Below are 115,343 nucleotides of genomic sequence, written 5' to 3'. Positions count from 1 at the left end.
CACCATCCGGGGCGAGCCGACCTTGCTGCGCAACATGCTGGCGAACCTTCTCGACAACGCACTGAAATACGGGGCGAGCGACATGGCGCGAGTGGACCTTTCGCTGCACACCGAGGGCGACAAGGCGGTGATCCTCGTGCGCGACCACGGCGAGGGGGTTGCCGACGCCCACCGCGCCCGCCTGACCGATCGTTTCGTGCGGATGGATGCCGCCCGCTCCAAGCCCGGTGCCGGCCTCGGCCTCTCGATGGTCAAGGCGATCGTCGGCCATCACGGCGGCACCCTCGACCTTCTCGACGCCGACCCGGGCCTCGCCGTCCGCATCGCGCTGCCGCTCGCGCCCTGACTCATACCATGACCTGCGCCATGACCCGCCCGCTCGCCGACCTCCTCGTGCCGCTCGACGGGCCGGGCGACGCGCGTTTCGCCGAGACGATCTGCCCCCTCGACGGGGTGAGCGAGCGTGCCCTTGCCGCGCTCGCCACCGTCGCCGACGTCTCGCCCTATCTCGCCGGGCTGATGTCGACCCACACGGCGGAGCTGCAGGAGCTGTTGTTGCGCCCGCTGGCCGACACCGTCGCCGAGGCGACACGGCTCGATCCCACGGCCGACCTTGCCGAGGCCGAACGTCGGCTCCGCGTCGCCAAGGCGAAGATCTCGATCGCGGTCGGCCTCGCCGACCTCTGCGGCGGTGCGGACGTCGCGACCGTGACGCGCGCGCTCAGCGACATGGCCGACGCGGCGATCGAAAGCGCGCTCCGCAGCGTGCTGCTCGACACGGCCGCCCGCGGCGTGGTCGACGATCCGGATCCGGCGCGGTGCGGCCTCGTCATCCTCGGGCTCGGCAAGCTCGGCGCCCACGAGCTCAATTACTCGAGCGACGTCGACCTCGTCGCCCTCGTCGATCTCGACCGGGCGCGGCTGCGCGGCATCGATCAGCAACGTGCCGTGCGGATGATCCAGCGGGTGTCGAAGCTTCTCCAGGCCCGCACCGCCGACGGCTACGTCTTCCGCGTCGACCTTCGACTGCGCCCCGATCCCGGTTCCACGCCGCTCGCCGTCTCCACTCGCGCGGCGATCCGCTACTTCCAGTCCCGCGCTCGGAGCTGGGAGCGTCAGGCGATGGTGAAGGCGCGCCAGGTGGCCGGCGACCGTGTCGCGGGCGAGGCCTATCTCGCGGCCATCGAGCCGTCGGTGTGGCGCAGCTCCTACGACTTCACCGCCATCGACGACGCGATGGAGATGCGCGAGCAGATCGCCATGGTGCGCGGCGCCGGCGACGTCACGGTGCCGGGGCACAACGTCAAGCTCGGCCGAGGCGGGATCCGCGAGGTGGAGTTCTTCGTGCAGAGCCTCCAGCGTGTCGCCGGCGGCCGCGATCGGCGCCTTCGCGGGCGCGGCACGGTGGCGATGCTGAGCGCGCTCGCCGACGCCGGCTGGATCACCGCGCGCACGCGCGACATCCTCACCGTCGCCTACGAGCATCTGCGAAAGGCCGAGCACCGCGTCCAGATGGTCGCCGACGAACAGACCCACACGCTGCCCGCCGCCGCCGGCCTGCCGCGGATCGCGCGGATGATGCGCGACGCCGACTTCGAAGCGACCATGCGCACCACCTTCGAGGAGGTGCACCGGGAGTTCGCGACGCTTCCGAACATCGTCGCGCAGCACAACCCCGAGTTCGCCCGCCTGCGCAATCTCGGCGCCCACGTGCCCGAAGCCGTCCATGCCCTCTTCGACGCGCGTTTCGCCGTCTGGCTCGAAGGCGGCTACACGAGCCTGCGCACGCCCCGCGCACGGCGCCTTCTGGAAGACCTCAAGGCCGACTTCCTCACCGCCACGGCGCTGACGCCGGACCCGGAGGCGACCCTCGTCGAGCTCGACAACTTCTTCGCCCGGCTGCCGGCGGGGGTCGATCTTCTCGCCCGCCTCGATCTCCAGCGCGACCTCATCCCGGTGCTCGTCCTGATCGTGTCGGCGGCTCCGCGGCTCGCGGCGGAGCTGACCCGGCGCGCCCACCTTCTCGACGTTCTGGTCGACCCCGCCTTCTTCGGCACCCTGCCGGACGTGGAGGGCCTGCGGGCCGAGCTCGCCCATCGCCTGTCGCTGCAACCGGACTATGAGGCTCGGCTCGACGCGATGCGCGTGTTCGGCCAGGAGCAGATGCTCCTGATCAACGTGCGCATCCTCACCGGCTCGCTCGCCGGCCGCGAGGCGGGGGAGGCGACGACGCGCCTTGCCGACGTCCTCGCCCCGACCGCCCTCGACGTCGCCCGGGAGGAGTTCGAGACCCGTCACGGCAGCTTCCCCGAGGCCGACGTCGCGCTGATCGCGCTCGGCAAGTTCGGCAGCCGCGAGATGACGGCGACGAGCGATCTCGACCTCGTCTTCCTCTACGACTGCGCCGAGGACGCGGGCGAATCGGACGGCGACAAGCCCCTGTCGCCCGGCCACTACTATACCCGCCTCGCCCAGCGCTTCATCGCCGCCCTGTCGGCCCCCACCGCGCGCGGCACGCTCTACGACGTCGACCTGCGGCTCAGGCCGTCCGGGCGGTCCGGGCCGATCGCCACCCACATCCGCTCCTTCGAGCGCTACCATACGGAGAGCGCCTGGACGTGGGAGCACATGGCGCTCACCCGTGCCCGCGTGGTGGCCGGCAAGACGCCGCTGGTGGCTCGCGCGATCGCCACGATCGACGCCGCGCTGACCGCGCCGCGCGATCGCACGGTGCTCGCCGAGGAGGTCGCGGCGATGCGCCGGCGCATGGCCGAGCAGCACGCCACCGGTCTCAAGCACGCGCCGGGCGGGCAGGTGGACGTGGAGTTCATCGCCCAGTTCCTGCAGCTCGCCGAGGGTCTTCTGGCGCTCGACGAAGCGACGAGCACGCCGGCCGCTCTCGCCCGCGCGCTCACCGCCGGCGCCCTCGAGGAGGACGCCTACGAGATCCTCGTCGGCGCCCACGGCCTCTATCAGCGCCTGTCGCAGCTTCTCGCCATAGCGGGGGTGGGCGAGCGACCCATCGTCGAGGCGCCGAGCGCGCTGAAGCCGCTCCTCGTGCGCGCCGGCGAGGCTCCGGACATGGAGTTCCTCATCAGCGACATCGCCGACCGCCGGCGCATGGTGCGCGAACTCTTCGAGACGATCGTCGCGCCGCTCACGACTTGAGGCGCTCGCGGCGCCCCACTCGGTGCGGACTTAGGCGGCGCGGCCCTCGTGGTTCTCCCGCGGCAGGCGCACCGTCACCGTGGTGCCCTGGCCCACCTCGGACTGGATCTCCATCTTGCCGCGGTGCAGCTCGGTGAGCGAGCGGGCGATGGCGAGGCCGAGACCGGAGCCCTGGTGCGTCTTGGTGAACTGGTTCTCCACCTGCACGAAGGGCTGGCCGAGGCGTTCGAGCTCGCGCTTCGGAATGCCGATGCCGTTGTCCTCCACCGCCACCACGACATAGTCGCGCTCGAGCCGGGCGCGGGTCGTCACGCAGCCGTCGTTGGGGGTGAACTTCACCGCGTTGGACATGAGGTTCAGGAGGATCTGCTTCATCGCGCGGCGGTCCACCTGGATGCGCATCCCCTCCGAGATCGCCGAGGCGAGGGTGATGTTCTTCTCTGCCGAGATGGGCGTCATGATGCGCATCGCCTCGTTGAACAGCTCGGTGAGGTCGACGAGCTCCACCGACAGGTCCACCTGACCCGCCTCGATGCGGCTCATGTCGAGGATGTCGTTGATGACGCCCAGGAGGTAGGTGCCCGAGTGGTGGATGTCGGCGCAATATTCCTCGTATTTCGGTGCGCCGAGGGCCCCGAACATCTGGTTCCGCATGATCTCGGAGAAGCCGATGATCGCGTTGAGCGGCGTCCTCAGCTCGTGCGAGATGTTGGCGAGGAACTCCGACTTCGCCCGGTTGGCGTCCTCGGCGCGGGTCTTCTCCTCGGCGTATTTCTCGGCGAGCTCGGCGAGCTGGCGCGTCTGGTTCTCCGCGGTGCGCCGCGCGTTCTTCAGCTCGACGACGTTGGCCTTCAATCGCTTTTCCGATTCCATCAGCCGCTCCTCGTGATTCTTGAGGGCGGTGATGTCGGTGCCGACGGAGACGAAGCCGCCGTCCTTGGTGCGGCGTTCGTTGATCTGCAGCCAGCGGCCGCCGGCAAGCTCGGCCTCGTAGGAGCGCTCGGCGTCGGGCCCGTCGGAGTGGGAGAGGAGCTGGGAGGACACGACGGGCTGGCGCGCCGCGTCGAGCACCACATGGTAGGGCGTGCCGGGGCGCACCGCCTCGTCGGGCAGGGTGTGCATCTCCTGATATTTGGTGTTGCACATGACGAGGCGGTTCTGGGCGTCCCACAGGACGAAGGCTTCCGATACCGTCTCGATGGCGTCACGCAGGCGCATGTCGGCGGTGGCGGACTGCTCGGCGAGGCGCTTCTGCTCGGTGGTGTCGAGGGCGACGCCGATGAGGTGAGGGCGGCCGGAATCCTCGTCCGTCACGAGCTCGGCGCGGAAGCGCAGCCAGATCCACTGTCCCCCGGCGTGGCGCATGCGCAAGGTGCGGTCGAGCACCGGGTCGCCGCTTGTGAGCTGGCGCTCGGCGAGCTCGTAGAGACCGCCGTCGTCGGGGTGGACGAGGGCGGAGACCTCGCGGAACCCCATCAGCTCGTCGCGCGGCGGCATACCGAGCACCTCGAACATCGACGGCGTCCAGAACATCCGCCCGCGGGCGACGTCCCAGTCGAACAAACCGCACCGGCCGCGGGTGAGGGCGGTGTCCATGCGGTTGTTGGTGGCGGTGTAGATCTGATCGGCCGAACGCGCCCGGGCGGCCTGGGCATAGAAGGCGTAGACCACCACGATGATGACCCCCGCCGTGCACATGAAGAGCACGGCGTTGGTGGAAAGCTCCGCCCGCCAGGCCGACAGGATGCGCTGCTCGGGCTGGGTGACGGCCACCATCACGTTGCGGTCGGCGAGATGGTGGACGGTGGCGTAGAGTTCTCCGTCGCCGCTCCTGACCTCCATCACGCCGGCGCGGCGGCCGAAGGTGGTCATCGGCTGGTTGGGGCCGAGGAGGCGCGCCACCGGCCCGCCCACGAGATCGGAGCGGAAGGGCGAGGTCGCGGAGATCGTGTCGCCCTCGATGAGGGAGATCTGACGGCCGTTCTCCGTCGCCCCGTCGGGCAGGCTCTCCACGAAGTTGGTGTCGAGGGGCACGCTCTCGACGGCCGCACGGCGCGACATCTCGGCGGCGATGGCGCTCGCGACGAGGGTGATCTCCTCGCGCGCCCGGTCCTGGATCTTGGTGCGATGATCGAGCGCGATCGCCACCTGGTAGGCCGCGATCACCAGGATGAAGATCACCGTCAGCAACGGAATCGCGCGGCGCAGCCAGGGCTCGCGGGCGACGAGCTCGCCGTAGCCGGGGGCGGCGAGGAGACGAACGTGCCCGTTCATCTGTCGCGCCCTCGCCGAGCGCGCGCCCGTCAGCGGCTCCGGCCGTGCCGCTTCGGCGTGCGGCGGAACCTCTTCGTGCGGCGAGCGCGCCCGGGCGGCGCCGGAGCCGGCCGCGAGGGAGCGCTCGGCTTGGCTGCGTTCGGCCTGGGTGCGCTCCGAAGGCACGGCACGGGCCGGGCGGTGGGCGCCTTGGGTGGGGCGCGGCCGGGCCGGCGCGGGCGCCGGCTCCTTGCGCACGGGTCCCCGCGCCGACAGGAAAGGCGGGATCACGCCCGCCGTGTCCGCCGGCACGGCGCGGGCATCGTCCTCAACTGGCACGCGCGTGATGACGGACATGGGTTCCCTGGAAAATGCCCCGAATCGCCCCGATTATGAGCTGCTTCCAAGCATTGTCCAATGAGGGTTAACGTCTCGTTAGTGGATTGGCGTTCCCTCAACCTTTGAGCAGCCGCCGCACGATATCGGCGACGTCGGACGAGCGGGCCCGGGCCTGGACGTCCTGCAGCACGGCGCGGGCCGCCTCGCGACGCGGCGCGTCGAAGCGGCGATATTCGCCGAACGCCGTGAGGAGGCGTGCCGCGACCTGCGGGTTCTGCTGGTCGAGCGTGGTCGCGACCTCGGCGAGGAGGCGGTAGCCCGCCCCGTCGGCCCGATGGAAGGCGGCGATGTTCTGCGTGAACGCCCCGATGAGGCTGCGCACACGGTTCGGGTTCTTCAGGCTGAACTTCGGGTGGGCCATCAACTCCCGCACCCGCTCCACCGAGCGCCCGTCACTGCGCAACGCCTCGATGCTGAACCACTTGTTGAGCACCAGCGGCTCGTCCTCGAAAGCGTCGTGGAACGCCTTCAGCGCCGCGTCCGCCTCCGGCGCGTTGGCGGCGGCGAGGGCGTTGAGGGCGGCGAGGCGGTCGGTCATGTTCGTCGCCTCCATCGCCTGGCGGACGGTCGCCTCGCGGGCGCCGCCGGCCGTCGCGAGATGCTGGGCGGCGTTGCGCAGGGCACGTTCGCCGGCTGCGGCCGCACGCACGTCGTCGGCGGTCGGGGCAGGGCGGGCGCGCAGCTTGGCGAGGGTGTCGGCCATCGCCGCGCCGAGAGCGGCGGTGAGCTCCTGGTGGGCGGCGTCCACCTTGTCGGCGTCGACGTCGCCGGCGAGCACCTCCACCAGCGTGCCGCGGGAGGGGAGCTGAAGCACGAAGGCGCGGAACGCGGGCTCCATGCGCGGATCGGCGGCGATGCGGCCGATCGACTCTGCGAGCGCGTCGACCTCCAGCGAGCCGCCCCAATAGCGGTCCACGAGCACCCCGAGGGCGAGGCGCTGGCTCGCATCCCACAGGTTGAAGGGATCGCTGTCACGCTCCAAGAGCGCCATGTCGCGCACCGGATCGACCGGCCGATCGATGTGCACCGGCGCGGAGAAGCCGCGGAAGACGGAGGCGATGGGCTCTTCGTTGAGCCCGTCGATGTTGATCGTCGCGCTTTCCTTGAGCGTCAGAATATCGCCGCACAGGCTGCCCTCCTCGACGCCGGCGCCGGAGAGGTCGAGCGCGCCGGTCTGGCCGAGGACGGCGAGGCGCACCGGGATCGGCTTGATCGCTCCGCCCTCGGGCGGGCACTGGGTGAGCTGCAGGCTGTAGCGGCCGTCCACGTAGGCCTCGTCCACCCGCACCGTCGGCGTGCCGGCGTCGTGGTACCAGCGCATGAAGGCGTCGGGCTCGTCGAGCTCGAAGCAGGAGATGAAGTCCTCCACCGTGGCGGCGGTGCCGTCGAAGCGCTCGAAATAGGTGTCCATGCCGCGGCGGAAGGCGGTCTCGCCGATGAAGGTGTGGAGCATGCGGATGAGCTCGGCACCCTTCTCGTAGACGGTGGTGGTGTAGAGGTTGGAGATCTCGGCATATTCGGCGGGCCGCACGGGATGGCGCAGCGGACCGGCGTCTTCCGGGAACTGGGCGAGGCGCAGGCGTCGCACGTCCTCGATCCGCTCCACCGCGCGCGAGCGCATGTCGGCGGAGAACTCCTGGTCGCGGAACACGGTCAGCCCTTCCTTGAGGCAGAGCTGGAACCAGTCTCGGCAGGTGATGCGATTGCCCGTCCAGTTGTGGAAATATTCGTGCGCGATCACCGCCTCGATGCCGGAGTAGTCGGTATCGGTCGCGAGCCGCGGGTCGGCGAGCACGTAGCGGTCGTTGAAGACGTTGAGGCCCTTGTTCTCCATCGCCCCCATGTTGAAGTCCGACACGGCGACGATGTTGAAGACGTCGAGATCGTACTCGCGGCCGAAGCGCGTTTCGTCCCAGCGCATGGAGCGCTTCAGCGCGTCCATGGCGTACTCGGCGCGCGCCTCCTTGCCGGGCTCGACGTAGATCGCGAGATCGACCGCCTTGCCGGACTGGGTGGTGAAGGTGTCCGTGACGGCACCGAGCACGCCGGCGACCACGGCGAAGAGATAGGTCGGCTTGGGGAAGGGGTCGTGCCAGTGGGAGTAGCGGCGCCCACCCATCTTGCCCGAGGCGATCAGGTTGCCGTTCGACAGGAGCACCGGCTCGCCGGGAGTGTCGTCGGCGAGGACGAGCACGTCGTAGACCGTGAGCACGTCCGGCCGATCGTAGGCGTAGGTGATGCGGCGAAAGCCCTCGGCCTCGCACTGGGTGCAATAGACGCCGTTGGAGCGGTAGAGGCCCATCAACTCGGTGTTGTCGTCGGGCGAGACGATGGTGACGAGGGTCAGCGTGAAGCGCTTCTTCGGCGGCACCTTCAGGACGAAGCGGTCGGGCGTCGCCTCGTAGGCGGAGGCGGAGAGCGCCATGCCGTCGAGCTGCGCCTCCACGAGCACCAGCCCGTCGCCTTCGAGGACGAGCGGGTCGTCGACGTTTCCGGCGGGCTCGTAGGCCGTTTCGTTGCGCACCACCGTGCGCGTCGGATGCAGCGCGATCATCAGCGTCGTCGACGGGGCGCGATAGGGGGTCGGCGCATAGTCCTCGAGATGGACGGTCTGGCCGGTGTCGGTTCGCATCATTGTCTTGCGCGTCCTTCGTCTGTCGCTTTGCCCTTTGGGCGGGCTGCCGTTATGTGTCCATCCTGTCTAACGGATGGAACCATGGGGAGCAGGGTGATGTCGGCCGCAGCCGAAAGTGTGAATGTGCGTGACAAGCGGGTCGCATTCCAGTGGGACGATCCGTTCCGCCTAGAGGGGCAGCTCTCCGAGGACGAGCGGATGATCCGCGACACCGCGCACGCCTACGCGCAGGAAAAGCTGCTTCCGCGTGTGATGGAAGCCTTCCGCGAGGAAAAGACCGATCGGGCCATCTTCAACGAGATGGGCGAGCTCGGCCTGCTCGGCGTGACGGTGCCGGAGGAATATGGCGGCGTCGGCGCGGGCTACGTCTCCTATGGCCTCGTGGCGCGGGAGGTGGAGCGGGTCGATTCGGGCTACCGCTCGATGATGAGCGTCCAGTCCTCGCTGGTGATGTACCCCATCTATGCCTATGGCGACGAGGCGCAGCGGCAGAAGTGGCTGCCCAAGCTCGCGACCGGCGAATATGTCGGCTGCTTCGGCCTCACCGAGCCCGACGCCGGCTCCGACCCCGCCGGCATGAAGACCCGCGCGGTGAAGGTCGACGGCGGCTACAAGGTGTCCGGCGCCAAGACCTGGATCTCCAACTCGCCGATCGCCGACGTCTTCGTGGTATGGGCGAAGTCGGAGGCTCACAACGGGGCGATCCGCGGCTTCGTGCTCGAAAAGGGCATGAAGGGGCTCGACGCGCCCAAGATCGAGGGCAAGATCTCGCTGCGCGCCTCCGTCACCGGCATGATCATGATGGACGAGGTGTTCGTGCCGGAGGAGAACCTCCTGCCGAACGTCGCGGGCCTCAAGGGGCCGTTCGGCTGCCTCAATCGCGCCCGCTACGGCATCTCGTGGGGCGCGCTCGGGGCGGCGGAGTTCTGCTGGCACGCCGCGCGCCAGTACACGCTCGACCGCAAGCAGTTCGGCAAGCCGCTCGCCGCGACCCAGCTCGTGCAGAAAAAGCTCGCCGACATGCAGACCGAGATCGCCCTCGGCCTGCAGGGCTCGCTGCGCGTCGGCCGGCTCTTCGACGAGGGCGAGATGGCCCCGGAGATGATCTCCATCGTCAAGCGCAACAACTGCGGCAAGGCGCTCGACATCGCCCGCATGGCGCGCGATATGCACGGCGGCAACGGCATTTCCGAGGAATATCACGTGATCCGTCACATGGTGAACCTCGAGACGGTCAACACCTACGAGGGCACCCACGACGTGCACGCCCTCATCCTCGGCCGCGCGCAGACCGGGATTCAGGCGTTCTTCTGATCAGATCGAGCGACCGGCATCGACACAGCCCGCGGCAGGAAAGCCGCGGGCTTTTTTCTTGCGCGGCCCCGGACGGCACGGTTTGATGCACCCTTGAGCGTGCGTGATAGGGCGTTGATCATTGCCGAGTGAGATTTTTCATGGCCCTGCGATTTGTCCTCTTCGCGTGCGCGATCCTGGTGGCGACGCCCGGCAGCGCCGGCGCCTTTTCCATCTCGTTCGATTGGTCGGGGCTGAAGCTCTGCAACACCGGGCGGCCGAACAGGGTCGGGAGTCCCGCCTTTCGGGTGACGGGGCTCCCACCGGGGACCAAATCCGTCGTCTTCAAGCTCGTCGACCTCGACGTGCCCCGCTACAATCACGGCGGCGGCACGGTGACGATGACGCGCTCGGGAACCGTCCCGCCGGGCGCCTTCCGCTACCAAAGCCCATGTCCGCCGGGTGGGCGGCATACCTACGAATGGCGGGCGACGGCCAAAGCCGGGCCGAACGGGCGGGGCGCGACGCTCGGGACGACCAGCGCGCGGCGCCGCTATCCATGACGGGCGCCGGGGACGAAGCCGTTGTCGGCGACCGGATCGGGCTCGGCACCGTCGAAAACGAACGGCATTCGAGGGCGGCCGCCCGAACCCGATCGCCGCTGACGCGTTTTCGCACGGGGCGGCGTGCTCGCGGCGAAACGCTATTGTGCGGAGCGCTGCGGAGTGCGAGGAAGGTGGCGCAATAGTGGCGAGGGAGGCCACCCGCTGGGTCGGGACGAGAACCCCATGAATGTCATCGACATGCGCGATCTCGTGGTGGAGTACCACGCCGACGGCGTGATCCGTGCGGTCGATGGCGTGTCGTTGGCGGTCCCGTGCGGCAAGACCGTGGCCGTGGTGGGCGAATCGGGGTCGGGCAAGTCCACCGTGAGCCAGGCGGTGATGGGCCTCCTGCCGAGCGCCGCGCGCATCGCGAGCGGCAGCATCATCTTCACTGACCCGGCCACCGGCGAATCGGTGGATCTTGCCACCCTGCCGCGCGACGGCAAGGCGATGCGGGCGATCCGCGGCAACCGCATCGCCATGATCTTCCAGGAGCCGATGACGAGCCTGTCGCCGCTCCACACCATCGGCGATCAGATCGGCGAGGCGGGCCGGCTCCACCAGGGCATGGACGCGGCGCAAGCCCGCGAGGCGACGCGCGACATGCTGCGTCTCGTCCAGTTCCCCGATCCCGACCGGGCGCTCGGCAACTATCCGTTCGAGCTGTCCGGCGGGCTGCGCCAGCGCGCGATGATCGCCATGGCGATGATGTGCCGTCCCGCCCTTCTCATCGCCGACGAGCCGACGACGGCGCTCGACGTCACCATCCAGGCGGAAATCCTGAAGCTCCTGCGCGACGTGCAGGCCGAGCTCGGGATGAGCATCCTCCTCATCACCCACGACTTCGGCGTCGTCGCCAACATGGCCGACGAGGTGGTGGTGGTCTATCAGGGCAGGGTGATGGAGCGCGGGCCGTCGCGGGAGATCTTCAGCGCGCCGGAGCACCCCTATCTCAAGGCGCTGCTCAACGCCGTCCCCACCTTCGACATGCCGGAGCGGCTGGAGCCGATCCGCCCCATCACCCCCAAGCTCGACGCCTTCGGCGAACCTTGCGCAGTACCGCGCGGCACGCCGCTCCTCCAGGTCGACCGTCTCGAAAAGGTCTTCCATCTGAAGCAGGGCGGCTTCTTCAGCGCGGCGAAGACGCTGAAGGCGGTCGATCAGGTGTCGTTCGACGTCAACGCCGGCGAGTGCCTCGGCATCGTCGGCGAATCGGGATCCGGCAAGACCACCGTCGCGATGATGGTGCTGCGCGCCTTCCCGCCGTCCTCGGGCGCCGTGCGCATCCGTGAGGGCGACGCGTGGCGCGACATATCGACACTCGAGGGCGACGATCTCCTCGCCTACCGCCGCCGCGTGCAGCTCGTCTTCCAGGACCCGTTCTCCTCGCTCAATCCGCGCATGTCGATCAACGAGATCATCCGCGAGCCGCTGGTGATCCACGACGTCGGCACGGCGGAGAGCCGCGACCGCCACGTGCGCGACCTGATGGAGCTCGTCGGTCTCGACCCCAAGATGCTGCGGCGCTATCCGCACTCGCTGTCCGGGGGGCAGCGCCAGCGGGTGGGCATCGCGAGGGCGCTGGCGCTGAAGCCCGACATCCTCGTTTGCGACGAGCCCGTCTCCGCGCTCGACGTGTCGGTCCAGGCGCAGGTCCTGAACCTCCTGTCGGACCTCCAGCGCGACCTGAACCTCACCTACATCTTCGTCAGCCACAATCTGGCGGTGGTCGACTATCTCGCCACCCGCATCGCGGTGATGTGCAAGGGTCGCCTCGTCGAGCTCGGCGAGACGCGGGCGATCATCGACAACGCCCAGCACCCCTATACGAAGGCGCTGCTCGCCGCCGTGCCCGACGCCAATCTCGATCGGCCGCTCGACTTCTCTCTGCTGACGGCCGGACGTGCGTCGATTCCCGAGCTCTGGCCGGCGCCCTATACCTTGAAGCCTGGCGAGGCTCCGGTGATGGTGGAGCGCTATCCGGGCCACTTCGTCTGCGCGCCCGGCGAGGCGTCGGGTTTTGAGGAAGCTGCATGATGATCCGCGTGTTCGTTGCCTGTCTCGCTCTGTTGCTGCCGGCCGTCGCCTCGGCACAGCCGACGCTGGTGGAGATCCCGACCCTCGCCAACACCCACGAGGGGTTGCCCCCCATCGCCGAGCGCGTGCCCCAGGAGCCGCTGGTGGTGGACCTTGCCGCCACCGGGCGGACCGAGGGTAAGTACGGCGGCGAGATCAACACCCTCATCGGCCGCGCGAAGGACGTCCGGCTGATCAACGTGTGGGGCTACGCCCGCCTCGTCGGCTACGACGAGAACTACAATCTGAAGCCCGACATCCTGCGCGCCGTCGACGTGGAGGGGGGGCGCGTCTTCACCTTCCATCTGCGCCGCGGGCACAAATGGTCCGACGGCGAGCCGTTCACGGCCGAGGACTTCCGCTACTTCTTCGAGGACGTCGCCACCAACACCGAGCTGACGCCGACCCCGCCGCCCTACCTCCTCGCCGACGGCAAGCTGCCGAAGTTCGAGGTGATCGACGACGTCACCGTCCGCTACACCTGGGACGCGCCCAACCCGCAATTCCTGCCGACGCTGGCACTTGCCCGGCCGCCCTTCATCTACCGGCCGGCCCACTACCTGAAGCAATTCAATCCGAAGTACGGCGATGCCGACGCCATCGCGAAGATGGTCGACACGGCGCGCGTGCGCTCCTGGGCTCCGCTCCACAATCTGCGCGACGAGATGTACGACGCCACCAACCCGGACCTGCCGTCGCTGCAGCCTTGGGTGCCGACGGAGAGCGCCACCGACCGTCGCTTCGTGCTGGTGCGCAATCCCTATTTCCACCGCATCACCAGCGAGGGCCATCAGCTGCCCTTCATCGACCAGGTGATCATGTCGGTGGTGGACGGTAGCCTGATCCCCACCAAGGTGCAGGCGGGCGAGGCCGATCTTCAGTCGCGCGGCCTGGTATTCGGCGATCTGCCGGTGCTGAAGCGCGGCGAGACCAGCCGCAACTACGCGACGCGGCTGTGGCCGGAAGCCAACGCCTCGGCGATCGCGATCTACCCGAACCTCACGGTGGCCGATCCGGTGCTGCGCACGCTGTTCCGCGATCGCCGTTTTCGTGAGGCGCTGTCCCTTGCGGTCGACCGCGAGCTTCTCAACCGCGTGCTCTATTTCGGCCTCGGCCGGCCGTCGGCCAACACGGTGCTGCAGGAGAGCCCGCTCTACGTCTCCGGCAAGATGGACCCGCCCGCCTTCGACCTCGAGAAGGCCAACGCGCTGCTCGACGAGATCGGCCTCACCAAGCGCAATCGCGAAGGCGTGCGCCTCCTCAGCGACGGTCGTCCGCTGGAGCTGATCGCCGAGACCGCCGGCGAGAACCACATCGAGATCGATGCGCTGGAGCTCATCAAGGACGGGTGGAAGGAGATCGGCGTCGGCCTCTACGCGCGTCCCTCCCAGCGCGACGTGATGCGCAACCGCGCCTTCTCCGGCGAACTCGCGATCGCCGTGTCGGCGGGCTACGACAACGGCCTGCCGTCCGCCGACATGTCGCCGGACGAGCGCGTGCCCGTCTCCACCATCTTCTTCACCGGGCCGGCCTGGGGCGCCTATTCGATGAGCGGCGGCGAAAGCGGCGAGGAGCCGGACTACGAACCCGCCAAGCAGCTCATGAGCCTCTACGAGGATTGGCTCCACTCCGAGAGCGATGCCGACCGGGCAGCCGCCTGGGAAGGGATCCTGAAGCTCCACGCCGAGGAGGTTCTCACCATCGGAACCGTGGAGGGCGTGATCCAGCCCGTCGTCGTGAAGAACACGCTGAAGAACGTCCCCGAGAAGGCGGTCTACGGCTGGGACCCCGGGGCCCAGTTCGGCCTCTATCGCATGGACGAATTCTACTTCGACAACGCATCCTGACGGTCTGCAGGGGACATGCTCGCCTACATCCTTCGCCGCATCGCCGGCATGATCCCGACACTGTTCGTCATCTCGCTCCTAATCTTCCTCATCATCGAGCTGCCGCCCGGTGACTATCTGTCGAACCAGATCTCGCAGCTTCAGGCGCAGGGGGAGGCCGCGTCCGTCGCCAAGCTGGAGTTCCTGCGCCGCGAGTTCGCCCTCGACCGGCCCTTCATGGAGCGCTACGGCGTCTGGGTCGGGCTCTGGCCGGGGCCCAACGGCTTCGACGGGCTGCTGCAGGGCAACTGGGGCTGGTCGTTCGAATATTCCAAGCCCGTGGGGGAGGTGGTGTCGGGAACGCTGCTTCTCACCGTGATCCTGAACCTCGCGACGATCCTCTTCGTCTACATCGTCTCCTTCCCGATCGGCATCTACTCGGCGACGCGGCAATATTCCTGGGGAGACTATGGCTTCACGCTGCTCGGCTATTTCGGCCTCGCGGTGCCGAACTTTCTCCTCGGGCTCATCCTGCTCTTTCTGATGAACCAGTGGTTCGGCGTGTCGGTGGGGGGCCTCATGGCGCCGCGCTTCATCGACGAGCCGATGAGCTTCGGCAAGTTCCTGTCGATCGTCTCCCACCTCGTGGTGCCCACCGTCGTGATCGGCACGGCGGGGACGGCGGCGATGATCCGCCGCCTCCGGGCGAACCTTCTCGACGAGCTGCACCGGCAGTACGTCACCACCGCCCGGGCCAAGGGGCTGTCGGAGCGCCGTGTGGTGCTCAAGTACCCGCTCAGAATGGCGCTCAACCCGTTCATCGCCGACATCGGCAACCTCATCCCGTCGCTGGTGTCGGGCTCGGTGATCGTGTCGGTGGTGCTCAACCTTCCCACCGTGGGGCCGATTCTGCTGTCGGCGCTGCAGTCGCAGGATCAGTATCTTGCGGGCTTCATCCTGCTCTTCGTGGCGATGCTCACGCTGATCGGGATGCTGGTGTCCGATCTCCTCCTCGCGCTTCTCGATCCGCGCATCCGGCTCGGCAAGGGGGCGGCCGCCTGAGGCGGTCGGGGGTGCGATGAAGGAGATCACCCGCGTGGATCCCGCCCGCAACGCCGAGCTGGAGGCGCTGGAGCCGCTTCCGTCGCACTATGTCGACACGAGCCCGTTCGACCCCGGCGAGGCGGAGCGCCTCACCCCGGAGCAGGAGCGCTACTTCCAGGCCTCGCAGTGGCGCATCATCTGGTGGCGCTTCCGCCGCCACAAGCTGGCGCTCATCTCGGCGATCGTGCTCGTCTTCTTCTATCTCTGCGTGCCCTTCGCCGAGCCGATCGCGCCCTACGATCCCAACACGCGCGATTCGCACTTCCTCTACGCGCCGCCGCAGCCGATCCACCTCTTCCACGAGGGGAGCTTCGTCGGCCCGTTCGTCTACGCCATGACGTCGGAAGTGGACCTCGAAACGCTGCAATGGGTCTATAAGGCCGACACCTCCACCCCCCATCGGCTGCGCTTCCTGTGCCTTGGGGAGGAGTACACCTTCTGGGGGCTGGTGAAGAGCCGCTTCCACCTCGTCTGCCCGCCAAAGGGGAGCACGATGTTCCTCCTCGGCACCGACCGGCTCGGGCGCGACGTCCTCTCCGGCCTCGTCCACGGTGCGCGCATCTCGCTGACGGTGGGCCTCGTCGGCGTTGCGATCTCGATCATCCTCGGCATGTTCTTCGGCGGCATCGCCGGCTATCTCGGCGGTATCGTCGACAGCCTGATCATGCGCCTCATCGAGATCCTGCGCTCGCTGCCGGAGCTTCCGTTGTGGATGGCGCTGTCGGCGGCGCTGCCGGTCACCTGGTCGCCGCTGTGGATCTATTTCGGCATCACCATCATCCTCGGGCTGCTCGACTGGCCGGGCCTTGCCCGCGCGGTGCGCTCCAAGCTCCTGTCGCTGCGCGAGGAGGACTATGCGCGGGCCGCCGTGTTGATGGGCGCGCCGCCGGGGCGGATCATCCGCCGCCACCTCCTGCCCGGCTTCTCGAGCCACATCATCGCCTCGGCCACGCTGTCGATCCCCACGATGATCCTCGGCGAGACGGCGCTCTCCTTCCTCAATCTGGGACTGCAGCGGCCGGCGATCTCGTGGGGTGTTCTCCTCAACGAGGCGCAGAACATCACCGTCGTCACCATCTATCCGTGGCTGATGGCCCCCGTCATTCCCATCATCATCGTGGTCCTCGCCTTCAATTTCCTGGGTGACGGCCTGCGCGACGCGGCCGACCCATATAAGTCGTGACCGTTGCGCAGCCGACCCCGCCGGTGGTAGGCGAACGCGACCTTTGGAGCGACCTTCATGTCCGTTGATCTCGAAACGGTGCGCCGGGTGGCGCACCTCGCCCGCATCAAGGTGGGCGACGATGAGGCTGTCCGTCTGCAGGACGAGTTGAACGCCATCCTCGGCTTCGTCGAGCAACTCAACGAGGTGGACGTCGACGGCGTCGCGCCGATGACCGCCGCGGTCGACGCCTCGCTGCGCCGCCGTGTCGACGAGGTGACGGACGGCGGCAACCCCGAGCGCGTGCTCGCCAACGCACCCGCGGCCGACGACGGCTTCTTCGTCGTGCCGAAGGTGGTCGAATGAGCGCGCTCACCGACCTCACCATCGCCGAGGCGCGCGACAAGCTCGCCGCCAAGGAGATTCGCGCCACCGAGCTCACCGAGGCCTACCTCACGGCGATCGAGGCGTCCGACCTCAACGCCTTCATCACGGTCACGCCGGAGCGGGCGCACGAGATGGCCGAGGCGTCCGACACGCGGCTCGCCGCCGGGACGGGGAGGGCGCTCGAGGGCATCCCCCTCGGCATCAAGGATCTCTTCTGCACCGAGGGCGTGCGCACCACCGCCGGATCGAAGATCCTCGGCAACTTCACGCCCACCTACGAATCGACCGTCACCCAGAATCTGTGGGACGCCGGCGCCGTCCTCCTCGGCAAGCTCAATCTCGACGAGTTCGCCATGGGCTCCTCCAACGAGACGAGCGCCTTCGGCCCGGTGCTGAACCCCTGGGGCGAGAATCTCGTCCCGGGCGGCTCGTCCGGCGGCTCGGCGGCGGCGGTGGCGGCGCACCTTTGCGCCGGCGCGACAGGCACCGACACCGGCGGCTCGATCCGTCAGCCGGCGGCGCTGACGGCGACCGTCGGCATCAAGCCCACCTACGGGCGCTGCTCGCGCTGGGGTATCGTCGCCTTCGCCTCCTCGCTCGACCAGGCCGGTCCCATCGCCCGCACGGTGAAGGATGCAGCGATCCTCCTGCGTGAGATGGCCTCGCTGGATCTGAAGGATTCCACCTCCGTCGACCGCCCCGTGCCGGACTACGAGGCGGCGCTCGAGGGTGGGGTGAAGGGCAAGCGCATCGGCATCCCGAAGGAATATCGGGTCGACCCGATGCCGCCGGCCCTCGATGCCCTCTGGCAGCAGGGCATCGACTGGCTGAAGGACGCCGGCGCCGAGATCGTCCCCGTGTCGCTGCCCCACACGAAGTATGCGCTGGCGGCCTACTACATCGTCGCGCCGGCCGAGGCCTCGTCCAACCTCGCCCGCTACGACGGCGTGCGCTACGGCCTGCGCGTCGAGGGCGACGACATCATCGGCATGTACGAGGCGACGCGCGCGGCCGGCTTCGGCGACGAGGTGAAGCGCCGCATCCTGATCGGCACCTACGTCCTCTCGGCGGGCTACTACGACGCCTACTATCTGCGGGCCCAGAAGGTGCGCAGCCTCATCGCGCGCGACTTCAACCGCGCCTTCGAGAAGGACATCGACGCGCTCCTGACCCCCACCGCGCCGGGGCCGGCCTTCTCGATCGGCGGCAAGCCCGACCCGGTGGAGATGTACCTCAACGACGTCTTCACCGTGCCGGTGAACATGGCCGGGCTGCCGGGCATCTCGGTGCCGGCCGGGCTGTCGGAAACCGGGCTGCCGCTCGGTCTGCAGCTCATCGGCCGTCCATTCGAGGAGGACGGGTTGATGCCCATCGCCCGCGTGATCGAAGAGGCCGCCGGCCACTTCCAGCCGCCGGCCCGCTGAGGCCGGCGGAGAGGGGGAGGGAGTGACCCGCCGGGGCGCTCAGGACGCGGGCTTGGCGTTCTTCCACACCTCTTCGACCCGCGCGTCGCGGCCGCAGTTCCAGCGATAGTAGCGGTAGCGGAGCGGGTTCTTGAGATAGTAGTCCTGGTGGTAGTCCTCCGCCGGATAGAACGGGGTCGCGTCGACCACGGGCGTCACCACGGCACCCTTCAGCGCGTCGTTCGCCGCCGCCTTGGCGGCCTCCGCGGCGGCGCGCTGCTCCGGCCCGTCCACGAAGATCGCGGTGCGGTAGCTGTCGCCGCGGTCGCAGAACTGGCCGCCGGCGTCGGTCGGGTCGACGTGGTGGAAGAAGTAGTCGGCCAGCGCGCGGTAGCTCACCTTCGCCGGATCGTAGGTCACCTTCACCGCCTCGTAGTGGCCCGTGTCGCTATAGGCGACGTCCTTGTAGGTGGGGTTCGCGAGCCTCCCGCCGGTGAAGCCGGAGACGGTGTCGGTCACCCCGTCGACCTTGTCGAAGTCGGCCTCGACGCACCAGAAGCAGCCACCGGCGAAGACCGCGCTCCGCGTCTCGGCGGATGCCGGACCGGCGAGGGTGAGAGCGGCGAGGGCGAGAGTGGCCGCCGCCGCGGCGAGACTGGAGCGAAGACGTTGGGCCATGGGGCGATCTCCTTGTTCGCCGGGGATGATAGCGCTGCGGCGATCGGCACCAAGTCACGATAGGTTCACCTTCCCGGCACCCGCGACGGGCCTGCCTCGGCGGGACGGCCCCGTGCCGACCGTGCTATGCCACGCAACAACGACGGCACCCCGGTCGGTGCGGCGACGGAGCATCATGGACGATACCGACATCATCCTCTCGGTCGACGGTGTGGCAAAGACTTACGCCGATGGACCGAAGGCTCTCGACAGCGTCTCCCTCTCGATCCGGCGGGGCGAGATCCTCGCCCTCCTGGGTCCGAACGGCGCCGGCAAGACCACCCTCATCTCGATCATCTGCGGCCTCGTGAGCCCGTCCGCGGGATCGGTGATCGTGGATGGTCACGATATCGTCAGCGACTATCGCGCCGCCCGCGCCGCCATCGGCCTGGTGCCGCAGGAAGTGCAGCTCGAGCCGTTCGAGAAGGTGCTCGACGCCGCCCGCTTCTCCCGCGGCCTCTTCGGCAAGGCGCGTGACGACGCCTACCTTCAGCGGATGCTGACGGCGCTCTCCCTGTGGGACAAGCGCAGGAGCGAGGTGAAGGCGCTCTCGGGCGGCATGAAGCGGCGCGTGCTGATCGCCAAGGCGCTCGCCCACGAGCCGCGCATCCTCTTCCTCGACGAGCCCACCGCAGGCGTCGACGTGGAGCTCAGGAAGGACATGTGGGCGGTGGTGGAGGAGCTGCGGTCGAACGGCGTCACCATCATTCTCACGACCCACTACATCGAGGAGGCGGAGGCGATCGCCGACCGGGTGGGCATCATCAGCGGCGGTCGGCTGGTGCTCGTGGAGGAGAAGGGGTCGCTGATGCGCCGTCTCGGGCGGCGCGAGCTGGTCCTGACGCTCGGCGACGGCGAGGACCTGCCTCCCGCGCTCGCCCGTCACGGTCTCAGCCGATCGGCGGACGGGACCTTCGTCTACACCTTCACCGAGGAGGGGTCGCTTGCTGCGCTGTTGGCCGATCTTGCCGCCGCCGGCGTCACCGTGCGCGACCTCGAGACCCGGCGCCGCTCACTGGAGGACATCTTCGTGGAGCTGGTGAAGAACGGAGCGGACGCATGAACTGGCTGGCCGTCTGGACGATCTATCGCCACGAGATGATGCGGGCGCTGCGCACCATGCTCCAGTCGCTGATCTCGCCGGTGATCACAACCTCGCTCTATTTCGTGGTGTTCGGCACGGCGATCGGCTCGCGCATCGAGCAGGTGGAGGGGGTGAGCTACGCCACCTTCATCGTGCCGGGGCTCGTGATGCTCACGGTATTGGTCCAGGCGGTGAACAACGCCTCTTTCGGGATCTTCTTCCCGAAGTTCGTCGGCTCGATCTACGAGCTCCTGTCCGCACCGGTCTCCTATCTGGAGATCGTCATCGGCTTCGTCGGGGCGGCGGCGACCAAGTCGTTCATCGTCGGCTCGGTCATCCTCATCACCGCGAGCGTCTTCTTGGAGCTCCACGTGGCGCATCCGGTGATGATGTTCGTGATGCTCGCCGTGACGTGCGTGGTGTTCTCGCTGTTCGGCTTCATCATCGGCATCTGGGCGAGGAACTTCGAGCAGCTCCAGCTGGTGCCGCTCCTCATCATTACGCCGCTGGTGTTCCTCGGGGGCAGCTTCTATTCGATCTCGATGCTGCCGCCGGCCTGGCAGACGGTGACCTTCTTCAACCCGGTGGTCTACCTGATCTCCACCTACCGCTGGACCTTCTTCGGTGAGGCGGATGTCAGCCTTCCCTTCGCCCTCGCGATGATCGGCCTCTTCGCGGCGGTGTGCCTCACCGTCATCTGGCGCATGTTCCGCACCGGCTACCGCATACGCGCGTGAATGTGTCAAGCTAGTACCGAAGCAGTTTTTCCTTGTGAATAGTGTTCATGCTTGCTAAAATTAAAACTCAGTTAAATTTAGGTGTTTCTAATAGAGATCTCTCACGAGCTGGTTGCTATTGAGATTATAACAGTCAAATATTTTTAACGTATATAAAAAATGCAGCCCCAATAATAAAAGCCTATCAATCACAGAAATGTCGTGGAACGTGGCATTAATACTGGGCGAATTTACGCAAAACGCACATAATAGTGAATAATTATGCAAGAAATTCTAAAATCAATAATTTCTGCTGCTTCAGTTGGACTAGTGTTATACGGAATTGAGCTTTCCGGTTTTGGACAAGAAGGGAAAAGACCTGATGGATACAGGCAATTTCTTATAATCACATATATCGTTAGCGCACTTTTGTGGATTCTTGTGTATGTAGCTCTAACCTTTGTACGACATTCGTCTTGGTTTAGGCGATTATTTAATTCATCAGCGCTTCGTATGGAGGGTGTTTATTTTGAAGATTTTTATCAAGTTTCACAACGTTCATCCAAAACAACCACTGATCCTCTTACGGCAGAAACTGAAAATGATTCTGAGCTCGCTCGTGGATTTGCGATAGTCTCGATTAAATGGTCTAAACATACAGCGGAGCTGAAAATCGAAGGCGCCGCTTTTACGCCAAAAGGTATATTGCATGGACATTTTAATTCTGTAAACGTATCCAGGAATGAATTTGATTTAAATTACATATATTCAACTAATACCGCAGGAAGAAATATATATGGATATGGGTACTTTCGTTTTTTCGGCCCTCGGTCAAAAGCTGGCAAAATAAGTTATGATGGCGGATTAGGGCAATTCATCGACAATTCGGCTGAATTTAAGAAATTCGAACTTTCATTCCAGAAAATAGATAGCGATATCGTTTCTTACTTTGAAGATAAATATAAGTACATAGAATATTGTAAGGAAATTATCAGAGTATATAATAATTATCGCCACGAACAACTAAGCAATGAGATTGCTGAAGGTGCAAGGTCTATAGAGCAGATAGAATCGATAAATCGTATATTGAGAGATAAGGTTATTCCCACTGACAAATAATGAACTGCACCAGGTATGGGCGAATGTAGACCTGATTCGATTACAACAACACCCAAAATAAATATAGAAACCATTTCTATAGTGAGTTCGCGCAAACGTTATTTTGAATTCTTTATTGCGATTAAGTGGATAAGAGTTACGGGGTAGTTCTATATATTAGAATTTCTTTATATTAACGTATAGAGAGCGCTGTTGAGCTATAGAACAACGGTCACAACTCGTCGTCAAAAGCAATCGTGGACGGTGAAGTCAGGTGTTTGAAACGCACTTCACGCCACGCAGTGCGCCCACAACCTCATGGCAGTGATCATTTTCCGAGCGTCAGAGACATAAAGCCGCATAATTTAAATCTCCTCGGCCTTTCTCCGGCGCCGGGCGAAAAGGGCGACTCGGTGAGCCGCCCTCTATCTGCTCAGGCCGCGGTGTCGCGGGTGGGGATCCCGGCCCCGGCGAAGTGCTCCTGCAGCTCGCCGGCCTGGAACATCTCGCGGATGATGTCGCATCCGCCGATGAACTCGCCCTTCACGTAGAGCTGCGGGATCGTCGGCCAGTTGGAATAGTCCTTGATGCCGGAGCGGATGGCGTCGTCCTCGAGGACGTTCACGGCGCCATATTCCACGCCGAGATAGTCGAGGATCTGCACCACCTGGCCGGAAAAGCCGCACTGCGGAAAGTTCGGCGTGCCCTTCATGAAAAGGAGCACGTCGTTGGACTTCACGGCTTGGTCGATGGTCTCTTGCGCGTTGCTCATCATTGTTCCTCGCGGATATCTGCGGAACTTAAGCGTCCGGAGCGGCGGTTTGTAGGGCGAGGGCGTGCAATTCACCGCCCATGCGACCTTTGAGGGCGTCGTACACCAGTTTGTGCTGGGCGACGCGCGTCTTGCCTCGGAAGGATTCGGAGACGACGATGGCCGCATAGTGGTCGCCGTCGCCCGCGAGATCGCGGATCTCCACCCGGGCGTCCGGGATCGCATCCCGGATCAGACGCTCGATTTCGTGCTGGTCCATCGCCATGGCTAGCTCTCCGTGGATACCGTCAGGCGATCTGACGCGCCATGTAGGTCGGCATCCAGCCCTCGTGTGCTTCTTTCAGTTGGCGACACGATACACTGAAGCGGCCCGGAACGGTCAATTCCTCACCGCCCGTCACCCCGAGCGGGGCGATGCCTGCGCCGGCGTCGACCGCCATCGCGATGAGGGCGTCGGGCTCGCGCGTCGTGACGACGTAGCGGGCCTGGTCCTCGGCGAAGAGGAGAATGTGCAGCGGGTCCGGGATCTCGAGCAGGGCGCCGATGCCGGACGCCGCCGCCATTTCCGAAAGCGCCATCGCGAGGCCACCTGACGACACGTCGTGGCAGGCGGTGACAGTGCCGGCAAGGATCGCGGCGCGCACGAAGTCGCCATGCCGCTTCTCGCGCTCGAGGTCGACAGGCGGCGGCGGGCCGGGGCGGCGAGCCTTCGTCACGTCGAGATAGAGCGACTGGGCGATGTGCTCGCCATGGCCCCCTACCAGGAAGATGCGCTCGCCGGCCGCGGGGAAGGCGAGACCCACCCGCTGGTCGATGTCGGCGAGGCGGCCGACGCCGCCGATCGCGGGGGTCGGCAGGATCGCCTGCCCGTCGGTCTCGTTGTAGAGCGACACGTTGCCGGAGACGACGGGGAAGGCGAGGGCGCGGGCCGCCGCGCCGATCCCTTCGATGCAGCCCACGAACTGGCCCATGATCTCCGGCCGCATGGCGCTGCCGAAGTTGAGGTTGTCGGTGATCGCGAGCGGCTCGGCGCCCACCGCCGTCAGGTTGCGCCACGCCTCGGCGACGGCCTGCTTGCCGCCCTCCACCGGGTCGGCGAAGCAGTAGCGGGGGGAGACGTCCACCGTCATCGCGAGGGCGAGCGGCCCGGAGCCGATGCGCACCACCGCCGCGTCGCCTCCCGGCCCGGCGGCGATGTTGCCGGAGATCACGTGGTCGTACTGCTCCCACACCCAGCGGCGCGAGGAGCCGTTGGGGCTGCCGACGACCTTCAGGATGGTGGCGGCGATGTCCTCCGGCGGCTCCGAATCGGCGTTGGTGAGGGGCGGCGGCGCGGGCGGGGCCGAATGGGGGCGATGATAGACGGGTGCCTCGTCGCCGAGCTCCTTGATCGGAAGATCCGCCTCGACGCGCCCGTTGTGGCTGATCTTGAAGCGGAGGTCGTCGGTGGTCTCGCCGACGATCGCCGAATCGAGCGTCCACTTCCTGAAGATCGCCTGCGCCTCCTCCCAATGGTCGGGATCGAGCACCATCAGCATGCGCTCCTGGCTCTCCGACAGCATCATCTCGTAGGCGCTCATGCCCTCCTCGCGGCAGGGCACATGGTCGAGATTGAGGTGGATGCCGAGGTTACCCTTGGCGCCCATCTCGACCGCCGAGGAGGTGAGGCCGGCCGCGCCCATGTCCTGGATCGCGATGACGGCGCCGGTCTGCATCAGTTCCAGGCACGCTTCGAGGAGGCGCTTGCCGGCAAAGGGGTCGCCCACCTGCACGGTGGAGCGCTCGCTCTCGTCGTCGCTCTCGAAGGTGGCGGAGGCCATAGTGGCGCCGTGGATACCGTCGCGCCCGGTCTTCGACCCCAGATAGACGATGGGGCGACCGACACCCTTCGCCTCCGACAGGAAGATCGCGTCCTGGCGGGCGATGCCGACGGCCATCGCGTTGACGAGGCAGTTGCCGTCGTAGGAGGCGTCGAACTCCACCTCGCCGCCCACCGTCGGCACGCCGAAGGCGTTGCCGTAGCCGCCGATGCCGGCGACGGTACCGGCGAGGAGGTGGCGCGTCTTGGGGTGATCGGGCTTGCCGAAGCGCAGCGCGTTGAGGATCGCGATCGGCCGGGCGCCCATAGTGAAGACGTCGCGCAGGATGCCGCCGACGCCGGTGCCCGCCCCCTGATAGGGCTCGATGTAGGAGGGGTGGTTGTGGCTCTCCATCTTGAAGACGACGGCGAGCCCGTCGCCGATGTCGACGACGCCGGCGTTCTCGCCGGGGCCGTGGATGACGCGCTCACCGGTGGTGGGCAGCGTCTTCAGGTGCGGCCGCGACGACTTGTAGGAGCAGTGCTCGTTCCACATGGCCGAGACGATGCCGAGCTCCGTCAATGTGGGCGTACGGCCGATCAGCTCGCAGAAGCGGTCATATTCGTCGGACGTCAGCCCGTGGGAGCGGACGAGCTCCGGCGTGATCTCAGGTTCCATGGCCCCTCGCTCGAAGTTAGTGCGCGCATATGGGGGCTTGGGCACAACGTCAAGCTATGCGGTGTCGGTCGCGCAGGGCCGCGCCCGCCCACGCCGGGGCGAGACGGATCGCCGGCGCCGCCGATGGGGGCGCCGGCCGCCGCGCGGTCCTGCGAGCCGTGGCCTATTCGGGCGGCTGCTATTCCGCTTCGGCGGGGCCGCCGCCCGCCTTCTCGGCCGCTACCTGGCGGATGGCGTTGACGAGAACCTCGGCGGGTTGCGCCCCGCTCACCGCATATTTGCGCTCCAGGATGAAGCAGGGGACGCCTTGCACGCCGATCGCCTGGGCGTGCACCACGTCCGCCTCCGTCTCGGCGAGGTCGGCGTCGCTCGCGAGAAGGCGCGCCACCATCTCGCCGTCCATGCCCGCATCCTGCGCCGCGCTCACCAGCGTCTCGGGCTTGGTGAGGTCGGCACCCTCGATGAAATAGAGGTTGAAGAGGCGCTCCACCACGGCGTCCTGGACGCCCTCGATTCCGGCCCAGCGAATCAACCGGTGCGCGTCGAGCGTGTTGGGCGAGCGCGTGATCCTGTCGAAGGCGAAGGGGATCTCCTCCAGGTCCCCCGCCGCCTTCACGTTCTCGTAGAGCGAGGCCGCCCTTTCGACGCTGCCGAACTTCTCCGTCAGATATTGCTGGCGGTCCTTGCCTTCAGGGGGCAGCGTCGGGTCGAGCTGGAAGGGATGCCAGGAGACGGTGACGTCGACGTCCGCCGCCTCCTTCAGAGCCTTTTCGAGCCGTCGCTTGCCGATGAAGCACCAGGGGCACATGACGTCGGACACGACGTCGATGGTCAACGGCTCGAGCGCGCTCGCGTCGATATGGCCGAGGCTCATGGGTTCACCCACCATGTTTCGAGTTCAATGCCGGAAAGGCTCTGCCGCTCGGGTCGCCCGAGGCGGCGCGCCCGCGCCACCCACTGATCGGGGCTATGGTAAAGAGGTATGACATAGCTTCCCGACAGCAAGACCCGGTCGAGCGCGCGCACCGCGTCGACGAACGCGCCTCGGTCTTCGGCGGCGAGCATTTCGGCGATCATCGCGTCGATGGCGGGCTCCTTGGCGCCGGCATAGTTGAAGGAGCCCTCGACGTCGGCCGCGGCGCTCGACCAGCGGTGCAGCTGCTCGTTGCCGGGCGAGAGGGAGGCCGGCCAGAAGACGCGCGCCATGTCGAAGTCGAAGGCGAGCATGCGCTGGGTGTACTGACCGGAATCGACGTAGCGCACCCGCGCCTCGATCCCCACCGGGCGCAGCAGGCGTTGATAGGCGAGGGCGAGGCGCTCGTCCTCCCGCGTCGCCACCAGGATCTCGAAGCGGAACGGCTCGCCGGCGCCGTCGACGAGGCGGCCACCATCGATCCGCCAGCCGGCCTCGGCGAGGAGGCCGAGCGCCGCCCTCACATTCTTGCGATCGCGGCCCGATCCGTCCGAGGTCGGCGGCCGCCAGGTGCCCGCCATGATGGCGTCGTCGACGACCCCGCCGTAAGGGGCGAGCATCCGTGTCTCGGCTTCGCTCGCCGGGTGCCCCGTCGATTGCAGCTCCGAGCCGACGAAGAAGCTCGTGGTGCGTGTGTAGGCGCCATGAAAGAGCTGGGCGTTGATCCACGGGAAGTCGAACAGGAGGTTCATCGCCTGGCGCACCCGCTCGTCGTCGAAGGGCGGGCGGCGGGTGTTGAAGACGAAGGCGAACATGCCGCGCGGAATGCCGGTCGGCACGCTCTCGCGCACGATGCGGCCGTCGTAGACCGCCGGGAACGCGTAGCCGGAGACCCAACGCCCGGCATCACTCTCGAGGTAGGCGTCGATCTCGCCGGCCTTGAAGGCTTCGAACATCGTCGTCTCGTCGCGATAGAAGACGAAGCGAATCTCGTCGGCGTTGTAGCGTCCGGCGTTGAGGGGGTGGTCGTTGCCCCAGTAGTCGGGGTTGCGCTCGTAGGTCACGCTGCGTCCGCCTTCGACGTCGCCGATCACGTAGGGGCCGGTGCCCGGCGGCGGTGACAGCGTGGTGTGCGAAAAGGCCTCGGGGTCGGTGGCGTGCTTCGGCAGGATCGGCATCAGACCGAGGATCAGCGGCAGCTCGCGGTCGTCGGCGTTCGGAAAACGGAACACGACGGTGCGATCGTCGGGCGTCTCGATGTCCTCCACCTTGGAATAGTAGGTGCGGGCGTAGGGCCAGCCTTCCTTGCGCAGGAGCTCCAGCGAGAACACCACGTCCTCGGCCGTCACCGGCTCGCCGTCGGAAAAGCGCGCCTCGGGGTCGATGGTGAAGCGCACCCAGTCGCGCTCCGGCGGCACCTCCACATCCGAGGCGAGAAGCCCGTAGAGGGAGAAGGGCTCGTCGTAGTTGCGATCGAGGAGGCTCTCGTAGACGAGGTTGCCGTAGAGCGGATCGCGGGCGCCCGGGGCGCGCGTTCCGCGCGGGATCAACGGGTTGAGGCTGTCGAAGGAGCCCAGCGCGCCGAAGGTGATGCGGCCGCCTTGGGGCGCGTCGGGGTTCGCGTAGGGGAGGGGGTCGCCCTCGGAAAGGGCGGGCCGACCGTGCATGGCGATGCCATCCGCCGCATAGGCCGGCAGCATCGACCATGCGAGCGTGAGGGCAACGACGACGAGGCGGGCAAGCCGGTGCGGAATGGCAAGGCGGGGCGTCGGATCGATCACGGCGCACCTTTCTGTTTCACAATGGCACAGTGTTTTTTCGCCGTCTCGGGGCACGGCGTTCTAGCCAATTTGCTCCACGCGGTCTAAGCGTTCGGTGAATGGCGGGGCGCGACCCGCTGCAACGATCTCTTTGAGTACGGGGGAATTGACCATGCGTCTGGTTCAACTGATGGCCATGATGGCGATCGCGACCGCCGCGGCCTTGCCGACGGCACCGGCGTCGGCTCAGGACGACAACGCCTGGGTGAAGATCTGCAACACGGACCCGAAGGCAAACAAGCAGCTTTGCCTGATCACGCAGGAGCTGCGGACCGACTCCGGCCAGTTCCTGGCGTCGGTGGCGATCCGGGAGACCCCCGGCGAGGCGCGCAAGAGCCTGCTGGTGTCGGTGCCCGTGGGGATGCTGATCCAGCCCGGCGTCCAGTTGCAGATCGACGGCAGCAAGGCCGAACAGGCGCGCTACTCGATCTGTTTCCCGAATGCCTGCTATGCCGAGCTCGCCATCGATGCGGGCTTCGTCACCCGCCTGAAGGCGGGCGGCAAGCTGCAGCTCACGACGGTCAACCAGCAGGCCAAGCCCGTGCGGTTCGACCTCACCCTGATCGGCTTCACCTCCGCCTACGACGGGGAAGGCATCAACCCGCAGGAGCTGCAGCAGAAGCAGGCGGACCTTCAGCGTCAGCTCGAGGACAAGGCGCAGAAGATGCGCGACCGTCTCGTCGCCGAACAGCGCAAGGCGGTGGAAGAGTCGAGCCAGTAAGGCCGTTCGAGCGGCGGCGCGCGACCGCCGCTCCTCTTCTTTCGGGGTCCTCGCGGGTCTTTCGGGAGCCTTGCGGAGACCGTCGATGTCGACAAAAAAGCGCCGGAGCCACGCTCCGACGCTTTTTTCGTTTCTGTCGGTCGGTCGCGGGTGCGGCTTCAGTGGAAGTTGCTGCTGCGGGCGCAGTAGGCGCCGTCGCGGCGCTCGAACATGTCGCTCACCTGGGGGTGACGCACCGGCTCGCCCGTGTCGTCGGGCAGGAGATTCTGCTCCGACACGTAGGCGATGTACTCGGTCTCGTCGTTCTCGGCGAACAGGTGATAGAAGGGCTGGTCGCGGCGGGGCCGAATGTCCTCGGGGATCGCCTCCCACCACTCCTCGGTATTGGAGAAGGTGGGGTCCACGTCGAAGATAACACCGCGGAAGCTGAAGACGCGGTGGCGCACCACCTGCCCGAGCTGAAATTTCGCAGTCTTGATTTTCTTCATGAGTGCTACCCAACGCGCGGCCGCACGGCGACCTTAACATGGAACTGAGATGGCGCTGCATGCGCCGGCCGACCCCGGACTGCCATCACTGAGCCGCTGCAACCCCGGTGCCACGTGGCTGCCGCGTCCTCCGCAAAACCGATCCGGTACACTGTCTGACCCTCATAATGTGGTTCACCCATGACCGGTTCAGCTCCATGGTCAGCTTCGCACAAGGCGCGGCTGCTAAAGATCATACGGTTACTTGTGGCGTGGTACGGGCGCAAGTCTCCTCAGGGGTCAACCGTTATTCATCGTGAACGTGCCGCCCGCTCCGGTTCCGGCGCGGATTGCGCGGGGAGGGGGCCGGGAGGCGCCACCACCTCGGCGTGATCCGGTGCGGTGTCGGAAGACGCGGCCGCCTCGTCCGGCTCGGCGGTCGCCACCGTGAGCTCTCGCCGGCGGGAGCGGGCCCACTTGCGGTGCGTCCACATCCACTGCTCCGGGGCCTCGCGGATCCACCGCTCGTAGACATCGTGCAGCGCCTGCGTCGCCTCCGCGATGTCGCGCTCCCGATCGTCGGTCTGCTTCACCGGAACGTGAGCGAGCACGCCGCGGAAATGCACCCCATGGGTGCGGATCACCGCGCCCGCGATGATCGGTCGCCCCGTCGCCCGCGCCAGCATCGCCGGCAGCGGCGTCGCGAAGGCGGGCTGGCCGAAGAAGGTCACGCCCACGCCGCGCATCTCGCGGAAGTCGGCGACGAGGCCGATCCCCGCCCCCTGCCGCACGAGGTTGACGAGGGTGTGCCCCACCTTCGGCCCCTTGGCGAAGAGGCCGGCGGGGTAGGCGCTCGCTCGCAGCGATTTCAGATAGCGTTCCACATAGGGGTTGTGCAGCGGCTGGTAGACGCCGGCGAGCTGCAGACCCGCCGCCCGCGGCATCACCCCGCCGATCTCCCAGTTTCCGAGATGCACGGCGGCGTTGATCGCCCCGTCGCGGCAGAGTTCGCGGAAATGGTCGAAGTCGGGCGGCAGGCTGACGCGGCGCGTATCGGCCATGATCTTGTCGATCTGAAACGACTCCCCGGCGACGCGGCCGAGGTGCACCCACATCCGCCGGGCGATGGAGCGCCGCTCCGCCTCCTCTAGCTCGGGGAGGGCGAAGCGCAGATGCTCCAGCGCCCGCGCATGGCGCGCGGTGAGCGGCATCACCAGCCCCATGATCGCCCCCATCAGCCCGGACGCCATCTCGACGGGAATGTGGCGCAAGCCGAAGCCCACCACGCGCACCAGGACATATTCCAGACGATAGCGCAGCCCCAGGAGGGTGCGCTCGAAGCCCCGCTTCGCATGGCGGCGTTTCGGCGGGGCGCTGTTGGCGGACTGGGTGGGCACGCGGAACTCCTATTGCGGCCGGTAGATGGCATCGCGTGCGGGTCGGGTAAAGCCTCGGCCATGCCCGCGAGCCCGGCGCCGCCCGAAGGCGCGCCGAAGCCTTTACCGGGGGCCTCGCCGATGCTCTAACGCTCCCCGCCCGATCCTCCCCCTTGGAGCCGATTTTTCATGCGCGAGGTGCTCTCGCTCACCGTGCCCTTCTTCGGGCTGATCTTCCTCGGCTTCGTCGCGGGACGGATCGTGCGCCGACCGGCGAGCGGCCTCGAGTGGCTGAACATCTTCATCCTCTATCTCGCCCTGCCGGCGCTGTTCTTCCAGCTGCTCGCCGAGACCCCGTTCGAGGAGCTCTCCAACATCGCCTTCATCGTCGCCGTGGTGGTGACGACGCTGACGATCTTCGTCGCCGGCTTCCTCATCGCTCTGGTCCGTACCGGGCGGGACGTGGAGCTTGCCACCCTCCACGCCCTCGCCGGCTCCTACTCCAACAACGGCTATCTCGGGCCGGGTCTCGCGATCACCGCCCTCGGCGCGCCGGCAGCGGTTCCGGTGGCGCTCATCTTCGCGTTCGAGAACACCATGTTCTTCATCCTCACGCCGGTGCTGATGGCGATCGGCGGGGCGAAGACGGGCACGCCGATGGTGACGGCGTGGCGCATCCTGGTGCGCATCTTCACCCATCCGTTCATTCTGGCGACCATCGCCGGAGCGCTCGCGGCGGCCTTCGCCTGGGAGCCGCCGGTGATGGTCGACCGTCTCCTCACCATGCTGCGCGGGGCGGCGGCGCCCTGCGCGCTCTTCGCCATGGGCGTGACCGTCGCCCTCCAGCGGCCGCCGACGCGCGAGGTGGTGGGCGACCTGACGCTCTTCCTCTCGTTCAAGCTGCTGCTCCACCCGATGCTCGCCTTCGTCTTGGTGGGGATGGTGCATGCCGACCCGCTGTGGCGCACGACGGCGGTGCTGATGGCGGCGCTGCCCCCGGCGACCAACGTGTTCGTGCTCGCCACCCAATATGGCCGCTTCGTGGAGGGGGCCTCCAACGTGGTGCTCGTCGGCACGGCGGTGTCGGCCGTCACCGTCACCGCGATCCTCTACGCGATCAGCAGCGGGCTCCTCTAGCGCGACGCATCGTGCGGGGGGCAGCGCGTCAGAAGAGCGGCTCGGCGAGCCCCGCGCGCATCATCGCTCGCCGCACCGGGCCGATCTCGCGGGCGGCGGTGAGGCCGGCGGTGCGCAGCAGCGTCAAGGGGAGGGCGCTCGTCAGGAGCGAGCGGTTGAGGAGGTCGACCCCGGTGGAGCGCACCCCCACCTCGAGCCGGCGATGGGAATCGTAACGATCGGCGAGACCGGCGAGGCTGCGGCCCGGTCGGGCCCGCTCCAGAAGGTTGGACAGAATCGCGACGTCGCGAATGCCGAGATTGAGGCCCTGCGCCCCGATCGGCGGCAACCGGTGACCGGCCTCGCCCACGAGCACGGCGCGCCGGACGCCGAAATGGTGCGCCACCATCCCCTCGAGGGGGATCACCGCGCGCGGCCCGTCGATCTGCATGCGGCCGAGCACGGCGTGGGCGCGCCGCTCCAGCTCGCGGGCGAGGGGGCCGGGATCGGCGCTCGCCCACTCGTCGATCACCTCCGGCCGCTCCACGAACACCAGCGAGGAGCGCTCTCCGGGCAGCGGCACCAGCGTGAACGGCCCGCCCGGCGTGTGGAACTCGATCGACGCGTTGCCGTGCGGGCGGGCGTGCGACAGCACGGTCACGAACGCGCTCTGATTGTAGCGCCAGCGCTTCACGGCGAGGCCGGAGGCGGCGCGGACCACCGAATCGATGCCGTCCGCGCCAACGATCAGCTCCGCCTCCACCCGCGTCTCGCCGGCCTCCACCGAGGCGATCTCGCCGTTGTGGACGCGCTCGGCGAGCTCGTCGACGTGCCTCACCCCCGCACTCGCGAGCCGGTCGGCCAGCGCAGCGTTGAGATGGTCGTTCTCCACGTTGAAGCCGAACTGGTCGAGCGAGATCTCGTGAGCGTCGAAGGCGATCTCCGGCGCGCGGGGGAGGCGGCCGGTGTCGTCGATGATGCGCATGCTGGTGAGGGCCGCCGCATGGGGGGCGACGCCCTCCCAGACGCCGAGCCGGTCGAGGAGGGCGACGGAGGGCATCAGGAGCGCCGTCGTGCGCGGGTCGCGGGCGGGGGCGGGGGCGACGAGGGCGACCCGCCAGCCCGCCTCGGCGGCGACGAGCGCGGCGAGCGCGCCCGTCGGCCCGCCCCCCACCACGGCGACGTCCACGACCAGCGTCTCGCTCGCTCCCATCGTGTCGTTCGCGTCCATTCGATCCTCCTCGCGCCCGGCCGGCTTGATTGCCTTGCCCGGCAAAACTAACGTCCGATCCTGAAAATCGGAGAGCGATTATGACGCACGCCATCCTCGTGGAGGAGGTCGGCGGCCCCGACGTCCTCACGTGGCGCGAGATCGAGGACCCTACGCCCGCAGAGGGCGAGATCGTGGTGCGCCATACGGCGATCGGCCTCAACTATCTCGACACCTATTTCCGCTCCGGCCTTTACCCCGCGCCGGGCGGGCTGCCGCTCGTGATCGGCAACGAGGCGGCCGGAGTGGTGGAGGCGCTCGGTCCCGGCGTCACCGGCTTCGCCGTCGGCGATCGGATCGCCTACGCGGCGCCGATCGGCTCCTACGCCGAGCGACGCGCGATGCCGGCGGCGACGGCGCTCAAGCTGCCCGACGCGATCGACGACCAGACCGCCGCCGCGATGATGCTGAAGGGCATGACGGTGCGCTACCTCCTCAAGGAGACGTTCGCCCTCGGCCCCTCCCACACGGCGCTCTTCCACGCCGCGGCGGGCGGCGTCGGCCTCATCGCCGGCCAGTGGGCGAAGGCGATCGGCGCGCGCCTCATCGGCACCGTGTCGACGGCGCAAAAGGCCGAGCTCGCCAAAGCGAACGGCTACGCCGAGGTGATCAACTACCGCGAAGAGGACTTCGTCGCCCGGGTGAAGGAGCTCACCGACGGGGAGGGGGTCGACGTGGTCTACGATTCGGTGGGCAAGGACACCTATCCGGGCTCGCTCGACTGTCTGAAGCCGTTCGGCCTGTTCGCGAGCTTCGGCCAGTCGTCGGGCCCGATCGAAGGCTTCAACCTCGGCCACCTGGCGCAGAAGGGCTCGCTCTTTGCCACCCGTCCGACCCTCTTCACCTATGTCGGCACGCGCGCGCGGCTCGAGGCGAACGCTGCTGATCTCTTCGAGATGGTGGGCTCCGGCAAGGTGAAGATCTCGGTGGATCAGACATTCCCGCTGAAGGACGCGGCAGAGGCCCACCGCGCCCTCGAAGGACGCAAGACCACCGGCGCCACGGTGCTCCTCCCATGAACGAGGACCCGTCAAGTCCCGCCGCGACCGCTCCCAACGGGGCGGTCGCCTTCCTGCAGGACCTCGTCCGCCTCAACACGGAGAACCCGCCGGGCGAGGTGGGCGAGGCGATGGAGTGGCTGGCTGTCTCGCTGGAAGGGCGCGGCTTCGAGGTGGAACGCCACCCGGTGCCGGCTCCCTTCGCCCGCCACTATGGCCGCTCCGACGTTCTGAACCTCATCGTGCGCCACAATTTCGGCTCCGGGCCGACGGTCGCCCTCCACGCGCCGATGGACACGCTGCCGGCGGGCTCCGGCTGGCGGCGCGACCCGTTCGGCGCGGAGATCCACGACGGGTTGCTCCACGGCCGCGGCGCGCGCGATTCGAAGGCCGACGTCGCCGCCTACGTGGCGGCCCTCGAGCATCTCGTCGCCGAGCCCGCGGGGCTCTCCGGCACGCTGGAGCTCCATCTCACCGCCGACGAGGAGACCGGCGGCTTCCTCGGCCCCGCCTTTCTCCTCGGCCACGAGCTGACGCAGCCCGACGCCGTGATCGCCGCCGGCACGTCCTACCAGGTGGTGGTGGGGCAGGAGGGGGTGCTGCACCTCGAAGTGCTCGTGCGGGGCGTGCAGGCCCACGCCTCGCGCCCCGAGGACGGGGTCGACGCCATGGCCGCCACCGCCCCGCTCCTCGATCGTGCGCTCGAGGTGGCGAAGCAGGCGCCTCGCCCGCTCACCATCTCCACCATCGAGGGCGGGCGAGGGGTGAACCTCGTCGCCGACAGAGTGCGCTTCACCATCGACCGCCGCCTCGCGCCGGACGAGGACGGGGAGGCGGTGGAGGCCGCGCTGATCGGGACGCTGGAGGGGGCGCACTCCGGCCCCGCCGAGCTCGAGTGCCGCCGCCTCCTCCTCGCCGAGCCCGTCACCCCGACGCCGCCGAGCGAGCGGCTCGCCGAGATCCTCTCCCGCCATGCCGAGGACGCCATGGGGCGGCCCGTGCCCGTCGTCTCGGCGCCGGTCGTGAGCGGTGCCCGCCACTACGCCCTCGCCGGCATTCCGACCGCCCTCTTCGGCGTCGGTCCGCCGATCGTCGGCGAGGGGGTGGACTTCACCGGCGACGAGGCGGTGAGCCTTGCCGACCTCGGTGCCGCGACGCGGGCGGTGACGGACGCCGTCGCCGAGCTCCTCGGACGGGGCTGAGCCTCAGCCGACGGCCTCGCCCATCGTCCCACCGCTCTCACGCGGCTTCAGGCGGACGAAGATGAACGGCAGGAAGGCGAGGAGGTGGAGGCCGAGCACCAGCGACAGGGCGAAGCTGTAGCCCTCCGGCGTCGCCCCGCCGGTGGGATCGGGGAAGAGCTCCAGCACCAGCCCGAAGCCCCACTGGAAGATGAAGGCGAGCGTGAACACGCTGAAGTTCAACAGCGTGTTCACGCGTCCCGCCATCTCGGGGACGAACTCGCGCGCGATGAGGTTGTAGGTGATCACCCCGACGGTGCCGACGGCGGCGAAGCCGATCCACAGCGGCGCCGCCGTCGTCGGCGGCAGGACGATGAGGAGGAGGATCATCAGCGCATAGAGCGTCGCCCCGCCGATGAAGACCTGCATCGTGCGCCCGACCCGGGCCGCCCAGCTCGACAGGATGCCGAACCCCCAGAAGCCGACGACGAGACCGCCGGCGGCGATCGACACCCACTGCGCCGCCACGCCGGAGGAGAGGTCCGCCGCCTCGCGCAGCCACGGCCCCATCCACAGGCTGAGGATGCCGAGCATGCCGGCCTGCGTGGTGGTGGCGAGAGGGGCGAGGCGCCACAGCGCGCGGGAGCGCAGCACGGCGCCGAGCTCACGGGTGAGCTGGTGCACCGGCACCGACGTCGACGGCTCGTGCCGGCGCGGCACCACGAAGAAGGTCATCGCCGCGACGATGGCGACGAGCACCGCCACCACCAGGAAGAGGCCGCGCCAGCCGACGACGTCGATGAGCGCCGCCGTCGGGATCCCCGACAGGGCGCTGCCGGCGGCGCCGAACGTCATGTGGGCGGCGACCACCAGCGGCACCCGCTCGGCGGTGAACCACTGGCGATAGGCGGTGAACGGCGCCATCAGCGCCATCGACGCGCCGACGCCGATGAAGAAGCGGCCGAAGACGAGGGTCTCGAAGCTCTCCGCGACGGTGAAGACGAGGCAGCCGAGCGCCGCCACGGCGAACACCAGGGCCTGGACCCGGCGGGGACCGTAGCGGTCCATCAGGATGCCGAACGGGATCTGGCAGACCGCATATCCGGCGAAATAGATGCCGGTGAGGAGGCCCATGTCGCCCGCCGAAAGGCTCAGCTCCACCCGAATCGGCTCCCCGGCGACGGCGTTGATGGTCCGCAGCAGGAAGGAGAGGTTGAAGGCGAGAGCGAACGGGAGGAAGACGCGCAGGGCAAGGGCCATGCGGCCTCATAGCGCCGCCCGAGGGTCCCGACCAGCTCTTTCGGCGCCCCTCAGGGAGTGCGCAGACCGGCGATGAAGGCGCGGTCGAGACGGTCCTTGAGGCGGAAGGCCCACTCTCCCTCCGCGACGATGCCGTTGCGCGCGAAGAGGGCGCGCCGGTGGCCGAGCGAGACGAGCGCCAGCGCACGCCGCTGAAGCCTCACCTCCGGCGGAGCATCGCCGCGCGCGAAGGCGGCGATCGCGTCGGCAAGGTGTGGCCCTTGCCGCACAGCGAACACGCCGGCCTTGGGGCGCGGGTCGTCGGGCCGCGTGGCGACGTCGCCGACGGCGATCACGTTGGGGTGAGAGGTGCTCACCATCCGCCGGTCGACGGCGAGGAATCCGTCAGGAGCGCGGGCGAAGGGGGTGTCGTCGAGCCACTTGGCCGGCGAGGCGCCGGTGAGGGTGAGGACGGCGTCGGCCGGCACCACCTCGCCGTCCGCGAGGATGACGCGCCGCCCCGCCCGTACCCCGACCGAGGTTCCAATGTGCACCGCCACCCCGCGCGCCCGCAGCGCGGCGCCGAGGCGGCGGCCGAGGCGCGGCGCCGCGGGCAGGAGCGAGGCGCGCTGCTCCACCAGCGTGACGGGCGCTTCGGGCCGGCGCGCCCGCAGCGTCGCGGCGACCTCCACCCCGGCGATCCCGCCGCCGACGACGACGAAGGCGGGGTCCGGCGCGGCGAAGTGGAAGGACAGCACCGTGATGAGCCGGTCGAACGGCTTCGCCGGCACCACCTCCGCTGGATCGAGGGAGGGGATCGGCCGCGGCACCGCGCCGGTGTTGACGACGAGGAGGTCGTAGGGGATCCGTTCGCCGCCGCGCAGGTGAAGCGCCGCCTCGTCGGCCCCCACGACGTCGCCGCGGACGAACGTGGCGCCGGTCGCGGCGGCGAGCGGGGGGAGGGGGATCGAGCACTCCGCCTCGTCGTAGATCCCTTCGATCCAGCCGGGCACCATGCCGCTATAGTGGGCGACGTCGGCGCGCGAGACGAGCGTGATTCGCGTCCCCGCGGGCGGCGCACCGAGACGTTTCAGCGCGATCAGCGCGGCATGCCCCGCCCCCGCGATCACCACATGCATGGTAGGAAGTTCCGCAATCGCGCGTGTCGAGGCATCAGTCGCTTGCTTGACCAGACCATAGAGGCTCACATACGAGCTGTCCGCTCGTTGTCGAAGTGTAGGAGCGTCGAATGAGCGACGCCACGGTTCCATATAAGCCACCGTTCGATTCGCCCGTCCGCGGGCTCGGCATCGTGGTCATTCCGCTCGCCCTCGTCTCGGTGGCGGCCACCTTCCTCATCCTCACCGGCCTGACGCCCATCGAGCCGACGTCGCGGGTGATCACCATCGCTCTGGTGATCAACGCAATCCTCGTCCTCGCGCTCCTCACCGGGGTGGCCTACGAGGCGGTGAAGCTCCTCAAGGCCCGCAGCGCCCGGCGCGCCGGCGCCCGCCTCCACATGCGCATCGTCGCCCTCTTCTCGGTGATGGCGGTGATGCCGGCGGCCCTCGTCGCCGTGGTCGCGACGCTCACCCTCTCACGCGGCCTCGACCGCTGGTTCGAGGACCGCACCCACGCCATCGTCGAGAACTCCGTCGCCGTCGCCGACGCCTACGTGGGCGAGCATGCGCGGGTCCTGCGCTCCGACCTCGTCGCGATGGCCCGCGACGTCGATCGCGCCAAACCCATCTACGACTACGAGCCGACCCGCTTCGACGGCTTCCTGCAGACCCAGGCGGGGCTGCGCCAGCTGCCCTCCGCCTTCCTCCTCAACGGCGCCGGGGAGGTGCTGACGAAGGCGGTGATCAATCCCGAGATCCACCTGAGGATGCCGCCGCCCGACGCCATGCGCGAGGCGCTGAAGGGCAAGCCGGTGCTGATCGCACCCGGCGAGGCCGACCAGGTGGGCGGCATCATGAAGCTCGAGAGCTACCGCGACACCTACCTCTACATCGCCCGCCTGATGGACCCGCAGGTGAACGGCTTCCTCCGCCTCACCCGCGCCAACGCCCAAGAATATATCCAGATGGAGAATTCGCGCCTCGGCATCACCGTGGCGTTCGGGCTCGTCTACGCGGGCGTGACGCTCGTTCTCCTGGTGTGCGCGATCTATATCGGCTTCGGCTTCGCGAACCGCCTCGTCGCACCGATCCGCGATCTCATCGGCGCCTCCGACCGCGTCGCGAGGGGCGACCTCGACGTGGAGGTGCCCGTCCACTTCTTCGACGGCGACATCGCCCACCTCGGCGAGCGCTTCAACGCGATGACGAGCCAGCTGAAGTCCCAGCGCGAGGATCTCGTGTCGGCGAACGACCAGATGGACCGTCGGCGCCGCTTCACCGAGGCGGTGCTGGGCGGCGTCTCGGCCGGCGTCATCGGCATCGACGCGGAAGGGGTGGTGACGCTCGCCAACCATTCGGCGCAGAAGATGCTCGACATTGCGGAGGCGGACATCGTCGGCCACCGCCTGGTCGACGCGGTGCCCGAAATGGCGCCGATCCTGTCGGCCGACGGCGGGCTCACCCGGCTGCGAGTGAAGCCGGAGCAGATCAGCCTGCCCCGCCGCGGGCGCGAGCGCACCATCTCCGTGCGCGCCACCAACGACCGCGGCGACATGGCCCGACCGGGCTTCGTGCTGACGCTCGACGACATCACCGACCTCGTCACCGCCCAGCGCACCTCGGCCTGGGCCGACGTCGCCCGCCGCATCGCCCACGAGATCAAGAACCCGCTGACACCGATCCAACTCTCGGCCGAGCGCATCAAGCGGCGCTACGGCAAGCAGATCAAGCCCGACGACCACGAGGTGTTCGACCAGTGCGTCGAGACGATCATCCGCCAGGTCGACGACATCGGCCGGATGGTCAACGAGTTCTCCAACTTCGCCCGCATGCCGGCGCCCGCCATGGAGCGGCGCGACGTGCGCGACGCCGTGCGCGAGGCGGTGTTCCTGCAAGGCGTCGGTCACCCCGACGTGGTGACCGAGACCGACATTCCCGATGCACCGATCATCGCGAATTTCGACCAGCGGCTCGTCGCGCAGGCGCTCTCCAACCTCGTCAAGAACGCCGCCGAGGCGATCGAGCAGACCACCGAGGAGGATCGCGGCGGCGAGCCCGGCCGGATCCGCGTGCGCCTCTACCGCAACGAGGTGGGCGAGGTCGTCACCGACATCATCGACAACGGCATCGGTCTGCCCAAGGCGGGTCGCGAACGGCTGCTCGAGCCCTATATGACGACGCGCGAGAAGGGGACGGGCCTCGGTCTCGCGATCGTGAAGAAGATCGCCGAGGAGCAGGGGGGCCGGATCGAGCTTCTCGACGCCTCTGCGGTGAGCGACAATGTGCGGGGCGCCTGCATCCGATTCGTTCTGCCCGCCGACGAAGTCGCTGCGGCGGACGAGACGGCGACGGCGAGAAAGGTCGCGGACGCCCCCGCGGCCCCGGCCTCACTTGACGCCGGGCCGGAGGCGAGCGACGAACAAGCGTCCCCCGACGCTGCGGACGGATCGTTGTCCGCCGCGCCGGGCGGAGACGAACGTCAGGTGGAGTGCTGATGGCATCCGACATCCTTGTCGTCGACGACGAGATCGACATCCGCAATCTCATCGCCGGCATCCTGGAGGACGAAGGCTACGAGGTGCGCACCGCGGCCGACAGCGACGAGACGCTGGCGGCGATCGGGGCGCGTCGTCCACAGCTCATCTTCCTCGACATCTGGCTGCAGGGCTCCAAGCTCGACGGCCTCGCCCTCCTCGACACCATCCGCGCCCAGCACAACGCGCTGCCCATCGTGATGATCTCCGGCCACGGCAACATCGAGACCGCCGTGTCGGCGATCAAGCGCGGGGCTTACGACTACATCGAGAAGCCGCTGAAGGCCGACCGGCTGCTGCTCGCCGCCGAGCGAGCGCTGGAGCACTCGCGCCTGCGCCGGGAGGTGGAGAGCCTGCGCACCAAGACCGGCGAGCATCAGGAGCTAATCGGCGGCTCGGCGGTGATGAACCAGCTGCGCAACACCATCGAGAAGGTGTCGCCGACCAACTCGCGCATCATGATCATGGGACCCTCGGGCTCCGGCAAGGAGCTCGTGGCGCGCACGATCCACAACAAGTCCGCCCGCGCGGACGGACCGTTCGTGGTCCTCAACAGCGCCACCATCACGCCGGACCGCATGGAGGTCGCCCTTTTCGGCTCGGAAGCGCGGCCGGGGCACGAGGCCTCCGTCGGCGCGCTCGAGGAGGCGCACGGCGGCACCCTCTATCTCGACGAGATCGGCGACATGCCGCTCGAGACGCAGGCGCGCATCCTGCGCGTCCTCGTGGCGCAGGAGTTCAACCGCGTCGGCGGCACCCAGAAGGTGAAGGTGAACGTGCGCATCATCTCCTCCTCGGCACGCGATCTCCAGGAGGAGATCACCGAGGGGAGGGTGCGTGAGGACCTTTTCCACCGCCTCTCGGTGGTGCCGATCCGCGTGCCCGCCCTCGCCCAGCGGCGCGAGGACGTGCCGATGCTGATCGACTACTTCCTGCGCCAGACCGCCGAGAATCAGGGGCTGCCGCGGCGCATCATCGGCGAGGACGCGATGGCCGTGCTCCAGGCGCACGACTGGCCGGGCAACGTGCGCCAGCTCAAGAACAACGTCGAGCGGCTCCTGATCCTCACCCGCGACGGCGACGCCAACGACCCGATCTCGGCCGACTTCCTGCCCAACGAGATCGGCGCGATCGTGCCGCCGCTCTCCTCGCAGACGGGGGGCGAGCACATCATGGCGCTGCCGCTGCGCGACGCGCGCGAGATCTTCGAGCGCGACTATCTGAAGGCCCAGATCAACCGCTTCTCGGGCAACGTCTCCCGCACCGCCGAGTTCGTCGGCATGGAGCGCTCGGCGCTGCACCGCAAGCTGAAGACGCTCGGGATCGCGTGACCATCATGACAGGCGAGGGGGATCGACCGCGCTCCGCCTCCCACGGGCTCGGCGCGTGAAGACCATCGGCCTCATCGGCGGATTGAGCTGGGAATCGACGGTTCCCTACTACCAGCACCTCAACCTCCTCGCCCGCGACACCTTCGGCGGTCTCCATTCCGCCCCGATCGTGCTGTGGTCGTTCGACTTTGCCGAGATCGAGGCGCTGCAGGCCGAGGGCGACTGGACCGGCGCCGCCGAGCGGATGGCCGACGCCGGCCAGCGGCTCGCGCAAGCGGGCGCCGAGGTGATGGTGATCGCCTCCAACACCATGCACCGGATGGCCGGGCACGTGGAGGCGGCGGCCGGCGTGCCGCTCGTCCACATCGCCGACGCCACCGCCGAGGCGATCCGCGCCGACGGCTCGCTCCACCCGGTCCTCCTCGGCACCAAGTACACGATGGAGGGCGCCTTCTACCGCGGCCGAATGACCGATCTCGGGCTCGACGTGCGCCTGCCCGACGAGGCCGGCCGCGCCCGCGTCCACGACGTGATCTACGATGAGCTCTGCCGCGGGGTGATCACCAGCGCCGCCCGCGCCGACTATGTGGACATCATCGACCATGCGGTGGAAAGGGGCGCCGACAGCGTCATTTTCGGCTGCACCGAGGTGGGTCTCCTGCTCGGTCAGGACGATGTCGGCGTGCCGGTCTTCGATTCCACCCGCATCCATGCCGAAGCCGCCTTCCGATTGGCCGCGGCCGAGGCCCTTTCGGGAGCGTCCTGATGCGCGTCGTCATTTGCGGAGCGGGGCAGGTGGGGTTCGGCATCGCCGAGCGCCTGTCGAGCGAGGGGCACGACGTCTCCGTCATCGACGTGTCGCCCGCCCTCATCGCCAACGTGCGTGACCAGCTCGACGTGCGCGGCGTGGTCGGCCACGGCTCCCACCCCGACGTGCTCGGCGCCGCCGGGGCGGAGGACGCCGACCTCCTGATCGCCGTCACCCAGGCCGACGAGGTCAACATGGTGGCGAGCCAGGTGGCCCACACGATCTTCCAGGTGCCCACCAAGATCGCCCGGGTGCGCGCCCAGTCCTACCTCGCGCCGGTCTACCAGAGCCTCTTCGCCCGCGAGCAGATGCCCATCGACGTGGTGATCTCGCCGGAGATCGAGGTGGGCGAGATGGTGATGCGTCGCCTCGCCCTGCCGGGCGCGGTCGAGACCGTGCGCTTCGCCGACGACGCCATCGTCGTCGTCGGCATCATGTGCCGGGAGGACTGCCCGGTGGTCGACACGCCGCTGCGCCAGCTCACCGAGCTCTTCCCCAATCTCGGCGCCGTGGTGGTGGGGGTCTTCCGCCACGGCAACCTCATCGTGCCGCGCTCGGAGGACGTGTTGCGGGTCGGCGACCTCGTCTACGTCGTCGCCCCGCGCGAGCAGGTGCGCCGCACCCTCGTCATCTTCGGCCACGAAGAGCCCCAGGCGAGCCGCGTGGTGATCGCCGGCGGCGGCAATATCGGCTTCTACGTAGCCCAGCAGCTCGAAAAGCGCGAGCCGCAGACCAAAGTGAAGATCGTCGAGGCCTCGCGCCCCCGCGCGCTCCAGATCGCCGACCAGCTCCATCGCGCCGTGATCCTCAACGGCTCGGCGCTCGACCAGAACATCCTGCGCGAGGCGGACGTCGAGGACGCCGACACGATGGTCGCCCTCACCAACGACGATCAGGCCAACATCATCGCCTGCGTGATGGCGAAGACGCTCGGCTGCGTGCGCAACCTGTCGCTGATCAACAACGTGTCCTATCCCGCGCTCGCGAACGCGCTGGGCATCGATGCCTACGTGAACCCCCGCGCCGTCACCATCAGCCGCGTGCTGCGCCACGTACGACGCGGGCGCATCGAAAGCGTGCACTCGCTGCAAAACGGATCGGCGGAGGTGATCGAAGCGGAGGCACTCGAGACCTCGCTTCTCGTCGGGCGTCCGCTGCGCGACCTGGAATTGCCCGAAGGGGTACGCGTCGGCGCCATCTACCGCCGCGGTAAGGCGGTGGAAATCAACGGCGATACCCAAATCGCCGCACGCGATCGCGTGATCATGTTCGCCCTCGCGAGCAAGGTGCACCAGGTGGAGCAAATGTTCCGGGTGAGCCTGGAATTCTTCTGAGCCGGCTCCGATATCCGCGGAGGGCAAAGCCCCGGCCACGCCTGCAGTGCAATGCTGCACTGCAGCAGAAAAGGGCGGCTTTTCATCCCAACTGGCAATATACTTGCGTAGCGTACCAGCGGCCGAGGCCGGCGAGCCGCCAAGAAAGAGACGAGGACAAGAATGAGTCGTATCGCCTACGTGAACGGACGCTACGTGCCCCATCGCACAGCGAAGGTGCACGTCGAGGATCGAGGCTTCCAGTTCGCCGACGGCGTCTACGAGGTGTGCGAGGTGTTCGCGGGCAACATCGTCGACGTGACGCGCCATCTCGATCGGCTCGGACGCTCGCTGTCGGAGCTGTCCATCGACTGGCCGGTCACACGGGCCGCGCTCGTCGCGATCCTGCGCGAGGTGGTCTCCCGCAACCGCGTGGTCAACGGCCTCGTCTACATGCAGGTGACACGCGGCGTCTCCAAGCGCGACTTCGGCTTCCCGACGCCGAGCGTGCCGTCGACATTGGTCGTCACCTCCCGCTCCGCCTCGCGGGCGGCGGCCGAGAAGATCACGGAGGAGGGGGTTCGCGTCGTCACCACCCCCGACATCCGCTGGGAGCGGGTGGACATCAAATCGGTGGCGCTGCTGCCGCAGGTGCTCGCCAAGCAGTTCGCCCGCTCGAACGGCGCCGCCGAGGCATGGATGTTCGACAAGGACGGCTACGTCACCGAAGGCGCCTCGTCGAACGCCTGGATCGTCACCGAGGACGGCACGCTCGTCACCCGGCCGGCCGAGCGCGGCATCCTGCGCGGCATCACCCGCGCCGCCATCATGGACTACGCCGCCGCACACGGGATCAAGGTGGAGGAGCGCGCGTTCACGGTCGACGAGGCCAAGCACGCCCGCGAAGCCTTCATCACCGCCGCCACCGCCATCGTCACGCCGGTGGTGCAGATCGACGAGACGGTGCTGGGGAACGGCGTCCCCGGTTCGGTGGCGTCGGCGTTGCGGGCGCACTTTCACGACGACGTGGAGCTCGTCCCCCTCCGACACTATTGATCGGTGTCGGCCGGGAACTTGCTTGCGCTCCGTCGGTGCCCGCTTAGGCTCGATACGGGAACCGCGACACTGGTGCCACTTTGACGTGTGTGTCGGCTACCGCGTGGCTCCCCTTGATGAACTATTGCATGCTGGAAAAAGAAAATGGCTGAAAAAGCTCAAAACCTACAGGACACGTTCCTCAATCACGTGCGGAAGTCGAAGACGCCGCTGACGATCTTTCTCGTGAACGGCGTCAAGCTCCAGGGGGTGCTCACCTGGTTCGACAACTTCTGCGTCCTGCTGCGTCGCGACGGTCACTCGCAGCTCGTCTACAAGCATGCGATCTCGACGATCATGCCGAACCAGCCCATTCAGCTGTTCGATCCGAACGAGGACGGAGCCTCGCGCTAGCGTGGGGGCAGACGAAGAGCGTGCGCGGCTCGGCAGCAAGCCCACCGCGGCGCCGAAGACGCGTGCCGTCGTCCTCCTGCCGGTCGTTCGCGGCGAGGAGGAGGACCGGCGGGAGCCGGAAGGCCGGCTCGCCGAGGCTGTCGGGCTCGCCGACGCCATCGCGCTCGACGTCGTCGAAGCGCGGGTCGTCGCCGTGCGCACACCACGCCCCGCGACGCTGTTCTCCACCGGCCTTCTCGACGAGATCACCGCGGCCGTAAAGGCGCTCGACGCGGAGCTGGTGGTGGTCGATCACGCGCTGACGCCGGTGCAGCAGCGCAATCTGGAGCGCGCCTGGGGCGCCAAGGTGCTCGACCGCACGGCGCTCATTCTGGAGATCTTCGGCGAGCGGGCGCAGACGGCGGAGGGCACGCTTCAGGTGGAGCTCGCCCATCTCACCTATCAGCGCAGCCGGCTGGTGCGGTCCTGGACCCACCTCGAGCGCCAGCGCGGCGGCTTCGGCTTCCTCGGCGGTCCCGGCGAGACGCAGATCGAGGCCGACCGGCGGCAAATCGCCGAACGCATCGGCCGCGTCGAGAAGGCGCTGGAGCTCGTGCGCCGCACCCGCGCGCTGCACCGCAAGCAGCGCCAGCGCAACAATCAGCCCGTGGTGGCGCTGGTCGGCTACACCAACGCCGGCAAGTCGACGCTTTTCAATCGTCTCGCGGGCGCGCACGTGGAAAGTCGCGATCTGTTGTTCGCGACGCTCGATCCCACCTTGCGCAAGCTCGACCTGCCGCACGGCCGCACCGCGCTCCTGTCCGACACCGTCGGCTTCATCTCCCATCTTCCGACCGGCCTCATCGCCGCCTTCCGGGCGACGCTCGAGGAGGTGACGCTCGCCGATCTCGTGATCCACGTGCGCGACATCTCCCACGAGGAGACCGACGCGCAGGCCGCCGACGTGGTCGCGACGCTCTCCGCGATCGGCGTGGAGCCCGGCCAACAGCAGGTGCTGGAGGTGTGGAACAAGGCCGACAAGCTGTCGGACGAGACGCGGGCGGAGCGGCAGGCCGCGGCTGCCGCGCAGGGCGCGGTGCTGATCTCGGCGGAGACCGGGGAGGGTGTCGACGCGCTGCTCGCCGCCATCGAGGCCCGGCTTGCGACGGGCGCGGAGGTGCGCGAGGTCACCGTCGCCTCGAGCGACGGCGCGCTGATCGCCTGGCTCTACCGCAACACCGAGGTGCTGTCGCGCCGCGACGAGGGCGAGAGCGTGCACCTCACCATCCGCATTCCCGAAGCGCAGGTGGCCGACACACGCCATCGCCTCGGCGATCCGCTGCCGAAGCCCGAGCCGCAGTCCGGCCCCTATCAGCCCTGAGCCACCTCGGCGGCGTCAGGCGGTCTCTTCCTGCTCGGCGGTCTTCGCCCGCTGCCAGGCGCGCTCCCAGGCGTCGGCGTCGAGCTCGTCCATCCGGCCGCCGTCGGCCTTCACCGCCTGTTCCATGTGGCGGACGCGGGTGGCGAAGCGGGCGTTCGTGCCCCTCAGCGCGGCGTCGGCGTCGAGGCCGAGGTGGCGGGCGTGGTTGACGAGGGTGAAGAGGAGATCGCCGAACTCCGCCTCCGCGGCCGTCATTTCGCCGGCGCGGACGGCCTCCGTCAGCTCGCCCAGCTCCTCGCTCACCTTGTCGAGCACGCCGTCGGTGTCGGGCCAGTCGAAGCCGACGCGGGCCATCCGCGACTGAAGCTTCTCCGCCCGCACCAGCGACGGCAGGTTGGCCGGCACGTCGTCGATTATCCCGTCGGGCTTCTTGGCGCGCTCCTCGGCCTTGATCTCGTCCCAGACGAGCTTGATCTCGGCGGGCGTGCGGGCCGCACCGTCGGAGAACACGTGGGGATGGCGGCGCACCAGCTTCTCGCAGATCGCCGTCGCCACGTCGTCGAAGTCGAAGGTCCCGTCCTCGGCCGCCATCTGGGCGTGGAACACCACCTGGAGGAGCAGGTCGCCGAGCTCGTCGCGCAGATCGTCGAGGTTGCCGCGCTCGATGGCGTCGGCCACCTCGTAGGCTTCCTCGATGGTGTAGGGCGCGATGGTCTCGAAGGACTGGGCGATGTCCCAGGCGCAGCCGCCGTCGGGGTTGCGCAGTTGCGCCATGATCTCGCGCAGACGGTCGATAGGGGTCGTCATGGCAGGCTCCTCGGCGCGGGTGGGTTCGGGCGCGTGTCGGGTCAGCGGTTCGCCGCTCGACCCGTCAGTCGCATAAGATGGATTATGGAACGAGCTCCAATGTCATCATGTCGTAGGCGGGCACCACGTTCGGGGGCAGCTCCGCCTTGAGGCTCTCGTAGTCGAGGTCCTGGTGGAGGTTCGTGAGAACGCCCGAGCGCGCGCCCATGCGCTGCAGCCAGCCGACGGCTTCCTCCACCGTCAGGTGGCTGATGTGCGAGCGGTAGCGCAGCGCGTCGATGATCCATACCGCGAGGTCCTCCACCAGCGGGATGGACGCCTCCGGCAGATCGTTGAGGTCGCTGGAGTATGCGAGGTCGCCGATGCGGAAGCCGAGCGACATGATGTGGCCGTGGAACTGCTCGAACGGCGTCAGCGACAAGGGTCCGCCCGCGCCGTCGATCACCACCGGGGTGCCGGCATAGATCAGATGATGATCGAGGATGGGCGGATAGCCCTCCGCCAGCGCCGCGAAGCAGTAGCCGAAGGCGGCGTGGGCCCGCTCCGCCGTCGGCTCGTCCATATAGACGTCGATGCGGCGGCGCTCGGCGAGCGCGAGGCCGCGCAGGTCGTCGATCCCATGGAGGTGATCGGCGTGGGGATGGGTGTAGACCACGCCGTCGAGGTGGCCGACGTTCGCCGACAGGAGCTGCTCGCGCATATCGGGGCCGGTATCGATCAGCACCGTGGTGGTGCCGTCCGGGCCGATCTGCTCGACGAGCATGGAGCACCGGCGGCGGCGGTTCTTGGGGTTCTCGGGGTCGCACGCGCCCCAGTCGCCGCCCGTGCGCGGGACGCCGCCGGAAGAGCCGCAGCCCAAAATGGTGAAACGATGGGTGACGCTCATTCCGCGTGCGCCGGAGCCTTCACCTTGGAGAACAGGCGGTAGAAATTCTGCGTCGTCGCCTCCGCCAGCGCCTCCGGCTCCATGCCGAGCGCCTTGGCGAGGCCCGTCGCCGTATCGGCCACGAACGCCGGCTCGTTGCGTTTGCCGCGATGGGGCTGCGGCGCGAGATAGGGAGCGTCGGTCTCCACCAGCATGCGGTCGAGCGGAACGATGCGGGCGACGTCGCGGATCGCCTCGGCGTTCTTGAACGTCGCGATGCCGGAGAAGGACACCGTCAGGCCGAGGTCGAGCCCGCGGCGGGCAAGGTCCGGGCCGGCGGTGAAGCAGTGGAGCACCGCCTTGAACTCCCCCGCCCGCATCTCCTCTTCGAGGATCGCCGCGACGTCGTCGTCGGCCTCGCGGGCGTGGATCACCAGCGGCAGGCCGGTGCGCCGCGCCGCCTCGATGTGCCGCCGGAAGCCGCGCTCCTGCTCGTCGCGCGTCTCGTAGGTGTAGTGATAGTCGAGGCCGGCTTCGCCGATCGCCACCACCTTCGGCAGGGCGGCGATCTCCACGATCTCCTCCACCGTCACGTCCGGCTCCTCGTGGGCGTGGAGGCAGTGGGTGCCGATGGAGGCGTAGACGTCGTCGAAGCGGTCGATGATGGCGCGCAGCTGCGCGAACCGACGCACGCGGGTGGAAATTGTGACGAAGCGCTCCACGCCGCGCTCGCGCGCGCGCTGAAGCACCGCCTCGAGCTCCCCTTCGAAGTCGGGGAAGTCGAGGTGGCAGTGACTGTCGACGAGCCTCATGATGCGGCCGGCTCCTCCAGCTTCGGCACGATGGGACGGGGCGCCGGCAGCGGCGTCCCGGCGGCGACGGGCGTCGCGAGATCGGCGAACGCGCGGGCCTCCTGCGGCACGGCGAGGAGGTCGAGCAGGTCGCTCGCCGTCTGCGGCACGTAGGGCTGCAGGAGGATGGCGAACCAGCGCAGCGCCTCCGCCGTCACGCCGAGGACCACGGCCATGCGCTCCGGATCGCTCTTGCGCAGCACCCACGGCGCCTCGCCCGCGAAGTAGCGGTTCGCCTCCGACACCGCCTCGAACACGCTGCCGAGCGCGGTGTGGAGGGCCTGCTCGTCGATCGCCGCGCGGCAGATGTCGGGCAGCGCCGTGACGCGCGCCATCAGCGCGTCGTCCGCCTCCGTGCGCGGGCCCGTCGCCGGCATCACGCCGCCGCAGTGCTTGGCGATCATCGACAGCGAGCGCTGGGCGAGGTTGCCGATATCGTTGGCGAGATCGGCGTTGACGCGGTTGATGAAGCCCTCGACCGAGTAGTTGCCGTCCTGCCCGAACGGCACCTCGCGCAGCATGTAGTGACGCAAGGGGTCGGCGCCGAACGCGCTCACGAGATCGAACGGGTCGAGCACGTTGCCGACCGACTTCGACATCTTCTCGCCGGCGTTGAACAGGAAGCCGTGGCCGAACACGCGGCGCGGCACCGCGATCCCGGCGCTCATCAGGAAGGCGGGCCAGTAGATCGTGTGGAAGCGCACGATGTCCTTGCCGATGACGTGGAGGTCGGCCGGCCAGAAGCGGCCGACGCGCTCCATGTCGTCGGGATAGCCGACGCTGGTGAGATAGTTGGTGAGAGCGTCGACCCACACGTACATCACGTGCTCGGGATCGTCCGGCACCGGCACGCCCCAGGTGAGCGTCGTGCGTGAGATCGACAGGTCCCGGAGCCCGCCTTTGACGAAGGCGACGACCTCGTTGCGCCGCGTCGGCGGACCGACGAATTCCGGATGCGCCTCGTAGAGCGCCAGAAGGCGCTCCTCGAAGGCGGACAGGCGGAAGAAGTAGCTCGGCTCCTCCATCCACTGGACCGGCGCACCGCTCGGCGCGCGGCGCACGCCGTCCTCGCCGAGCGTCAATTCGCTCTCGGTGAAGAAGGCCTCGTCGCGCACCGAGTACCAGCCGCCATATTGGCCGAGATAGATGTCGCCCGCCGCCGCCATCGCCCGCCAGATCGCCTGACTCGCCTCGATGTGGCGCGGCTCGCGGGTGGTGATGAAGTCGTCGTGCGAGGTGTTCAGGACCTCGGCCATCTTCCTGAAGAGCGGCGTGTTGCGGTCGGCGAGCTCGGCCGGCGTGATGCCTTCCTTGGCCGCCGTCTCGACCATCTTCTGGCCGTGCTCGTCGGTACCCGTCGAGAAATGGACATCGTAGCCGTCGAGACGCTTGAAGCGCGCGATGGCATCGGCGGCGATCAGCTCGTAGGCGTGCCCGATGTGCGGGGCGCCGTTGGGATAGGAGATCGCGGTGGATATGGTGAAGCGGCGGCTCATGGCTGACTGATCTGCCTCAGGGGTAGCCCTTGTCAAGCCGCGGCGGTGTCGCCGTCAAGCAGGATCAGCCGACGCGTTGTGCAGCGCGGTCGGCCTCGGCGAGACGGGCGCAAAGCGCGAGCACCATCTCCTTGCGATCGAGGTTGAACACTTCGATGCGCCGCCGCTCCGAGGTCGCCGCCAGATAGGCCTCGGCGTAGGCGTTGAGAGCTGGAAGCGGCAGGCGGTCGGCGCCTTCGCGCACCCGCGCCGCCATCGCCTCGAGCACCAGGTCGAGGACGGTGGCAAACTGGTCGTCGCGGCGCTGCGCGGCGAGTTCGGCGAGGGTGTGGTGATGGCGCACGTCGCGCATTTCGGAGGGGCGGAGGAGGCGGCGCGCGGTGCGCACCATGTCGGCCCCCGCCTCCGCCAGCATCAGGGCGCGGCGCGGCGCCCCCTCCCCGGCTTCGGCGAGCGCCGGGTCGACGCCGAGATGGTTGAGCGCCGCCACCATGTCGTCGTGGCCGAGCGGCCGCAGCCGGATCACCCGGCAGCGCGAGCGGATGGTGGCGAGCACCCTCCCCGCCACGTGCGACACCAGAATGAAGAGCGTACGCCGCGGTGGCTCCTCCAAGCTCTTCAGGAGCGCGTTGGCGGCGTTGAGGTTGGCGTCGTCCATAGCATCGACGATGACCACTCTCCACCCGCCGTCGGCCGCCGTAGAGCCGAGAAAGGGCACGATGCGACGCACGACATCGACCGTGAGCTCCCCTTTGAAGCGCTTCGCCCTCTCGTCCCACGGCCGGGTCAGGTGGAGAACGCCCGGATGGGTGCCGGCGCTGACCTGCCGCGCGGCCCGTCCGTCGGGCTCGCTCGCAAAGTCCGGGGGCAGGGCGCTGCCCGGCAGCTGCCCCAGAAGCGCTTTGGCGAGGCGGAAGGCGAAGGTCGCCTTGCCGATCCCCCGCGGGCCCTCGAGAAGGATCGCCTGGGGCGGCGCATCGGCGAAGGCGCTCGCGAGGCGCGCGGCCGCCTCGCGATGGCCGAACAGCGCGGTCGCCTCGCGCGGCGGCGGCGCGTTGTCGAGAAGGTCGGGCTCGGCGGGAACGCCCTCGTCCGCCGCCGCTCTCGGCGCGCGGGCCATCAGCGCCGCCTCACGATCCGTCCAGCACGCCGAGCCGCTCGGCGACGGCGGCGTCGATGCGCTGGGCGACGTCGTCCGGCGAGCCGGATGCGTCGATCACGGCGCACCGCTCCGGCTCGCGCGCCGCGATTGCGAGGAACGCGTCCCGGCGCTTCGTCTGCACGGCCTCCTCGTCGCGCTCGAAGGCGTCGAGAGCGGTACGCTGCTCCGCCCGCGCCCGCCCGACGTCGGGCGGCACATCCAATATGAGCGTGAGATCGGGCATCAAGGATCCTACCGCCACGATGCGCAGCAGCGCCAGCAATCGCTGAGGGGCGCCGAGGCTTCCCTGATAGGCCTCGGTGGAATCGGAGAAGCGGTCGCAGATCACCACCTGACCCGCCCGCAGCGCCGGGGCGATGACGGTCTCAACGTGGTCCGCCCGGGCGGCGGCGAACAGGATCGCTTGCTGGGTGGCGTCGAGGCCGCGGCCGCGGTCGCTGAGGAGCGCCTCGCGCAGCCGCTCCGCCCACGGGGAGCCGCCCGGCTCTCGGGTGAGGGTCACCGCATGGCCCGCTTCGCGCAGGCGGTCGGCGAGCCGCTCGGCCTGGGTGGACTTGCCGGCCCCTTCCCCGCCCTCGAATGTGATGAATGCGCCGCGCATCGCTATTCCGCCCGGCCCGCTTCGCCTCCGCGGTACGGGACCGCCGGACTATTGCGGCTGCGCGGACGTCGACCCGTGCAACTCGCCCGCGCCGCCGGTGGTAGTGTCAATGGCGGCGAAGAGATCGTGCGCCCCCATCACGCGCTCCTCGCTATGCTCCAAGGCGGTCGCCGGCAACGGCTTGATCGCCACCGGCTTCTTCGATTCCACCATCGGCATCTCTTCCTCGCCGTCGGCGTTCATGGCGATCACCGCGTCGATGGCGCCGCTCTTGGCCTCCTCGGTCTCCTGGAAGGCGACGGCGGTGACGGGCTCCGGACGGTGCACGATCGGCACGTTGACGCCCGGCAGCGGCGAGCCCGCCGGAGACGGCGTCGGCGCCGCGGCGGCGAGCCGCACCTCGACGGGCTTCTCGTCCTTCTCCTCGCGCTTGCCGAAGCCGAACAGGCCACCGCTCCCCGACTTCGACTTCGACTTCTTCGACGTGGTGCCGTACTTGAGCGCGGCCATGTGGGTTTCCTTGTCGCCCCCGCCGATCTCCGCCTCGCCGAGATATTCGACGCGGACCTTGGCCCGGCCCGCCCGGCGAATGCCGAGCTCGTCGGCCGCGGCGCGCGACACGTCGATGATGCGGCCCTTGTGGAACGGCCCGCGATCGTTGACGCGCACGACGACGGACTTGCCGCTCTTCACCGCGGTGACGCGCACATAGGAGGGAAGTGGCAGCGTGGGATGGGCCGCGCTCAAGGCATTCTGGTTGAAGCGCTCGCCGTTGGCAGTGCGCTTGCCATGGAAATCCGCACCATACCAGGAGGCCATGCCGACCTCGTCGTAGTCCTTGTCTTCCTGCGGGTGGAACCAGCGGCCGCCCACCTTGTAGGGCTTGCCGATCATCTTACGGCCCTCGCCATCGCCGCCGTCGTCGTCATTGGACGCGGTGGTGGTGGAGAGCGCCGGCTCGAGCGAGGCGATCGTGCCGTTGCAGCCCGCAAGGCTCACCGCGCCCATCAGAAGGGCAAAGGGCAATAGCCACCGACATTGGACGCTGGACACGACGCGGACACCTCCGTCTGGGCGACGACTCACTACACTTTCGCAGCCGGAACACTAGTCTGAGGAAAACCGACTGCCCACCGTGTTGTCCAAAGTCTCTCAACAGAAACTTAAGAGATCGACATAATTGCAACAGTCGGCGCGACTCAGCTGAAACCCATGCGGTCCATGGCCGAAAGCCAGGGGAAGATGAGCTGCGCGCCGGCCGCCTTCAGCCGATGCCAAGGGATCACGGCGGGCCCCTCATGCACCTCGAGAGGCAGGTCGTCGAGGGCGGCCCCCTCCCCCATGACCGCGCCAAGTGCCGCACCCGTCATCTGCGACAGGCAGACGCCGCGCGTCGCGTATCCGGCGAGTGAGAAGATGTTGGGTCCAAGCCGCTGAATTCGTGGGATGTGGTTGTCGGTGGCGGCGCACCATCCGGTCCAGTAGGCGACGAGCGGGGGATGGCCGATGTTGGGGAAAATGTCGCGCATCCGGCGATAGGCGTGCCGCTCGCCGGTCCGGCGCGTGGCGCTCGGGGCGAAGACGAGGCCGCCCGACAGGAGCCGCCCGTCCCGATCGTAGCGGCCGAACCCGCCGGACTTGCGGATATCGGTGAAGCAGGCCCGCCCCGGCAGGAGCCAGCCGCGCATCTCTTCGGACAGCGGCTCCGTCATCGTGTGGAAGAGCTGGATCGGCACGAGCGCCCTCGCCTCCTTGCCGACGAGCGGCTCGGTGTAGCCGTTGGTGGCGAGCGCCAGGCGGCGGGCGCGGACCCGGTGGCCGTTGACGGTGAGGATCGGCCGGCCGCCCTCCTCCTGGGCGACGTGGCTCGCCGGGCTCTCCTCGAAGAGCAGCACGCCCTCGTTGGCCGCGGCGCGCGCGATGCCGCGCACCAGCGCCGTGGGGTTCACCGTCGCCCCATTCGCCCGCTGCCAGCCGCCGACATAGGTGGTGGAGCCGATGGCGGCGCGGATGCCCTCCCCGTCGAGCCAGTCCACCGGCGCTCCGAAGGCGCGCCAATCCTCGTAGGCGGCGCGGATCTTCGCGAGCGAATCGTTCGAATGGGCGGGCTGGATCCAGCCGTTCTGTTCCGCGTCGCACGCGATCTGATAGCGGCGCACGGTCTCCATCACCCGCGACGGCCCCTCGGTGACGAGGGTGGCGAGCGCCTCGCCCTTCTTCTTGCCGAGCCAGCGCACGACGTCCGACACCCGGATCGCTCCGGCAAAGTGCGGCACCGCGAAGCCGGCGTTGCGTCCCGATGCGCCGTTGCCGATGCGGCCGGCCTCGAACACGGCGACGCGCGCGCCCGTCGCGGCGGCGGCGCGGGCGATCGAGAGGCCGCTGAAGCCGCCGCCCACCACGGCGATGTCGACGTCGAGATCGTCGTCGAGCGTCGGCCGCGGCACGTGGGGCTCGCGCGATTGGGCGGCCCAATGAACGCCCGCGAGCGCCTTGTCCGGCCGCGGCGGCCTGCCGAGAACGCGGTTCATCATGGCCGATCGCGGCGGCTGGCGGCGGCGGTGGTGTTCGATCGGTGGGCGAAGGGCACGCTGATCCCCTTGCGTTGCGGGCGGAGCGGTCCGGTCGGCGGTCGGCTGCCTGAGAGAGGTCGCGCTCGCGGTCGCGGCATCGTCAGAGGGCGTGGGCGGCCAAGGCGTCGTAGTAGGGGGCGGCGCGCTCGGCGAGGGCGCGGGCGTGGTCGGTGAGCAGCGGCTCGGCGACGCGGGCGGGCGCGAAGCCGGTGGAGTTCTCCACCGAGGCGTACCAGTGGGCCGCCCATACCCCGTCTTCCGGCCGCGACCCGGCGGGCCAGGCGAGCATCGAGGAATCAAAAGGGATGCCGATGGCGCCGCAGAGAGCCGTCAGCGTCGCCTCCGGGGCGTTGGCGATGCGCGTCGCGTCCACCACCGGCGGCGCGTGACCGAGGCGGTCGGCCTCGCGCTCGAACAGCTCGCGCTGGCGCCGCACGCCGAGATCGTCGAGCGTCGCCTCCTCCCGCTTCGCCTCGTAGCTCGCCGCCACCAGATGCGGCTCGCGAATGAGGAAGACGTTGGTGACACCCGCGGTCCAGCCGAGATCGAAGCCGTCCACCATGTGGTGGGTCATGTGCTTCTGATAAAATACCGGCTTGCCGCCCGGCACCGGGCCCAGGCATCGCGCGGCGATGACTTCGGGGTCGGTATCGTAGTTGGCGATGATGTCGGAGCGCATCGGATGATCGAGGCCGGTGGCGAAGAGGTAGGCGGCGTAGAAGGGCTCGTCCCACACCGCGGTGTCGGCGCGGGCGCCGAACGAGCGCATCATCGCGGTCGAAAGGTTGCGCGGCCCCGACCACATCGCAATCCGCACCGTATCGTCCGCCATCCCCCGTCCTCTCGCCTCGCAGGTCCGATCATCCACCGGCACCTTGCGTGATCAGCAGCCCTCGTCAACACGCAATGCCGCGCCGACGCACACGTCGCGAGCAAGCGGCGTGCCGGACACGCCCGCATCGTGCAGGAAGTTGCGGAAGAGATAGCGCCGGCCGAAGGCGACGCCGCCGACGTCGTCGACCTCCGTCTCGGTCATCGCCGGCAGGTCCCCTTCCGCGATCGGTTCGAGGCCGAGCGTCGCATAGGCGAGCGGGGTATTGAGGTCGACGCCCTTGCCGCTTTCGCTGCGGTGATATTCCACGAGGCCGAGCAGCACCTCGCCGACGAGCGTGCCGCCGACGGGACCGAGCGTCGCGCCCGTTGTGTGGCGCACCCGCGCCTCCTGCGCGCTGCGCGACAGCGATACCGCCGCCGGCAGCGCCATCGCCGCACCCGGATCCTGGGCGAGGCTTTCGGCGCCCGGAACGTTGGCGTCGTAGGACGCGCCGAACGCGTTCGCCTCCTGCAGGATGTAGTACCAGAGCGGCGTCACGCCGAGGGCGAGGGTCTCCCGCGTCACCGCGTCGGCGGGCAGGATGTAGTCCTCGACGCCGTCCGCGCCGTCGGACGGATAGACCTTGTCGAGCACGCCGCGCTCGGCGAGGCGCTGCAGGATCACCGCCGCGAGCGCCTGGCCGCTCGGCAGCTGGTAGGTGAGGCCGCGGGTGAGGTTGCGGCTCGCGAGATTGCCGAGCCCGCCCGGCCCCACCACCCCCACGCGATGGAGATGGGCGAGCGGATCGGCGAGCGTCGTGTCGAGCCGCCGCGCCCGCTGCACCAGCCCCGGATTGCCGTGGATCGGGATGAAGAGGTTCCAGTCGATCGCCAGCGAGCCGATGTCGAGGCGGGTGGGGGTGAAGCCGTCGGGCTTCAGGAAGTTGGGCGACTGACCCGCCTTGTCGGCGCTGAAGAGCTCGGCGAGCACCGCATCGGAGCGGCCGCCGCGCAGGCGCATCAGCCCCGGCACCTGGGAGTGGCCGAAGCGGTAGGCCGCCGCGGCGAACTCCAGCGGGATGAACGGCTCGGTCACCGTGCCGTCGGCGGTGCGGAAGCCGTTCGGAAAATAGAAGTCCCGCCCGTTCTCCAGGATGTCGCGGGTGCGGGCGATGCCGATGATGCGGGGGATGAAGTCCTCCGCGATCACGCGGTGATAGTGGTGGATGGTGAGCTCGCGGGCGAGTTCCAGGATTTCTCCGACGCGCCCCGACTCCTCGGCGATCTGCAGCACGAAGGCGCGGTCGATGGTGCCGCCCGGGCCCGCTGCCTCGGCGCCGCCGCGCGCCCGTGCCGCGGCGACGATCTGGGAGAGGCTCGCCCCCTCCCCGGCCGCGCGCGCGCCGACGTGCGCCTCGCGGCCGACGCCGCCACCCGCGGCCTGATAGCGCCGCACGACCTCACGCGCCGCTTCCGCCTCCCCTTCCAGAACGCGGTCGACCATGCGGTTGTGGTAGGCGATGAAGGCCTGCTGCACCTGGGAGACGATGAAGTTCTCGTCGTTGCGCGGATCGCCGATGACGGCGGTGGGCTTGCCGGGCGGGCTCGCGCGCAGCACGTCGTGGCGCTCGCGGGCGGGATCGCCGGCCTGCACGGTGATCGCGCCGACGCGCAGATAGGGGCCGTCATAGAGATAGGGGGTGCGCTCCGGCCCGCCGCCGTAGACGCAGTCGAGGTCGAGATCGGCGGTGCGGGCGTTCTCGATGTCGCCGGTGGCGGCGATCTTGTCGAAGCCCGTCACCGTGTCGAAGGTGATGTCGTGGTCGATGAACTGGCCGAGGAAGACGTAGCCCGCCGGCATGTTGGAGGGCGCTTCTCCCGTCTCCTCAACGGTCATGCGCTCGCCGAGCCGCTGCAGGTCGTAGCGCGGGCTCGGGTGCGGCAGGAGGCCGCCGGGCGTATCGGGCGCCCGCACGGGAAAGAGGCGGCCGAAGCCGCCGATGTTCGCCCCCTCCCCGGCGCGCTGAAACGCCTCCGGACTCGGATATTGGGGGTTGGCGTGGGAGCCCTGCGCGCTCGCCGTCGCCGTCAGCGCCAATAGCGCCACGCCACTCAGTAGGACCCGCCGCATGAAAATCGATCTCCCTGGAAATAATATGGTTCCAGGCGAACCATACGATGCCTTCCAGGTAGAACAATGGGTGGGCGAGAGCGCGCGGCGTCAGGCCGCCGCTTTGGCGTCCCCCTCGGCAAGGCGCGCGAGCTTGGCGAGGATGTTGGCGACGCCCTTGGTGCGCTTGTCGGCATCCGGCCAGTCGCGCACGAACACGATGCGCTGATCGGGCCGCAGCTTGGCGAGCGAGCCCTCCCCCGCGATCATCTGCACGAGCCCCGCCGCATTCTCGAATTCGTTGTTGCGGAAGCCGATCACGCAGCCCTTCGGCCCGGCGTCGATCTTCTCGACGTTGGCCCGGCGGCAGAGGCTCTTGATGTAGACGATCTTCAGAAGCCACTCGACCTCTTCGGGGATCTTGCCGAACCGGTCGACGAGCTCGGCGCCGAAGGCGTCGATCTCGCGGGCGCTGTCGAGGTCGGCAAGGCGGCGATAGAGCGACATCCGAAGCTGCAGGTCCGGCACGTAGTCCTCCGGAATGAGCACCGGAATGCCGATCGAGATGTGCGGCGACCAGTGGTCGTCGGCAACCTCCTCGCCGCCGTCCTTGAGGGCCGCCACCGTCTCCTCCAGCATCGACTGATAGAGTTCGAACCCCACCTCCTTGATGTGGCCCGACTGCTCCTCGCCGAGAAGATTGCCGGCGCCGCGGATGTCGAGATCGTGCGAAGCGAGCTGGAAGCCGGCGCCGAGCGTGTCGAGGCTCTGGAGAACCTTGAGGCGGCGCTGGGCGGTCGCCGTCAGCGTCTTGTCGACGGGCGTCGTGAGGAGCGCGTAGGCGCGCGTCTTGGAGCGACCGACGCGGCCGCGGATCTGGTAGAGCTGGGCGAGGCCGAACATGTCCGCCCGGTGCACGATCAGCGTGTTGGCGGTCGGAATGTCGAGGCCCGATTCCACGATGGTGGTGGCGAGAAGCACGTCGTACTGGCCGTCGTAGAAGGCGTTCATCACGTCGTCGAGCTCGGTGGGCGACATGCGGCCGTGCGCCACCGCCACCTTCACCTCCGGCACATGCTGGTCGAGGAACTCCTTCTGCCCCGCAAGATCGGAGATCCGCGGGCAGACGTAGAAGGACTGGCCGCCGCGATAGCGCTCGCGCAGCAGCGCCTCGCGGATCGTCAGGGCGTCGAAGGGGGCGATGAAGGTGCGCACCGTCAGCCGGTCCACCGGCGGCGTGGCGATGAGCGACAGCTCGCGTACCCCCGTCAGCGCCAGCTGCATCGTGCGCGGAATGGGTGTCGCCGAGAGCGTCAGCACGTGGACGTCCTGCTTCAGCGCCTTCAGCCGCTCCTTGTGCTTCACGCCGAACTTCTGCTCCTCGTCGACGATGAGGAGCGCGAGATCGCGGAACTCGATGCCTTTGGCGAGCAGCGCGTGGGTGCCGATCACGACGTCCACCTCGCCGGACTTCAGCCCGTCGCGCACCTTCTTCATCTCCTTCGCGCCGACGAGGCGCGAGGCTTGGGCGACGCGCACGGGCAGCCCCTTGAAGCGCTCGGCGAAGGTCTTGAAGTGCTGGCGGGCGAGCAGCGTGGTGGGCACGATGAGCGCCACCTGGCGCCCCGTCATCGCCGTCAGGAAGGCGGCGCGGATCGCGATCTCGGTCTTGCCGAAGCCCACGTCGCCGCAGATGAGCCGGTCCATCGGCCGGCCGGCGGCGAGATCGTCGGCCACCGCCTCGATGGCGGAGAGCTGATCGTCGGTCTCGTTGTAGGGGAACTTCGCCACGAACTCGTCGTAGACGCCGGTCGGCGGCTCGATCACGGGCGCCTTCCTCATGAGGCGGGCGGCGGCGGTCTTGATCAGCTCGTCCGCGATCTCACGGACCCGCTCCTTCATCTTCGCCTTGCGCGCCTGCCATCCCGCCCCGCCGAGACGGTCGAGGATCACCGCTTCGGAATCGGAGCCGTAGCGCGACAGGAGGTCGATATTCTCGACCGGCAGATAGAGCTTGTCGTCGTTGTGGTAGGCGATCTCCACGCAGTCGTGCGGCGCGCCCGCCGCCTGCAGCGTCTTAAGCCCGATGAAGCGGCCGATGCCGTGGTCGACGTGCACGACGAGGTCGCCGGCGGCGAGCGATGCGACCTCGGTGAGGACGTCGGCGTCGCGCTTGCGTCGCCGGGCGGATGAGACGAGGCGGTCGCCCAACACGTCCTGCTCGGCGATCACCGCATAGTGCGGCGTTTCGAAGCCTTCCTCGAGCTCCAGGACGGCGAGGGCGGCGTGGCTCTTGGTCAGCGCCTCGACCTCGGCGAAGGAGGCGACGAAGTCGGCCTGCTTCAGCCCATGGTCCTTGAGGACCTGCGAAAGACGATCGCGGGAGCCCTCCGACCAGGCCGCGACGATCACGCGCAGCCCCTCCGCGCGCAGCCTGTTCACGTGCTCGATGAGGGCGGTGAAGATGTTGACGTTGCCCGCCGCCCGCTCTGCAGCGAAGGAGCGGCCGACGCGCCCGCCGGCCGGGACGCGGTGGACCTTGCCGTCCTCGGGCGTTGCAAACGGAGACAGACGGATCTGCGCGTGCCCCTCGAACACTCTCGCCTGCGCGTCGCAAAAATAGAGCGTCGCGGGCGGCAGCGGGTTGTAGGGGGTGCCGGACTTGCCGATGGCGCTCTCGCGCGCGGCGAAGTGGTCCTCGATCTCGGCGATGCGCTTTGCCATCGCGTCCTCGGCGAGGTGGTCGATCACCACCGGCGCGTCCGGCGCGTAGTCGAAAATGTTCGCCAATTCCTCGTGGAAGAGCGGCAGCCAGTGCTCCACGCCCGTCGCCCGCACCCCTTCCGACACCGAGTGGTAGAGGATGTCGTCCTTGGTGGCGGCCCCGAAGCGGCGCAGATAGCCTTCGCGGAAGCGGCGAATGGCGTCGGCCGTCAGCACCACCTCGCTCATCGGCACGAGGTCGATCGCCTGCCACTGCCCCGTGGTGCGCTGGCTCTCGCGCTCGAAGGGGCGGATCGTCTCCAGCGTATCGCCGAAGAAGTCGAGCCGCACCGGCTCGTCCGCCCCCGGCGCGAAGAGATCCACGATGCCGCCGCGCACGGCATATTCGCCCGCCTCGCGCACCGTCGGGGTGCGCAGGAAGGCGTTGTCCTCGAGCCAGGCGACGATGTCCTTCATCGCCACCTCCGAGCCCGCCTTGTAGTGGCGCGCGGCGGCGCGGATGACCTGCGGCGTCGGCACCCGCTGGAGGACGGCGTTGGCGGTGGTCATCACCACGGCCGGCCCCTTCACCCCGGCCGCGAGGCGGGCGAGGGCGGCGGTGCGCCGGGCCTGGACGATGTTGGAGGGCGAAGCACGGTCGTAGGGGATGCAATCCCATCCCGGCAGGCGAATCATCTCCACCTCCGGCGCGAAGAAGGCGAGCGCGTTCTCCGCCGCCTTCTGCCGCGCCCCGTCGCGGGCGACGAAGATCACCGGCCCCGCGCGCGCCGCGGCAAGGCGCGACAACGCCTCCCCTTCCATGCCGTCGGGGATATTCTCGATGGTCAGCTCGGCCGGCAGGTCCCGTTCGGCGAGGACCTTGAGGTTCGGCTTCGCGGCCTCTTTGATCTCGGCGATTGACTTCGCCTTGGCCTTCGTCGCCATCAGGCGCCCTTGTGAAAGGCGATCACCCGGTCGAGAACCGGGGATCTGTGGTTGGGGGGGACCTCGTCCTGTTCGGTGATCCAGCGATAGAGCTCGGTGTCGGGCACGCGCATCAAGGCTTCCATCTGCTCGACTTCCGCGTCGGTCCAGGTGGTGATGGTGGCGTCGGTGAAGCGTCCGAGGAGGAGATCCATCTCGCGCGTGCCCCGGTGCCAGGCGTGATAGAGCAGGCGCTTGCGCCGCGGCTCGAGATCGGCGGAGGAGCGTGTCGTGCCGGTCATTGAGGGTCTCCAAACGAATTTCCGGCGCACGGGAGGCGGGGCCGCGCACGCCGTTTCGCCGCCGCCCCGCTGAGGACGTCGGTATGACTGCCGTCTTCGATATCGGTCCCCTGATCGCTCCGGTCAATCGTCTCCAAGGGGTGGGGCCGGCCCGGGCGGAGCGTTTGGCCCATCTCCTGTCGCGCGAAAGCGCCGCCGAGACGCGCGTCTTCGACCTTCTCTCCCACATACCCACCACCGTCATCGACCGGCGCGAGATGGTGAGCGTCGCCGACGTGGTGGAGCGCACCGTCGCGACGCTCACGGTGAAGGTGCTGCGGCACGAGAAGTCCCGCCGTCCGGGGGGACCCGCCCGCATCATCGCCGCCGACGACACCGGCGAGCTCGTCATCGTCTATTTCCGTGGCGGCGGCGCGTGGCGGGCGGCGCACTATCCGATCGGCGAGTGGGTGCGCGTGTCGGGCCTCGTGGAGATGTGGGACGGGCGGCCGCAGATGGTGCACCCTGACCAGTCGGCCCGCGTCGAGGGGCCGGAGGCGCCGGCGGACACCCAGTTCGGCCTGGAACCCGTCTATCCGCTCACCCAGGGGATCACGCCCGGCGTCCTCGCCGGCCTCATCGGCGAGGCGTTGGGCCGGGTCCCCGACCTCACCGAATGGCTCGATCCCGCGTTCAAGAGCCGCGCCGGGCTGCCGGACTTTACCGCCGCACTCAAGACGGTCCACCAACCCCAGGAAGGCCGCGACATCCTGCCGGCCTCCCCCGCCCGCCGCCGCCTCGCCTACGACGAACTCCTCGCCAGCCAGCTCGCCCTCGCCGTGGTGCGCGACCGCGACCGAACGAAGAAGGGCGTCGCGCGCCATTGGGACAAAGCGATCGTGGAGCGGCTGGAGGCGAGCCTTCCCTTCGCCCTCACCCCGTCGCAGCGCACCGCCGTCGCCGAGGTGTCGGCCGATCTCGCGAGTCCCCACCGCATGATCCGCCTCGTCCAGGGCGATGTCGGATCCGGCAAGACCATGGTCGCCCTGTTCGGCGCCGCGATGGCGGCGGGCGACGGCGGCCAGACCGCGGTGATGGCCCCCACCGACCTCGTCGCCCGCCAGCACTACGAGACCCTCGCCGCCCTCCTGGAGCCGCAGGGGATCGGGGTGCGCCTGCTCACCGGCCGCATCTCGGACGCGGAGCGCGCCGCCACCCTCGCCGCCGTCGAGGACGGCAGCGCCAAGGTGGTGGTCGGCACCCACGCCCTCTTCCAGTCGAGCGTCACCTTCAAGGACCTCGCGCTCGTGGTGGTCGACGAGCAGCATCGCTTCGGCGTCCACCAGCGCCTCGCCCTCTCGGAGAAGGGGCCGCGCTCGGACCTCCTGGTGATGACGGCGACGCCGATCCCCCGCACCCTGGTGCTCGCCCAGTTCGGCGACATGGACGTCTCCCGCCTCACCGACAAGCCCGCCGGCCGCCAGCCGGTCGAGACGCGCGCGGTGTCGATCAGCCAGATCGATGCGGTGATGGACCGCCTCGCCGCCGCCCTCGCCCGCGGCGAGAAGGCCTACTGGGTCTGCCCCCTGGTGGAGGACAACCCGGCGCTGGAGGTGGAATCGGCGACCGCCCGCCACCGCACCCTCACCAAGCGCCTCGGCCCGGTGGTGGGTCTCATCCACGGCCGCACCCCGACGGCCGAGCGCGACAACGTGATGGCCGAGTTCCGCGACGGGGCGCTTCAGGTACTGACGGCGACGACCGTGGTGGAGGTGGGGGTCGACGTGCCCGACGCCACCATCATGGTCATCGAGCACGCCGAGCGCTTCGGCCTCTCCCAGCTCCATCAGCTGCGCGGCCGCGTCGGGCGCGGCTCGCGCCCCTCCACTTGCCTCCTCCTCTACAAGGGGCCGCTCGGCGAGATCGCCCGCCAGCGTCTCGACACGATGCGCGCCACCAACGACGGCTTCCGCATCGCCGAGGACGATCTAAAGCTGCGCGGCGAGGGCGAGCTTCTCGGCACGCGCCAGTCCGGCGCGCCGAGCTTCAAGTTCGCCGACCTCGACCATCACGCCGACCTCCTCGCCATCGCCTCCGACGATGCCCGCCTGGTGGTGAACCGCGACCGCGACCTCACGAGCGAGCGCGGCCGGGCGCTCCGGGTGCTCCTCGCCCTCTTCGAGCGGCGCCGCGCCATCGAACGGCTGCGGGCGGGCTGACAGGCCGCAGCGGCTCGTCGATACTCCCGGGGCCCGCCGCTCCGGAGCGCCCCTTGAGCGACCTCACCCAACCCTCCGCGCCGCCGCGCTTCTCCCCGCTCACCCTCGCCTTCCACGATCGCTGGGCCGAGCGGCTCTTCGTGGTGGAGAACAATCGCCGGGCCGTCTCACCGGTGCGGGTGCTCCTCCTCCTCTATCTCGCGACGACGCTCGCGGTGACGCTGTTCGACGCCGTCGTCGCCTCACCGCTCTTCATGGAACTTCTGCCCTACCGGGTGGGCGGGATCGCCGGCGCCGCGATCGGGCTCGCCCTGTCGCGGACGGAATGGGCGGTCCGCCATGGTCAGATGGTGTTCGGCGGCTTTCTCGTGATGCTGCACGGCGGCCTCTACGTCGCGATCGGGCTGTTCGGCGAGCACATCGGCGTGCTCTCGCCACTCCTCATCATGATGCTCGCGATGACGCTCGCCCTGCCGGCGCTCCTCTTCCGCTTCGCCCTGCCCCTCGCTCTTCTTGCAAGCCTCCTCTACGCGCTGCGGATGGCGGCGTTCATGCCGGGCGTCACCTCCACGATGCCGATCTTCTTCCTCGGCACCACCGTGCTGGTGCTCGTCTGGGGCAACTACGCCTCGGAGCGAGCCCGCAGGACCGCCTGGGCGGCGAGCCGCGCCCTCGCCAACGAGAAGGCACGCTCCGAGGCGCTGCTCCTCAACGTGCTGCCGCCGTCCGTCGCGGCCCGCATGCGCGCCGGCGAGCGCCTCATCGCCGACAGCCACGCGTTCGCCGCCGTGCTCTTCGCCGACATCGTCGGCTTCACGCCGCTCTCCGAGACGATGCCGCCGGCCGAGCTCGTCTCGCTGCTCGACCGCGTCTTCACCCGGTTCGACGCGATTGCCGACGCGCACGATCTCGAGAAGATCAAGACGATCGGCGACGCCTACATGCTCGCCGCCGGCGCGCCGTCGGAACGGCCGGCCGAGCCCGCCCGCATCTGCGAGGCGGCGCTTGAGATGCGCGCGGCGCTCGCCGAGGTCTCGGCCGAGGCGGGCGTCGCCCTCGGCATGCGCATCGGCATCCACGCCGGCCCCATCGTCGCCGGGGTGATCGGCCGGCGGAAGTTCGTCTACGACGTCTGGGGCGACACGGTGAACACCGCGAGCCGCATGGAATCGACCGCCCCCGCCGGCGAGATCCAGGTCAGCGAGAGGGTCGCGACGGCTCTCGCCGGGCGCTTCACCTTCGAACCGCGCGGCGAGATCGACGTGAAGGGCAAGGGGCCGATGAGCGTCTATCTGATGCGTTCCTGAGCGGCGCGGCCGCCACGCGCCAGGAAGCACGGCCAGAGGGGGCACGGGCGGCGGAAGACAGCCAGAGGGGGCATGCGTCAGGGCTTCGGCGCCGGGGCGGTCTCGAACGAGGCGAGCGGGTATTGGAACGCCGCCGGATCGAACCCGAAGAGCTCGGGCACTCGCTCCACCACCGCCACCCGCACGGCCTCGAAGGGAAGGAGGATCGCCGAGCGGGCGGTGGTCGTCGCTTCACCCTCGAGCGCCACGCGCCCCTCCTCCACGGCGTCGGCGATCGTGTCGAGGAGCGCCTGCTGGGGCGCGCTCGCGTCGGTCATGATGGCGATCGTCCCAGCCTGACGGGCGAGCGCCGCGGCAAGGCCGTCGAGCAGCAGGATCATGTGATCGCGATCGGCGAACGGCAGCTCCCGGTTGTCTTCCGCCTGGCGCGTGAAGGCGACGACGAGGCGATCCAACCGATCGACGGTGGCGATCATCCCCTGGATCACGTCGCGCAGCCGCAGCCTGTCGGCAAGCTCGGGCGGCGCCACGCCCCAGTGCGCCGTGAGCCGACCGGTGCGCCACGCGCGCTCCATGCCGAGCCCCGTCAGGCGCAGGCTCGCGACGATCATCCGCGCGTGGCGGCAGCGATAGCTGATCGTGTCGGAGACCGCATCGTCGGCGTCGATCAGGAGATATTCGAGCGCCGAGAGGCCGACGAGCGCCGGGTGCTCCAGGCGCAGCGAGGCGAGCGACTGCTCGGCCTGCAGGCGGCCTTTGACGATCGCGTCGATCTGGCTGCGGCTGAACGCGGTGTCGGCGACGTGGGTCAGAAGAAGGCTCGGCGCGTTGCGGCTCTCCGCCGCGCCGAAGGCGAGCGGAACCACGCCGCCGGCGGCCTTCACCGTCGCGGTGAAGGCCTCGTGCATCGCGCGCCGGCTCGTCTCGTCGCCCACCATGCAGCGGCGCAGGACCGCGTTCTGCAGGGTCAGCGCCGCGTCGGAAAAGCCGATGATCGAGGGGAGGATGCGCGTTTCGATGATCTCGCGCGAGGTGACTTCGGAGGTGATCGCCGCGGCGGGCTCGTCCGGTAGCGCGGCAGGCTCCGGCGCGACGGCGGGTTGTGGGTCGGCCGGTTGCGGCTGGGCGGGTTGCGGCTGCGAGGGCACCTGTGGCGGCGACGCGGGCTCGGTCTCCGCCGCCGGTGGGTTCGACGGGGGACCCGGAGACGGGGCCGACGGGGCTGGCACCGTCTCGGGCGCGGGTGCGGCCGCTGCCGGAGGCGGCGTCGGGACGGCGGGCGCGCTCGGCGGAGCGTTCGGCTGTGGCACCGCGGTCGACGGCGAGGGCACGATCGCCACACCGGGAGAGGGTGTGGCGGGGGTCGGCGGGCTCGTCTGCGCCAGCGCGAGGGAGGCGAAGCCCATCGCCGCACATCCGACGATCGCGGCCCACCGCCTCATGCCGACGCCGTCGCCCGCGCGGCCTCAGCCCGCGTCGAGCATCGCCATGATCTCGTTGAGCCGCTTGGCGTACTTGCGGGCCTGCGCATCCAGCGAGAAATTCTCCCTGACGAATTCCAGAGCGTTGTCGCGGCGCCGGGCGACCTCGTCGGGCCGATCGCGAACGGTGCGCAGGACCTGCGCCGCGCTCTCGATCCGGGGCGCCGCCCAGACCTGACCGCGCTCCACGAAAATGTACTCGTTCGAGGCCGGCTCCACCAAGTCATAGTCGACGAGCCAGGCGTTGTCCGGCTTGGTGAAGTCCATGTTGCCGGAATAGCCGGTGGAGACCACGGGCGTGCCGAGCGCCATCGCCTCGATGAGGCCGAACCCCCACCCCTCCGAGCGGTGCAGCGAGACGTAGCAGTCCGCCCCCTTCTTCAGCTTCATAAGATCGCCATAGCGCAGCGTCTCGTTGAGGATGACGATGCGGGGATCGGAGGCCGCGATCTCCATGATGCGCTCCCAGCGCATCGACTGATGGGTGTCGAGCACGAAGTCGCGATTGTGCGTCTTCAAGACGAGAAGCACGTCCTCGTCGGGGGCGAAGGCCTTGCGGAAGGCATCCACCAGCCCGTGCGGGTTCTTGCGCTCCAGGAAGGAGAACGAATCGAACGTCGCAAGGCACACGAACGTGTTGGGCCCGATGGGCAGACGCTCCGCGCAGTAGGCCCGCGCCACCTCGCGCCCCGGATCGGGGACCGGCTCCACCGCCATCCCCACGTTGGTGACGGTACCCTTGAAGTGCGGCGTGTAGATCTCGACGCCGTACTCGGTCGCCACCCACACCTCGTCGAGGAGATCGAGCGCGAGATGCTGGGCCGGGGCGGGTGTCGACAACTCCCAGAAGAAGTAGCCGATATTATAGGCGCCGTTGAAGACGTCGGGCATGTAGGCGAGCGCGATCGGCACCGACTCGCCGTTGAGGTGGATGAGGTTCACCCGCGCCGGCTTCGGGGCGTCGTTCTGGCCGAAGGCCGAGCTCATCCCGACGGGCGCGGGATTGTCGAGGCCGAAATCCACGTAGTTCGCGTCGATGCCGGCCCGGCGGATCGTCTCGGCCGACAGGCGGGACGCCTGGCCGAGGCCGGACGACTTCTCGAACGGCCCGATCACCTGGAGCCCCACCCGCTCCGACGGCGCCGTGGTCGCGGGGGCGAAGCGGGCCGATTCGAAACGATTGCCCTTGGCGTCGGTGAAGATGTAGCGCCGCCGGGTGAGGTCGAAGCCGAGCCGCCACAGGAGATCGCTGAACCGGGCGGCGTCGAACACCTCGCGCAGCGACGCCCCGTTCTCGTGCACCGACTGGACCACCTTGTCGAAGAGGGTGTCGCCGGGGTTGCCCTCGAAGAGGGCTGCGACGTTCTTCGCCGGCAGGAAGCGGATCAGCCCGGGCTGCTCGATCGCTTCCAGAATGAGCCAGACGTGCATGAGAATGCGGTCGGCCTCGGCATAGATGTTGAGGATGTGGAAACGCTGGTCCCGGTTGAACCGCTGCAGCATGTAGACGGACGGCGCGAAGTTGTTGCCCATGAAGTTGCTGGGCATGCGGCGCAGCACCTCGACGAAATAGTCGGGTACCAGGCAGTCCTCGCAGTGGAGCGCCGCGGCCTGCTCGGTCGACCACCAGGCCACGAACTTCTCGTAGCTCGCGACGTCCTTGATGGGCAGGAGCGCACTGCCCGCCTCGACCGTCGTCGCATAGGAGAACGACGCCCGCGACACCTTGTAGGGCTGCCCGATGAGGGACACCGGCGCGTTGAGATAGGCGATCTCGTCGGCCCCGAGGGGAATGCGGTAGGGTCGGCGGTTGGGGGCGTAGTGGTCGAGATACCAGCGCAGATAGGCGTTCTTCGCCGTCTCCGAACCGTCGAGCGGGTGCGTCTCGTTCTTGCGCAGGCGCTTGTGGGTGTAGTCGAGATAAGGCGACAGGGCATGGCGCACGTCGCCGGCGGCGATGCCATCGAAGGAGAACATCCGCTCGTGCAGCGGATAGCGGCCGGGGTCGCGCCGCTCGAGCGGAGCCCCGCCCGCCTCGAGCGCGCCGACGGTGCTCTTGACGATGGCGGCGTCGAGCGCCGGCCGCAGCGCGTCGCGGAACGCGGCGGTCAGCGTCGGATCCTGCTGGATCGTGAGGCTGCGCAGCGGCGTGCGGTGACCATTGGGACCGAGCGCCACGAGCTCGACGGCGCGGCCGGTGTCGGCGAGCATCTTCGCGACCGCCGGCGGCAGCATCCAGGAGAAGCCGCAATTGCGTGAGCCGCGCCCCGCCTTTTCAACGTCGATGCGCACGATGTCGGCCCTGACCACCCCGATCGGCACGCCATCGACCAGAAATTGCACCGAGACGATGCGGGACATGTCCTGAGGGTCGGAAATCCAACCGGCAATCTCGGCAGCGGTAAAGCGATCGACGTGAAAATTGTATCGGGATTCGGTCAATGATCTCTCACTCGGTTCGGTCGGCTTCGGGCGTGACCGAAGCAGGCGCAGATATCGCCGCCGCATCGCCTCACCTCCGCCGTCAGCGCGGCCGTTTCAACCAATACAGCACAGCACCGATAGACAACGCTCGCCGCCGCGACAATGGTTGACAGCAACGGCGTCGAAAAGTCTTCACCCGGCCGCCCGCCGGGCCGCGCTGTCACGAGGTGTTGACGATGCGCGCCCGCTGATCGTCGAGGACACTTTGCAACGTTTCGTCGAGTGAGTGGCTCGGGTGCCAATCGATGAGGCTCGTCAGACGGTCGGTTCGCGCGGTCGCCCGGGGCACCTCGTTGGGGCGCACGCGGGCCGGGTCGACCGAAACGGTGACGTCGAGCCCGCTCAGCGCCACGAGGCGGTCGAGAATGTCGCGGATCCGCACCGCCTCGCCACGCGCGATGTTGACGACGAGACGCCGCGGCAAGCGCTCTGCCGCAGCGAGCAGGCGCACATAGGCGTCGGCGACGTCGCGCACGTCGAGAAAGTCGCGCTCGGTCTCGAGGTTGCCCACCACCATGCGCGGCGGGATCAGCCCCTTCTCGATCCGCGCGAGCTGGGCCGCGAAGGCGGGCACCACGAACGTCTCGGTCTGCCCCGGCCCGGTGTGGTTGAACGGGCGCGCCACGATGAGGCGGCTGCTCTCGGGCAGATCGCGGGCGAAGATCACCTCTGCCGCCCGCTTGGAGTTGGGATACGGCCCGCGCGGCAGCGGCGGGGTGTCCTCGCTCGCCGGGCCGAGATTGAGGCTCGCGCCGTAGACCTCGGCCGTGCTCGAAAACAGCACGACCGCTTCGGGTGCGTGCCGGCCGATCGCGCGGGCGAGGCACCATGCCGCGTCGCGGTTGTTGTGCCACACCGCCGAGGGCGCGGTGCGCGCCAGGGCGACGGAGGACGCACCGGCGAGATGCACCACGAGGGACGGCTTCACGTCGCGGATCAGCCGATCGGCGTCCGCGGCGTCGGCAAGGTCGACCGCGACCACATCAGGCGCGGCGCGAAGATCGCCCGCATAGCGCACCGTCCGGACGATGGACCGATCGGGGAAGCGGGTGGCAAGACGATCGGCAACATAGGGGCCGACGAGGCCGGCCCCTCCCGTCAACAGGATCGGACCGGCGCTCACCAGCTCAGCTCAGCCGCGCGAGATCGGCGTCGACCATCTCGCGGATCATGTCCTCGAGCGATGTGGTCGGGTGCCAGCCGAGGGCCTGTACCGCGCGGGAGGGGTCGCCGAGGAGAACGTCCACCTCCGCGGGTCGGAAGAGGTCCGGGTCGATCACGAGGTGGTCGGCGGGCGAGAGGCCGACGTGGGCGAAGGCGATCTCCACCATCTGGCGCACCGACGTCGTGCGCCCGGTGGCGACCACGTAGTCGCTCGGCTCCGGCTGCTGCAGCATCAGCCACATCGCCTCCACGTAGTCGCGGGCGTGGCCCCAGTCGCGCTGCGCATCGATGTTGCCGAGCCGCAGCTCGTTGGTGAAGCCGAGCTTGATGCGGGCGACGCCGTCGGTCACCTTGCGGGTGACGAACTCCACGCCTCGCAGCGGCGATTCGTGGTTGAACAGGATCCCCGAGGAGGCGTGCAGCCCGAAGCTCTCGCGGTAGTTCACCGTCATCCAGTGGGCGAAGAGCTTCGACGCGCCGTACGGCGAGCGCGGATAGAACGGCGTCTTCTCGTTCTGATGCGCCTCCTGGACGAGGCCGAACATCTCCGACGACGAGGCCTGGTAGAAGCGTGCGTCGGGCTGGGCGATGCGCACCGCCTCGAGCACGTTGACGGCGCCGACGCCGGTCACGGTCGAGGTCAGCACCGGTTGCTGCCACGAGGAGGCGACGAAGCTCTGTGCCGCGAGATTGTAGACCTCGTCCGGCTTCGCCGTCTCGACGGCGCGCAACAGGCTCGACAGGTCGGTGAGGTCACCGTCGATGAAGCGCACGTCCCGGTCGATGCCGAGCCAGCGCAGCCGGTGGTCGACCACGCCGAAGTGGCTCGATCGGCGCACCACGCCCCAGACGTCGTAACCTTTCACCAACAGATTGTTGGCGAGATAGGCACCGTCCTGACCAGTGATGCCGGTGATGAGGGCAGATCGTGCCATTCAGAGCCTCGCGGATCGCCGGTACCGACATCCGACGAGAAGTCTCGATACACAGCATGCGCCCCAAACAGACGGAGCGGCACGGGCCATAACAAAGGCCGACGCGGCAAACAACTGTCCATGCCACCAGACATGGCAAACAGCAGTTTCGCACAAGCAAGCGGTGCCCAGCGGATTGCGGCGGATATGCCACGCCGCCCATGGCAAGTGGACTAGTTTTTCAATCGCGGGTCGCAAATTGATACCCGAATGGACAACAATGACGCGGTACGCCTTGCCTCCCTCCCCTATCATCGCACCGAGAGATGGGGCATAGGCACAGGCAGACGCTGATCAGTGGACGGAGTGTGTCGACCGGCCGATGGGAGTGCAGACGTGCAACTTGTGATTTTGGGATATCACCGCAGTGGCACGTCTGCCGCGACGCAGCATCTTGCGCACAATGGCCTGTTCATCGGCGACGATCTCCTCGGTCGCAAGGCGTCCAACCCCCACGGCCACTTTGAAGATCGCGTGTTTGTGAACATCCACGAGCGAATCCTCAAGGAAAACGGCGAGCGCTGGCTCGCGCCCAACCCGTTCGTGCCAATCATCACCCCTGCGGTGCGCAACCACGCTCAATCGGTGGTGGCACGGCGCGACGCGGCCCATGCGGACTGGGGCTTCAAGGACCCGCGCGCCTGCCTCTTCGTGGACCTCTGGCGCACCATCCTGTCCGACCCGCGCTTCCTCGTCTGCCTTCGGCACTACACGGCGTGCATCGATTCTCTGGTGCGCCGAGCGCTCGAATCGGTGCGCACTACGGCCGAGCGGCCACTGTCGCAGATCCATATGCGCCTCGCGGCCGACGAGGATCGGGTCGCCCGCTCCTGGATCGCCCACATGCTCCCGCTGGTGCGGCTGATTCGGCAGAATCGCGACATCGTCCACGTCGTGACCGTCGGCAACCTGGAGCCGACGGACTCGATCACCGCCGACCTCAACGCCCGCTTCGGCTTCCGGCTCGACGAGCGGCCACTCGCCGACACCTTCGACGACAACCTCTTCCGCGCCGACGCGCAGGCCCGCTCCCGCCTCTCGCCGGAAACCAAGGCGATCGCCGAGACCGTCTGGCAGGCGCTGACGGAGGCGGCGACGCCCGCCGCCTCTTCGGCGCCGGCCCGCCCCCTCGCCCATGCGGTGTAGGGTCGTGGTGACCGATCGCCGAGCGGACCGATGAGCGAAGCCCTCCTCAGCCGTGACGATGCGGTCGTCGGCCGCCTCGCCGGCTATTGCGCGCCCGGCACTCACCCCTCCTTCGTCGACGACCGCATCGAGTGGACCAACGACGAGGCGCTCCTCTATGTCAGCGGGTGGGACGGCTACGTCATCCAGGACGTCCGCCGGCTCAGCGACCTCACCCTCATCCTGTTCGCCGGCCGGCCGATCCTGATCGTGCTCGACGAGCCGCGGGACTTTTCCCACCTGCGCCTGCTCCTCGGCGAGCGCGCCATCCTTCTGACGCCCGCCGACGGCATCCACGTCACGGCCAAGTGGCCGCACGACACAGCGCCGATCCTGCCGGGCATCCCCGATGTCGTCGTAAACCCCGCCGAGTGGATGGCCGCCGGCGGGCGCGCCCGCCGCGTGCCGCCGACGCTCGCCCCCTTCCAGCGCCTGCGCAAGGCGCGCCTCACCGAGTTCGCCCGCCGCGTCGGCCAGCTGCCATTGCCCCGGGTGCAGCATTTCTGGCGACCGGTGGGCGACGTCGGCGCCTTCGCCGGCCTCGTCCTCGCTCACGGTCCCATGATCCGCGTCGGCGCCGGCGGCCCGTTCCACACCATGACGCCGACCCTCCTCCTGGTGGATCCTGCGGAGCTCGACCGCCTCTCGGCGCTCACCCTCTCCCAGTCCACCATCGTCGCCGCGCCGTTCGCCCTGCCGAGAGGCCGCCCGATCGATCACCTCCTCGCCGACTTCGCGGACGCTCGCCACGAGCCGTTCCACCTTCACGAGGTCGCCGTCCTCGGAGACGTGGGCGAGGTGACTGTGGGCTGCCTCTATGGCGAGTACGTGGTCTGAGACGATGTCCTCCTGCATCATTGTCGCCAACATGCTGCCACCGCATTTCGGATGGGGCACCCGCGCGCCGGGCCTGCGGGCCGAGCAGCTCGCCACCCAGGCGCGTCCGCACTTCGACGAGGTGCGCTTCCTCCTCTTCCTGGAGCGCTACGGTCTGATGCGGACCGAGCGCGGCTTCGCCATCCTCACCCCCCAGCGGGCCGACACCACGGTCATCCATCAGGGCGACTTCAAGACGTTCGCCGAGCGCATCGAGCCGGCGACCTTCGTGTTCACCCAGGCCGACTTCACGCCGCTGGCGCGCCAGGCGGCAACGCGGCACGCCGTCGTCTACGACATCCTCGCCCCGCGCTGGCTGGAGCTCGGCGAGGCGGGGGCCGACGAAAGAACGCTGGAGCGCTACCGCAACCAGCACAGGGCGATGCTGCAGCTCGCCCGGCGGACGCTCGTCAACGGCCCCAAGACCGAGCGGCTCCTCGTGAGCGATCTCGCCGGCGTCGACTGGGTGCCGAGCCATCTCGCCCCGACGCCGCTGGAGGTGCCGGCGGCGGAGCGCACCCACCTCCTCTTCGGCGGCAAGGCGCAGCGCTGGACCGACGTCACCTTGAGCTTCAACGCCATGGCGGCTTTCGCGCAACGGCAGCCGAGCGTGGGCATCTTCATGGTTTCGGAGCGCGTCGACGAGCGGGCGCCCCACGCCGCGGCCTTCGGCACGCTGGCGATGCTGCCCAACGTCGCCACCCTGTGGAACCTCTCCTCGCGCAACTATCACGAGCTGATGGCCCGCAGCTTCGGCTTCGTCGACTGGGCGCCCCTCAACGAAGAGCGCATCTACGCGACCTCCACGCGGGTGCTGCAGGCGATCGCGGCGGGTGTGCCCGTGCTGCACCAGGCCGGAACGGGTCTCGACGAGTTCTTCGACGCCTTTCCGGGCGAGCGGATCGGTGGCACCATCCAGCCCGAGGACGTCGCCCGCTTCGTCGAGAAGGCGCGTGCGGGAGCCTATCGGGAGGCCGTCGCCGCGGCGCGGGACCGGCTCGCCGCCTACCGCTCCGACACCGCCCCCTTCGCGGGGCTGGGGCTTGCTCCATGCGCCTGATCGTTCTCCTCTCGCCCGGCGATCGCTGGTCGGCGACCGCCCTTCTCGTCGCGGCGGCGCGCAATGCCGCGGCCGCCGGGATCGAGACGATCGTCGCCACCCAGACGAGCTACGAGGACCGCGAGCGGCCGCCCCTGCCGCGACCGGCGGCCCCGCCGGGCGAGCACGCCTACCTCGACCTTGCCGCGACCGTGCCGGCGCGCGGCGACTGGGTGCTGTTTGCCGACCCGCTCGCCCATCACGCGGCGCTCGCCCACTACGGCCGCACGGCGCCGCGCTTCGTTCAGCTCATGATGCACGACCGGGCTGCGCCCACCGGCACGCAGCACGGCTACGCCTATCGCCTCTTCGCAAAGCCCATGGACTGGCTCGCCCCGACCGCCACGACCCTCGCCCTCGGCCGCCAGCTCGCCGAAGTGCCGGAGCGGGTGCGCCCCGTCGCCCTCCCCAGCCGACTGCGCGCCTTCGCCGGCGCGCCGCTATCGGACGGACCGCCCGATGTCGCCTTCCACGCCGGCGACGGCGACTTCGTGACGCGCGTCGCCGACGCTCTCGGCGCGGCGGGCGTGCGCGTGCGGCGCGTCGCGCCCGCCGACGTCGTCGCCAAGCGCGTGGAGATCCTCCAGTCGGCCGCCGTGGTGCTCGCCGCCCCCGGCGCACGCGAGGCGCTGCACCTGCCCACCCTTGAGGGGATGGCCGCCGGCACGATCGCCGTCATCGCTCAGAGCCCCGCGGCGCAGGCCCTTCCCGGCGACGGGCGCGGCATCGTCACCTATCCGGCGAACGACCGCGCCGCCGCCGTCGCCGCCGTCAAGGACGTGCTACAATCCTACCCGGTGGACGGCTTGGCGATGCGGCAGGCGAACGCCAGCGCCGCCGCCGGCCTCGCGACCGGCTGCGAAGCCCTCCTCGATCTCCTCGCGACCTCCGATCCGACAGGGAGCCCAGCATGATCCCGCGCTTCCTCGAACGTCTCTTCACCCGGCGGCGGCCCGCGCCTGCGGCGCCCCCGGTCGAGCCCGACCCCGCGACCGGCTGGATCGCCGCCGTCGATCCGCTGATGGACGAGCACTACTATCTGAAGAAGAATCCGCACGTGCGCTCGCTCGACCAGTCGCCGGCCGAGCACTACGTCAAGGAAGGGTGGAAGAGCGGTGCCGACCCCGCGCCGTGGTTCTCGACCAGCCGCTATCTTACCATCAATCGGGACGTCGCCGCGGGCGAGATGCCGCCCTTTGCCCACTATGCCCTCTACGGCCGGCGCGAAGGCCGCACGATCGCGCCAACGGACGATCTCGTGCCGTCCCCCTCCCCCATCGCGAGCGGCGCGCCGGCGCCGCAGGTGAGCCAGGATCTTCTGAAGCTGCGCGAGCGGGAGATGCTGAACGGCGTGGAGTTCGCCGCCGTCTACGCCGAGCGCCGCCTGTCGCGCCTCGGCTGACCGGCCCACCACGCGCCGCGGCGGCGAGACGCCCCGCCGAGGGGCGCCGTCGCGTCCGTCAGGCGGTGTAGGTGACCGCCTTCACCGCGTCGATCACCTCGCCCACGTTCGGCAGAGCGAGCTTCTCGAGGTTCGCCGCGTAGGGCATCGGCACGTCCTTGCCGGTCACGCGCAGCACCGGGGCGTCGAGATAGTCGAACGCCTTCTCCATCAGCTGATAGCCGATCTCCGACGAGATGGAGCAGGTCGGGAACGCCTCCTCGACGGTGACGCAGCGGTTGGTCTTCTTCACCGACTTGATGACCGTGTCGATGTCGAGCGGACGCAGGGTGCGCAGGTTGATCACCTCCGCGTCGATCCCCATGCCGGCGAGCTCCTCGGCCGCCTTCATCGCATAGGTCATGCCGATGCCGAAGGAGACGATGGTGACGTCCTTGCCCTTCTTCTCCACCTTGGCCTTGCCGATGGGCAGCACGAAGTCGTCCATCACCGGCACGTCGAAGGAATGGCCGTAGAGGATCTCGTTCTCAAGGACGATACAGGGGTTCGGATCGCGGATCGCGGCCTTGAGAAGGCCCTTGGCGTCCATCGCCGAGTAGGGCTGGATCACGCGGTGGCCGGGCACGTGGGCATACCAGGCGGCGTAGTCCTGGCTGTGCTGGGCGGCAACGCGGGCGGCCGCGCCGTTGGCGCCGCGGAACACGATGGAGCACTTGATGAAGCCGCCGGACATATAGTGCGTCTTGGCGGCGGAGTTGATGATCTGGTCGATCGCCTGCATGGCGAAGTTGAAGGTCATGAACTCCACGATCGGCTTGAGGCCGGCGAAGGCGGCACCGACGCCGACGCCGGTGAAGCCGTGCTCGGTGATCGGCGTGTCGACCACGCGCTTGGAGCCGAATTCCTCGAGGAGCCCTTGGGATACCTTGTAGGCGCCCTGATATTCGGCGACCTCCTCGCCCATCAGGAACACGTCGCCATCGGCGCGCATTTCCTCAGCCATCGCATCGCGGAGCGCCTCGCGCACCGTCATCTGCTTCATCTCGGTGCCGGCGGGCACCTCCGGCTCGTCGGGCTGATCGTCCGGCATCTCGGCGACGCCGGGGGCGGAGCGCGGTGCGGCCGGCGGCTTCGGCGCATCGGCGGACAGGCTGCCCGTGGGCGAGGGTGCGCTCGCTGCCGGTGCGGCCTCGGGTTTCGGCGCGCTCTTCGGAGCGGCGTCGAGATCGGCCTCGCTCTCCCCCTCCGCGAGCAGCAGGGCGATGGGGGTGTTGACGGGAACGCCCTCGGTCCCCTCTTCGATGAGGATCTTGCCGAGCTTGCCCTCGTCGACCGCCTCCACCTCCATGGTGGCTTTGTCGGTTTCGATCTCGGCGATGACATCGCCAGCGGAAACATCGTCGCCCACGGCCTTCAGCCACTTGGCGAGCTTGCCCTCCTCCATGGTGGGCGACAGGGCGGGCATCAGGATTTCGGTGGGCATCGGGTCGATTTGGCTCCAACAGGGGGCGCAGCCCCGGCGATGTCTTCTTGGCCTCCCGCGGCGCACCGCGGGCGCGGCGATAACAGGCCGGGCGCGAGCGCTCGGCCGGTCTCGGTCAGCGGACGACGTCGGTCCAGAGCTCGGCGGGATCGGGCTCCGGCTCGGACTGGGCGAATTCCGCGGCGGTGTTCACCTCGTCGCGCACGCGCTTGTCGATCTCCTTGATCTCGTCCTCCGATACCTTGTGCGTCTCGAGCAGGATCTTGCGGACGTGGTCGATGGGATCGTGCTTCTGGCGGTACTCGTTGACCTCCTCGCGGCTGCGATACTTCGCCGGATCCGACATCGAATGGCCGCGATAGCGGTAGGTCAGCATTTCGAGGATGTAGGGCCCGTTGCCGGAGCGCGCATATTCGAGCGCCCGCTCGACGGCGGCGTGGACCTTCTCGACCTCCATCCCGTCGACCTGCTCGCCCGGAATGTCGAAGGAGCGGCCGCGCTGGGAGAGGTTGGTGGTGGAGGAGGCACGGTTGATGCTGGTGCCCATGCCGTACTTGTTGTTCTCGATGATGTAGACGACGGGCAGCGACCAGAGCTTGGCCATGTTGAAGCTCTCGTAGACCTGCCCCTGGTTGGCGGCACCATCACCGAAATAGGTGAGCGCCACGGCCCCGTTCTCGCGATAGCGGTTGGCGAAGGCGACGCCGGTGCCGAGCGAGACCTGGGCGCCGACGATGCCGTGTCCGCCCAAGAAATTCTTCTCGACGGAGAACATGTGCATCGAGCCGCCCTTGCCCTTGGAGTAGCCGGAGGCGCGTCCCGTCAGCTCGGCCATGACACCCTTGGGGTCCATGCCGGTCGCGAGCATATGACCGTGGTCGCGATAGCCGGTGATGACCTGGTCACGCTCCTGCATCGCCATCTGGGCTCCGACCACCACGGCCTCCTGGCCGATATAGAGGTGGCAGAAGCCGCCGATCAGGCCCATGCCGTAGAGCTGGCCGGCCTTCTCCTCGAATCGGCGGATGAGGAGCATCTCTTCATAGGCCCGGCGATAGTCCTCGACGGAAAAATCCGACGCGGTCTTGGAGGTCGCAGCCTTCGGGCCTTTCGCGTCTCCGGTCACCTTCGCCTCGGCTTGCATCACTCGTCCTCCCGCACATCACGGCTCTTCTCGCGGCGACACTATCCTACCGGGTCGCGCCGCAAAAGGGCATGGCGCCGGCGAATTGCCGCCCGGCTGCCATGCAGGCGCATATCACGGCTGCGAACGAATGCAGTTCGCGGCCGCAAATCGTCCCGATCTCGGCATCGGGACGCCCCGTCGAAGAAGGTTCTGAAGAGCTTTGTTCAGCGAGCGCCGACCGCGACGCCGGGCTCCAGACGCGCCGTCGCGCCGGCCCGCTCGTCGTGGAAGATCACCACCTCGTTGGGGTGGGCCATGTTGAGCTGCGCCCGGGCGCGCTCGTCGAGAAGGTCGGCGTCGAGCGCGTCGGTGCGCAGCCGGCGCACCCGGTCCTGCAGGTCGGTGCGCCGGGTGACGAGGCTCGCGAACTCCGCCTCGCGCGCGGACCGCTCCGCCTTCAGCTCGGCCCGCGCCTCCTGGCTGAACTCGCCGCGCGTGCTCTGCCACACGAAGTAGCAGGACACCGCGCCGAAAATCAGCGGGAACAGCAGGAAGGCGAAGCGAGAACGTCGGCGGTGGCGCGTGGGCATCGATGGGATCCGTTGCTGCCCGCACTATCCCTCGCCCAACCTTAATGCGGGGTTGAGGGAGCGTTGCAGAAAGATCGCGGTGCAACCGGAATAGGTGGCCCGCCCGTGCGTTGTTCCGGTGGATCGGGCGGACACCTCCTGCAGCCCGCCGGTCCATCGTCCGGCAAGGGGCGGCAGCCTCGAGACCGGGCCGTGCGGAACGGCCCCAAAGTCTCGCGCCCGACCGGCTCCATCGCGCGTCGCGGCGGCCCCTCGCGGTCGCGCTTCACTCGGGCGGGCGGCCCGGCTGCGCCCCCGCCCGCTTTTCTTGCCGCAATCCCCCTCTCAGGCAGCCCGAGATCAGGCCGCGGCCTTCTCGAACCCGCCCCCCGCGGTCTGGAGGTAGGCGGCGCCGCATTCCTTGGCGAGCGCCCGCACCCGGCCGATATAGCCCTGCCGCTCCGTCACCGAGATCACCCCCCGCGCGTCGAGCAGATTGAAGATGTGCGAAGCCTTGATGCACTGGTCGTAGGCCGGCAGCACCTGACGGTGCGGCTCGCCCTCGCACGGCACCCCGGCGGCGAGCAGCGCCTGGCACTCGGCCTCCGCATCGCGGAAGTGGCGCAGCAGGATCCCTGTGTCGGCGTGCTCGAAATTATACGCCGAATATTCCTGCTCGGACTGCAGGAACACCTCGCCGTAGCGCACCGCAGGACCCGCCTCACTCGCCGGCACGTAGACGAGGTCGTAAACGTTCTCGACCCCCTGCACGTACATCGCGAGGCGCTCGAGCCCATAGGTCAGCTCGCCGGACACGGGACGGCAGTCGATGCCGCACACCTGTTGGAAGTAGGTGAACTGCGACACCTCCATGCCGTCGCACCAGCACTCCCAGCCGAGCCCCCAGGCGCCGAGCGTCGGGCTCTCCCAATCGTCCTCGACGAAGCGCACGTCGTGGAGCGCGAGGTCGATGCCGATCGCCGCGAGGCTCTCCAGATAGAGGCGTTGCAGGTCGGGCGGGTTCGGCTTCAGGATCACCTGGAACTGATAGTAGTGCTGCAGGCGGTTGGGATTTTCGCCGTAGCGCCCGTCGGTCGGCCGGCGCGAGGGCTGCACGTAGGCCGCCCGCCACGGCCGCGGACCGAGCGCACGCAGCGTCGTCGCCGGGTGAAAGGTCCCCGCCCCCACCTCCATGTCGTAGGGCTGCAGGATCGCGCAGCCGCGCTCCGCCCAGAAGGTCTGAAGCGCGAGGATCATCGCCTGAAAGGAGCCGCGCGGGTCGGTGTCGGCGGGTTCCGCCATTCGATCAACTCATCTTTGTTGGGACGTCGGGAATAACTCCTACAGCGCTGCGTTCTCCAGACAAGCCACCGCGACATGGCCGACCCCGCAAAACCAGGCGGGCCGGCGACGGCGGCGACAACATGCCCGAAGCGGCAACACCCAGACCCAGGAGACGACAATGACCAAGACGACCATCCTGCGCGCCACCATCGTGGCCACCGCGACCCTCATCTCCGTGAGCGCCATGGCCCAGAGCGCGGGCAGCACCGGCGGCCGCGGCGGCGGCGGCACGAACGACGACGGCGGCAGCGATTCGATCTCCGTCCTGCGCAGCTACAATCGCACCGTCGACCAGCGGCGCCGGCCGGACAAGAACTTCCAGGACCAGTGCATCCACCGTGTGCGCACCGGCACCGCGACGCTCGTCTTCCTGCGCCGCTGCGACGATCTCGACGGCCTCGGCAACTGAGGTGGCCGGCCGCACCGTCCGCCCTGCCACCGCGCAGGGCGGATAGAGGCGAGGCCTACGCCGCCGAGGTCGGGTCCGCCTCCTCGTCGACGAGGCGGCCGCGGACCGGAACCTTCACCTCGCCCCGCTCGGAAGGGGCCGGGTGCGTCGGAACCGACGACGTCGCTCCGCCGCCGCGCGGACGAGGCGGCCACTGCGGGGTAATCAGCCCCGCCGAAATCACGAGCTTCGCGGCGTCCTCCACCGACATGTCGAGAACGAGCACGTCCCGGCGCGGCACGAACAGGAGAAAGCCCGAGGTCGGGTTGGGCGTCGTCGGCAGAAACACCGAGATCGCATCGTCGTCCTCCGGCAGGCGATGGCTCACCTCGCCCTTCGCGTCGGTGGCGATGAAGACGAGCGCCCACAACCCCTTGCGCGGATATTCGATGAGCCCGGCCCGCCGGAAGGTGCGGCTGCGCTCCGACAGCGCGGTTTCGAAGATCTGCTTCAGAGCCGCATAGAGATTGCGGATGAGGGGCATCCGATTGAGGATCCCCTCGCCGATCGCGATGATCGTGCGGCCGAAGATGTTGGCGGTGAGAAAGCCGAGCGCCGTCAACACGATGATCGCCACCACGAGGCCGAACCCCGGCAGGGGGAACGGCACGTAGCTCTCCGGATTCCAGCGCACCGGAATCCACGGCTTTACCCAGCTGTCCACCCAATTCACGAAGGAGGCGGTCAAAAGCACCGTGATGGTCAGCGGAGCCGCCACCACGATGCCGGTCAGAAGATAGTTGCGCAGTCGGTTCAGTATCCGACGTCGCCGGCCGATCTTCGGTTCACCCCGTGATTTGTCGTCATCCATCGGCCAGTCTCGCACACCACCAAGACTATACTAGGGGCTGCCGTCGAAGTTTGAAGCGGGGTTTACTCAACCGTGACCGACTTGGCGAGATTTCGCGGCTGATCAACGTCGGTGCCGTTAATGATTGCGGCGTAGTAGGCGAGAAGCTGCAGCGGGATCGTCATCACCAGCGGGGCGATGAAGGCCGGCGCGTCGGGCAGCACGATCATCTCCTCCGCGGTGGTGCCGATGGCGTGCGCGCCCCGCGCGTCGGTGACGGCGATGATGCGCCCGCCGCGCGCCGCGATCTCCTCCATGTTGGAGACCGTCTTGGTGAAGAGGTCGTCGAACGGCGCCACGACGATCACCGGCACGGTGTCGTCCACCAAGGCGATGGGACCGTGCTTCAGTTCGCCCGCCGCGAACCCTTCGGCGTGGATATAGGAGAGCTCCTTCAGCTTCAGCGCGCCTTCGAGCGCCACCGCCATCGACGGCCCGCGTCCCATGAAGAGCGCGGTGGAGGCCGGCGCGATGATCCGCGCGATGCGCTCGATCTCGGCTTCGAGATGCAGCACGTCGGCCACCGCCCGCGGCGCCTCCACGAGCCCGTCGACGAAGCCGCGCGCATTGTCGCGGGTGAGAACGCCCCGGTCGACGCCGGCCTTCACCGCCAGCGCGGCGAGGGTCGCGAGCTGGCAGGTGAACGCCTTGGTGGAGGCGACGCCGATCTCGGGGCCCGCGAGCGTGGGCAGCACCACGTTCGCTTCGCGCGCCATCGTCGACGTCGGCACGTTGACGATGGTCGCGAGCCGCTGCCCCGCCGCCTTGCAGGCGCGCAGCGAGGCGAGGGTGTCGGCCGTCTCGCCGGACTGGGAGATGAAGAGCGGCAGCTCGTCGGCCGGATGAATCTGGGCGCGGTAACGGAACTCGGAGGCGACGTCGAGGTCGACCGGCAGCCGCGCGAGACGCTCGAACCAGTGGCGGGCGACGAGACCCGCATAGTAGGCCGTGCCGCAGGCGGTGATCGACAGCCGGCTCACCTCGGAAAAGTCCACCGGGATCGTGTCGTCGCGGATGCTGCCGGCGCCGACGTCGATGTAATGACCCAAGGTGCGGGCGATCACCTCGGGCTGCTCGTGGATCTCCTTGGCCATGAAGTGGCGATAGTTCCCCTTCTCGGCGAGCGACACCTGGAGCGGCACCGGCACCCGCGGCCGCACCACGGGCCTGCCGTGGCTGTCGAAGATCTCGGCCTGATGGGGCGAGACGATCGCCACGTCGCCGTCCTCGAGGTAGATGATCTCGTCGCAGAAGGGCGCGAGGGCGATGGCGTCGGAACCAATCATCACGCTGTCGGCGGAAAAGCCGATGGCGAGGGGGCTGCCGGAGCGCGCCGCGGCGAGACGGTCCGGCTCGCCCTCGAAGGCGAAGGCGAGCGCGTAGGCGCCTTCGAGCTCGTCGAGCGTTTCCATCAGCGCGTCCTTCATCGCCTCGCCGGAGGTGAGGCGGGCGGCGAAGAGATGGGCGATGAGCTCGGTGTCGGTGTCGGAGGAGAGTGTCGCGCCGGTGGCGAGGATCTTCTCCCGGAGGGCGCGAAAATTCTCGATGATGCCGTTGTGCACCACCGCGACCGGCGCGGCCACGTGGGGGTGCGCGTTGGCCTCGGTCGGCGCGCCGTGGGTCGCCCAGCGGGTGTGGCCGATGCCGGTGTGGCCGATCAGCGGGTCGGCGTCGAGCCGGGCCTCGAGGTTGCGCAGCTTGCCGGCGGCGCGGCGGCGGCTCAGCGTCCCGTCGCCGCCGACGGCGGCGATACCGGCCGAATCGTAGCCCCGATATTCGAGCCGTTTCAGGGCATCGAGCAAAAGCGGACCGGCCTCACGCGGTCCGATGACACCGACGATACCACACATAGGGCTCCCCCAAACGCGCACACCACAAGGGCCGGAGCCGACGACGAGAGACGGCGGCCGACCCCACCTCCATAAAGCAATCTGGGGGGCGGGACCTTCACATGGAGTTACATTTCGCGACCGCGAACAAAGGCGCCGCCTTACCGGCGGCGATCCTGCGGCGACCGCGCTCGCGCGCGGCGGCCGTCAGCGCCCGCCCTCGACCGCGCTGCGCTTGGGGGCGGGCTCGTTGGCGCGAATCGCGTCCTTGCGCGCGGTATCACTGCCATCGACGAGCTCGGAATGGGGCGCCGGATGGGGATTGGCGAGAACCACCTCTTCCTCGGCGTCGACGAAGTCGGCCACCGGCTCGGCGGCGAGATGGCTGCCGTCGACCTCGTTGGCCGATTCGGCCTGCTGGCGGGCGCTCTCGCTATCGTCGGCGAAGTCGTCCTTCATGGTGACGTCGGGGCGGGCCATCGCCTCGGCAGCCTCGGCGCGGGCGAAGTCGGTGTCCTCGGCGAGCTCGGCCTCGCGCACCTGTCCAGGTGGCTGCATCGCCCCCATCGCCTCGCGCCGCTCGAAACCGCTCATGCGGGCGGGATCGGGGTCGTGGGCGTGCACGGCGAACAGCCGCTTCAGCATCCGTTCCAGGGTCTCCTTCATCATGACGAGCTTCCCTTCTTCGCCGACCTGTCGGCACCGGGGCGAGCCGGCGAGCGGCCTTCCTTGGTCACCTGCCGGCCGCGGCCGATGGCGAGCGCATCGGCCGGCACGTCGTCGGTGACGACGCTGCCGGTGCCCACGAAAGCGTACTCGCCGATGGTGACGGGGGCCACCAAGGCGCTGTTCGACCCTATGAACGCGCCGGCCCCGATCTCGGTTCGATATTTGTGAACGCCGTCATAGTTGCAGGTGATGGTGCCGGCGCCGATGTTGGCGCCCGCCCCGACCGTGGCGTCGCCGATATAGGAGAGGTGATTGACCTTCGCACCCGGCGCGATGGTGGCGTTCTTCACCTCCACGAAGTTGCCGATGCGGGCGTCGGCGCCGATCGTGGCGCCGGGCCGCAGCCGCGCGTAGGGCCCGACGACGGCGCCGGGGGAGACCACCGCACCCTCGAGGTGTGAGAAAGCGCGCACCCGCGCCCCCTCGCCCACCGACACGCCGGGGCCGAACACCACGTGAGGCTCCACCGTCACGTCCTCGGCGAGCACCGTGTCGTGGCTGAAGAACACCGTCGCGGGGGCGAGGAGGGTGGCGACCTCCAGCGCCTTGCTGCGGGCGCGACGCTGGAACACGGCTTCGGCCTCGGCGAGCTGGGCGCGGTCGTTGACCCCGAGCACCTCCTCCGCGTCGGCGAGCTGCCACACCATGTCGAAGCCGCGCTGCCGGCCGAGGGCGACGAGGTCGGTCAGATAGAACTCGCCCTTCGCATTGTCGCTGCCGATATCGGCGAGGGCTGCGAACGGGGCGCCGGTGCGGATCGCCATCACGCCGGAATTGCACAGGCGTACCGCCCGCTCCTCCTCGGTGGCGTCGCGCTCCTCGCGAATCGCCGCGACCCGGCCGCTCTCGTCGAGGAGGACGCGGCCATACCCCGTCGGGTCGTCCGGCTCGAAGGCGAGGACGGCGACGTCGGCGCCCTCCTCGACGCGGGCGAGCACGCTCGCGATGGTCGCTGGTGTGATCAGCGGATTGTCGCCGAAGAGCACCACCACGGCGTCGTGGTCGGGTCGAACCGCTTCGGCGGCGGCGAGCACCGCGTGGGCGGTGCCGCGCGCCTCGCTCTGCACGTAGACGGCGGCCTCGCCGGCGAGCTTCTGCGGCCACGTCGCATCGGGGGCGACGACGAGCGCGGTATCGCCCACCCCCGCCGCCCGCGCGGCGGCCAGCACGTGGCCGATCATCGCAAGGCCGCCGACGGGATGCATCACCTTGGCGAGCCGGGAGCGCATGCGGGTGCCCTTCCCGGCCGCCAGAACCACCGCTAGGGAGCGTGAATTCACGTCAGTCCTCGATCTTTCGTTGCCGCCCCGCGTGCCGTTCACCAACGGCCCGGGCGATGGGGTGTTCCCTCATCTTGTCCTCGCGGGCAAGCCGCCCACTTTGACAGCCCCCCGGATTGGTCCATATCGCGGAGACGCGATTTTCCCGTCAGGACGGTTCCATGCGCTCGGTCATCCTCGCCCTCCTCCTCACCGCCGCCACGCCGGCCGCCGCATTCGAGGCCACCGGCAACGTGGTGGCCGATGCTCTGCTCGGCGCGCTGGAGCGGGGCGGCTATCAGAACCTCGCCGCCCAATCCGTCGACCGGTCCGGCTCCGCCATCGTCATCGAGGGGGTCACGGGCACCGGCCCCGGCACCGTCGAAGGCGCCACGACCGACATGACGATCGACACGATCACCATCTCGAGCGGCATCGTCGACGCCGACAACACGCTGATCGCCGACCGCGTGGTCTACTCCGGCACCCGCCTCACCGAAGCGGGCACCGACAGCACCTCCAGCGTCGACACCCTCACCGTCGACGGGCTGCGGCTGACCTCCGACAGCACGACGAGCGGGCTGATGGCCCTCCTCGGCTCCTTCGACACGCTGAGCGTCAGCGGCATCAGCGCCGCGGCCCCCGAGGGGCGCAGCATCATCGTCGACGCCATCTCGGCGACGGTCGACGAGCGCGACGTCACCGAGGCCACCAGCGGCAGCCTCTCGGTGACCGGGCTGCGCTTCGACACCGCGATGTGGACCGAGCCCGCCCGCAGCCAGATCCAGTCCCTCGGCTACGACACGCTCGACATCGACCTCTCGGCGGCGGGCCGCTGGGAGGCCGACGGCGGCCGCACCACGATCCGCGACCTCACCCTGTCGGCGGCCGACTTCGGCAAGCTTTCGCTCAAGGCGACCGTGTCCGGCCTCACCGGCCCATTGATGCAGAGCCTCCAGGCGAGCGCCGGGGATTTCGCCGTGCTCGTCGCGGCGCTTCAGAACGTCGTCGTCTACGACCTCTCCCTCTCCTATCTTGACGAGGGCTTCGCCGACCGTCTGGTCGACCAGACCGTGACCCGCAACAACGTGCCGCGCGAGGCGCTGGTGGAGCAGCTCGTCGGGATGCTGCCGACGCTTCTGGAGCCGATCGGCGATCCCGCCCTCCTCGCCGCAACGAGCGAGGCGACGCGCAGCTTCCTGACCGACCCGAAGCGGATCACGCTGAGCATCACCCCCGACACGCCCCCGACGGTCGCCCAGATCCTCGCCGCCGGGCTGATGGGGCCGCAGGCCCTCCCCCGCCTGCTGAACCTCGAGATCCACGCCGGCGAATGAGTCACATTCTCGATGTACCCGGCGTGCGCTTCGGCCACGCCGCCGATCCCGACGCACCGAGCGGGGTGTCGACGCTCGTCCTGGAAGAGCCGGGCGTTGCCGGTGTCGCCGTCCACGGCGGAGCGCCCGGAACGCGCGAGACCGACGCCCTCGCCCCCGGCCGCCTCGGGCCCGGCGTCGATGCCATCTGCCTCTCCGGCGGCTCGGCGTTCGGCCTCGCCTCGGCCGACGGCGTGCAACTCGCCCTCGCCGAGCGGGGCCGCGGCTACGAGGTGCGCGGCCACCGCGTCCCCATCGTGCCCGGCGCCATTGTGTTCGACCTCGCCGGGCCGCGACCGGACTATCGCGCCCTCGGCGCGGCGAGCCTCGCCGCCGCCCTCGACGGGCCGCCCGACCGCCGTCTCGGCACCGTCGGCGCCGGCACCAACGCCATGACGGCGGGCCTCAAGGGCGGCTTCGGCTCCGCCTCCGCCCGCTGCGGCGCGGCGACCGTGGGCGCGGCCGTGGTGGTGAACGCGGTGGGCTCAGTGACGGCGGCGGACGGACCCTGGTTCCGCGCCGCCCCGTTCGAGGTCGACGGCGAGTTCGGCGGCCTCCACGCCCCGCCGAGCGCCGACTTCGCCACCATCCGCACCAAGTCGGGCACCCTTCCGCGCGAGAACACGGTGATCGCGATCGTCGCCACAGACGCAACGCTGACGAACGCCGAGGCGAACCGCCTCGCGATCGCCGCGCACGACGGTCTGGCGCTCGCGATCTACCCGTCCCATACCCTCCTCGACGGCGACACTCTGTTCGCCGTCTCCACCGGGAAGGCGGCGGCGCCGGAAAGGCCGCTCGGCCACGTGGCGCTGGCGGCGACGGCGGCCGCAGTGCTCGCCCGCGCCGTCGCCCGCGGCGTCTATTCGGCGACCCCCGGCGCGAGCGACCGCTTCCCGACCTGGCAGAGCCTTTACGGCTGACGCGGCCGGCGCCGACCGGAGGGGCGACGGCCCGCGCGCATCGGGGGGGAGCGGCCGCGCCTTCCGCGTGGAGTGGCTGCGCCTGCCTTGCCGGCCGCTATTCGGCGGCGATCGCGAGCGGCGGCGTGCTGTCCTCGGCGAGCTGAGCGAGCAGCACCTGACGCTTCTTGAGGGCGGCCTCGCGGTTCGCCTCCTTCACCGGGCCGTAGCCCTTCACCGTGGAGGGGATGCGCAGAAGCTCGCACAGGAGCCCGTAGGGCGCCGAGCCCACCTCGCGGCAGGCACGGGCGACGTCGGCGAACGCCATCTCCACCAGCGCGCGCTCGTGGCGCCGCTCCTCGCTGCGCCCGAAGGGATCGAAGCGGGTGCCGCGCAAGCCCTTGCCGTGGGCGATGAGGCGCAGCAGCGGGAAGACCCAGGGGCCGAAGGCGCGCTTCTTCGGTCGCCCCGTCGCCGGATCGATCGGTGAGAGGATCGGCGGGGCGAGCATCAGGCGCACCTTCTTGGGGTCCTCAAACTCCGCCTTCAGCGCGTCCCAGTAGGCGGGCGCGGAATAGAGGCGGGCGACCTCGTACTCGTCCTTGTAGGCCATCGCCTTGTAGAGGCTCTCGACGGCGAGGGTGGTGAGGCGGTGACCCTTCTGGCCGCGCGCCTCGTCGGCCTCACGCAGCGCGGCGATGGCGGCGCGAAAGCGGTCCGCATAGGCGGCGTCCTGGTAGGCTGCGAGCTCCTTGGCGAGGAAGTCGATGCGCTCGTCGAGCCCCATCGGCTTCAGCTTCGCGCGGCTACCGACGGCGGCGCGGATGCGCTCCGGATCGGCGGCGAGCACGCGCCCCGCCCGGAAGGCGGCGATGTTGGGCTTCACCGCGGCCCCGTTGAGGCGGATCGCCTCGACGATCGCCTCCTCGCTCAACGGGAGCCCGCCCGCCTGATAGGCGACGCCCACGAGCATCATGTTCATGAAGATCTGATCGCCGAAGAGCTGCTCGGCGACATGGGCGGCATCCACCGGCACGAAGGTGCGCGCCGCCTCTTTCAGAGTGCGCGTCATCCGCGCCTCGTCGAAGGAGAGCACGCGCTTCATCACGAACTCGGCGGTCGGTTGCACCTTGGTGTTGGCGACGGCGAGGGTGCGGTCCGAGGCCGTCATCGACAGCGAGTCGGCGTTGCAGGCGACGAGCATGTCGGAGGCGATGAGGGTGTCGAGCGAGGCGGTCGGCACCCGCGGACCCGAAATGGCCGTGTCGGCGGGGGCGAAGCGCAGATGGCTCGTCACCGGGCCGTTCTTCTGAGCGAGGCCCGTCATGTCGAGCGTCGAGGCGGCGATGCCGTCGATGTGGCCGGCCATCGCGAGCACCGCGGCCACCGTCGTCACGCCGAAGCCGCCGATGCCGGTGATCAGCACGTTGTGGGTCGCCGCGATGTCGGGCTTCGTCGGCGCCGGCAAGGCGGCCGCGAGCGCTTCGACATCGAGCGTCACGGTGTCGACTTTCTTGATCGCCGCGCCTTCGACCCAGGCGAAGGACGGGCAGAAGCCCTTCACGCAGGAGAAGTCCTTGTTGCAGGTCGACTGGTTGATCACCCGCTTCTGGCCGAACGGCGTCGGCAGCGGCTCCACCGAGATGCAGTTGGACTGGACCGAGCAGTCGCCGCAATCCTCGCAGACGCGCTCGTTGATGAAGAGGCGGCGGTCGGGGTCCGGATAAGCCCCCTTCTTGCGGCGGCGGCGCTTCTCGGCGGCGCAGGTCTGATCGTAGACGATCGCCGAGACGCCTTCGTAGTCGGCGAGCTCGCGCTCGATCGGCATCAGCTCGTCGCGGTGGTGGACGGGCACGCCGTGGCCGAGATCGCGCCGCCCCTCGTAGAGCTCCGGCCGCTCGGACACGACGACGATCCGCTCCACCCCCTCGGCGGCGAGCTGGCGGGCGATCATCGGCACCGTCAACGGCCCGTCGTGCGGCTGGCCGCCGGTCATCGCCACGGCGTCGTTGTAGAGGATCTTGTAGGTGATCGGCACATTCGCGGCGACGGCCTGGCGAATCGCGAGAATGCCGGAGTGATAGTAGGTGCCGTCGCCCATGTTCACGAACACGTGGCGGTCGCGGCTGAAGGGGGCCTGGCCCACCCACGGCACGCCCTCGCCGCCCATGGCGATCTGCCCGTCGGTGGTGTTGCCGTTGATCTCGGTCATCGCGTGGCAGCCGATGCCGGGCAGCGCCCGCGACCCTTCCGGCACCTTGGTGGAGGTGGAATGGGGGCAGCCGGAGCAGAAATAGGCCGAGCGCTGGCTCGCCTCGGCGTGGCCGGCGGCCCAGGCGGTGCGCTCCACCATCGCCATCGCGACGCGGCGCATCCCCTCGTCCTCCTGCGCGCCGGGGATCACGCTCATCAGCGCCTGCACGAGGTCCTGCGGGCGCAGTTCCAGAACGTCGGACAGGAAATGCTCGCCGTCCGGCCGGCGCTTGCCCCACACCTCGGGGCGGCGGCCCTCGGGAACGTGATAGAGCGCTTCCTTGATTTGCGGCTCCAGGAAGGGGCGCTTGTGCTCCACCGCCACGAGCTTTTCCTTGCCGCGGGCGAAGCGGACGAGGGTCTCGGTGTCGAGCGGCCAGGGCATCGCGACTTTGTAGACGGCGAGGCCGAGCGCCTTCGCCCGCTCCTCGTCGATGCCGAGGAGCGCGAAGGCCTGCAACAGGTCGCGATAGGCCTTACCGGTGGCGACGAAGCCGATGCGGGCGGCCCGCTCGTCGCCGAAGGCGACGCCGTCGAGCCCGTTCGCCCGCACATAGGCGGTGACGGCGGGAAGGCGCACGTCGCGCAACAGGCGCTCCGTCTCGAGGCGGTTGCCGAGGAGGAAGGTGCGGTTGAGGTCGTGGTCGCGCCGCGGGTCGGCGCTCTCCGGAAAGACGAAGGAAAGGCGCTCCGGGTCGACCGAGACGAGGCCCGAGGCGTCCATCGTGTCGGCGACGCACAGAATGCCGGTCCAGTTGCTCGCAAAGCGCGACAGCGCGAGGCCGTGCAGGCCGTAGTCGAGCACGTCCTGGAGGTCGGCCGGGTTGAAGAACGGCATCTCGAAGTGCTGCAGCGCGAATTCCGACTGCGCCGGCAGGATGGACGACTTGGCGAGAAGATCGTCGCCACAGAGGGCGAGCGCACCGCCGTAGCGCGCGGTGCCCGAGGCGGTCGCCTGATGCAGCACGTCGCCGGCGCGGTCGACGCCCGGCGCCTTGCCGTACCAGATGCCGAACACGCCGTCGTAGTCGGAGCCCTTGCCGTGGAGCCCCACCTTCTGCGTGCCCCACACGGCGGTCGCCCCGAGCTCCTCGTTGACGCCCGGCTGAAAATGGATGTCGAGCGGATCGAGCCGCTTCTTGTTGCGGATCAGCTCCTGATCGACGCCGCCGAGCGGCGAGCCGCGATAGCCGGAAAAGAAGCCCGCCGTCTTGAGACCCGCCGCCTCGTCCATCCGCCGCTGATCGATGGCGATGCGCAGCAAGGTTTGGATGCCGGTCATGTACACCCGGCCACGGTCGAGATCGTATTTGTCGCTCAGGCTCACGTTGCGCGTCATGGCCGTTCTCCCCGAGTCGCCAATTGTGCTCAATAATTGTTCTCTAAGCCTCGAACTTTCCATGCTATTTTCAGTTCTAAACGGCACGCAGGCGCAAAATGGTTCCGATGTGACGCTCACTTCTGAAAAATTTTTGCTCGATCCGATGGACCTCAAAATTTTGACCGCCATGCAGCTCGACGCCGGCCAATCGGTCGGCGACATCGCGAGCACGGTCGGGCTCAGCCAGACGCCGTGCTGGCGACGCATCAAGCGCATGAAGGACGCCGGCATCATCACCGCCATCATCGCCACCGTGGATCGCGAGGCGGTGGGTCTTGGCTTCACCTCGTATGCTTTCGTGAAGCTTGCGATGCCGAGCCGGGAGAACATGTCCACCTTCGACGCCCTGGTGATGGGATGGCCCGAGGTGGTCATCTGCGAGCGCGTCACCGGGGCGGTGGACTATCTCATCAAGGTCGTGACCACCGACATCAAAGCCTACGACGTCTTTCTGCGCGACAAGCTGCTCGCCGGCGACCTCGTCAGCGACGTGCAGTCCCGCATCGTGGTATCGACGGTGAAGGACACCCCCGCCCTCCCCCTCTCCCTGCCGTCTCGCTGAGCATGGCGGCGCCCGGATCGGCGGCAGCCGCCGGCATCAGGGCTCGGGTCGAGGGCGTGTCAGGGCGCGGTGCGACGCCTCACCACGAGCTTCGCCGTCAGGCGCTGCACCACCTCGTCGCGCTGATTGAAGGTCTCCGCCTGCATCACCACGAGGCCCTGCATTGGCTTGGAGCGGGAAGGGATGATCTCCACCACCTCGCTCTCCACGCGAAGCGTGTCGCCGGGGCGCGTCGGGCGCGGCCAGGCGATCTCCCCGCCCACCCCGATGATGCCGCCGTCGATCGGGGCGCCGCCGTCGACCAGCATGCGCATGGTGAGGGCCGCCGTGTGCCACCCGCTCGCCGCGAGGCCGCCGAAGACGCTCGCCTCGGCCGCCGTCTCGTCGAGGTGGAAAGGCTGCGGGTCGTAGGCGGCGGCGAACGTCTTCACCATCTCGCTCGTCAGGGTCACGCTGCCGTTGGCGAAGCGTTGCCCGACCTCGAACTCCTCGAACGCCAGCCGTCGTCCCTCACCCATCGATCCACTCCACCTCTTGCCGCACCGACGCGCGCGGCATCGTCGCTCCCGCGAGCCGTTCGGTGCCATAGCAAGTGTCGCCGGAACAGACTAGCGTGTTCGCCGACACGGGCGTCCGCGCGGCGCCCCCAAGATCGAGGCAGCAAGAGCGATGACGACACTCTACGATCCCTTGAAGGTCGGCGCCTGGGCGCTCTCCCACCGCGTGGTGATGGCTCCCCTCACCCGCATGCGCGCCGCCCGCCCCGGCAACATCCCGACGCCGCTGATGGCCGAATATTACGCCCAGCGCGCCTCCGAAGGCGGGCTCATCATCTCGGAGGCGACGCAGGTGGTGCCGGAAGGCCAGGGCATGCCCGCCACCCCCGGCATCCACTCCGCCGCGCAGGTGGAGGGCTGGCGCGCCGTCACCGACGCCGTGCACGACAAGGGCGGCCTCATCGTCTGCCAGCTCTGGCACGTCGGCCGCATCTCCCACTCCTCGGTGCAGCCCGACGGAGGGCTGCCGAAGGCGCCCTCGGCGATCGCCCCGCCGAGCGGCATGGCGCTCACCGCCGACTTCGAGCGGGTGCCGTTCGAAACACCGGAGGCGATCCCCACCGAGGCGCTGCCCGTCCTCGTCGAGGCCTACGCGCAAGCCGCCCGCAACGCCCTCGCCGCGGACTTCGATGGCGTCGAGATCCACTCCGCCAACGGCTACCTCCTCGAGCAGTTCATGCAGTCGGCGAGCAACCAGCGCACCGACCGCTACGGCGGGTCCATCGAAAATCGCTGCCGCCTGCCGCTCGAGGTGACCGAGGCCATCGTCGCCGCGATCGGCGGCGACCGGGTGGGCATCCGCCTCTCTCCTTTCGGCGTCGCGAACGGCTCCGGCGAGCCGGACCCGATGCCGCTCTATACTCATCTCGTGGAAAAGCTCGCGCCGCTCGGCCTCGCCTACGTCCACTTCATCGAGCCGCGCGCCTCCGGTGCCGGCCAGGCGGAGGTCGACCATCAGGACACCCCGTCCGCGGCCGACCTCTTCCGCCCGCTCTGGCCGGGCGTGCTGATCACCGCGGGCAACTTCACCCGCGAGAGCGCCGAGGGGGTGGTGGAACGCGGCGCCGCCGACGCCGTCGCCTTCGGCCGCCACTTCATCGCCAATCCGGACCTGCCGAAACGGCTCAAGCAGGCCGCGCCGCTCAACCCCTACAACCGCGCCACCTTCTACGGCGGCGGCGCCGAGGGCTACACCGACTATCCGGCCCTCTGAGACTATCCGCCCCTCTGAGCGGGGCGAACCGATCCGGCGCTCCGGCGCCGGATCATACGCGGGATCACCAGCACACGAAGCCGCCGTCCACCAGAAGGTCGACGCCGGTCACGAAGCTCGCCGCCTTGGAGGAGAGGAAGATCGCCGGGCCGACCATCTCGTCGACCTCCGCCATCCGCCCCATCGGCGTGGTGTCCTCGAAGATCTTGCGCTGCTCGGCGACCTCGGGGCGCAGGTTCATCGGTGTCAGCGTGTAGCCGGGGCTGATCGCGTTCACCCGGATGCCCTTCTGAGCCCACTCCATGGCGAGGCTCTTCGTCAGATGGATCACGCCGGCCTTGGAGGTGTTGTAGTGCACCTGCAGGAGCCCGCGGTTGACGATCGAGCCCGACATCGAGGCGATGTTGACGATGGAGCCGCGCCCGTTCTTGAGCATCGCCGCCCCCTCCGCCTGGGAGGAGAGGAAGATGCCGGTGAGGTTGATGTCGAGCATGGTGCGCCACTGCTCTTCCGGCATCTCCTCCGCGGCGGTGGCGTTGGCGATGCCCGCGGCGTTCACCGCCGTCGTCAGCGGGCCGAGCTCGGCCTCGGTGCGGGCGACGGCGGCCTCCACGGCCGTCTTGTCGCGCACATCCGCCTCGATGGCGACAGCGCGCCGGCCGGCGGCCTCGACGGCGGCGACGGTCTCGCCGAGACCCGCGCTGCCCGCCCGGTCGAGGCAGGCGACGTCGGCGCCCGCCTTGCCGAGGCCGATGGCGATCGCCTGGCCGATGCCCGATCCCGCGCCGGTCACGAAGGCGATGTCGCCGGAAAGATCGAAGAGGTCCATGATCACGTTTCCCGTGGGCGCTTCGGCGCCGTTGCTCAGGTGGTGGCGCGTTCCATGATGGCGACGTGGGTCGCCTCGCCGCGCTCCAGAATGCCCCGGCTCTCCCCCCGCGAGAGCACCATCACGCGGTGCGACAGGCCGATCACCTCGTCGAGGTCGGAGGAGACGACGATCACCGCCATGCCCGCCTGGGCGAGCTCGGCGATCGCCTCGTAGATCTGCGCGCGGGCGCCGACGTCCACGCCCCGCGTCGGCTCGTCCATGATGACGAGGCGGGGCGAGCGGGCGAGCCACTTGGCGATGATCACCTTCTGCTGGTTGCCGCCCGACAGGCGGCCGACGAGCTGCTCGGGAGTGCCCTTCACGCCCATCGAATCGATCGCCTGGGCGCCGAAGGCGCGCGTCTGCGAGGGCCTCACCCAGCCGGCGTTGCCCACGAGGTCGAAGTTGCCCACGGCGACGTTGTCGGCGATCGGCATGCCGAGGAGCAGGCCCTGGCCCTTGCGGTCCTCCGGCACCATCACGATGCCGGCGTCGAGCGCGTCGCGCGGCGAGGTGAGCGTCACCGCCTCGCCGGCGAGCCGCACGGTGCCGGCGGCGAGCGGGTCGATGCCGGCGATCGCCCGCACCAGCTCCGTCCGCCCGGCGCCGACGATGCCGGCGATGCCGAAGATCTCCCCCGCCCGCACCGAGAAGCTGATGTCGCGGAAGTCGTTCTGCGCGCCGGTGAGGCCGTCGACGGCGAGCACCTCCGGCCCCGTCGGGGCGGGAATGTCGGGAAAAAGCCGCTCGACGCTGCGCCCGACCATCTCCTCCACGAGCTGGCGCACGGGAACGTCGGCGGTGTCGTGGACGGCGACGAGCGCTCCGTCGCGCAGCACGGCGATGCGGTCGGCGACGCGCGCGATCTCCTCGAGGCGATGGGAGATGTAGACCGAGGAGACGCCCTCCGCCTTCAGCCGGTCGATCTGCTCGAACAGGCGGTCAGTCTCCTCCCCGCCGAGCGCGGCGGTGGGCTCGTCGAAGATCAGGAGGCTCGCCTCGAGCGTCAACGCCTTGGCGATCTCCACCTGCTGCTGCGCGGCGACGCGCAGCGCCTTCACCTTGGTGGTCGCCGGAATATCGAGGCCGAGCCGGCGCAGCTGCACTTCCGCGCGGCGGTTCATCTCGCGCCGATCGATGCGGCCGTTCTTCATCAACAGCCGGCCGACGAAGACGTTCTCGGCGATGGAGAGCTCCGGCAGGAGCCGCATCTCCTGGTGGATCAGGCCGATGCCGTGGCTCAGCGCCTCGGCGGGCGAACGCGGCGCGTAGGGCGCGCCGTTCCACGTCATCTCGCCGGAGGACGGCGGAATGACGCCGGCGATGATCGCCGAAAGGGTGGACTTGCCGGCCCCGTTCTCGCCGAGCACGGCGACGCACTCGCCGGGCCGGATGTCGAGATCGATGCCCTCGAGCACGCGCACCGGCCCGAAGGATTTGGTGATGTTGCGGATCGAGAGGCCCGTTGCCGTGATCGGCGGCGTCTCGGTCATGGCGACTGCCTCGGCGCTCACGGTGGCCCTTTCTTGCGAGATGGCGTTGCGATCCTCACCCGGCCGCGGCCGGGGGACGGCGGGCGGGAATTTCGTCCCGCCCGCCGGTGTCGATCAGGGATGTTCCTTCAGGAACGGCTCGACATTGTCGGCGGTGGTGAGGGTCGCTTCCTGGAGCTGCTCGGCGGGAACCTCCTCGCCGTTGGCGAGCTTGATCGCCGAGGCGAGCGCCATGCGGCCCATCAGCTGGGTCTGCTGCGTCATGGTGGCGTCGAGGGTGCCGGACTTGACCGCCTCGAGGCCCGCGACGTCGCCGTCGAAGCCCACCACGATGACGTCGCCGAGGTTGCCGACCTTGGCGGCCTGGGCGGCGCCGAGGGCGAGTGCGTCGGCCTGACCCCAGAAGACGGTGATGCCAGGATCGCGCTGGATCATCGCCTGGGCGATGTTGAAGCCCTCGTCCTGCATCCACATGTTCGAGGCCTGCTGGGCCACGCGCTCGATGCCGGCGCAGTTGGCGAGCGCCTTGTCGAAGCCCTCGTCGCGGTCGATCTGCGGCGTGGTGCCGATCTGGCCCTGGATCTCGGCGAGCCGGCCCTTGCCGCCGGTCTGCTTGCACACCCAGTTGCCGAGGGTCTCGGCGGCGGCGACGCTGTCGGTGGCGATGAAGGTGTCACCCGGCGCGTCCGGCGGGTTGCGGTCCACGGCGACGACGGGGATGCCGGCCTCGCGGGCGGCCTTCACCGGCACCGAGGCGGCGGTGGCGCCGGCCGGAATATAGATGATGGCGTCGACGTCGCGGGTGATGAGGTCCTGGATCTGGCTCACCTGGCGGGCGGAGTCGCCGCCGGCATCCACGGTGATGATCTCGACGCCGAGCTTGTCGCCTTCCTTCTCCACCGACTGCTTGATCTGGTTGAAGAAGTCGGCCTGCAGGTTGGCCACGGCGAGGCCGACCGTGAGGTCGTCCTGGGCCTGGGCGGCGCCGATGGCCATGGTGCCGGCCATCACGGCACCGGCGAAAGCGATGCGAGTGGATTTGAGCATGTGATCCTCCCTGGATGCTCAGTTTCTGGAAGATCCCGCGGCCGTCGGGCCGTCGCGGGATCAGTTCTTGTTGCGGCTCATCGTGTCGAAGGCGACGGCGAGCGCGATCACGGCGCCGATCACGACCATCTGGAAGAAGGGCGAGACGCCGACGAGGTTGAGGCCGTTGCGCAAGACGCCGATGATCAGCACGCCGATGAGCGTGCCGGCGATGGAGCCGACGCCGCCGACGAGGCTCGCGCCGCCGATGACGACGGCCGCGATGGTGTCGAGCTCGATGCCGAGACCGGCGGAGGGCTGCGAGGAGTTGAGGCGGGCGGCGAGCGTCACCGCCGCGACGCCGGCGAGCGCGCCGGCGATGGTGTAGGTGACGAGCGTGTACTTGCGCACGTCGATGCCGGCGAGGCGCGCCACCTCGGCGCTGCCGCCGATGGCGAAGAGGTTCCGCCCCGTCGCCCGGTAGCGCAGGAAGATGCCGGCGATCACCATCAGCACGATGAACAGCGCCACCGTCACCGACAGGAAGCCGAAATGGCGCACCGTGGCGAGATTGGTGAACCAGTCCGGATAGCCCACCACCTGGCGCCCGTCGGTGAGGATGTTGGCGAGACCGCGGGCGATCGACATGATCGCGAGGGTCGCGATGAAGGCGGGCAGCTTGGCGAAGGTGATGAGGCATCCGGAGACCAGGCCGCAGGCGGCGCCCGTCAGGATGCCGAGCACCATGGCGATGGGCAGCGGCACCCCGCCGAACTGGTAGAGCCAGCCCATCATCATCATCGAGAAGGCGAGCACGGAGCCGACCGACAGGTCGATGCCGCCGATGATGATGACGAGCGTCATGCCGATGGCGAGGATGCCGAGCACCGTCACCTGATCGAGGATGTTGATGGCGTTGCGCACCGACAGGAAATATTCGGACGCGAACGAGAAGCCGACGCACAGGAGCACCAGCCCGACGAGCGGGCCGAGCACGCCGCCGTCGAAGGCGAGGCGGAAGGGACGGCTGGAGCGTTCCGGCGTGGTGCTGGCGGCCTCGGTCGTCATGAATTCCCCCAGGGACGTCAGGCGCCGACGACGCGCACGGCGCGCGGTGTCGGAGTGGTTTCGGATTGTGAGTCGGTCTCAGATTGTGAGTCGGTCGCGGCGGGGCTCGTGGCGCGGGCGACCGCCGCATGCCACTCGTCCCGCCGCGCCTCGCGTGCGTCGGCGGCAAGCGCCGGGGTGAAGGTGCGCTCCACCACGCCGTTGCCACCGAGGAGCGGGAACATGCCGGCGGCGACGCCGGCGAGACGGGCCGCGCCGTAGCCCGACAGCGCGGTGATCTTGGGTCGGACCACCTCGCATCCGGCAAGGTCGGCCTGGAGCTGCATCAGGCCGTCGTTGGTGGACGGCCCGCCGTCGGCGTGGAGCGATTCCACCCGCGCGCCCATGGTGCGCTCCACCGAGGCGACCACGTCGGCGACCTGGTGCGGCATCGATTCCACCCCCGCCCGCAGGATCGCGGCGCGCGGAGTGCCGAGCTTGAAGCCGGCGATCAGCGCCGTCGCGCCGTCGTCCCAATAGGGTGCCCCGAGGCCGTTGAAGGCGGGCACCAGCGACACGCCGCTCGGGGCGGCAGCGAGCGCCTCCTCGATCAGGGCGTCGACGGAGAGGCCGAAGACGTCGGCGAGCCAGCGGAAGGTGGAGCCCGAAGAACGGATGTTGCCTTCGGCGGCGAGCGAAGGCGGCGCCCCCTCGATCTGCCAGGCGACGGTGAGGCAGGTGCCGCGGTCGAACTCCTCCGTCGCCGGCCCGATCAGGCCCATGACCGAGGAGCCGGTGCCGTAGGTCGCCTTGACGGCGCCCGGCGCGCGCACGCCGTGGCCGAAGAGCGCGGCGTGGGAATCGCCGAGGACGGCGAGGAGTGGCGTCCCGTCGAGGAGCGGGGCGAGCCCCGTCACCGCCGGGAACGGCCCGGTGGAGGGCAGCACCTCGGGCAGCGCCGCCATCGGCACGCCGAAGATGTCGGCGAGCTCCTCCGACCACACCCCGTTGGCGGTGTCGAGGAGCTGGGTGCGCGAGGCGTTGCCGATCTCCACGACGTGGCGGCCGCCGAGCTTGGCGAGAAGCCACGAATCGACGGTCCCGAGCGCGAGCTCGCCGGCCTTCGACCGGGTCCGGTCCGGATCGTAGGCGTCGAGCAGCCAGCGCGCCTTGAGGGCGGAGAACATCGGGTCGAGCGGCAGGCCCGACAGGGTGCGCACCCGCTCGCGCACTCGCGCGGTGCCGATCCGATGGGCGAGATCGGCCGTGCGCTGATCCTGCCAGGATAGAAGCGGCGAGATCGCCTCCCCCGTCGCCTTCTCCCAGAGGAGAAGCGACTCGCGCTGGTTGGCGAGGCCCACGGCGGCGACGCGCTTCGGATCGTGCCGCGCCATCAGCGCCGCGACGGCCTCGGCGACGGAGCGCCACACCCCTTCGGGGTCCTGCTCCACCCAGCCCGGCCGCGGGCAGCTCTCGGCGAGCGGCGCGGTCGCGCTGTCGACGACATCCCCGTCGGAGCCGACCAGCAGACACTTGGTGGAGGATGTGCCCTGGTCGATCGCGAGGATGAGATCGGCCGCCATAGTGTCAGGCCACCAGCTCGCGGGCGGCCTTCGCAATGCCTTCGGCGTTGAGGCCGAAGTGATTGAGAAGGAACGCCGCGTCGCCCGTCGGCGCGAACTCGTCGACACCGAGGATCTTCATCTTGGCGGGATGGCTCTGCACCACGATCTCGGCGACCGCACCGCCGAGACCGCCGCTCGGCACCCCTTCCTCGGCGGTGACGATCCCCTTGGTCTCCTTGGCGGCACGGATCACCGCCGCGGTATCGATCGGCGCGAGCGAGGAGATGTTGAGGACGCGGGCGGCAATGCCCTCTCCCTTCAGGATCTCCGCCGCCTCCACGGCACGCGAGACGAGCGTCCCGGTGGCGATGAGCGCCACGTCGTCGCCGGAGACGAGCTCGTCGGCGCGGCCGACCTCGAAGCCCTCGCCTTCCTTCGACACCGCCGGCACCTTGAAGCGGCCGACGCGCATGAAGACGGGCCCATCGGTCGCCGCCGCCCAGCGCACCGCGGCGTCGGTCTGGAACGGGTCGGCGGGCACCAGCACCGTGAGGTCGTGGATCGCCCGCATCCAGGCGAGATCCTCGATCGAATGGTGGGTGGGGCCGAGCTCGCCATAGGCCATGCCGGGGCTCATGCCGCACAATACCATGTGATAGCCGTTGTAGGCGGCGTCGACCTTCACCTGTTCCATCGAGCGGCCGGTGAGGAAGGGCGAGGCGGAGCAGACGAAGGGGATCAGCCCGGCGTTCGCGAGACCCGCCCCGACGCCCACCATGTTCTGCTCGGCGATGCCGACATTGACGAGGCGATCGGGAAATTCCTGCTGGAACCCCTTGAGGTTCGAGGACGAGACCGAATCGTTGCACACGGCGACGATCCGCCCGTCCTGGCGCGCGAGATCCTGCAGCGCCTCGGCGAATGCCTTGCGACAGTCGTAGGTCTCGGCGAGCGCGATCGTGTCGGCCATGTTATGCGAGCTCCTTCAGCGCCTCGACGACCTCGGCGTCGCTCGGCACCTTGTGGTGCCACTCCACCCGGTCCTCCATGAACGACACGCCGCGACCCTTGGTGGTGTTGGCGAGCACGAACACGGGCTTGCCCTCGCCCGGCCGGCCGAGCGCGTCGAGCAGCTGGGTGTAGTCGTGGCCGTCGATCTCGCGCACCTCCCAGCCGAACGCGTCGAACTTGTCGCCGAGGCGGGAGAGCTCGTTGGTGTCGGCGGTGCGGGCGCCCTGCTGCAGGCGGTTGCGGTCGACGATGGCGGTGAGGTTCGACAGCTTGCGGTGGCCGGCGTACATCGCGGCCTCCCAGTTGGAACCCTCCTGGAGCTCGCCGTCGCCGGTCACCACGAAGGCGCGATAGTCGAGCCCGCGGATGCCGGCGCCGATGGCGGTGCCGACGGCGATCGGCAGGCCGTGGCCGAGCGGGCCGGTGTTCGCCTCCACCCCCGGCACCTTGCGCCGGTTCGGGTGGCCGTTGAGGGCCGAAAGGGGCTTCGCGAAGGTTGCGAGCGCGCTCTCCTCGATGAAGCCGCGCCGCGCCAGCACCGAATAGAGCGAGGCCGCGCAGTGGCCCTTGGAGAGGATGAAGCGGTCGCGGTCCACCATGTCGGGGTGCGCCGGGTCGAGCTTCATGACGCCGAAGAACAGCGTCACGAGAATGTCCGTCACCGACATGTCGCCGCCGACATGGCCGATGCCGGCCGCCTGGATGGTGGTGAGCACGTTGCGACGCACGACCTTCGCCTCGGCGGCGAGCTCGTCGGCGTTCAGGAACGCGAAATTGGCGGGTCCGGTCTCGGGCGGGTGGGCCTGCGCTATTGACATGAGAGCGTCCTGAATATTTATTCAATACTGGATCGTTATTCAACGCTAAGATCTGCGGGATTTTGCGTCAAGTGGCAAATTTCTTGTGCACTGCAACAGCGCCCGCTCGCGGGCCCCGGACGCCGGGCTGATGGCCAAGCTGCACGACCTCCGTCTGATGGCGCGCGTCGCCCAGCTCTATTTCCAGGAGCGGCACACCCAGTCGGCGATTTCGGGCGAGTTGAACGTCTCGCAGGCGACCGTCTCTCGCCTCCTGAAGCGCGCCCAGGAAGAGGACATCGTCCGCATCACCATCAACACGCCGCGCGGCACCTTCTTCGATCTCGAAGCGGCGCTGCGGCAGCGCTACGGCCTCGCCGAGGCGGTGGTGGTGGAGGCCGACGAGGCGAGCGAGGATTCGATCCTGTCGGCCCTCGGTGCCGCGGCTGCCCACTATGTGCGCACCACGCTCGCCCGCGACGAGGTGATCGGCCTCTCCTCCTGGAGCGCCTCGCTGCTACGCATGGTGGACAACCTGCAGCCGCCCCAGGCGCCGGCCGACCGCGTCATCCAGCTCCTCGGCGGCACCGGCAACCCGGCGGTCGAAAAGCATGCCAATCACCTAACGATCCGCCTCGCCCAGATCACCGGCGCGACGCCCCATCTCCTCGCCGCCCCCGGCCTCACCCGATCGGCCGAAGGGCGCGCCATCTTGATGGCCGAGCCCTATGTGCGCGAGACGCTCGCCCAGTTCGCCGACGTCACCCTGGCGCTCGTCGGCATCGGTGCGCTGGAGCCCTCCCCGATGATCGCCGACTCGGGCAATCGCCCCACTCCCGCCGAGCGCGCCGCCCTCGCCGCGCTCGGCGCCGTCGGCGACATGGGGCTGCGCTTCTTCGACGCCGAGGGACGGCAGGTCCGCTCCACGATCGACGGGCGCATCATCGGCATCGATCTTCCCGAGCTCGCGAGAATCCCGCGCATCGTCGCGGTGGCGGGCGGGCTACGGAAGGTCGCGGCGATCCGCGCCGCGATGCTCGGCCGCTACCTCACCGTGCTCGTCACCGACAACCACACCGCCGCGGCGCTCCTCAGCGACTGACGCGGCCGTGCCGATCCACACCCCGAAGGGAGGAATAGAATGACGCGATTCGCCAACAAGACGGTGGTCATCACCGGCGGCAGCCGGGGGCTCGGAGCGGCCGTCGCCGAAGCCTTCGCCCGCGAGGGCGCCAGCGTGATGGTGAGCGCCAACGAGGACGCGAGCCCCGTCGCCGACAAGATCGTCGCCGCCGGCGGCAAAGCGAAGAGCTTCACCGCCGACGTCACCCGCAAGGCGGAGGTCGCCGCCCTGTTCGACGCCGCCGAGGCGGCCTTCGGCCCCGTCGACATCGCCTTCCAGAACGCCGGCATCATCACCATCGCCAAGGTGGAGGAGCTGACCGAGTCGGAATGGCGCAAGGTGCTCGAGGTGAACACCACCGGCGTCTTCCTCGCCTGCCAGGAAGCGATCGCCCGCATGCGCAAGGCGGGCCGCGGCGGCCGCCTCATCAACACCGCCTCGGGCCAGGCGCGCGAGGGGTTCATCTACACCCCCCACTACGCCGCCTCGAAGTTCGGCGTGATGGGCCTCACCCAGAGCCTCGCCAAGGAGGTGGCGAAGGAAGGCATCACGGTCAACGCCATCTGCCCCGGCATCATCGACACCGACATGTGGGCCTACAACGACAGCGCCTGGGGCAAGCTCCTCGGCGACTATAAGCCCGGCGAACTGATGGCCGAGTGGGTGAAGAACATTCCGATGGGCCGCGCCGGCACCGGCGAGGACGTCGCCGGCCTCGTGACCTTCCTCGCCTCCGATGCCGCCGCCTACATCACCGGCCAGACGATCAACGTCGACGGCGGCCTCATCATGTCCTGACGTCGCGACGGGCGTCGGGTTCGCCCGGCGCCTCCCGCTCGCTCGCGCGCCTCACCCCTTTCACCCCTCGGTGAGGATGGTGCCCTCCACCTGGATGCCGAAGCCGGTGAGGCCGACATAGGCGCGTTCGTGCGAGGCGATCTCCATGATCGAGCGCACGCCGAGATCGCGCAGGATCTGCGCGCCGACGCCGACGTCGCGCCAGCGCCGACGCCGCACCAGGGCGCTCGCGTGGCGCTCGCCGTCGGCGTGGTCCACCACGCGGCCCTCGAAGTCGTCCACCCGCGCCGTGCGCAAGAGGACGAGCACGCCGCACGGCCGACCCGCGAGCTTGCTCACCGCCGTCTCCACCCAGGTGCGCGCCCCGCTGGTGCGGCCGAAGAGGTCCGTCACCGGCTGCTCGCGATGGATACGCACCGGCACGCTCATTCCGTCGCCGAGGTCGCCGAAGATCGCCACCACGTGCTGCATCTCGTCGAACGGCGTCTCATAGACCCTCACCACCGCCTCGCGGCCGCCGACGAGCATCGTCTCCTCGCGCACCGCCTTCACGAACGTCTCGCGACGGATGCGGTAGGAGATGAGGTCCTCGATGGAGACGATCTTCAGCCCGTGCTCGCGGGCGAAGGGCACGAGCTCCGACAGGCGCTGCACCGTGCCGTCGTCGTTGACCACCTCGGCGAGCACGCCCACCGGCTCGAGCCCGGCAAGGGTCGCGAGGTCGATCGCCGCCTCGGTGTGGCCGGAGCGGGTCAGGACGCCGCCTTCCCGCCCGATCAGCGGAAACACGTGGCCGGGGCGCAGGAAGTCGCGGTCGTGGGCGTTGTTGTTGGCGAGGGCGCGCACGGTGTTGTTGCGCTCCTGGGCGGAGATGCCCGTCGTCATGCCGATCTTATAGTCGACCGACACGGTGAAGGCGGTGCGCATCGGGTCGATGTTGTTCGCCACCATCGGCGGGAGGTTCAGCGTCTCGGCCCGCTCCACGCTCATCGGTGCGCAGATGATGCCGCTCGTGTGGCGGATCATGAACGCCATCGTCTCGGGGGTCGCCTTGGAGGCGGCCATGATGAGGTCGCCCTCGTTTTCCCGATCCGTATCGTCGACGACAACCACGAGTTCCCCGCGGGCCACCGCCGCGATCGCATCCTCCACGCTATCGAGGGTCAGCTCTTCACCTGCCACGTCTTCCTGACTTTCGTATCACTCCGAATGCCGTCTCATAGAAGAGCGCGGCAGGATGAAGCAATGCAGGGCGTAGACCAGCCGCCATGCACTGAAAGTGCAGCTGTGTCGCACCCGCCTTGGCCCGGTCGTTGCAGCGCGGGCCCGGCCGGGCGATGCTTGCGCGATGGACCTGCCCGCCGCTTTCGACATTCGCGCGATTCGCATCTTCCTCACCGTCGCCGACGCGGGCGGGATGACGGCGGCCGGCCGGCGCCTCGGCCTCACCCAGTCGAGCGTCTCGCAGGCGATCGCGACCTTGGAGGAGGCGGCGGGCGTCGCCCTCTTCGACCGCAACCAGCGCCCCATCGGGCTGACGCCGGCCGGCGCCGTCCTGCGCGACCGGGGCGCGGCGCTGATCGCGGCGGCGAGCGACGCGTTCCTCGCCGTCGCCGGCGGCACGGGGCGGCCGGCCTCGCTGACCCTTGCGATGGCCGAGAGCGTCGCGAACACCGTCGGGCCGGCGCTCGTCTCGCGCATGGCCCATGCGGCGGACCGGTGGCGCATCTGGTCCGGCATCTCGCCCGACCACCAAGCCGCCCTCCTCAGCCACCAGGTGGACATGATCGTGAGCGCCTCCGGCGAGCTCGACGGGGTGGAGGGGCTCGAGCACCACGCCCTCGTCACCGAGCCGTTCGTGCTCGTCTTCGCCCGCGACCAGGCCCCCGACGACGCAGGCGAAGCCGTCGACCTCGCCCGCCTCGCCGCCCGGCCCTTCGTGCGCTATTCGCAGCGCTCGGCGATCGGACGCCAGATCGAGCGCCAGCTCACCCGCCTCGGCCTGGAGCTGCCCTTTCACGCCGAGTTCGACACCGCCACCGGCCAGCTCGCGGCGGTGGCGGCGGGCATGGGCTGGAGCCTCACCACCCCGCTCTGCCTCGCCCAGGAGGCGGCCCGGCTCGACGCCCTCCACATCGCGCCCATGCCGCGCGGGCGCTTTTCCCGCACCATGAGCCTCCTCGCCCGGCGCGGCGAGCACGGCACGCTGACCGCCGCCGTCGCCGACACCATCCGCGCGATCCTCAGCGCCGACGTCCTCGGCCCGCTCCTCGCGCGCTACCCCTTTCTCGGCCCCGCCCTCCTCGTCGCGCCCGCCTCCTCGCCCGAGGGCGCGGTGGAGCGCGACTTGCATGCGAGCGTGACGGCGCGCCGAGAATCCGCTTAGCTCGCGCCGCGCGTGACACGGGAGGACGGGCCTGCGGATGAACCGCGACACACTTCTTTCGACCGACCGCCTCACCAAGACATTCGGCGCGTTGACGGCCTGCGACGGGATCTCGATCCGGCTCGGCGAAGGCGAGATCGTCGCCCTCCTCGGCGAGAACGGTGCGGGCAAGTCCACTCTCGTGAAGATGCTGTTCGGCGCGCTGCAGCCCGACAGCGGCGGCATCGCCTGGAAGGGCGAGAACGTCGCCCTCACCGAGCCGCGGCTCGCCCGCCGCCTCGGCATCGGCATGGTGCATCAGCACTTCTCGCTGTTCGAGGCCTTCACCGTCGCCGAGAACATCGCCCTGGTGCTCGGTGAGGAGAAGATGTCGGGCCTCGCCGCCCGCGCCCGCACCCTTTCAGAGGACTACGGGCTGCCGCTCGACCCCGGCGCCCTCGTCGCGGACCTCTCGGTGGGCGAGCGCCAGCGCATCGAGATCGTGCGCTGCCTGCTGCAGAACCCCACCCTCGTCATCATGGACGAGCCGACCTCGGTGCTCACGCCGCAGGAGGCGGACCGGCTCTTCGTCACCCTGCGTAAGTTGAAGGCGGAGGGGCGCACCGTCCTCTACATCTCCCACAAGCTCGAGGAGGTGCGGGCGCTGTGCGACCGGGCGGTGGTGATGCGGGCGGGCCGCGTCGTCGCCGAGGTGGACCCCAAGGCGGAGACCGCCGCCTCGCTCGCCGCCGCGATGGTGGGCGGCGAGGTCCCCGCCGTGAGCCAGCGCGCCGCTCCCGCCGCCGACGCCCCCGTGGCGCTCGCGATCAACCATCTCGACCATCCCTCCGACCGCCCCTTCGGCGTCTCCCTCGCCGACGTGTCGCTCACCGTGCTCGCCGGCGAGGTGGTGGGCATCGCCGGCATGGCGGGCAACGGTCAGGGCGAGCTCTTCGAGTGCCTGTCCGGCGAGGTGGCGCTGAGGGGCGACGCCGGCGAGGTGTCGATCCTCGGCACCGTCGCGGCACCGCTCGGCGTCGACGCGCGTCGCCGGCTCGGGGCCGCTTTCGTGCCGGAGGAGCGGCTCGGCCACGCGACGGCGCCGAGCCTCGACCTCACCGACAACATCATCCTCGCCCGGCATCAGCGGCGCGACCGCACCGTCGGCCCGCTGGGCCTCCTCCACAAGGGCGCGGCGCGGCGGGCGATGCGCCGCATCGTCGAGGCGATGGACGTGCGCGGCGCCGCCGACGATCCGCCCGCCCGCGCGCTCTCCGGCGGCAACCTGCAGAAATATGTGGTGGGCCGCGAGCTCGACTGGTCGCCCCGCCTCCTCGTCATCAATCAGCCCACATGGGGCGTCGACGCCGGTGCCGCCGCCAACATCCGCCAGGCGATCCTCGACCTCGCGGCCTCCGGCGCCGGCGTCCTCGTCATCAGCCAGGACCTCGACGAATTGTTCCTCCTCGCCGATCGCATCGCCGTCATCTCGGAGGGGCGGCTGTCGACGCCCGCCCCGGTCGCCTCCCTCACCCGCGAGGCGGTGGGCCTCCTGATGGGCGGGGCGGAAGGACACCACCATGCGGCTTGAGCTCACCCGCCGGCCCCGCGTCAGCCCGCTCGGCGAGGCGCTCGCCCCCGTCGTCGCCCTCCTCGTCACCCTCGTCATCGGCGCGATCCTCTTCGCCGTCCTCGGCCAGCCGCCGCGGCGCGCGCTCCACGCCTACTTCGTGGAGCCGCTGTCGGAGATCTGGTCGCTGCACGAGCTCGCCATCAAGGCGGCGCCGCTGATCATCATCGCCGTCGGCCTCTCGGTGTGCTTCCGGGCGAGCGTCTGGAACATCGGCGCGGAGGGCCAGTTCATCGCCGGCGCCATCGCGGCCTCGGCGATCCCGGTGTTCGCGCCGGACGCCTCCGGCCCCTGGGTGCTGCCGGCGATGATCGTCCTCGGCATGGCGGGTGGGGCGGCCTGGGCGGCGATCCCCGCCGTCCTCAAGACGCGCTTCGGCGCCAACGAGATCCTCGTCTCGCTGATGCTCGTCTACGTCGCCCAGCTCCTTCTCGACTATCTGGTGCGCGGCCCCTGGCGGAACCCGGAGGGCTACAACTTTCCCGAGACGCGCTCCTTCTCCGCCGCGGCCACGCTGCCTGAGGTGATCGCCACCGGCGACTTCGGCGGGCGCGCCAACTGGGGCATCGTCATCGCCCTCGTCGTGGCGGTCGCGACCTTCGTCCTCGTCCTGCGCACGCTCAAGGGGTTCGAGATCAGCCTCACCGGCCTCAGCCCTCGCGCGGCCCGCTTCGCCGGCTTCGACGCGCGGGCGACGACGGTCTTCGTCTTCCTCTTCTCCGGTGCGCTCGCGGGGCTTGCCGGCATGGTGGAGGTGTCGGGCGCCATCGGCCAGCTGCGCCCCTCGATCAGCCCCGGCTACGGCTTCACCGCCATCATCGTCGCCTTCCTCGCCCGCCTCAATCCGCTCGCCGTCATCGTCGCGGGGGCGATCCTCGCCCTCACCTATCTCGGCGGCGAGGGGGCACAGATCACCCTCGGCATGTCGGATCGCTTCACCCGCGTCTTCCAAGGCGTCCTGCTCTTCTCGGTCCTCGCGAGCGACACGCTGGTGCGCTACCGCGTCCGCGTCGTGCACGGCTCCGCCGGAAAGGCCGCGGCATGACCGAATCGATCATCCTCACCATCATCACCGCGGCGACGCCCCTCCTCCTCGCCGCCATCGGCGAGCTCGTCGCCGAGCGCTCCGGCGTCCTCAATCTCGGCGTGGAAGGGATGATGGTCACCGGCGCGGTCGCCGCCTTCGCCGTCTCCTACTCCACCGGCTCGCCCTATCTCGGCCTCCTCGCGGCGGCGGCGACGGGGATCGCCATGGCCGGCATCTTCGCCGGCCTCACCATCGGCTTCGCCACCAACCAGGTGGCGACCGGCCTCGCCCTCACGATCTTCGGCCTCGGCGTCGCCGGCATGGTGGGCGAAGCCTTCGTCGGGCGGCCCGGGGTGGGCATGGAGCCGATCGCCATTCCCGTCCTCTCCGAGCTGCCGGTGGTCGGCCGGGTGCTCTTCGCCCAGGACCTCCTCTTCTACCTCTCGGTGGTCCTCACGGTGGCGGTCGCCCTCTTCCTGTTCCGCAGCCGGGCGGGGCTGCGGCTGCGCTCGGTCGGCGACCGGCCGGAGGCGGCCCACGCGCTGGGGCTCCATGTGGGACGCATCCGCACCCTCGCGGTGCTCTTCGGCGGGCTCTGCGCCGGGATCGCGGGTGCCCAGCTCACCCTCGTCTATACGCCCCAGTGGATCGAGAACATCACCGCCGGGCGCGGCTGGATCGCCCTCGCCCTCGTGGTGTTCGCCAGCTGGCGGCCGCTGCGCCTCGCCGTCGGGGCCTACCTCTTCGGCGCCGTCACCATCGCCCAGTTCCACGCCCAGGCGCTCGGCGTGTCGGTACCCTCCCAGCTCCTCGCCGCGCTCCCCTACCTCGCCACCATCCTGGTGCTGGTGCTGATCTCGCGGAACCGGCGTTTCACCATGATCAACACCCCCGCCGCCCTCGGCCAACCTTTCGTGCCCGACCGCTGAGGCGGCGCTTGCACACGGTCGCGGCCGGTTTAGGCTGCGCAGAGCATCGACCACCGGCGCCACCCGGCCCCACAAGGATGAGACTTATGAAACGACTGGCCACATCCCTCGCCGCTCTCCTGCTTGCCGCCGGCGGCGCGGCGGCGCAGGACCCCACCAAGGCCTGCTTCATCTACGTGGGCCCGATCGGCGACTTCGGCTGGTCCTATCAGCACGACCAGGGTCGCCTGCAGGTCGAGGAGGCGCTCGGCGACGCGGTCGAGACCGCCTATCTGGAGTCCGTCCCCGAAGGCGCCGACGGCGAGCGCGCCATCGAGCGCTTCGCCCGCTCCGGCTGCGACATCATCTTCACCACCTCGTTCGGCTACATGGACGCCACCAACAAGGTCGCCGGCCGCTTCCCCGACGTGAAGTTCGAGCACGCCACGGGCTACAAGCGCGATCACCCCAACGTGTCGACCTACAACTCGAAATTCTACGAGGGGCGCTACGTCATCGGCCAGATCGCGGCCAAGATGAGCCAGTCCGGCGAGGCCGGCTACATCGCCTCCATGCCGATCCCCGAGGTGGTGCGCGGCATCGACGCCTTCCTCCTCGGCGCCCAGTCGATCAATCCCGACTTCAAGGTGCGCGTCGTGTGGGTGAACTCCTGGTTCGACCCCGGCCGCGAGGCCGACGCGGCGAAGGCGCTCATCGACCAGGGCGTCGACATCCTCACCCAGCACACCGATTCCACCGCGCCGATGCAGGTCGCCGCCGAGCGCGGCATCAAGGCCTTCGGCCAGGCCTCCGACCAGATCGAGTTCGGACCCGAGACGCAGCTCACCGCCATCGTCGACGACTGGGGCCCCTACTACATCGAGCGTATCAAGGCGGTGCGGGACGGCACCTGGGAGCAGCAGGACACCTGGCACGGCCTCGCCGAGGGCAACGTCGCGATGGCCCCCTACACCAACATGCCCGACGACGTCGCGGCGATGGCGGCGGAGACGGTGGAGAAGATCAAGTCCGGCGAGCTCGAGCCCTTCACCGGCCCCATCAACAAGCAGGACGGCACCGAATGGCTCGCCGAGGGCGAGATGGCGAGCGACGGCGAGCTCCTCGGCCTCAACTTCTATGTCGAGGGGGTCGACGGCACGCTGCCGCAATAATCCTCGCCACCCCCGGTCCGCGAACGCCCGCCGGAGGGGCTCGATGGGCAAGGGCTACGTCCTCGACGCCGACGCCGCCGTCCTCTACGAGGCGCAGAAGGTGCCGGCGATCTTCGCCCCGCTCGCCGCGGCGACCCTTGCGGCCGTCGCGCCCTCTGCCGGAGCCACGCTCCTCGATCTCGCCTGCGGGACGGGAATTCTCGCCCGCACCGCGCGCCGGCGCCTCGGGTCGGCGGCGCGCGTCGTCGGGCTCGATCTCAGCGCCGCGATGATCGAGGTCGCGGCCGGGGTCGACGATCCCGCCGCCGGCGCCTGCGAGTGGGTCGTCGGCAGCGCGCTGGCGCTCCCCTTTGCCGACGCCTCCTTCTCCGACGTCCTGTGCCAGCAGGGCATGCAATATGTGCCGGACGTGGAGGCCGCCGCCGCCGAAATCCACCGCGTCCTGAAGCCCGGCGGCCGCGTGGCGCTCACGGTCTGGGGGCCGCCCAACCTCTTCTTCACCGCCACCGCGGCGGCACTCGAGCGCCACGCGGGCCCGGAGATCGCCCGCGACTGGCTCTCCCCGTTCGACTTCGACGGTCGCAGCGTGTTGCCGGCCGCCCTCCTCGCCGCCGGCTTCGGGACGATCGAGACGGCCCCGCTCGTCGTCGAGCGCGTGATGGCCCTCCCCGAGATCAGCTTCCCCGCCGAGATCCTCTCCAACCCCATCGGCCCGAAGGTCGCCGCGCTCGGCGAGGACGTGCTGCCCCGCGTGGTCGCCGATGCCGCCCCCGCCGTCGCGCGCCACGTCGCCGGCGATCGGGTGGTGATGCCGCAAGAGGCGCTGATCGTCACCGCCACGCACGCCTGAGGGCACCGCGACGGACCGGGAACGGCGCGTGGCGGATGCGATTCGCAGGGTCTTCACAAGGAGAACATTTCGTGTACATTGGCACGTGCGCCGGCCGAAGCACGCCTCTTGACGTTAGGCCGGCCTTAACTTTTGGCCGGTCATTTAGTTGGTCGCCGGAGGGTGAGACACCATATATGGTGGGCTGAGGACAAAACGAAGTTGCGGGGATAACTTCCGTCCATCCACAGGGAAGCGCCGCCGGGAGGGTTCCCGCACGGCGCCGAAGCCAGCACCTTCCGAGCCAGAGTGTGGCGACGAGCCTTTGCGAAGGAATAGGTAATGCGGATCGAACGGCGATACACCAAAGACGGTCAGTCTCCCTATGACGGCATCGAGTTCCGCACCGCCGTCTCGGAGATCCGCAATCCGGACGGCTCGACCGTCTTCCGTCTCGACAACGTGATGGTGCCCGCCTCCTGGTCGCAGGTGGCGACCGACATCATCGCCCAGAAATATTTCCGCAAAGCCGGCGTGCCGGTGAAGCTGCGCAAGGTCGCCGAATCGAGCGTGCCCTCCTGGCTGCGCCGCTCGGTGCCCGACGAAAAGAACATGACGGACTTCGCCGAGGACGAGAAGACCACCGGCGAGACCGACAGCCGCGCCGTGTTCGATCGTCTCGCCGGCGCCTGGACCTACTGGGGCTGGAAGGGCGGCTACTTCGACACCGAGCACGACGCCAAGGCCTTCTTCGACGAGGTCCGCTTCATGCTCGCCACCCAGAAGGTGGCGCCCAACTCGCCGCAGTGGTTCAACACCGGCCTCCACTGGGCCTACGGCATCGACGGTCCCGGTCAGGGCCACTTCTACGTCGACCCGCTCAAGAAGACGCTGCAGCGCTCCACCAGCGCCTACGAGCACCCCCAGCCGCACGCCTGCTTCATCCAGTCCGTGGGTGACGACCTCGTCAACGAGGGCGGCATCATGGACCTCTGGGTGCGCGAGGCGCGCCTCTTCAAGTACGGCTCGGGCACCGGCTCCAACTTCTCCGCGATCCGCGGCGAGGGCGAGCGCCTGTCGGGCGGCGGCAAGTCGTCGGGCCTGATGAGCTTCCTCAAGATCGGCGATCGGGCCGCCGGCGCCATCAAGTCGGGCGGCACCACGCGCCGCGCCGCCAAGATGGTCGTCGTCGACATCGACCACCCGGACATCGAGGAATATATCGGCTGGAAGGTGCGCGAGGAGCAGAAGGTCGCCGCCCTCGTCACCGGCTCCAAGGTGGTCCGGCAGCACCTCACCGCCGTCATGAAGGCCTGCGTCAACTGCGAGGGCTCCGGCGACGACTGCTACGATGCCAACAAGAACCCGGCGCTGAAGCGCGAGATCAAGGCCGCCAAGAAGGCGCACGTGCCGGAGAACTACGTTCGCCGCGTCATCCAGTTCGCGCGCCAGGGCTTCACCGAGATCGAGTTCCCCGAGTTCAACACCGACTGGGACTCCGAAGCCTACCTCACGGTGTCCGGCCAGAACTCCAACAACTCGGTGCGCGTCACCGACGACTTCCTGAAGGCCGTCGAGACCGAGAAGGAATGGCACCTCACCTCGCGCACCTCCGGCAAGGTGGCGAAGACGGTGCAGGCCCGCGACCTCTGGGATCAGATCGGCTACGCCGCCTGGTCGTCCGCCGACCCCGGCATCCAGTTCCACACCACCATCAACGACTGGCACACCTGCCCGGCCGGCGGCGAGATCCGCGCCTCCAACCCGTGCTCGGAGTACATGTTCCTCGACGACACGGCCTGCAATCTCGCCTCGATCAACCTCCTGCAGTTCAAGTCGGAAGACGGGGCCTTCCACATCGGCCTCTTCGAGCACGCGGTGAAGCTGTGGACGATGGTGCTCGAGATCTCCGTCACCATGGCGCAGTTCCCGTCCGCCGAGATCGCCCAGCGCTCCTACGACTACCGCACGCTCGGCCTCGGCTTCGCCAACATCGGCGGCCTGCTGATGGTATCGGGCATTCCCTATGACTCGGCCAAGGGCCGCGCCATCTGCGGCGCCATCACCGCGATCATGACCGGCACCGCCTACGCGACGTCGGCGGAGATGGCGCGCGACCTCGGCGCCTTCCCCCGCTATGAGGAGAACTCCGGCGCGATGCTGCGGGTGATCCGCAACCACCGTCGCGCCGCCCGCGGCGAGACGGTGGGCTACGAGCGCCTCTCCACCACCCCGGTGCCGCTCGACATCGAGGCCTGCCCCGATCCCAAGCTCGTGGAGCGCGCCGCCGCGGCATGGGACCGCGCGCTGACGCTCGGCCAGAAGTTCGGCTATCGCAACGCCCAGGCGACGGTGATCGCCCCCACCGGCACCATCGGCCTCGTGATGGACTGCGACACCACCGGCATCGAGCCCGACTTCGCCCTCGTGAAGTTCAAGAAGCTCGCCGGCGGCGGCTACTTCAAGATCATCAACCGCGCCGTGCCGCAGGCGCTGCGCGTGCTCGGCTACGAGAAGGAGCGGCGCGAGGCGATCATCAACTACGCCGTCGGCCACGGCACGATGGAGGGCGCGCCTCACATCAACCCCGAGGCGCTGTCGGAAAAGGGCATGCCGCAGAAGGCCATCGACGCGGTGGAGGCGGCCCTCGCGAGCGCCTTCGACATCCGCTTCGCCTTCAACAAGTGGACCATCGGCGAGGAGGTGCTCGCGCGCGTCCTCGACGTCGATCCGGCGGTGCTCGGCGACCCGAAGTTCGACGTGCTCGACGCCCTCGGCTACACCAAGGCCGAGATCGAGGCGGCGAACATCTATGTCTGCGGCGCGATGACCCTTGAGGGCGCCCCGCACCTCGAAGAGGCGCATCTGCCCGTCTTCGACTGCGCCAACCCCTGCGGCCGGCTCGGCAAGCGCTACCTGTCGGTGGACAGCCACATCCGCATGATGGCGGCGGCCCAGCCGTTCATCTCGGGCGCGATCTCGAAGACCATCAACATGCCGAACGACGCCTCGGTGGCGGACTGCACGGCGGCCTACGAGCTGTCCTGGAAGCTCGCCCTCAAGGCCAACGCCCTCTACCGCGACGGCTCCAAGCTGTCGCAGCCCCTCTCCGCCCAGCTCATCGCCGAGGACGAGGAGGAGATCGAGGAGATCCTCGCCGAGCCCGTCGCCAAGCGCGCCGCCCACGTCGCCGAGCGCTTCGTGGAACGCGTCGTGGAGCGCGAGGTGATCTCGCGCAAGCGCGAATCGATGCCCGACCGGCGCAAGGGCTACACCCAGAAGGCCATCATCGGCGGCCACAAGGTGTATCTCAGAACCGGCGAGTTCGACGACGGCCGCCTCGGCGAGATCTTCATCGACATGCACAAGGAGGGCGCCGCCTTCCGCGCGATGATGAACAACTTCGCCATCGCCATCTCGCTCGGCCTCCAGTACGGCGTGCCGCTCGAGGAGTTCGTCGACGCCTTCACCTTCACCCGCTTCGAGCCGGCGGGCCTCGTCCAGGGCAACGAGGCGATCAAGAACGCCACCTCGATCCTCGACTACATCTTCCGCGAGCTCGCCGTCTCCTATCTCGGCCGCAACGATCTCGCCCACGTGCAGCCGGACGACACGGGGGCGACCGGCGTCGGCCGCGGCGTCGCGGGCGACAAGCCGGCGCCGCAGATGGTGTCGCACGGGCTGGTGCGCGGCCAGCGCTTCCGCCTCATCCGGGCCGACGCGCCGGAGGCGAAGGCGGTGGACGTGATCGCCAACGCGATGAGCCGGGTGCAGCACGCTTCGCCGCGCACCGCGGTGGCGGAGGCGCACGCCGAGCCGGCGCAGATCACCCAGCGCGCCGCCCCCGCGACGATGCGCGACGCGGAGGAGGACGACGCCTCCCCCCTCGACGAGATCCGCGCGGAGGTCGCCGCCCTCCTCGGCCTCGTCGGCGGCGCGGCGGTGGTGGACGATGCCCCGCTCGGCTCGGCCGCGGCGAGCAGCGCCCCGCCGAAGGAGACCAACGCGGAGCGCTCGATCCTCGCCCGCCTCAAGGGCTTCGAGGGCGACCCGTGCGGCGAATGCGGCAACTTCACCCTGGTGCGCAACGGCACCTGCCTGAAGTGCGACACCTGCGGCTCCACCTCCGGCTGCAGCTGAGCGAAAACACCGACAGTCCCGCGAGAAAAGAAGGCCGGCCCCCGCCGGCCTTCTTCACGAGAGCGGACCCTCGAGCACGGCATCGAGCGGT

General features: G+C 69.1%; 92 protein-coding genes (1 of these 92 running past the window's edge). 45 read left to right on the top strand and 47 right to left on the bottom strand.

Annotated features, from left to right (window positions below; all coding sequences use genetic code 11):
- A protein-coding gene (locus tag JCR33_RS03585) for a sensor histidine kinase (protein WP_198880653.1) crosses the window boundary here: on the top strand, positions 1 to 346 show its end. It extends 1,124 nt beyond the left edge of the window; the window shows 346 of its 1,470 coding nt (coding positions 1,125-1,470); its start codon lies beyond the left edge, outside the window; the stop codon is at positions 344 to 346.
- A 20-nt stretch (positions 347 to 366) separates the two neighbouring features.
- Complete coding sequence (locus JCR33_RS03580; RefSeq protein WP_198880652.1) at positions 367 to 3,168, top strand: bifunctional [glutamine synthetase] adenylyltransferase/[glutamine synthetase]-adenylyl-L-tyrosine phosphorylase; 2,802 nt, start codon at positions 367 to 369, stop codon at positions 3,166 to 3,168.
- Positions 3,169 to 3,198: 30 nt separating this feature from the next.
- On the opposite strand, the gene JCR33_RS03575 is transcribed toward JCR33_RS03580, so the two are convergent.
- Together JCR33_RS03575 and pepN are read right to left on the bottom strand one after the other, a co-directional pair.
- Positions 3,199 to 5,778, bottom strand: a complete 2,580-nt coding sequence (locus JCR33_RS03575) for a PAS domain-containing sensor histidine kinase (RefSeq protein WP_232372191.1) — start codon at positions 5,776 to 5,778, stop codon at positions 3,199 to 3,201.
- A gap of 97 nt (positions 5,779 to 5,875) precedes the next feature.
- On the bottom strand, positions 5,876 to 8,452 hold the full coding sequence (pepN, locus tag JCR33_RS03570) for an aminopeptidase N (RefSeq protein WP_198880741.1): 2,577 nt from the start codon (positions 8,450 to 8,452) through the stop codon (positions 5,876 to 5,878).
- Between the two features lie 99 nt (positions 8,453 to 8,551).
- Here pepN and JCR33_RS03565 point away from each other — a divergent pair, with 99 nt between their 5' ends.
- The 8 genes from JCR33_RS03565 (at position 8,552) to gatA (ending at position 18,332) form a co-directional block, all read left to right on the top strand.
- Complete coding sequence (locus JCR33_RS03565) at positions 8,552 to 9,769, top strand: acyl-CoA dehydrogenase (RefSeq protein ID WP_198880651.1); 1,218 nt, start codon at positions 8,552 to 8,554, stop codon at positions 9,767 to 9,769.
- Between the two features lie 140 nt (positions 9,770 to 9,909).
- Entirely contained in the window at positions 9,910 to 10,311 is a 402-nt protein-coding gene (locus tag JCR33_RS03560) for a YbhB/YbcL family Raf kinase inhibitor-like protein (protein WP_198880650.1), read from the top strand.
- A 225-nt stretch (positions 10,312 to 10,536) separates the two neighbouring features.
- Positions 10,537 to 12,390, top strand: a complete 1,854-nt coding sequence (locus JCR33_RS03555; protein WP_198880649.1) for an ABC transporter ATP-binding protein — start codon at positions 10,537 to 10,539, stop codon at positions 12,388 to 12,390.
- Entirely contained in the window at positions 12,387 to 14,276 is a 1,890-nt protein-coding gene (locus JCR33_RS03550) for an ABC transporter substrate-binding protein (protein ID WP_198880648.1), read from the top strand. The genes JCR33_RS03555 and JCR33_RS03550 overlap by 4 nt, the downstream gene beginning before the upstream one ends.
- 15 nt (positions 14,277 to 14,291) lie before the next feature.
- Positions 14,292 to 15,317 carry an ABC transporter permease gene (locus tag JCR33_RS03545; RefSeq protein WP_198880647.1) on the top strand — a complete coding sequence of 342 codons (1,026 nt, stop codon included), beginning with the start codon at positions 14,292 to 14,294 and terminating at the stop codon, positions 15,315 to 15,317.
- Positions 15,318 to 15,333: 16 nt separating this feature from the next.
- Positions 15,334 to 16,542 (top strand): ABC transporter permease, encoded by a 1,209-nt coding sequence (locus tag JCR33_RS03540; RefSeq protein WP_198880646.1) that lies wholly within the window; start codon positions 15,334 to 15,336, stop codon positions 16,540 to 16,542.
- Between the two features lie 57 nt (positions 16,543 to 16,599).
- Complete coding sequence (gene gatC, locus JCR33_RS03535) at positions 16,600 to 16,887, top strand: Asp-tRNA(Asn)/Glu-tRNA(Gln) amidotransferase subunit GatC (RefSeq protein WP_198880645.1); 288 nt, start codon at positions 16,600 to 16,602, stop codon at positions 16,885 to 16,887.
- Positions 16,884 to 18,332 (top strand): Asp-tRNA(Asn)/Glu-tRNA(Gln) amidotransferase subunit GatA, encoded by a 1,449-nt coding sequence (gatA, locus tag JCR33_RS03530; protein WP_198880644.1) that lies wholly within the window; start codon positions 16,884 to 16,886, stop codon positions 18,330 to 18,332. Before gatC ends, gatA begins: the two co-directional genes overlap by 4 nt.
- A 39-nt stretch (positions 18,333 to 18,371) precedes the next feature.
- On the opposite strand, the gene msrA is transcribed toward gatA, so the two are convergent.
- On the bottom strand, positions 18,372 to 18,989 hold the full coding sequence (gene msrA, locus JCR33_RS03525; RefSeq protein WP_198880643.1) for a peptide-methionine (S)-S-oxide reductase MsrA: 618 nt from the start codon (positions 18,987 to 18,989) through the stop codon (positions 18,372 to 18,374).
- Between the two features lie 175 nt (positions 18,990 to 19,164).
- Here msrA and JCR33_RS03520 point away from each other — a divergent pair, with 175 nt between their 5' ends.
- The 3 genes from JCR33_RS03520 to JCR33_RS03510 all read left to right on the top strand — a co-directional run bounded on the left by JCR33_RS03520 (position 19,165) and on the right by JCR33_RS03510 (position 21,947).
- The gene (locus JCR33_RS03520; RefSeq protein WP_198880642.1) at positions 19,165 to 20,091 is read left to right on the top strand and encodes an ABC transporter ATP-binding protein; all 927 of its coding nucleotides are present in this window, start codon (positions 19,165 to 19,167) and stop codon (positions 20,089 to 20,091) included.
- Complete coding sequence (locus JCR33_RS03515; protein ID WP_198880641.1) at positions 20,088 to 20,849, top strand: ABC transporter permease; 762 nt, start codon at positions 20,088 to 20,090, stop codon at positions 20,847 to 20,849. Before JCR33_RS03520 ends, JCR33_RS03515 begins: the two co-directional genes overlap by 4 nt.
- Before the next feature lie 261 nt (positions 20,850 to 21,110).
- Positions 21,111 to 21,947 (top strand): hypothetical protein, encoded by an 837-nt coding sequence (locus JCR33_RS03510; RefSeq protein WP_198880640.1) that lies wholly within the window; start codon positions 21,111 to 21,113, stop codon positions 21,945 to 21,947.
- A gap of 412 nt (positions 21,948 to 22,359) precedes the next feature.
- Here the strand turns inward: JCR33_RS03510 and grxD are convergent, their stop codons facing one another.
- The 5 genes from grxD to JCR33_RS03485 all read right to left on the bottom strand — a co-directional run bounded on the left by grxD (position 22,360) and on the right by JCR33_RS03485 (position 27,869).
- Entirely contained in the window at positions 22,360 to 22,698 is a 339-nt protein-coding gene (grxD, locus tag JCR33_RS03505) for a Grx4 family monothiol glutaredoxin (RefSeq protein WP_211110047.1), read from the bottom strand.
- 28 nt (positions 22,699 to 22,726) lie between these two features.
- Complete coding sequence (locus JCR33_RS03500; RefSeq protein ID WP_198880638.1) at positions 22,727 to 22,963, bottom strand: BolA family protein; 237 nt, start codon at positions 22,961 to 22,963, stop codon at positions 22,727 to 22,729.
- Positions 22,964 to 22,985: 22 nt separating this feature from the next.
- Positions 22,986 to 25,175 carry a phosphoribosylformylglycinamidine synthase subunit PurL gene (gene purL / locus JCR33_RS03495; protein WP_198880637.1) on the bottom strand — a complete coding sequence of 730 codons (2,190 nt, stop codon included), beginning with the start codon at positions 25,173 to 25,175 and terminating at the stop codon, positions 22,986 to 22,988.
- Between the two features lie 178 nt (positions 25,176 to 25,353).
- Positions 25,354 to 26,049 (bottom strand): DsbA family oxidoreductase, encoded by a 696-nt coding sequence (locus JCR33_RS03490; protein ID WP_198880636.1) that lies wholly within the window; start codon positions 26,047 to 26,049, stop codon positions 25,354 to 25,356.
- The gene (locus tag JCR33_RS03485; protein WP_198880635.1) at positions 26,046 to 27,869 is read right to left on the bottom strand and encodes an extracellular solute-binding protein; all 1,824 of its coding nucleotides are present in this window, start codon (positions 27,867 to 27,869) and stop codon (positions 26,046 to 26,048) included. Before JCR33_RS03485 ends, JCR33_RS03490 begins: the two co-directional genes overlap by 4 nt.
- 151 nt (positions 27,870 to 28,020) lie before the next feature.
- On the opposite strand from JCR33_RS03485, the gene JCR33_RS03480 reads away from it, so the two are divergent.
- The gene (locus JCR33_RS03480) at positions 28,021 to 28,629 is read left to right on the top strand and encodes an invasion associated locus B family protein (protein WP_232372222.1); all 609 of its coding nucleotides are present in this window, start codon (positions 28,021 to 28,023) and stop codon (positions 28,627 to 28,629) included.
- A gap of 158 nt (positions 28,630 to 28,787) precedes the next feature.
- On the opposite strand, the gene hspQ is transcribed toward JCR33_RS03480, so the two are convergent.
- Positions 28,788 to 29,117 (bottom strand): heat shock protein HspQ, encoded by a 330-nt coding sequence (hspQ, locus tag JCR33_RS03475; protein WP_198880634.1) that lies wholly within the window; start codon positions 29,115 to 29,117, stop codon positions 28,788 to 28,790.
- 290 nt (positions 29,118 to 29,407) lie between these two features.
- A complete protein-coding gene (locus tag JCR33_RS03470) occupies positions 29,408 to 30,493 on the bottom strand; it encodes a lysophospholipid acyltransferase family protein (RefSeq protein WP_198880633.1) in 1,086 nt (361 codons plus the stop codon).
- 168 nt (positions 30,494 to 30,661) lie between these two features.
- On the opposite strand from JCR33_RS03470, the gene JCR33_RS03465 reads away from it, so the two are divergent.
- A complete protein-coding gene (locus JCR33_RS03465; RefSeq protein ID WP_198880632.1) occupies positions 30,662 to 31,609 on the top strand; it encodes an AEC family transporter in 948 nt (315 codons plus the stop codon).
- Between the two features lie 28 nt (positions 31,610 to 31,637).
- Here JCR33_RS03465 and JCR33_RS03460 read toward each other — a convergent pair whose 3' ends face one another.
- Positions 31,638 to 32,819, bottom strand: a complete 1,182-nt coding sequence (locus tag JCR33_RS03460; protein WP_198880631.1) for an FAD-dependent monooxygenase — start codon at positions 32,817 to 32,819, stop codon at positions 31,638 to 31,640.
- An 80-nt stretch (positions 32,820 to 32,899) separates the two neighbouring features.
- On the opposite strand from JCR33_RS03460, the gene JCR33_RS03455 reads away from it, so the two are divergent.
- Both JCR33_RS03455 and JCR33_RS03450 read left to right on the top strand, forming a co-directional pair.
- Positions 32,900 to 33,877: a quinone oxidoreductase family protein gene (locus JCR33_RS03455; protein ID WP_198880630.1), complete on the top strand. Its 978-nt coding sequence runs from the start codon at positions 32,900 to 32,902 to the stop codon at positions 33,875 to 33,877.
- The gene (locus JCR33_RS03450) at positions 33,874 to 35,058 is read left to right on the top strand and encodes a M20/M25/M40 family metallo-hydrolase (protein ID WP_198880629.1); all 1,185 of its coding nucleotides are present in this window, start codon (positions 33,874 to 33,876) and stop codon (positions 35,056 to 35,058) included. Before JCR33_RS03455 ends, JCR33_RS03450 begins: the two co-directional genes overlap by 4 nt.
- A gap of 3 nt (positions 35,059 to 35,061) precedes the next feature.
- On the opposite strand, the gene JCR33_RS03445 is transcribed toward JCR33_RS03450, so the two are convergent.
- Together JCR33_RS03445 and JCR33_RS03440 are read right to left on the bottom strand one after the other, a co-directional pair.
- Positions 35,062 to 36,297 (bottom strand): MFS transporter, encoded by a 1,236-nt coding sequence (locus JCR33_RS03445; protein ID WP_198880628.1) that lies wholly within the window; start codon positions 36,295 to 36,297, stop codon positions 35,062 to 35,064.
- A gap of 50 nt (positions 36,298 to 36,347) precedes the next feature.
- Positions 36,348 to 37,415, bottom strand: a complete 1,068-nt coding sequence (locus JCR33_RS03440; protein WP_198880627.1) for an FAD-dependent oxidoreductase — start codon at positions 37,413 to 37,415, stop codon at positions 36,348 to 36,350.
- A 110-nt stretch (positions 37,416 to 37,525) separates the two neighbouring features.
- Between JCR33_RS03440 and JCR33_RS03435 the strand changes: the two genes are divergently transcribed.
- From JCR33_RS03435 to hflX, 7 genes are all read left to right on the top strand, one after another.
- A complete protein-coding gene (locus tag JCR33_RS03435; RefSeq protein WP_198880626.1) occupies positions 37,526 to 39,892 on the top strand; it encodes a sensor histidine kinase NtrY-like in 2,367 nt (788 codons plus the stop codon).
- Positions 39,892 to 41,262 carry a nitrogen assimilation response regulator NtrX gene (gene ntrX / locus JCR33_RS03430; RefSeq protein ID WP_198880625.1) on the top strand — a complete coding sequence of 457 codons (1,371 nt, stop codon included), beginning with the start codon at positions 39,892 to 39,894 and terminating at the stop codon, positions 41,260 to 41,262. Before JCR33_RS03435 ends, ntrX begins: the two co-directional genes overlap by 1 nt.
- Positions 41,263 to 41,317: 55 nt before the next feature.
- Positions 41,318 to 42,028 carry an aspartate/glutamate racemase family protein gene (locus JCR33_RS03425; protein ID WP_198880624.1) on the top strand — a complete coding sequence of 237 codons (711 nt, stop codon included), beginning with the start codon at positions 41,318 to 41,320 and terminating at the stop codon, positions 42,026 to 42,028.
- Positions 42,028 to 43,404: a Trk system potassium transporter TrkA gene (gene trkA / locus JCR33_RS03420; RefSeq protein WP_198880623.1), complete on the top strand. Its 1,377-nt coding sequence runs from the start codon at positions 42,028 to 42,030 to the stop codon at positions 43,402 to 43,404. The genes JCR33_RS03425 and trkA overlap by 1 nt, the downstream gene beginning before the upstream one ends.
- Before the next feature lie 162 nt (positions 43,405 to 43,566).
- Positions 43,567 to 44,439, top strand: a complete 873-nt coding sequence (locus JCR33_RS03415; RefSeq protein WP_198880622.1) for a D-amino-acid transaminase — start codon at positions 43,567 to 43,569, stop codon at positions 44,437 to 44,439.
- A 144-nt stretch (positions 44,440 to 44,583) separates the two neighbouring features.
- On the top strand, positions 44,584 to 44,832 hold the full coding sequence (hfq, locus tag JCR33_RS03410; protein WP_198880621.1) for an RNA chaperone Hfq: 249 nt from the start codon (positions 44,584 to 44,586) through the stop codon (positions 44,830 to 44,832).
- Between the two features lies 1 nt (position 44,833).
- A complete protein-coding gene (hflX, locus tag JCR33_RS03405; RefSeq protein WP_408628748.1) occupies positions 44,834 to 46,192 on the top strand; it encodes a GTPase HflX in 1,359 nt (452 codons plus the stop codon).
- 15 nt (positions 46,193 to 46,207) lie between these two features.
- On the opposite strand, the gene mazG is transcribed toward hflX, so the two are convergent.
- From mazG to JCR33_RS03345, 12 genes are all read right to left on the bottom strand, one after another.
- Positions 46,208 to 46,999, bottom strand: coding sequence for a nucleoside triphosphate pyrophosphohydrolase (mazG, locus tag JCR33_RS03400; RefSeq protein WP_198880619.1), 792 nt, complete (start codon positions 46,997 to 46,999; stop codon positions 46,208 to 46,210).
- An 82-nt stretch (positions 47,000 to 47,081) separates the two neighbouring features.
- A complete protein-coding gene (locus JCR33_RS03395) occupies positions 47,082 to 47,885 on the bottom strand; it encodes an MBL fold metallo-hydrolase (protein WP_198880618.1) in 804 nt (267 codons plus the stop codon).
- The gene (locus tag JCR33_RS03390) at positions 47,882 to 48,676 is read right to left on the bottom strand and encodes a TatD family hydrolase (protein ID WP_198880617.1); all 795 of its coding nucleotides are present in this window, start codon (positions 48,674 to 48,676) and stop codon (positions 47,882 to 47,884) included. Before JCR33_RS03390 ends, JCR33_RS03395 begins: the two co-directional genes overlap by 4 nt.
- Positions 48,673 to 50,211, bottom strand: a complete 1,539-nt coding sequence (gene metG, locus JCR33_RS03385) for a methionine--tRNA ligase (RefSeq protein ID WP_198880616.1) — start codon at positions 50,209 to 50,211, stop codon at positions 48,673 to 48,675. The genes JCR33_RS03390 and metG overlap by 4 nt, the downstream gene beginning before the upstream one ends.
- A 64-nt stretch (positions 50,212 to 50,275) precedes the next feature.
- Positions 50,276 to 51,331 carry a DNA polymerase III subunit delta' gene (locus JCR33_RS03380; protein WP_198880615.1) on the bottom strand — a complete coding sequence of 352 codons (1,056 nt, stop codon included), beginning with the start codon at positions 51,329 to 51,331 and terminating at the stop codon, positions 50,276 to 50,278.
- 10 nt (positions 51,332 to 51,341) lie between these two features.
- Positions 51,342 to 51,974 carry a dTMP kinase gene (tmk, locus tag JCR33_RS03375; RefSeq protein ID WP_198880614.1) on the bottom strand — a complete coding sequence of 211 codons (633 nt, stop codon included), beginning with the start codon at positions 51,972 to 51,974 and terminating at the stop codon, positions 51,342 to 51,344.
- Between the two features lie 48 nt (positions 51,975 to 52,022).
- Positions 52,023 to 53,000: a septal ring lytic transglycosylase RlpA family protein gene (locus JCR33_RS03370; protein ID WP_198880613.1), complete on the bottom strand. Its 978-nt coding sequence runs from the start codon at positions 52,998 to 53,000 to the stop codon at positions 52,023 to 52,025.
- A gap of 173 nt (positions 53,001 to 53,173) precedes the next feature.
- Positions 53,174 to 54,508: an NAD(P)/FAD-dependent oxidoreductase gene (locus tag JCR33_RS03365; protein WP_198880612.1), complete on the bottom strand. Its 1,335-nt coding sequence runs from the start codon at positions 54,506 to 54,508 to the stop codon at positions 53,174 to 53,176.
- Positions 54,509 to 54,647: 139 nt separating this feature from the next.
- The gene (locus tag JCR33_RS03360) at positions 54,648 to 55,379 is read right to left on the bottom strand and encodes a sulfotransferase-like domain-containing protein (protein WP_211110046.1); all 732 of its coding nucleotides are present in this window, start codon (positions 55,377 to 55,379) and stop codon (positions 54,648 to 54,650) included.
- A 51-nt stretch (positions 55,380 to 55,430) separates the two neighbouring features.
- Positions 55,431 to 57,491 carry a peroxidase family protein gene (locus JCR33_RS03355; RefSeq protein WP_198880611.1) on the bottom strand — a complete coding sequence of 687 codons (2,061 nt, stop codon included), beginning with the start codon at positions 57,489 to 57,491 and terminating at the stop codon, positions 55,431 to 55,433.
- Between the two features lie 90 nt (positions 57,492 to 57,581).
- Positions 57,582 to 60,995: a transcription-repair coupling factor gene (gene mfd / locus JCR33_RS03350; protein WP_232372216.1), complete on the bottom strand. Its 3,414-nt coding sequence runs from the start codon at positions 60,993 to 60,995 to the stop codon at positions 57,582 to 57,584.
- A gap of 122 nt (positions 60,996 to 61,117) precedes the next feature.
- On the bottom strand, positions 61,118 to 61,399 hold the full coding sequence (locus JCR33_RS03345; RefSeq protein ID WP_198880609.1) for an FAD assembly factor SdhE: 282 nt from the start codon (positions 61,397 to 61,399) through the stop codon (positions 61,118 to 61,120).
- Between the two features lie 83 nt (positions 61,400 to 61,482).
- Here JCR33_RS03345 and recG point away from each other — a divergent pair, with 83 nt between their 5' ends.
- Together recG and JCR33_RS03335 are read left to right on the top strand one after the other, a co-directional pair.
- On the top strand, positions 61,483 to 63,597 hold the full coding sequence (recG, locus tag JCR33_RS03340) for an ATP-dependent DNA helicase RecG (protein ID WP_198880608.1): 2,115 nt from the start codon (positions 61,483 to 61,485) through the stop codon (positions 63,595 to 63,597).
- Positions 63,598 to 63,650: 53 nt separating this feature from the next.
- Positions 63,651 to 64,904, top strand: coding sequence for an adenylate/guanylate cyclase domain-containing protein (locus JCR33_RS03335; RefSeq protein ID WP_198880607.1), 1,254 nt, complete (start codon positions 63,651 to 63,653; stop codon positions 64,902 to 64,904).
- A 77-nt stretch (positions 64,905 to 64,981) separates the two neighbouring features.
- On the opposite strand, the gene JCR33_RS03330 is transcribed toward JCR33_RS03335, so the two are convergent.
- The 4 genes from JCR33_RS03330 to gmd form a co-directional block, all read right to left on the bottom strand.
- A complete protein-coding gene (locus JCR33_RS03330) occupies positions 64,982 to 66,346 on the bottom strand; it encodes an imelysin family protein (RefSeq protein ID WP_198880606.1) in 1,365 nt (454 codons plus the stop codon).
- Between the two features lie 24 nt (positions 66,347 to 66,370).
- Positions 66,371 to 68,746: a glycosyltransferase family 4 protein gene (locus tag JCR33_RS03325; RefSeq protein ID WP_198880605.1), complete on the bottom strand. Its 2,376-nt coding sequence runs from the start codon at positions 68,744 to 68,746 to the stop codon at positions 66,371 to 66,373.
- A 283-nt stretch (positions 68,747 to 69,029) separates the two neighbouring features.
- Positions 69,030 to 69,992: an NAD-dependent epimerase/dehydratase family protein gene (locus tag JCR33_RS03320; RefSeq protein WP_198880604.1), complete on the bottom strand. Its 963-nt coding sequence runs from the start codon at positions 69,990 to 69,992 to the stop codon at positions 69,030 to 69,032.
- Between the two features lie 4 nt (positions 69,993 to 69,996).
- A complete protein-coding gene (gene gmd / locus JCR33_RS03315) occupies positions 69,997 to 70,968 on the bottom strand; it encodes a GDP-mannose 4,6-dehydratase (RefSeq protein WP_198880603.1) in 972 nt (323 codons plus the stop codon).
- Positions 70,969 to 71,481: 513 nt separating this feature from the next.
- On the opposite strand from gmd, the gene JCR33_RS03310 reads away from it, so the two are divergent.
- From JCR33_RS03310 to JCR33_RS03290, 5 genes are read left to right on the top strand one after another with little or no spacing between them, the layout of a single operon-like run.
- Complete coding sequence (locus JCR33_RS03310) at positions 71,482 to 72,153, top strand: hypothetical protein (protein ID WP_198880602.1); 672 nt, start codon at positions 71,482 to 71,484, stop codon at positions 72,151 to 72,153.
- 30 nt (positions 72,154 to 72,183) lie between these two features.
- Complete coding sequence (locus tag JCR33_RS03305; RefSeq protein WP_198880601.1) at positions 72,184 to 73,029, top strand: hypothetical protein; 846 nt, start codon at positions 72,184 to 72,186, stop codon at positions 73,027 to 73,029.
- Positions 73,010 to 74,128 carry a hypothetical protein gene (locus JCR33_RS03300; RefSeq protein WP_198880600.1) on the top strand — a complete coding sequence of 373 codons (1,119 nt, stop codon included), beginning with the start codon at positions 73,010 to 73,012 and terminating at the stop codon, positions 74,126 to 74,128. The genes JCR33_RS03305 and JCR33_RS03300 overlap by 20 nt, the downstream gene beginning before the upstream one ends.
- Positions 74,119 to 75,081 carry a hypothetical protein gene (locus JCR33_RS03295; RefSeq protein WP_198880599.1) on the top strand — a complete coding sequence of 321 codons (963 nt, stop codon included), beginning with the start codon at positions 74,119 to 74,121 and terminating at the stop codon, positions 75,079 to 75,081. Before JCR33_RS03300 ends, JCR33_RS03295 begins: the two co-directional genes overlap by 10 nt.
- Entirely contained in the window at positions 75,078 to 75,569 is a 492-nt protein-coding gene (locus JCR33_RS03290) for a hypothetical protein (protein ID WP_198880598.1), read from the top strand. Before JCR33_RS03295 ends, JCR33_RS03290 begins: the two co-directional genes overlap by 4 nt.
- Positions 75,570 to 75,627: 58 nt before the next feature.
- Here JCR33_RS03290 and JCR33_RS03285 read toward each other — a convergent pair whose 3' ends face one another.
- From JCR33_RS03285 to JCR33_RS03270, 4 genes are all read right to left on the bottom strand, one after another.
- On the bottom strand, positions 75,628 to 77,052 hold the full coding sequence (locus JCR33_RS03285) for a pyruvate dehydrogenase complex E1 component subunit beta (RefSeq protein ID WP_198880597.1): 1,425 nt from the start codon (positions 77,050 to 77,052) through the stop codon (positions 75,628 to 75,630).
- Positions 77,053 to 77,167: 115 nt separating this feature from the next.
- Positions 77,168 to 78,196, bottom strand: a complete 1,029-nt coding sequence (gene pdhA / locus JCR33_RS03280; protein WP_198880596.1) for a pyruvate dehydrogenase (acetyl-transferring) E1 component subunit alpha — start codon at positions 78,194 to 78,196, stop codon at positions 77,168 to 77,170.
- A 206-nt stretch (positions 78,197 to 78,402) separates the two neighbouring features.
- Entirely contained in the window at positions 78,403 to 78,768 is a 366-nt protein-coding gene (locus JCR33_RS03275; protein ID WP_198880595.1) for an FtsB family cell division protein, read from the bottom strand.
- 339 nt (positions 78,769 to 79,107) lie between these two features.
- Positions 79,108 to 80,049, bottom strand: coding sequence for a glycine--tRNA ligase subunit alpha (locus tag JCR33_RS03270; protein ID WP_198880594.1), 942 nt, complete (start codon positions 80,047 to 80,049; stop codon positions 79,108 to 79,110).
- A gap of 160 nt (positions 80,050 to 80,209) precedes the next feature.
- Here JCR33_RS03270 and JCR33_RS03265 point away from each other — a divergent pair, with 160 nt between their 5' ends.
- Positions 80,210 to 80,500: a hypothetical protein gene (locus tag JCR33_RS03265; protein WP_198880593.1), complete on the top strand. Its 291-nt coding sequence runs from the start codon at positions 80,210 to 80,212 to the stop codon at positions 80,498 to 80,500.
- A gap of 55 nt (positions 80,501 to 80,555) precedes the next feature.
- Here the strand turns inward: JCR33_RS03265 and JCR33_RS03260 are convergent, their stop codons facing one another.
- From JCR33_RS03260 to glmU, 4 genes are all read right to left on the bottom strand, one after another.
- Positions 80,556 to 81,350, bottom strand: a complete 795-nt coding sequence (locus JCR33_RS03260; protein WP_198880592.1) for a DUF502 domain-containing protein — start codon at positions 81,348 to 81,350, stop codon at positions 80,556 to 80,558.
- 62 nt (positions 81,351 to 81,412) lie between these two features.
- Positions 81,413 to 83,239 (bottom strand): glutamine--fructose-6-phosphate transaminase (isomerizing), encoded by a 1,827-nt coding sequence (gene glmS, locus JCR33_RS03255; RefSeq protein WP_198880591.1) that lies wholly within the window; start codon positions 83,237 to 83,239, stop codon positions 81,413 to 81,415.
- Between the two features lie 186 nt (positions 83,240 to 83,425).
- Positions 83,426 to 83,887 carry a hypothetical protein gene (locus JCR33_RS03250; protein ID WP_198880590.1) on the bottom strand — a complete coding sequence of 154 codons (462 nt, stop codon included), beginning with the start codon at positions 83,885 to 83,887 and terminating at the stop codon, positions 83,426 to 83,428.
- Entirely contained in the window at positions 83,884 to 85,227 is a 1,344-nt protein-coding gene (gene glmU, locus JCR33_RS03245; RefSeq protein ID WP_198880589.1) for a bifunctional UDP-N-acetylglucosamine diphosphorylase/glucosamine-1-phosphate N-acetyltransferase GlmU, read from the bottom strand. The genes JCR33_RS03250 and glmU overlap by 4 nt, the downstream gene beginning before the upstream one ends.
- Before the next feature lie 161 nt (positions 85,228 to 85,388).
- Between glmU and JCR33_RS03240 the strand changes: the two genes are divergently transcribed.
- Complete coding sequence (locus tag JCR33_RS03240; RefSeq protein WP_198880588.1) at positions 85,389 to 86,543, top strand: hypothetical protein; 1,155 nt, start codon at positions 85,389 to 85,391, stop codon at positions 86,541 to 86,543.
- A complete protein-coding gene (locus tag JCR33_RS03235) occupies positions 86,540 to 87,505 on the top strand; it encodes a P1 family peptidase (RefSeq protein WP_198880587.1) in 966 nt (321 codons plus the stop codon). The genes JCR33_RS03240 and JCR33_RS03235 overlap by 4 nt, the downstream gene beginning before the upstream one ends.
- Before the next feature lie 97 nt (positions 87,506 to 87,602).
- On the opposite strand, the gene JCR33_RS03230 is transcribed toward JCR33_RS03235, so the two are convergent.
- Positions 87,603 to 91,076, bottom strand: coding sequence for an indolepyruvate ferredoxin oxidoreductase family protein (locus tag JCR33_RS03230; RefSeq protein WP_198880586.1), 3,474 nt, complete (start codon positions 91,074 to 91,076; stop codon positions 87,603 to 87,605).
- Between the two features lie 145 nt (positions 91,077 to 91,221).
- Here JCR33_RS03230 and JCR33_RS03225 point away from each other — a divergent pair, with 145 nt between their 5' ends.
- Entirely contained in the window at positions 91,222 to 91,680 is a 459-nt protein-coding gene (locus tag JCR33_RS03225) for an Lrp/AsnC family transcriptional regulator (protein WP_232372211.1), read from the top strand.
- A 59-nt stretch (positions 91,681 to 91,739) separates the two neighbouring features.
- Here JCR33_RS03225 and JCR33_RS03220 read toward each other — a convergent pair whose 3' ends face one another.
- Positions 91,740 to 92,198, bottom strand: a complete 459-nt coding sequence (locus JCR33_RS03220; protein ID WP_198880585.1) for a MaoC family dehydratase — start codon at positions 92,196 to 92,198, stop codon at positions 91,740 to 91,742.
- Between the two features lie 151 nt (positions 92,199 to 92,349).
- Here JCR33_RS03220 and JCR33_RS03215 point away from each other — a divergent pair, with 151 nt between their 5' ends.
- A complete protein-coding gene (locus JCR33_RS03215) occupies positions 92,350 to 93,450 on the top strand; it encodes an alkene reductase (RefSeq protein ID WP_198880584.1) in 1,101 nt (366 codons plus the stop codon).
- A gap of 64 nt (positions 93,451 to 93,514) precedes the next feature.
- On the opposite strand, the gene JCR33_RS03210 is transcribed toward JCR33_RS03215, so the two are convergent.
- The 7 genes from JCR33_RS03210 to JCR33_RS03180 form a co-directional block, all read right to left on the bottom strand.
- Positions 93,515 to 94,279, bottom strand: a complete 765-nt coding sequence (locus JCR33_RS03210; protein WP_198880583.1) for an SDR family oxidoreductase — start codon at positions 94,277 to 94,279, stop codon at positions 93,515 to 93,517.
- Between the two features lie 35 nt (positions 94,280 to 94,314).
- Positions 94,315 to 95,814 carry a sugar ABC transporter ATP-binding protein gene (locus tag JCR33_RS03205; RefSeq protein ID WP_198880737.1) on the bottom strand — a complete coding sequence of 500 codons (1,500 nt, stop codon included), beginning with the start codon at positions 95,812 to 95,814 and terminating at the stop codon, positions 94,315 to 94,317.
- Between the two features lie 114 nt (positions 95,815 to 95,928).
- Positions 95,929 to 96,861, bottom strand: coding sequence for a sugar ABC transporter substrate-binding protein (locus JCR33_RS03200; protein WP_211110045.1), 933 nt, complete (start codon positions 96,859 to 96,861; stop codon positions 95,929 to 95,931).
- A gap of 60 nt (positions 96,862 to 96,921) precedes the next feature.
- Positions 96,922 to 97,908: an ABC transporter permease gene (locus JCR33_RS03195; protein ID WP_198880582.1), complete on the bottom strand. Its 987-nt coding sequence runs from the start codon at positions 97,906 to 97,908 to the stop codon at positions 96,922 to 96,924.
- A gap of 17 nt (positions 97,909 to 97,925) precedes the next feature.
- Entirely contained in the window at positions 97,926 to 99,470 is a 1,545-nt protein-coding gene (locus JCR33_RS03190; protein ID WP_198880581.1) for an FGGY-family carbohydrate kinase, read from the bottom strand.
- A 4-nt stretch (positions 99,471 to 99,474) separates the two neighbouring features.
- Positions 99,475 to 100,422, bottom strand: a complete 948-nt coding sequence (locus JCR33_RS03185; RefSeq protein WP_198880580.1) for a transketolase family protein — start codon at positions 100,420 to 100,422, stop codon at positions 99,475 to 99,477.
- A 1-nt stretch (position 100,423) separates the two neighbouring features.
- Positions 100,424 to 101,281 (bottom strand): transketolase, encoded by an 858-nt coding sequence (locus tag JCR33_RS03180; protein ID WP_198880579.1) that lies wholly within the window; start codon positions 101,279 to 101,281, stop codon positions 100,424 to 100,426.
- Between the two features lie 130 nt (positions 101,282 to 101,411).
- On the opposite strand from JCR33_RS03180, the gene JCR33_RS03175 reads away from it, so the two are divergent.
- The gene (locus JCR33_RS03175; protein WP_198880578.1) at positions 101,412 to 102,362 is read left to right on the top strand and encodes a sugar-binding transcriptional regulator; all 951 of its coding nucleotides are present in this window, start codon (positions 101,412 to 101,414) and stop codon (positions 102,360 to 102,362) included.
- 39 nt (positions 102,363 to 102,401) lie between these two features.
- Positions 102,402 to 103,181, top strand: coding sequence for an SDR family NAD(P)-dependent oxidoreductase (locus JCR33_RS03170; protein WP_198880577.1), 780 nt, complete (start codon positions 102,402 to 102,404; stop codon positions 103,179 to 103,181).
- A 60-nt stretch (positions 103,182 to 103,241) separates the two neighbouring features.
- Here the strand turns inward: JCR33_RS03170 and ribB are convergent, their stop codons facing one another.
- Entirely contained in the window at positions 103,242 to 104,363 is a 1,122-nt protein-coding gene (gene ribB, locus JCR33_RS03165) for a 3,4-dihydroxy-2-butanone-4-phosphate synthase (RefSeq protein ID WP_332461109.1), read from the bottom strand.
- 166 nt (positions 104,364 to 104,529) lie between these two features.
- Between ribB and JCR33_RS03160 the strand changes: the two genes are divergently transcribed.
- The 7 genes from JCR33_RS03160 (at position 104,530) to JCR33_RS03130 (ending at position 115,252) form a co-directional block, all read left to right on the top strand.
- Entirely contained in the window at positions 104,530 to 105,567 is a 1,038-nt protein-coding gene (locus JCR33_RS03160; protein ID WP_198880576.1) for a LysR family transcriptional regulator, read from the top strand.
- 37 nt (positions 105,568 to 105,604) lie between these two features.
- Entirely contained in the window at positions 105,605 to 107,137 is a 1,533-nt protein-coding gene (locus JCR33_RS03155; RefSeq protein ID WP_198880575.1) for an ABC transporter ATP-binding protein, read from the top strand.
- Positions 107,127 to 108,221, top strand: a complete 1,095-nt coding sequence (locus JCR33_RS03150; protein WP_198880574.1) for an ABC transporter permease — start codon at positions 107,127 to 107,129, stop codon at positions 108,219 to 108,221. The genes JCR33_RS03155 and JCR33_RS03150 overlap by 11 nt, the downstream gene beginning before the upstream one ends.
- Complete coding sequence (locus tag JCR33_RS03145; RefSeq protein ID WP_198880573.1) at positions 108,218 to 109,132, top strand: ABC transporter permease; 915 nt, start codon at positions 108,218 to 108,220, stop codon at positions 109,130 to 109,132. Before JCR33_RS03150 ends, JCR33_RS03145 begins: the two co-directional genes overlap by 4 nt.
- Before the next feature lie 86 nt (positions 109,133 to 109,218).
- Positions 109,219 to 110,283, top strand: coding sequence for a BMP family ABC transporter substrate-binding protein (locus JCR33_RS03140; RefSeq protein WP_211110044.1), 1,065 nt, complete (start codon positions 109,219 to 109,221; stop codon positions 110,281 to 110,283).
- A 43-nt stretch (positions 110,284 to 110,326) separates the two neighbouring features.
- Positions 110,327 to 111,133, top strand: a complete 807-nt coding sequence (locus tag JCR33_RS03135; protein ID WP_198880571.1) for a class I SAM-dependent methyltransferase — start codon at positions 110,327 to 110,329, stop codon at positions 111,131 to 111,133.
- Between the two features lie 321 nt (positions 111,134 to 111,454).
- On the top strand, positions 111,455 to 115,252 hold the full coding sequence (locus tag JCR33_RS03130; RefSeq protein ID WP_198880570.1) for a vitamin B12-dependent ribonucleotide reductase: 3,798 nt from the start codon (positions 111,455 to 111,457) through the stop codon (positions 115,250 to 115,252).
- The last annotated feature ends 91 nt before the right edge of the window (positions 115,253 to 115,343 follow it).

This window comes from Acuticoccus mangrovi (genome assembly GCF_016411865.1).
Classification (GTDB): domain Bacteria; phylum Pseudomonadota; class Alphaproteobacteria; order Rhizobiales; family Amorphaceae; genus Acuticoccus; species Acuticoccus mangrovi.
The sequence above is the reverse complement of the archived record's forward strand: the minus strand, read 5'-3'. Positions and strand labels throughout refer to the sequence as shown.

Excerpts from the sequence above, each read along its gene's own strand:
- JCR33_RS03580 (WP_198880652.1), top strand. The coding sequence starts at position 367 with ATGACCCGCCCGCTCGCCGACCTCCTCGTGCCGCTCGACGGGCCGGGC.
- JCR33_RS03575 (WP_232372191.1), bottom strand. The coding sequence starts at position 5,778 with ATGTCCGTCATCACGCGCGTGCCAGTTGAGGACGATGCCCGCGCCGTG.
- pepN (WP_198880741.1), bottom strand. The coding sequence starts at position 8,452 with ATGCGAACCGACACCGGCCAGACCGTCCATCTCGAGGACTATGCGCCG.
- JCR33_RS03565 (WP_198880651.1), top strand. The coding sequence starts at position 8,552 with ATGTCGGCCGCAGCCGAAAGTGTGAATGTGCGTGACAAGCGGGTCGCA.
- JCR33_RS03560 (WP_198880650.1), top strand. The coding sequence starts at position 9,910 with ATGGCCCTGCGATTTGTCCTCTTCGCGTGCGCGATCCTGGTGGCGACG.
- JCR33_RS03555 (WP_198880649.1), top strand. The coding sequence starts at position 10,537 with ATGAATGTCATCGACATGCGCGATCTCGTGGTGGAGTACCACGCCGAC.
- JCR33_RS03550 (WP_198880648.1), top strand. The coding sequence starts at position 12,387 with ATGATGATCCGCGTGTTCGTTGCCTGTCTCGCTCTGTTGCTGCCGGCC.
- JCR33_RS03545 (WP_198880647.1), top strand. The coding sequence starts at position 14,292 with ATGCTCGCCTACATCCTTCGCCGCATCGCCGGCATGATCCCGACACTG.
- JCR33_RS03540 (WP_198880646.1), top strand. The coding sequence starts at position 15,334 with ATGAAGGAGATCACCCGCGTGGATCCCGCCCGCAACGCCGAGCTGGAG.
- gatC (WP_198880645.1), top strand. The coding sequence starts at position 16,600 with ATGTCCGTTGATCTCGAAACGGTGCGCCGGGTGGCGCACCTCGCCCGC.
- gatA (WP_198880644.1), top strand. The coding sequence starts at position 16,884 with ATGAGCGCGCTCACCGACCTCACCATCGCCGAGGCGCGCGACAAGCTC.
- msrA (WP_198880643.1), bottom strand. The coding sequence starts at position 18,989 with ATGGCCCAACGTCTTCGCTCCAGTCTCGCCGCGGCGGCGGCCACTCTC.
- JCR33_RS03520 (WP_198880642.1), top strand. The coding sequence starts at position 19,165 with ATGGACGATACCGACATCATCCTCTCGGTCGACGGTGTGGCAAAGACT.
- JCR33_RS03515 (WP_198880641.1), top strand. The coding sequence starts at position 20,088 with ATGAACTGGCTGGCCGTCTGGACGATCTATCGCCACGAGATGATGCGG.
- JCR33_RS03510 (WP_198880640.1), top strand. The coding sequence starts at position 21,111 with ATGCAAGAAATTCTAAAATCAATAATTTCTGCTGCTTCAGTTGGACTA.
- grxD (WP_211110047.1), bottom strand. The coding sequence starts at position 22,698 with ATGAGCAACGCGCAAGAGACCATCGACCAAGCCGTGAAGTCCAACGAC.
- JCR33_RS03500 (WP_198880638.1), bottom strand. The coding sequence starts at position 22,963 with ATGGCGATGGACCAGCACGAAATCGAGCGTCTGATCCGGGATGCGATC.
- purL (WP_198880637.1), bottom strand. The coding sequence starts at position 25,175 with ATGGAACCTGAGATCACGCCGGAGCTCGTCCGCTCCCACGGGCTGACG.
- JCR33_RS03490 (WP_198880636.1), bottom strand. The coding sequence starts at position 26,049 with ATGAGCCTCGGCCATATCGACGCGAGCGCGCTCGAGCCGTTGACCATC.
- JCR33_RS03480 (WP_232372222.1), top strand. The coding sequence starts at position 28,021 with ATGCGTCTGGTTCAACTGATGGCCATGATGGCGATCGCGACCGCCGCG.
- hspQ (WP_198880634.1), bottom strand. The coding sequence starts at position 29,117 with ATGAAGAAAATCAAGACTGCGAAATTTCAGCTCGGGCAGGTGGTGCGC.
- JCR33_RS03465 (WP_198880632.1), top strand. The coding sequence starts at position 30,662 with ATGCGCGAGGTGCTCTCGCTCACCGTGCCCTTCTTCGGGCTGATCTTC.
- JCR33_RS03460 (WP_198880631.1), bottom strand. The coding sequence starts at position 32,819 with ATGGACGCGAACGACACGATGGGAGCGAGCGAGACGCTGGTCGTGGAC.
- JCR33_RS03455 (WP_198880630.1), top strand. The coding sequence starts at position 32,900 with ATGACGCACGCCATCCTCGTGGAGGAGGTCGGCGGCCCCGACGTCCTC.
- JCR33_RS03450 (WP_198880629.1), top strand. The coding sequence starts at position 33,874 with ATGAACGAGGACCCGTCAAGTCCCGCCGCGACCGCTCCCAACGGGGCG.
- JCR33_RS03445 (WP_198880628.1), bottom strand. The coding sequence starts at position 36,297 with ATGGCCCTTGCCCTGCGCGTCTTCCTCCCGTTCGCTCTCGCCTTCAAC.
- JCR33_RS03440 (WP_198880627.1), bottom strand. The coding sequence starts at position 37,415 with ATGCATGTGGTGATCGCGGGGGCGGGGCATGCCGCGCTGATCGCGCTG.
- JCR33_RS03435 (WP_198880626.1), top strand. The coding sequence starts at position 37,526 with ATGAGCGACGCCACGGTTCCATATAAGCCACCGTTCGATTCGCCCGTC.
- ntrX (WP_198880625.1), top strand. The coding sequence starts at position 39,892 with ATGGCATCCGACATCCTTGTCGTCGACGACGAGATCGACATCCGCAAT.
- trkA (WP_198880623.1), top strand. The coding sequence starts at position 42,028 with ATGCGCGTCGTCATTTGCGGAGCGGGGCAGGTGGGGTTCGGCATCGCC.
- JCR33_RS03415 (WP_198880622.1), top strand. The coding sequence starts at position 43,567 with ATGAGTCGTATCGCCTACGTGAACGGACGCTACGTGCCCCATCGCACA.
- hfq (WP_198880621.1), top strand. The coding sequence starts at position 44,584 with ATGGCTGAAAAAGCTCAAAACCTACAGGACACGTTCCTCAATCACGTG.
- mazG (WP_198880619.1), bottom strand. The coding sequence starts at position 46,999 with ATGACGACCCCTATCGACCGTCTGCGCGAGATCATGGCGCAACTGCGC.
- JCR33_RS03395 (WP_198880618.1), bottom strand. The coding sequence starts at position 47,885 with ATGAGCGTCACCCATCGTTTCACCATTTTGGGCTGCGGCTCTTCCGGC.
- JCR33_RS03390 (WP_198880617.1), bottom strand. The coding sequence starts at position 48,676 with ATGAGGCTCGTCGACAGTCACTGCCACCTCGACTTCCCCGACTTCGAA.
- metG (WP_198880616.1), bottom strand. The coding sequence starts at position 50,211 with ATGAGCCGCCGCTTCACCATATCCACCGCGATCTCCTATCCCAACGGC.
- JCR33_RS03380 (WP_198880615.1), bottom strand. The coding sequence starts at position 51,331 with ATGGCCCGCGCGCCGAGAGCGGCGGCGGACGAGGGCGTTCCCGCCGAG.
- tmk (WP_198880614.1), bottom strand. The coding sequence starts at position 51,974 with ATGCGCGGCGCATTCATCACATTCGAGGGCGGGGAAGGGGCCGGCAAG.
- JCR33_RS03365 (WP_198880612.1), bottom strand. The coding sequence starts at position 54,508 with ATGATGAACCGCGTTCTCGGCAGGCCGCCGCGGCCGGACAAGGCGCTC.
- JCR33_RS03360 (WP_211110046.1), bottom strand. The coding sequence starts at position 55,379 with ATGGCGGACGATACGGTGCGGATTGCGATGTGGTCGGGGCCGCGCAAC.
- JCR33_RS03355 (WP_198880611.1), bottom strand. The coding sequence starts at position 57,491 with ATGCGGCGGGTCCTACTGAGTGGCGTGGCGCTATTGGCGCTGACGGCG.
- mfd (WP_232372216.1), bottom strand. The coding sequence starts at position 60,995 with ATGGAAGGGGAGGCGTTGTCGCGCCTTGCCGCGGCGCGCGCGGGGCCG.
- JCR33_RS03345 (WP_198880609.1), bottom strand. The coding sequence starts at position 61,399 with ATGACCGGCACGACACGCTCCTCCGCCGATCTCGAGCCGCGGCGCAAG.
- recG (WP_198880608.1), top strand. The coding sequence starts at position 61,483 with ATGACTGCCGTCTTCGATATCGGTCCCCTGATCGCTCCGGTCAATCGT.
- JCR33_RS03330 (WP_198880606.1), bottom strand. The coding sequence starts at position 66,346 with ATGAGGCGGTGGGCCGCGATCGTCGGATGTGCGGCGATGGGCTTCGCC.
- JCR33_RS03325 (WP_198880605.1), bottom strand. The coding sequence starts at position 68,746 with ATGTCCCGCATCGTCTCGGTGCAATTTCTGGTCGATGGCGTGCCGATC.
- gmd (WP_198880603.1), bottom strand. The coding sequence starts at position 70,968 with ATGGCACGATCTGCCCTCATCACCGGCATCACTGGTCAGGACGGTGCC.
- JCR33_RS03305 (WP_198880601.1), top strand. The coding sequence starts at position 72,184 with ATGAGCGAAGCCCTCCTCAGCCGTGACGATGCGGTCGTCGGCCGCCTC.
- JCR33_RS03300 (WP_198880600.1), top strand. The coding sequence starts at position 73,010 with ATGGCGAGTACGTGGTCTGAGACGATGTCCTCCTGCATCATTGTCGCC.
- JCR33_RS03295 (WP_198880599.1), top strand. The coding sequence starts at position 74,119 with ATGCGCCTGATCGTTCTCCTCTCGCCCGGCGATCGCTGGTCGGCGACC.
- JCR33_RS03290 (WP_198880598.1), top strand. The coding sequence starts at position 75,078 with ATGATCCCGCGCTTCCTCGAACGTCTCTTCACCCGGCGGCGGCCCGCG.
- JCR33_RS03285 (WP_198880597.1), bottom strand. The coding sequence starts at position 77,052 with ATGCCCACCGAAATCCTGATGCCCGCCCTGTCGCCCACCATGGAGGAG.
- pdhA (WP_198880596.1), bottom strand. The coding sequence starts at position 78,196 with ATGCAAGCCGAGGCGAAGGTGACCGGAGACGCGAAAGGCCCGAAGGCT.
- JCR33_RS03275 (WP_198880595.1), bottom strand. The coding sequence starts at position 78,768 with ATGCCCACGCGCCACCGCCGACGTTCTCGCTTCGCCTTCCTGCTGTTC.
- JCR33_RS03270 (WP_198880594.1), bottom strand. The coding sequence starts at position 80,049 with ATGGCGGAACCCGCCGACACCGACCCGCGCGGCTCCTTTCAGGCGATG.
- JCR33_RS03265 (WP_198880593.1), top strand. The coding sequence starts at position 80,210 with ATGACCAAGACGACCATCCTGCGCGCCACCATCGTGGCCACCGCGACC.
- JCR33_RS03260 (WP_198880592.1), bottom strand. The coding sequence starts at position 81,350 with ATGGATGACGACAAATCACGGGGTGAACCGAAGATCGGCCGGCGACGT.
- glmS (WP_198880591.1), bottom strand. The coding sequence starts at position 83,239 with ATGTGTGGTATCGTCGGTGTCATCGGACCGCGTGAGGCCGGTCCGCTT.
- JCR33_RS03250 (WP_198880590.1), bottom strand. The coding sequence starts at position 83,887 with ATGATGAAGGAGACCCTGGAACGGATGCTGAAGCGGCTGTTCGCCGTG.
- JCR33_RS03240 (WP_198880588.1), top strand. The coding sequence starts at position 85,389 with ATGCGCTCGGTCATCCTCGCCCTCCTCCTCACCGCCGCCACGCCGGCC.
- JCR33_RS03235 (WP_198880587.1), top strand. The coding sequence starts at position 86,540 with ATGAGTCACATTCTCGATGTACCCGGCGTGCGCTTCGGCCACGCCGCC.
- JCR33_RS03230 (WP_198880586.1), bottom strand. The coding sequence starts at position 91,076 with ATGACGCGCAACGTGAGCCTGAGCGACAAATACGATCTCGACCGTGGC.
- JCR33_RS03225 (WP_232372211.1), top strand. The coding sequence starts at position 91,222 with ATGGACCTCAAAATTTTGACCGCCATGCAGCTCGACGCCGGCCAATCG.
- JCR33_RS03220 (WP_198880585.1), bottom strand. The coding sequence starts at position 92,198 with ATGGGTGAGGGACGACGGCTGGCGTTCGAGGAGTTCGAGGTCGGGCAA.
- JCR33_RS03215 (WP_198880584.1), top strand. The coding sequence starts at position 92,350 with ATGACGACACTCTACGATCCCTTGAAGGTCGGCGCCTGGGCGCTCTCC.
- JCR33_RS03210 (WP_198880583.1), bottom strand. The coding sequence starts at position 94,279 with ATGGACCTCTTCGATCTTTCCGGCGACATCGCCTTCGTGACCGGCGCG.
- JCR33_RS03205 (WP_198880737.1), bottom strand. The coding sequence starts at position 95,814 with ATGACCGAGACGCCGCCGATCACGGCAACGGGCCTCTCGATCCGCAAC.
- JCR33_RS03200 (WP_211110045.1), bottom strand. The coding sequence starts at position 96,861 with ATGCTCAAATCCACTCGCATCGCTTTCGCCGGTGCCGTGATGGCCGGC.
- JCR33_RS03195 (WP_198880582.1), bottom strand. The coding sequence starts at position 97,908 with ATGACGACCGAGGCCGCCAGCACCACGCCGGAACGCTCCAGCCGTCCC.
- JCR33_RS03190 (WP_198880581.1), bottom strand. The coding sequence starts at position 99,470 with ATGGCGGCCGATCTCATCCTCGCGATCGACCAGGGCACATCCTCCACC.
- JCR33_RS03185 (WP_198880580.1), bottom strand. The coding sequence starts at position 100,422 with ATGGCCGACACGATCGCGCTCGCCGAGACCTACGACTGTCGCAAGGCA.
- JCR33_RS03180 (WP_198880579.1), bottom strand. The coding sequence starts at position 101,281 with ATGTCAATAGCGCAGGCCCACCCGCCCGAGACCGGACCCGCCAATTTC.
- JCR33_RS03175 (WP_198880578.1), top strand. The coding sequence starts at position 101,412 with ATGGCCAAGCTGCACGACCTCCGTCTGATGGCGCGCGTCGCCCAGCTC.
- JCR33_RS03170 (WP_198880577.1), top strand. The coding sequence starts at position 102,402 with ATGACGCGATTCGCCAACAAGACGGTGGTCATCACCGGCGGCAGCCGG.
- JCR33_RS03160 (WP_198880576.1), top strand. The coding sequence starts at position 104,530 with ATGGACCTGCCCGCCGCTTTCGACATTCGCGCGATTCGCATCTTCCTC.
- JCR33_RS03155 (WP_198880575.1), top strand. The coding sequence starts at position 105,605 with ATGAACCGCGACACACTTCTTTCGACCGACCGCCTCACCAAGACATTC.
- JCR33_RS03150 (WP_198880574.1), top strand. The coding sequence starts at position 107,127 with ATGCGGCTTGAGCTCACCCGCCGGCCCCGCGTCAGCCCGCTCGGCGAG.
- JCR33_RS03145 (WP_198880573.1), top strand. The coding sequence starts at position 108,218 with ATGACCGAATCGATCATCCTCACCATCATCACCGCGGCGACGCCCCTC.
- JCR33_RS03140 (WP_211110044.1), top strand. The coding sequence starts at position 109,219 with ATGAAACGACTGGCCACATCCCTCGCCGCTCTCCTGCTTGCCGCCGGC.
- JCR33_RS03135 (WP_198880571.1), top strand. The coding sequence starts at position 110,327 with ATGGGCAAGGGCTACGTCCTCGACGCCGACGCCGCCGTCCTCTACGAG.
- JCR33_RS03130 (WP_198880570.1), top strand. The coding sequence starts at position 111,455 with ATGCGGATCGAACGGCGATACACCAAAGACGGTCAGTCTCCCTATGAC.